Source organism: Streptomyces sp. NPDC001515 (assembly GCF_053597115.1).
Genome location: NZ_JBSFHN010000013.1, coordinates 57,672 through 173,014, shown reverse-complemented (window position 1 = coordinate 173,014; position 115,343 = coordinate 57,672). Strand labels below are relative to the sequence as shown.

Below are 115,343 nucleotides of genomic sequence, written 5' to 3'. Positions count from 1 at the left end.
TCCGCCTGGAGGAGCGGGTGAGCACCTGACCTCAGAATCGATTGATCATCATCAGCTCCGCCGGGTCGGCGCTGATCCCCCGCCGGGCTGCGACCCGGCGCCCGCCCCGGCCACGGGCCGCTGACCACGCACACCGCAAAGCGCCCGGGGACGTCCTCCCCCGAAGCAGCCTCAGTCGGCCGCTGTCTCCCTCGTGGGGACGACGGCGACCGGGGCGTTGGCGAAATGGAGTACCGAGTGGACGACGTGCCCCACGTACCGGCTGCCCTCGCTGCTGCGCCCGACCACCAGGAGCTGGGCGCCCGCGGCCAGGGAGACCAGCATCTCGGCGGCGAACCCCACCTGCGTGTGTGCGGTCACGGTGACGGAGGGATAGCGCCGGCGCCACGGCTTCAGGAGGGTGAGCAGTGCCCGGCGGTGCTCCTCCTCCAGTTCGGCGGGCCTGTGGGAGAGGCCCAGGACGCCCGACCGGTTCGTGAACATGGCGGGCAGGTCCCACGCCCGCGCCGCCCGCAGCGGAACGCCGTGCGCGTCCGCCGTCCGGAAGGCGAAGTCCAGGACCGCCTCCGCCTCCTGATCCGCCTCGGGGACGCCTGCCACGACCTCGCCCTTCCGCGCACGCCCGGCGGCCTCGCCGCCCCGGATCAGCACCACGGGGCAGGCGGCCCGGCTCATGACGCGCAGGCCGACCGACCCGAGGAGGAAGCCGGTCACCGGTCCCGGTCGGCGGGATCCGACGACGATCATCCGGGCCCCGTCGCCCCGCTCCGTCAGCAGGTCGGCGGCGGGCTGATCGACCAGCTCGGCACCGGCCTCGACGCCGTCGTAGTGCTCGCGCACCCAGGCCAGGGCGCCCGCGAGGGCCTGCTCGCCGGCCCGGCGTTCGGTCTCGGCGTCGGCGAGGAAGGACGGATCGTGTCCGTGCAGCAGCAGGAGCGGCGCGCCCAGGCGGCGGGCCTCACCGGCTGCCCAGCCGGCCGCGAGCAGGCTGTCCGGCGTGCCGTCGATTCCGGCGATGACGGGGTGATGCACGAGGTCTCCTCGCTGAGGGCGGGCGGCAACGGGTCCGTCGCGCCGGGCCGGGCGGGTTCGGACAGGGGGCACGACACCAGGCGTGTTCGCGCGGGGCGCGGCACCGTCCGCCCGCCGGACCGGTGGGCGCTCGTCGAAGCGTAGGCGGTTCGTACCCATTCACCCCTGATGACGCGTTCGGTTTCCGCCGGCGTCGGTCGAACGTGTCACGGCGTGGCCCCTCCGAGCGCGCGGCGGTGCTCCCGGACCGCGATCCGGGCCAGCTTGGTCAGCATCATGCCGTTGCGGATCCCGACGAGGTAGTCCACGGGCAGGCCGTGCATCCGGACGCCCGGCCCCCGCAGCGCGTGCCAGTCGAGGATGAAGAGCGTGGCATCGCCCCAGGGCACCAGCTTCATCGCGATGCGGGCCGCGCCGAAGGGTTCGGCTCTCGCCTCCAGTTCCAGGCGCCGCTCCGGCTCGCAGATCCGGACGACGCAGGTGTCGTCGACGACCAGCCGACCCGCACCGACACGGACGCGCAGCCGGGCACCCACCTGGGGCCAGTGCGGATCCGCGGCGAGGACCTGTTGAGTGCCGGTCACCCATTCGCCGTAGCGGTGCCCGTCGGACAGCAGGCTCCAGACCTCGGGGGGCTGCTCAGAATCAGACGACGGTTCCGGGCCAAGCTGCACACGCTCCCTGGGGACGGCGGCGAGACGGTCGGGAGGGGTCGGGACGAGACGCGTCGGGACGGCACGGGGCACAGGACCGTGCGTCGTCTCCTGCGCGCCCTCGACACTAGACCCGGTCCTTCGGCCGCCTTCGGGAACGCGCCGGACATGAGACCGTCCGGGCGAGGCGCGGTACACCGTGGACCAGCGGTCGGATCGTCGGCCGGCCCTTCCCGGGCGGCGACGCGCGTCCCGGGCGGCGACGCGCGTACCGGGCCGGTCCGAGCCGTGGGCCGGGAATCGGGGCCGCACGCGCGTCCCGGACCGTGGGGCGGGGCGGGGGCCAGGGCTGCGGTCCCTGGCCCCCGCCCCTGGGCCGCTGCGGCCGGCCGGGGCAGGTGCCGGCGGCAGCGGGTCTGTGGGGTGCCGGGTGCGGAGGCGCCGGGGTCGAGGAGTCCGGCGGCGCCCGGTTCGAGGACCGGGTGGTTACTGCGGTGCGCAGGGGTCGCAGCACACGGGGGCGGGCTCGACGCAGATCGTGACGGTGTCGGTGTCGTCGGCGGTGTCGAGCGGCGTCTCGTCGGCGGTCACGGCGGCCGTGTTGACGATCTGGCCGGCCCGGGTCGCCTTGGCGCGCAGGGTGAGGGTGGCGGTGGCGCCGTCGTCCAGCTCTCCGGCCGACCACACGCCGGCGGCGGGGTCGTAGGAGCCCGAGGTGGTGTCGGCGGACAGGAAGGTGAGCCCTTCGGGGAGTTCGTCGGTGACGGTGACGCCGGTGGCCGTGTTGGGGCCGGCGTTCCCGATGGTGATGCGGTACGTCACGGTCTGCCCGACGCTCACCGTCGTGGCGTCGGCGGCCTTGGTGACGTTCAGGTCGGCGGCCGGTTCGACGTCGGTGATCTGCGGCTCGCTGGTGGCGGTCAGGGGCTCGGGGGTCTCCCCGAGCCGGTTCTCGTAGGTGGCGGTGGCGGTGTTGGTGATCCGCGTGCCGCCCGCCGACCGGTCGACGGTGACCCGGTACTCCACCGTGCTGCCCTCGGGCAGGATCTCGGTGTTGGCCAGGCTGCCGCCCCGGTCGGCCGTGGCGCCGTCGCCGAGGCGGAAGACGACCTGGCCGGTGTCCGGGTCGTAGTGGGCCTGGTCGTCGCCGGTCTCGTCGCTCTTGGGCCCGGCGTTCGGTCCGGAGACGATGTACAGCGAGCCGGGGACGTAGCTGGTGCCCTCGGGGATCACGTCGGTGACGGTGAGGTTCTCGGCCCCGCCACCGCCCTGGTTCCGGGCGGTGATCCTGTACGTGAGGGTGTCGCCGACCTCGGCCCGTCCGGCGGGGGCGGCCGTCTTGGACAGTTCGACGTGGGGAGCGGTCCCGAAGAACACCCCGTCCAGGAAGTTGCCGACCGTGGGGTCTCCCCCGGATGCCGACACCGACCGGAACGCGAAGCGGGTCAGCGTCTGGCCGGCGGGGACGGTGTACGTACCCGTGTAGTGGCCCCAGGCCGTGTTCCCGTCGGTGATGGTCCGCTGCTCGGTCTGGGAGCCCGGCGCGCCGATGTCCAGCGCCATGGTGTCCTCGCCGCCGCGCCCGCGGTGGTACAGGCGCCAGTACAGCTTCGTCCCCGGCGTCGTGGGCAGGTCCTGGTAGAGGGTGGATTCGTCGTTCGCGTTCAGTTCGGCGAACTGCGACCCTTCCGCGGACGGGACGCCCAGGTAGCCGTCACGCCAGACTTCGATCTTGTGGTCGGGCGCCGTGGTGAGCCAGCCGGGCACCCGCCCGGGGTCCTGCGTCTGCGAGGCGTCGTTCAGGAACTCCATCGACCCGACACCGGGCTCCTCGAATCCGCCGTTGACCAGGGCCACCCGGCGTGGAACGGAAGGGGGCGTACTCATACGTGTTCTCCTTCGGTGAAGCAGTGGTTCGTCCGGTCGCCACACCGCGTGCCGGTTTCGGCCGTCGGCACGGGCGGATGACGGTGCGCCACGGCACGCCGGGGCCCGAACCCGGGTACGCTCGTGCGCCGTGGCCCGGGGCGGGTCGTCGACCGGCCTTGGGTGAAGCGAGGTGCTGCCGGAGCCAGTTGCGTTGGTTCCGGCAGCCCTTCACCGGGGACGGCAGCCCGTCACCGAGGACGGACAAGCGGTCCGAGACGGGCGGGGCGCAGCGAGGTCTGCGTGCGAGGCCGGCGGATCGCGCGCCGGCCCGGCACAGTCGTCAGTGGCATGGTTGGGTACGGTCGCGAAAGGTTGTCCCTCCACGGTCCTGCGTCGCATTCCGTCGGTGTTCCGCGATCCCCCCGCACCGAATGTCACTGACAGTATTCCCGTGAACACGCCGCGTGAACACTGATGTGGAGTGCGCACCCGGCCCCCTGTCCCCGGCGCACAACCGCGACGGCCCGGCGTCCCCCGTACGACCCCGCCTCCTTCCATCGACGGGTTTCGGCACGCCCGAGACCGGCAAGCGGCCCCGGGGCCTCTGGTACTGATGAGGCAATGGGGCAACACCTCACCCGCCGGTGGGAGTTGCCCCCGCCCCGAGGGACCGGTACGGGGCGGAACGGGAGGCACGTGATGAGCGGTTCGGCCGGTTCGGCCCACGGCAGCCGCCGGAGCGGTCCGGCCGCGTCCGGGCAGCGGTGGTGCGCTCCCCGGACGCGGTCGGATCACTCCGCGCTCGCGTCCACCGCCCGCTGCACGAGCGTGGCGATACGCGCTTCGACCTCGGGCGTCACATCGGTGAGCGCGAAGCCGGTGGCCCACATCGCGCCCTCGTCCAGCACGGCCTGGTCGCTGAAGCCGAGCGTCGCGTAACGCGCCTTGAACTTCTCGGCACTCTGGAAAAAGCAGACGACCTTGCCGTCCCGTGCGTAGGCGGGCATCCCGTACCAGAGCTTGGGCGCGAGGACGGGGGCGTTGGCGGTGATGACGGCGTGGACGCGCTCCGCCATGATCCGGTCCGATTCCCGCATATCGGCGATCTTGGCGAGCGCCCTGTCGAGCCCGCCGATCGGCCCCGTCTACCGCGCGCTCATCGCCGAGGCACAGTCCGATCCCGCCCTGCGGGCGACCCTCCACGAACGCTTCCTGACCACCGTCGAGCAGAGCACCCTCGACCGGATCGTCCGCGCCCAGCACACCGGCGAACTGGTCGCGGGCGTACGCCTGGAGCATGCCGCCGAGGTGCTGTGCGGCACGCTCTACTACCGCAGCCTCCTGTCGTCCCGCCCCGTCGACGAGAGCGCGGTCGACGGACTCCTCGACATGTTCATGGCCGCGTACGCGACCACCGGCCGGACGGACTCCGCCGGACCGTCCCGCTGACCGGCCGGCCGGGCCCCGTCTCCGGGTCACAGGTCGTGTGCGCGCAGGCCATGCCTTCGTAAAGCCGCGCCGCACCGCCCTCGGACCGGCTCACGATCACGAAGCCGGAAATCGAATGTCCGATCGTGCGGAGGGCGTCATGAGTCGTAGATGGGTGAAGATCCTGGGGATCTCCCTGGCCGTACTCGCGGTCCTCTTCACTCTTGCCGACAGGCTGGCGGTCCACTTCGCGAACAAGGAGATCAGCCGGCTCGCGAAGGGGAACTACGGCTACGGGAACGCGGCCCACGGCTATGTGGACCTGTCGATCAAGGGATTTCCCTTCCTCACCCAGGCGGCCGGCGGCTCGTTCGATCACGTGACGCTGGACGCCGGAAGCTTCTTCGTCAGCGACACGAGCAACGCGTCGGGCGGCTACCTCGACATCAAGCGTCTCCATCTCGACTTCCACGACGTCCACGTGGCCTCGCTGACGGGCCGCAGCGCCCAGGCGAATCTCGTCACGGGCACGCTGACGCTCTCCTACGAGGACCTGTCCGAGGCGCTGTCTCGGCTGGTGGGAGGCGGTGCCCCGGGAGGTACCCGGCTGACGGTCTCACCGGCGCCCGGGTCGAACGGCCAGGAGGCCCACGTGAAGGTGTCGGGAACGGTCGCGGGAAAGCCCGTGGACAGCGTGGGCACGATTCTGGCCCAGGCCGACGACGTGAGTTTCCGCGTGCCCGGACTGGAGAAGAGCGAGGGCTCCTGGTCGGTCTCCCTGCCGATCAACACCGGGTTCACCGAGGCCCGTGCGACCGAGGACGGGCTGGAGGCCGACGTCGTCGGGCACCAGGTCCGTCTCGGATCGACGTATCGGTGAGGGCCGGGCGGCCCGGGCCGGTCGGGGGTGATCTTCGCTCGCCGCGGGGTCAGGAACTCGCGGACCCCTTCACGGTTGTCCACGCCTTCGACGGTACGTCCCCGACAGGGCCGTAGAGGTGTACTGGCGGTACACCCTTCGGTGGTGCCTCGCTCCGGGCGCCGGGAGCGGGTTTCCTGGATGACGTGGTGCTTTCCGCCCGCCGTCGCGGCGGCGCGCACCCGCCCCCGCACCGGGCGGCGGCCCCGGACCTCCGGCGGCCGGCCGCCACAGCACGCAAAGGAACCCCTCTCATGCGCGGAGCAGTGATCCACGCCCCCGGCGACGTCCGTTTCGAGACCCTGGACGACCCGAAGATCCTCACGCCCACCGACGCGGTCATCCGCACGGCCGTCACCTGCGTCTGCGGATCCGATCTGTGGCCCTACCGGGGCGCGGAGCCGGTCGGCGACCCGCATCCGATGGGGCACGAGTACGTCGGATTCGTGGAGGAGGTCGGGTCCGAGGTCACCGATCTGCGGCCCGGCCAGTTCGTCGTCGGCTCGTTCGCCACCTCGGACAACACCTGCGCGAACTGCCGGAACGGCTTCCCGTCGCACTGTCTGAACCGCGCGTTCATGTCCACCTGCCAGGCCGAGTACGTCCGCATCCCGAACGCCCAGGGCACCCTGGTCGCCACCGAGGAGGTGCCGGACGCCGCGTACTGGCCCGGTCTGCTGGCCGTTTCCGACGTGATGGGCACCGGCTGGTGGGCCGCGGACGCCGCCGAGGTGAGGCCCGGTTCCACCGCCGTGGTCGTCGGGGACGGCGCGGTCGGGCTGTGCGGTGTGATCGCCGCGAAGGAGCTGGGGGCGGAACGGATCATCGCCATGAGCCGGCACGCCTCCCGCCAGCGGCTCGCGCGGGAGTTCGGCGCCACCGACATCGTCACCGAGCGCGGCGAGGAGGGCGTCGAGCGGATCAAGGAGATGACCGGCGGGATCGGCGCCGACAGCGTGCTGGAGTGCGTCGGCACCGAGCAGGCCATGAGCCAGGCGCTGCGCTCGGCCCGCCCCGGCGGCAACGTCGGCTTCGTCGGCGTCCCCCACGAGGTCGCGATCGACGGCCAGGAGCTGTTCCACTCCCACGTCGGCCTGCGCGGCGGCCCCGCCCCCGTACGCCGCTACCTCCCCGACCTCGTCGACCGCGTCCTCACCCGCCGCATCGACCCGGGCCGGGTCTTCGACCTCACCCTCCCCCTCGCCGAGGTGGCCGAGGGCTACCGGGCCATGGACGAGCGCCGCGCCATCAAGACCCTCCTCACCCCCTGACCCGTCCCCCGGCCTCCGTTCTGCGCCCTCCGCCCTCCCTTGCCCGAAGGAACGATCATGCAGATCACCGACAGCTCGTCAGCACCTTCAAGGGCCCGCCGGACTGGTTCACCGGCGATGTCTCCGTCGACGCCGTCGCCGCCGGGCCGGCCGTCTGATGGGGCGTCAGGGAGCGACCACCGTCGCCGTGTGCCCCCACATGCGGCTCCGGCATACGCGCCCCTGCGGCGTCCGTGATCCCTCGCTGGACGAGCCACACCTGCGTCGCCGAGCCGCAACGGCGGTGGAACACCGGTCCGCACACGGCTTGGAGACGGACAGTTTCCGTCCTTCAGACCGGAAGGCGCATGGATCCCGGGCCGGCCGGTGGTCCCTGTTCCGGAGTGCGCCCACCGCCGGCCAGGACGAGGCCCGTCTCGTAGGCGAGGATGACCAGTTGGGCGCGGTCGCGGACGCCGAGTTTGGCGATGGCGCGGGTGACGTGGGTCTTGGCGGTGAGGGGGCTGATGAAGAGGCGCGAGGCGATCTGGTCGTTGGAGAGGCCGGTGGCGATCAGGCGGGTGACCTCGCGTTCCCGGGCGGTGAGGACGGCGAGGTGATCCGCGGTGTCGGCGGGGGACGCCGGGAGGTGTGCGAACCGTTCGATCACGCGGCGGGTCGCCCCGGGTGAGAGGAGGGCGTCGCCCGCAGCCACCGCCCGGACGGCCTGGCGCAGGTCGTCCGGCTCCGTCTCCTTGGTGAGGAAGCCGCTCGCACCCGCGCGCAGGGCCGCGAAGACGTACTCGTCGGTCTCGAAGGTGGTGAGGACGATGACGCGGCAGTCCGTCAGTTCGGGGTCCTGGACGATCGTCCGGGTGGCGGTGAGGCCGTCCGTGCCGGGCATGCGGATGTCCATGAGGACGATGTCGGGGCGGAGGGACCGGGCCGCGCGGACCGCCTCGTCGCCGGTACCCGCCTCGCCGACGACCCGGATGTCCTCTGCGCGGGCGAGGAGGCTGCCGAATCCCGCGCGTACCAGGACCTGGTCGTCGGCCAGAAGCACCTTGATCGTCATGGGCGGAAGCCTGGCACAGGGAGGGCGGCTCGCACGAGCCATCCGCCCTTCGGATGCGGTCCGGCGGAGAGGTCTCCGCCGAGCGCGCGGACCCGTTCGTCCATTCCTCGTATCCCGTGACCGGCCGGGGCGGTTGGCCGGGCCGATGGCCGGCCGTCGTCGGTGACGTGTATCTCCACCCGTCCGTCGCCGCATCGGATGCCGACCTCGGCCCGTGTGGCCTCCGCGTGGCGGACCGTATTGGTGAGGGCTTCCTGGACGATCCGGTGGACGGCGAGGGAGACCGGTGCGGGGACGGTGGCGAGGTCGCCGACGGTCTCCAGCCGGATGTCCAGGTCCGTCGAGCGCATGCGGTCGACGAGCCCGGCGATCTCGTGGACCCCGGCCGCGGGGTCCACGGGGCGGCCCTCCCCCGGCGCGCGCAGTACATGGACGAGTGCGCGGAGGTCGCGCAGGGCCTCGGTGCGGACCTGCTGCGCAGTGGCGAGGGCGTGGCGCGCCTCGTCCGGGGAGTCGTCCAGGGCCTCGGCCGCGACCCTGAGCTGGACACCGACGACGGTCAGGGTGTGCCCGACGACGTCGTGGAGTTCTCGGGCGATGTCCAGCCGGGCCTCCGCGATCCGCCGGCCGGCCTCCAGGTCCCGTTCGCGCGCGGCCCGCAGAAGGCGTTCGTCGAGCTCGGCGCGCCATCGCAGGCGGTTGCGGTGGGCGGTGGCGGCGGCCAGGAGCACCGCGAGCCAGAGGGCCTCGGGGCCGAGGAAGCCTAGGGCCTCGCGCGCGGTGGCGCCGCAGGCGCTCGTCTCCCAGGCCGCGGCGAAGGCCAGTTCGGCCAGGCCCGCGCCGGCCGCCCACGACAGGCCGGGCCGGCCGGGCCGGTCGTCGGCGGCCAGGGTGGCGTACGCGGCCGAGGCCGGCCACACCCAGCCGGCGTCGGTGAGTCCGGCGGTACGGAAGACGACGACGGCCTGCACACTGAGCAGGAGGACGACGAACGGCCGGTGACGGCGTATCAGGAGCAGCGCGCCCAGCCAGAGGGCGAGCGGCAGGGTTCCCGCGGCGTCCAGCCGGCCGCCGAGCCGGACGGTGACGGCCAGGACGGCGATCACGGTCCCGGCGGCGAGGAGCCCGTCGACGAACCGGGCTGTGCGGAGGGCGGCGGGAACGCGGCCGGCGGGTCGGTCCATGGGCCGATCATGCATGACGGTCCCGACCCCGCTCGGGGCGGGCACCCGCCACGGCCAGCGCGAGCGCCACCCATCCGAAGTCCGCGACGATGACGAGGCGTTCGGCGAGACCGACGAGCGTGGGGGCGCCGCCCAGCCCGAGCGACGGGCCGCCGCGCATCACGTCGACGAGGAAGACCGCCAGCGCCGCCGTGGCGGCGGCCGAGATCACGGTGAGGGTGTTCAGGGCCGTTCGCACGCCGGGCCGGCGGGCCACGAGCGCCCGGCGGAGCAGCACGGCGGCGGTCGGCAGGGCCGCGAAGGCGAGGAAGGCGGCGTTGCCGTGGACGAGTTCGGACACCGAGGGGCGGCTCCATCTGCCGGGCGGGTCCGCCGGGAAGACGGCCGCGACCAGGATGCCCGCCGTCCACATCGCGAGCGCGACCCGGCCCGCACGCCGGGTCCCGACTCCCAGCCGTGCCACGAGGACGGCGGAGGCGGCACCGACGGCGAGTAGTGCCACCGGGACGAGCCAGCCGGCCGTGCCGTGCACGTACCGGCTGAGCGTCTCGCTCACCAGGTCGTACTCCGGGTTGAGCGCCTCCGCCGCGGCCATCGCCAGGGCCCCGATGCCGATCAGGCCGAGCGGGGCCCGTACCCCCGCGTTCCATGCCGTGTCCGTCGCCGTCATGCCGTCCTCCTCGGTGTCGTTCCGGTGATCCAGAACCTACGGAGGAGGCGGGGAAGGCCGCGTCGTCCCGATGCCGACACCGTGCCGTACACCGGCCGGTGTCGTCGTGCGGGCCGGCTGCAGCGTTCGGTGTACGTACCGGGGCGGCCGGGCCGCGGGCGATGTGCCGCGCCGCGTGTCCACGAACCCGGAGGGCTGCCCGCGCTCACGCACGAGCTGTCGCACCGCACCGGCCGGCCGGTGCGGGGGCGGGGTGTGGACGTGGTGGTACAGCAGGGCCGCTTCGGCTCCGGCGTCGAAGGGGCTCCGTCCGCTGAGGAGTTCGAAGAGGAGGACGCCGGTCGCGTAGAGGTCGCTGCGGTGGTCGAGTGCTCTTCCCTGGGCCTGCTCGGGCGACATGTAGGCGGCGGTGCCGACGACGGTTCCGGCGCGGGTGACCGGGGCGGTGTCCGCGGCCGGGCCGCGGGCGATGCCGAAGTCCAGGACCTTCACCGTGCCGTCCCGGGCCACCATGACGTTGGCCGGTTTGATGTCCCGGTGGACGAGTCCGGCCTCGTGGCCGGCGGCCAGGCCGTCCAGGATGTCCGCGGTGATCCGTAACGCCTCGTGCACGGCCGTCGGACCGGTGGACACGACGTCGCTCAGCGGGCGGCCGTGGACGAACTCCATGACCAGGTACGGGGTGGGGTCGCCGCCACCCACCGGTTCCTCACCGATGTCGTGGATCGCGATCACGTTGCGGTGGTTGAGCGCTGCCACGGCGCGTGCCTCGCGGCGGAACCTCCTGCGGAAGTCCTCGCCCGTGGCCGTGCGGTCCATGAGCTTCACCGCGACCTCGCGTCCCAGGGCGGTGTCCGTGGCCTGGTAGACCGCGGCCATCCCGCCCCGGCCGACGGACCGGACCAGGCGGTAGCGGCCCCGGCCGACCGACTCCACTGTCTCGTCCACGCGTCCTCCGCTCGGCTGCCGTGCCCGGCCATGACGATGGCAGGACACGGCCGACGCGAACAAGGTGTCGCCGTCGGCGGTAGGCAGGATGGGGACATGCCGCATACCCCCATGAACCGCCGCATGTTCACCACGCTGATGGCGGGATGCGCCGTGGGGGGCGGGGGCGGCGGGTGCGCGGCGGACGACGGGGACTCCGGGTCCGGTGCCGCGGCCGAGCGGGCGTACGTGTTCCTGGACCGCCGCGTCGACGAGGCGGCGGGCGCGTATCCCGGGCTGCCGCGCAGCTACACCGGCGGGGCCATGGCGCTGCACCATTCCAGGGTCGCGTTCACCTATGACGCCGCCGTCATGATCATCGCGTACTGCAAGCGGGGGCGGGAGGCCGATCTGACGCGGGCCGGAGCGCTGGGCCGGACGCTGCTGGAGCTCCAGGACGGCGAGGCGGACGGGCGGCTGCGCCAGGCCTACACGTCCGGGAAACTGCCTCCGGGGCAGCGGGTGCCGGAGGTGGACTCCGCCGGCACCTTCACGGGCACCTCGGCCTGGGCCGGACTCGCGCTGCTGCATCTCCACCACGCGACCGGGGCGTCCGCCTACCGTGCGGGGGCGCTGCGGCTGGGGCGGTGGATCCAGGAGCGCACCTACCGCGCCGAGGGCGTCGACGGGTACACGGGCGGTTTCGACTCCGGCGGTACGGAGCTGCGGTGGAAGTCCACCGAGCACCACGTCGATGTGACCGGGTTCTTCCGGGGGCTGGCCGGCGTCTCGGGGGACGCGGTGTGGGACCGGCGGGCGGATACGGCCGCCGCGTTCCTGGATGCCGTGTGGGACGGCGAGCGGGGCGCCTTCTGGACCGGTACGGGGACGGACGGGGTGACGGTGAACCGGTCGCCGGTGCCCGAGGACCCGCAGACCTGGTCGTATCTCGCGACCCGCGACGTCCGGCACGCGCGCTCCGTGGACTGGGCGCTGACGGGTCTGGCGGCCTCGGACGGCGGGTTCTCCGGGGTGTCCGTCAGTGACGCCGACCGGTCGAAGGTCTGGTTCGAGGGCACCGCGCATCTGGTGTGCGCGCTGCGTGCGCGGAGGGCGGCCGGGGACGACGAGCGGGCCGGGCGGCTGCTGGAGTCGCTGCGTTCCGCCCAGACCGACGCGCCCCACGCGGACGGGTACGGTCTGGTCGCCGCGTCCTCGGACGGTCTGGAGACGGGTGACGGCGACACGTTGTACGCCAGCCTGCACACCGGCACGACGGCCTGGTTCGCGCTGGCGGCCCGGGGCGCGAATCCGTTCGCCCTGGGCGGGGAGGGGAGCGTCGCGGCGACGCGGTGAGGGCGGACAGGCCCGCGCGGCGGCCCGGTGGGGGCTGCGGGTGAGGGCGGTTCGTCACAGGAGCCAGTGCCAGCGGGCCACGAGGAGGCCCGCGATGATCAGGAGGACCAGGAGCTCCCACCACAGGAGCCGCCGGTCGGCGCGCCGGTCCTCGCGGGTGAGGTCACGGGCGCGGCGTGCCAGGGCCTCCGGGGTCCGGTCGCCGGGTGCCGGGCGGGCCGGTCCCGGCGGGCGGGGCGCGCCGCCGGTGTCGTCGTTCGTCACTGTCCGGCCGCCACCTTTCCGGTCTTCTCGGTCTTGTCCCAGGTGAGTTCGGCGTTCCGCTTCTCCTCGACGTACGCGGCGACGAGGCACGCGGCCAGCAGGGAGCCGTATCCGGCGAGGTGCAGAAGGGGCGGCGCGAGGCGGCGCAGCCGGGTGCCCGCGAGCAGCTTCGCGATCCAGGCGAGGGGCATGGACAGGGTGAGCCAGGCGTAGACGGCCAGCATGACGGGGTGCACGGATCCGTCCGACGGCAGCAGTCCGGCCCGGTCGAGCAGGGGGGTGAAGACGCCGGGCAGGGCGGTGACGACGAGGATGACGGTGGCGACCAGCCCCGGGTAGATCAGCGCCTCGAACCAGCTGCGGCGGAAGGTCCGTGGGTCGATCACGGCGGCCATCAGCGTGATCAGCAGATAGCAGACGAGGTTCGTCACCCAGAGGTAGTGGAAGAGGGCCCAGGCCCGGTCGTGGTCGGTGAAGTAGAGGAGGACGAGGGAGGCCGAGCACGCGATGAGCAGCACGGGGGTGGCCAGGAGCGAGAACCAGATCAGGCCGAAGAGGAACGAGCCGAGCCGGTGTCCTTCGCCCCGGGCGGTGCGCCCCCGGAACCACACGCCCTTGTACCGCCGGGTGACCTGGAGGTTCCCGCGCGCCCAGCGCAGCCGCTGCTTCCACAGGCCGGTCAGCTCCCCGGGTTCCTCGGCGAGCACGGTGGCGTAGCCGTCGAAGACGACGCGGCGGCCGGCGAGCTGGGTCTCGAAGGTGGTGACGGTGTCCTCGGCGAGGGTGGTCGTGTCGAAGCGGCCGCCGAGCGCCTCCAGGTTGGCGCGGGTGTGGAGTTGGGCGCCGCCGGCCAGGCAGGCGACGACGCCGAGGACGTTCTGGGCGCGGCGGGCTGCGGCCTGGGCGGTGATGTATTCGTAGGCGATGTAGCGGGTGAGGGAGTTGCCCTGCCGGCCGCTGCCCTCCTTGATGTACGCGGTCACGGCGCCCACACCGGGGTCGGCGAGGTGCCGCGTCATGCGCCACAGGGCGTCGTGGTCGAAGACGACGTCGGCGTCCATGACGAGGACGGCTTCGGCCCAGTCGTCGCGCAGCACGTGCTCCAGGCCGTGGTTGAGGGTGTGGGCCTTGCCCTGGCCGCCGTGCTCGCGGCGCAGATGGACGACCCGGCCGGGGTGGCGGCGGGCCAGTTCGCGCATGACCTCGGGGGTGGGGTCGGTGCTGGCGTCGTCGACGACCACGACCCGGAGCCGGTCGGGCGGGTAGCGCAGGGCGAGCAGTCCCTCGACGGAGGCGGTGAGGACGGGGGCCTCGTTCCAGGCGGGGATGAGGACGGCGGTGCGGGGCAGATGCGCCCCGTCCCGGTCCTCGTACAGATGGCGGAAGCGCTGGAGGCCGATGAGGAGGAACTGGAGCACGGCGGTGACCAGGGGCACGGCGCCGAGGAAGACGATCACCTCGGCGACGGTGTGCAGGATCTCCTTCAGTGTGTGCACCGTTCCTCCGTCTCGGCGAGCGCCGCGGCGACCCAGTCGAACGCGCCGACGGCGTCCGCGCGGTGCGCGTCGCTGCCCGCGCCGAGGGTGACGCCGGCGCGGGCGAGCAGGGCGGCGGTGCGCGGGGCGGGGCAGCGCCATTTCTCGTTGAGTTCGACCGTGACGCCGTGGGTGCGGCAGGCGTGGGCCAGGGGGGCGAGGAGGGCCGCGTCGACGGCGCTCTCGTCGAGTCCCGTCTTGGGCAGCACGCTGAAGAGGTGGGCGAGGTGGGCGGAGCGGCCTGCGGGGATCCTGCCGACGGCGCGCGTGGTGGCGCGGACCAGGTGTTCGAGTGCGTCGCGGGGGGTCAGGGTGCCGGCGTCGAGCAGGTCGCGCACGGCCCGGGGGTGGGCCGGTCCGTCCGGGAGCGGGAAGCGGTGGTCGGCGACGGCGATGTGCTCGATTCCGCTGAGGTCGTCCGGCAGGTCGATGCGCCCCGACGTGTCCATGATCTTCGCCTCGACGCCGCAGACGAGACGGACGGGGGTGGTGGTGCGGGCGGCGCGCACCGCTGCCACGTAGCGGGGCAGGTAGGCGGTGTCGGCGCGGACGTGGTCGGTGAGGACGAGGGTGTCCAGTCCGGCCGACTCCGCCGCGGCGACGACGCGGTCGAGCGGGTCGCGGCCGTCGGAGAAGTCGGTGTGGGTGTGCAGGTCGGTGCGCAGGGCCGGGTGGGCGGGCGGTTCGCTCACGCGCGTCCTCCCGGCCGGTCCTCCCGCGCGCCGGCCTCCCGTGCGTCGCCCATGTCGCCGAGTTCCGCCGGGTGCAGGAGGACGTCCTGCCAGTGGCGTACGACGGCGGCCTCGCGGTGCTCGATCCGGTCGGGCAGGGCGGCGCCGAGAAGTCCGGCGACCGCCCAGCCGGGCATGTCGACCCCGGCGGCGACGGTGAGCGAGAGGCCGCCGGGCGGGCGGGGGTTGACTTCCAGGAGGGCGGGTTCGCCGTTGCGGTCCTCGCGGACCTGGACGTTGAGGATGCCGTGCAGGCCCAGGGCGCGGACGGTGTCGGCGGCGAGCGCGGACAGCGCGGGGGCGTGGAGGATACGGCCGGCGACGACGATCCCGGAGTCGGTCTTGTCGCGGGCGCGCGGCACCGCGGCGACGACCCGTCCGGCGCCGTCCGTGAGCACGTCGACGGAGTACTCGGTGCCCGGCAGCATCTCCTGGACGAGGTAGGAGCCGTCCTGGGGGAGCCGGGCGAGACCGGCCTCGTCGCGGACGACGGTGATGCCGCGGGAGCCCGAGCCGGTGCGGGGCTTCCCGATGGCGGGGAAGCCGCCCGTGTAGCCGCCGCCGGTGTCCGCGTCGTCCTGTCCCGGGCCGACGGGCCGGGTGACCGGTACGCGGACCACTCCCCGGCATGCCCGCGCCAGGCGCCATTTGTCCAGGCAGGTCTCCAGGGCGGGCGTGGGCGGCACCAGGACGCGTACGCCCGCGTCCGCGAACGCGTCGGTGGCGCGGGACAGGGCGACGAGTTCCGCGTCCACGGTCGGCACGACGACGTCGACGGCGTAGCGGCGGCACAGGGTCAGCACGGCCTGCGCGAAGCGCGGGGCGTCGCCGGGCGGCAGGAGCAGGCGGTAGGCGCGCGGGACCAGGTAGAGGCCCGCTCCGTTGGGGTCGATGTCCGCGGCATACCGTTCGGCCCTGCCGTCGAGGGCGCGCAGCATGCAGACGCCGGAGGGGCCGCCGGCTCCGGTGACCAGGACCCTGGGGGGCCGGCCCAGCGGGGCGGCGAGGTCGGGGGCGGCCGGGCGGGTCTCAGGCACGGTCCGCGGGGGAGTATCCGAGGGGGGCTGCGTCACGGATGACCTCCAGGGGTTCTGCGTAGCGGGTCTGGGTGAAGCGCCCCCAGTAGCGGGCGGTGGAGCGCAGCAGGTCCTCGTCCAGGTACCAGCGACTGGCGGCCTGCGAGTGGTGGGCGCCGATGGCCGCGAGCTTGGCCTTGACGTCGGTCTCGCGCAGGTCGATGAAGCGGTTCGGGTGGTAGCCGACGGTGGCCGAGGGCGACTGGTAGCAGGCCAGGCGCTGCACCTGGCGGCAGGCGACGAGCGTGGCCCGGTGCACGGCGCGGTGGTCCTGATGGGTGTCGTTCGCGGAGTGCACGAGCACGACGTCGGGGCGGACGTCGGCCACGACCTCCTCGATGATGCGGACGGTGCCGCTGTCGTCGGTCATGTGGCCGTCGGGGAGGTCCTTCATGACCAGGCGGGCGCCCATGGCCTCGGCGGCGCGGTGGGCCTCGGCGCCCCGCCGTTCGGGGTCACCGCCGGCCGCGCCCTGCGAGAGCGTGAGGACGGTGACGTCCCAGCCCTCGTCCACCCGCCGGTGGATGGTGCCTCCGGCGCCGATCTCGACGTCGTCGGGGTGGGCGCCGACGACGAGCATGGACACGGTGGTCTGCGGTGGTGCGGTGGACCTGCTCTGCAGGGCCCTCACCAGGGCCGCGACCAGGCCGTCCGTGTCGCCGCGCTCGACCATGTCGGCCGCGTGGCCGCGCAGGGCGGCGAGGGCGCGGGCGGTGCTCGGCTCGCTCTCCATGACGACGACCGGGACGCCCGGGTGCGCGGTGTGCCAGCTCTCCAGGAAGGCGGTCAGGCGGTCGTCGGTGCCGCTCAGCGCGGTGTCCCAGACGGCCGTGTCCCAGCGCTGGGTACCGGCGGGGGGCATGTGCCCGGCCCGGAGGAACTCCTCGGCCGACTCGGCGGTGATCACCGGTCCGGCGCCGTGCGCGCGCAGGAGGTCGGCGGCGGCCGTGGCCGCCTGCCGGTCGTGGTCGGCCAGCAGGATGCGGGCTCCGGTGAGCAGGGGCGGGGCATCGTGGGCGGAAGAGGTCCAGTCGCCCCTTCGCTCGCCACTCTTATGGGGCAATTCGGACATAAGGGCCATCGTACAGTGACCCGTGTCACCACTGGCCCAGGCCCGGCCCGCCCCGGATACCGGGCCCGACCCGCCCGTGGCGCGCGGGTCACCGGGCGTCGGTCAGGGGGTGGCCAGGGTCCAGGCGGCGAAGGCCTCCACGCCGTCGACGACGGCTTCGCAGCGCGGCGAGCGGAAGATGTCGAAGTTGTGCTGGGCGCCGGGGAGTTCGGCGTAGACGACCGGGTTGCGGGAAGCAGCGCGCAACTGGGCGGCGAAGTGCCGGGCGCCTTCCACCGTGCCCAGGGCGTCGTTGGTGCCGTGGGCGATGAAGAAGGGGGGCGCGTCGGGGTGGATGTAGCCCTGGGGCTGCATGGGAGGGGCGGGCTCGTCGGGCGGGGTGCCGAAGTAGTGGCCGTAGAAGCCGTAGAAGCAGATGGCCCCGGTGACGGTGGTGTCGGACGATTCGAAGCCGGGCTGGAACCTCGGGTCGTTCGGGGTGAGGGCGCACAGGCCCGCCATGTTGGCGCCCGCGGAGCTGCCCGCGACGAAGATCCGGGCGGGGTCGGCGCCGTACCGCGATCCGTGCTCGCGCATCCAGGCGATGACCTTCTTCGCGTCGATCTGGTGGCCGGGGAACGTCGTCTCCGGGCGCAGGCGGTAGTTGGCGCTGACGCAGACCCAGCCCTGGGAGGCGAGGCGCTGGAGCAGGGGGCGCGCCTCGCGGCTCTTGGCTCCCCGGGAGTACTGCCCGCCGTGGAAGTAGACCAGGACCGGGGCATCCCGCGGGGTGTCCCGGCGGTGGTAGACGTCCAGGAGGTTGCGCCGGCCGGCGTCGCCGTAGCTCAGGTTGCGGACGACGCGTACGTCGCGCTGCTTCATGTACGCCGGCAGCAGCAGGATGCGGGCCCAGGGGCGGTGGCGGCGCAGCGGGGTGCGGACGCGCTCGCGCCAGCCCGTGCCCAGGCCTTCGTCGAGGGCGTCGCCGACGGAGCGGTCCGAGCGGATCCCCAGCCAGAGGGAGTACGCGAGGGCGAGAGCGGTCAGGGCGGCGACGGCGGCGGTCACCCGGGCGCCGGTGGACCCCAGGTCCCCCTGGCCGGCCGCCAGCGCCGTGGACGCCGCCAGGAAGTAGATGCCGAAGTGGGGCACCTCGTTGATGATCATGCCGAACCAGAAGCTCATGCCCGCGAGTCGGCGGGGCCGGCGCGGTGCGACGACGGCGAAGAACGCGCACCAGGCGATGAGCACAGTCGTCGCTAAGTAACCCATAGGCATGGTGATCACCGTACCCGCGTCAACTCTGGGAAACTCCCTGGCCCTTCCTCCCCTAGCCTGGCCCGCGTCATGGAGGTGACACACATGGCTCTGGCGTCCATCTTTGGTACGAATCTGTTCCGGTACGAGCCGGGCGGGGTGATTGATTTCTACGACCAGTACGCCGCGGTGCGCGAATCGTTCGCGCGGGCCTCGGCGTGGACCGGGCTCGACGTCGAGGCCCTGGTGCGGCAGAACGGGGACTACGACGACGAGGTCCGGCGGCGGGCGGTGTCGATCGGGCTGGCCGCCGCGCAACTGGGCATCCAGGACGTGCTCGCCGAGAAGGGGCTGCGCCCGCACATGGCCGGCGGGATGAGCCTGGGCGGCATGGTGAGTTCGTGCGTGGCGGGGGCGTGCGAGCGGGAGCAGCTCATGGGGCTGCTGATCCGCGGCGAGCTGCGGCCGCCGCAGGAGCCCGCGGCCGGGGAGGCGGTGCGGGCGGAAGGCATCGCCTCGGCGTACCTCGGCGCGGACGACGATCCGGAGGAGCTGTGCGCGAAGCACGAAGGCGTCTTCGTGGCCTGCGACTTCGGGTGGGACGCGGACCGCAGGCTGCGGATCGTGATGCTGAGCGGCTACCGGGACGCGCTGGAGAAGCTGAGCGCGGATTCCGGCGGGATGATCACGGTGACCGAGGGAGCCGATGTGGCGGAGCACTGCCCGTTGCGCGCGTCGGCCCAGGCGGTCACCCGGGACTACATCGCGACGATGCCGTTCACCGATCCGGTGCTGCCGCTGTGCTCGGCCCTGGAGCAGCGCACGCTGACCGGGGCCGGTGAGGTGCGGGAGATGTTCACGGACAACGTCGTCGCGCCGATCAGCGTGGTGCACCTGGTCCGGGAGATGGAGCGGCACGGTGCACGGCTCGGGCTGGTCGTGGGGCCCTCACCGATTCTGAGCGCCCTGCACTACCCGTTCCCGGTGGTCTTCGTGGACCGGCCGGAAGCGGTGCCGAAGGCGGTCGCGGCGGTGTTCGAGCACGGGGTCCCGCTGCGGCGCTAGTGCCGCGGCTGTCAAGGGTTGCCCGGAAGGCGCGGCGTCAGGTGCGTGCTCTCGGCGTGCCGGCCGGAAGTCCTCGTACTGGGTGTACGTGGGCTTTCGGCCGGTGCGGCGAGAGTGCGTGCATGGCGTCGCGACGGGGCGAGCCTTGGCTGCTGGGGCCGGGGGCGGGGCGCAGGGGCGCGGTGGCGGTCAGTCGGCCACCGCGCCCAGCCATTCCCGCACCGCGCGGGCGGTGGTCCCGGCGTGCGTCTCCATCAGGGTGAAGTGGTTGCCGGGGACGTCGAGGGTGGTGTGCGCGGTCTTCCACTCGGTGCGCCAGTCGCCGTCGGCGAGTGCGGGCGAGAGGGGTTCCGTGGCCCGTACGAGCAGGACGGGGGTCTCCAGGGGTTCGGGGTCCCCCTCGGCGAAGAGGTCGCCGTACCAGCTCATGGCGGTGAGCCGGGTGAAGTCGAGCCGGGCGAAGGGGCTCTGACGGGCGTGGAGCCCTTCGACGAGCGCGTCGCGGAACGCGGACGCGGTGGGCGCGGACTCCAGGGCCGCCGGGGGGTAGGTGTCGAGCAGGACGACGGCGGCCGGGGGTGTGCCGGCGGCTTCGAGGAGTCCGGCGGCGGTGTGGGCGATGACGCCGCCGGAGGAGGAGCCGACGAGGACGAACGGGGCTCCGCCGGCGACGCGCAGGGCCTGCGCGGCCTGGGCTTCGGCGAGTTCCCTCCGGGTGGGCGGCAGCGGGGCGTCCGGCTCGAATCCGGGGTTGGGCAGCGCCCATACGGGGTGCCGGCCGCGCAGGGGCGCGGCGAAGCGGGTGTATTCGTGGGGGCCGCCGAGGGCCACGTGGGAGCTGACGCAGATCAGGGCGGGCCCGGTGCCGCTGGTGGCGAGCGGAACGGGTTCGGCGGGGGCGGTGCCGCGTGGGCGCAGGCGCGCCGCGCTGCGCAGCAGGGCGAAGCCCTCCTCGGTGCGGCCGTCCGCGCAGGCCCGGCGGAAGAGGTCGGCGACGGGGTCGGGGCGGGCGTCCGGGTCGTCGGGGACGGCCCCGTCCGGGACGGCCGTGTCGCCGGCCGTGTCGGTGGCGGTGGCGGTGGCGTCGAGGCGTTCGGCGAGGTGGCCGGCGAGCGCGACGGCGGTGGGGTGCTCGAAGACCAGGGCGGTGGGCAGGCGCAGGGCGGTGGCCCCGGCCAGCCGGTTGCGCAGTTCCACGGCGGTCAGGGAGTCGAATCCGGCCTCGGTCAGCGTCTGGGTGGGGGTGACGGATTCGGGTCCGGGGAAGCCGAGGACGGCGGCGACCTCCCGGCGGACCAGGTCCACGAGGGCGTGGTGGCGTTCGTCCGGGGTGCGGCCGGCCAGGCGGCTGCGCAGGGTCGCCCCGTCGGTGGGGGAGGCGGAGGCGCGGCGGGCCGGGCCGCGTACCAGTCCGCGCAGCAGGGCCGTACGGGTGGAGCGCAGCCGGGTGGTGTCGAAGCGGGCGGCGACGAGCAGGCCGTCGTCGTGGGTGGCGGCCAGGGCCAGCGCGGCGTCGAACAGGGCCGCCCCCTGCTCGGGGGTGAGCGGGCGTCCGGCGCCGGAGGCGAGCCGGGCGCGGTCGGCGGCGGCCAGGTCGGCGGCGAGTCCCGGTCCGTCGTCGGGCTGTTCCCACAGGCCCCAGGCGATCGAGAGACCGGGCAGTCCCCGGGCGCGGCGCTGCCCCATCGTGGCGTCGAGGAAGGCGTTGGCGGCGGCGTAGTTGGCCTGGCCGGCGCCGCCGAGGACGCCCGCGAGGGAGGAGAAGGCGATGACGGGGGCCGCCTCGTCGCCCCGGGCGCGGACGAGTTCGGTGAGGTGGACCAGGGCGTCGGCCTTGGGGCGCAGGACCGTGGTCAGCTGCTCGGGGGTGAGCGAGGTGAGCACGCCGTCGTCCAGGACGCCGGCGGCGTGGATCACGGCGGCGAGGGGCCGGTCGATCCGGTCCAGGAGCGCGGCCAGCGAGGCGCGGTCGGACACGTCGCAGGCGACGGCCGTCACCCGCGCGCCGTGGGCGGCGAGTTCGTCCGGAAGGTCTCCCGCGTCCCCGCCCCGGGTGGCCAGGACGATGTGCCGGACGCCGTGCCCGTGGACCAGATGACGGGTGATGACCCGGCCGATCATGCCGGTGCCGCCGGTGATCAGGACGGTGCCCTCGGGGTCGAGAACGGGCGGCGGCGAGGTGGGGGAACCTGCCGCCGCCCGGGTCAGGAGGGGCGTGAGGACGGTGCCGGCGCGCAGGGCGAACTGCTCCTCGGCGGGCCCGGCGGCGGTCATGGCGGCGGCCAGGAGCCGCAGTTCGCCCTCCACGTCGCCGGCCGGGTCGGTGTCGAGGTCGGCCAGGACGATACGGCCCGGGTGCTCCGACTGGGCGGAGCGGACGAGGCCCCGGACGGCGGCGTGCACCGGATCGGTGACCTCGCCCGCGCCGGTTCCGACGGCCGCGCCCCGGGTGGCGATCACCAGGCGTGCGGGGGCGAGCGCGTCCTCGGCCAGCCACTCCCGCACGAGCCGCAGTGCCCGTGCGGTGGCGTGGTGCACCGCGTCGGCCCCGGGGGTGGGCGGGGCGGGCGGGAACGGCAGGAGTACGGAGTCGGGGACGGCGGCGCCCTCGGCCACGGCGGCGGCGAGGGCGGCCGGGTCGGCGTAGGTGCGCGCGTACGCGACGGCCGCCGCGCCCGGATCGGTGGGGGCGCCCTCGGACGTCGCGGGGTCCAGCACCGCCCAGTGGTGTCCGGCGGCCTCGGCGGTGGCGGGGGCCGGGAGGGGCAGGGGGTTCCAGGTGAGGCGCAGGAGGGCGTCGCGGACGAGGGCGGTGTGCGCGGTGTGCGGTGCGGCCGGGCGGGTTTCGAGGGCGCCGACCGTCACCACGGGGTGGCCGGACGGGTCGGTCGCGCGGAGGGTGACCTCTCCGCCGGGGCCGTGCCGCAGGGTGGCGCGGACGGTGGTGGCGCCGTTGCCGTGCAGGTGTACCCCGCTCCAGGCGAAGGGCAGGCGCAGCGGTCCGTCGGCCGCGTCCACGACGTCGGGGTGGAGGCAGGCGTCGAGCAGGGCGGGGTGGATGCCGAAGTCCCGGTCGGCGCCCGCCTCCTCGGGCAGGGTGATCTCCGCGAAGGTCTCGGTCCCCCGCCGCCAGGCGGCGCGCAGCCCCTGGAAGGCGGGTCCGTAGCCGAGGCCGCCGTCCGCGAGGCGGTCGTACACCCCGTCCAGGTCGAGGGGTTCGGCGCCCGCCGGCGGCCAGGGTTCCGGGGTGGTGGCGGGGGCGGGGGCCGGGGCGGTGGTGAGGTGGCCGGCGGCGTGCCGGGTCCAGACGGGGTCCTCGTCGGGGGCGCCGGGGGCGGTCTCGCAGGCGTGGACGGTGACGGGGCGGCGGCCGGTGGCGTCGGCCTCGGCGACCCGGACCTGGACGAGAACCTCGGCGGTGCCGGACTCGGGCAGCACGAGCGGGGTCTCGATGACGAGGTCGTCGAGGACGTCGGTGCCGGTCTCCGCGCCCGCGCGCAGGGCGAGTTCGACGAATCCGGTGCCGGGGAAGAGGACGGAGCCGCCCACCACATGGTCGGCCAGCCAGGGCTGGGTGCGGGGCGAGAGGACTCCGGTGAGCACGGTGGCGTCGCCGTCCGCGAGGCGGAGGACGGCGCCGAGCAGCGGGTGGCCGGCCGGCCGCTGGCCCCAGGCGGCGGGGTCGGCGGCGAGCGGTCCGGCGTCCAGCCAGTAGCGCCGGCGCTGGAAGGGGTAGGTGGGCAGGTCGACGGGGCGGGGGCGGTGGCCCCGGAACGCGGCGGTCCAGTCGGCGTCCACGCCCCGGACCCAGGCTTCGGCGAGGCTGGTCAGGAAGCGGTCGGGGCCGCCGTCCCGGCGGCGCAGCGAGCCGGTCACCATGGCCGTTTCGGGGGCGAGGTCGGTGACGGCGGCGGTGAGGACCGGGTGCGAGGAGACCTCGACGAACGCGGTGTGTCCCTCGTCGGCGAGGCGCTGGACGGCGTCGGCGAAGCGTACGGGGCTGCGCAGGTTGCGCAGCCAGTAGGAGCCGTCCATGGCCGGTGGGTCGGCGGGTTCGCCGGTGACCGTGGACATCATGGGGACGGTGCCCGGGCGGGGGGTGAGGCCGGCGAGGTCGGTGGTGAGGCGGTCGGCCAAGGCGTCCATGGCCGGGGAGTGGGAGGCGTAGTCGACGGCGATGCGCCGTGCGCGTACGCCCCGTTCCCCGCACCGGGCCAGGAGGGCGTCGACGCCGTCCGGGGTGCCGGAGACGACGACCTGGGCGGGGCCGTTGACGGCGGCGACGGACACGCCGTCGGTGAGGAGTTCCCCGACGCGGGCGGCGGGCAGGGTGACGGAGGCCATGGCCCCGGGTCCGGCGAGTTCCGCGATGGCGCGGCTGCGCAGGCAGACGATGCGGGCGGCGTCGCGCAGCGACAGGATTCCGGCGACGCAGGCGGCGGCGATCTCGCCCTGGGAGTGGCCGACGACGGCGGCCGGCTCCACGCCGAAGGTGCTCCAGAGCCGGGCGAGCGCGACCATGACGGCGAAGGACGCGGGCTGGACGACGTCGACGCGGTCGAGCGGCGGCGCGCCGGGCGCTTCGCGCAGGACGTCGGTGAGCGACCAGTCGACGAACTCCGCGAGCGCGCTCTCGCACTCGGCGAGGCGTGCGGCGAACTCCGGTGAGGCGTCGGCCAGTTCCGTGCCCATGCCGGCCCATTGCGCACCCTGGCCGGGGAAGACGAAGACGGGCCGGGTGCTTCCGGCCGGGTCCGCGACGCCTTCCACGAGCTGGTCGGCGCGCTCGCCGCCGGCCAGTCGGCGCAGGGCGGCGGGGTGGTCGCCGAGGACGACGGCGCGGTGGTCGAAGCGGGCCCGGCCGGCCGCCAGGGCCCAGCCCACCTCGGCCGGTGCGGCGCCGCCGGGGGCGGGCGCGGTGGCGAGGGCGGCGGCCTGGGCGCGCAGGGCGGGGCCGGTGCGCGCCGACAGCGTCCAGGGGGCGGGTCCGTGGGCGGCGAGCGGTTCTCCCGGGGGGTCCTGGGGTGCCTGTTCCAGGATCAGGTGGGCGTTGGTGCCGCTGGCGCCGAACCCCGAGATCCCGGCACGGCGCGGGCGGTCGCCGGGGACGGTCCAGGGCCGGGCGGCGGTGAGCAGGGCGACCGTGCCGGCGGACCAGTCCACGAGGGGGGACGGCTCGTCGATGTGGAGGGTCCGGGGAAGCGTCCCGTGGTGCATGGCCATCACCATCTTGATGACGCCGGCGACTCCGGCGGCGGCCTGGGCGTGCCCGATGGTGGATTTGAGGGTGCCCAGCCACAGCGGGCGGCCGTCGGGGCGGTCCTCGCCGTACGTGGCGAGGAGGGCCTGGGCCTCGATGGGGTCGCCGAGCCTGGTGCCGGTGCCGTGGGCCTCGACGGCGTCGATGTCCCGGGGGGTGAGGGCGGCGTCGGCCAGGGCCTGGCGGATGACGCGCTGCTGGGCGGGGCCGGAGGGCGCGGTCAGTCCGTTGGAGGCGCCGTCCTGGTTGACGGCGGAGCCCTTGATGACGGCCCGGACGCGGTGGCCGTGGCGGCGGGCGTCCGAGAGCCGTTCCAGCAGGAGCAGTCCGACGCCTTCGCCGAAGGTCGTGCCGTCGGCGGCGGCCGAGAAGGGGCTGCACCGGCCGCTGACGGACAGGGCCTGCTGGCGGCCGAACTCGATGAACGGCGAGGGCGTGGACATCACGGTCACCCCGCCGGCCAGCGCCATGGTGCACTCGCCGTCCCGCAGCGACCGGGCGGCCAGGTGCAGGGCCACGAGCGAGGAGGAGCACGCGGTGTCCACGGTCATCGCGGGGCCTTCGAGCCCGAGGGTGTACGCGATGCGGCCGGCGGCGACGCTGCCCGCGCTGCCGTTGCCGAGGTAGCCCTCAAGGCCCTCGGGGGCCGGGCGGCCGAGCAGCCGTGCGCCGTACTCCCCCGCCATGGCGCCGGCGAAGACGCCGGTGCGGGTGCCCTTGAGGGAGGTCGGGGCGATCCCCGCGCGTTCGCACGCCTCCCAGGCGCATTCCAGCAGCAGCCGCTGCTGGGGGTCCATGGCCAGGGCCTCGCGGGGGCTGATGCCGAAGAAGGCGGGGTCGAAGAGGTCGGCCCCGTCGAGGAATCCCCCGGTGCGGGCGTAGCCGGCGTCCGGTTGCCCGCCGGTGCCGGCCGGGTCCCAGCCCCGGTCCTCGGGGTAGGGGCCGACCGCGTCCGTCTCCTCGGCCACGAGCCGCCACAGTTCCTCGGGGGAGGTGACGCCGCCGGGGAAGCGGCAGGCCATGCCGACGATCGCGATGTCGTCCGCGGAGGGGTCGCCGTCCGGTTCCGTGCCGTCGGGCACCGCCGGTACGGGGGCCGTTCCGGCCAGCTCCGCGCCGAGGTGGGCGGCGACGGCGGCCGGGGTCGGGCAGTCGTAGACGAGGGTCGCGGGGAGCCGCAGTCCGGTGGCGGCGGCGAACCGGTCGCGCATGCGCACGGCCATCACCGAGTCGAAGCCCAGCTCCCGGAACGCGGCGTCGGGCAGGACGGCGGCGGGCTGTCCGAGCAGGGCCCCGACCTCGCGCCTGACCAGGTCCAGGAGCAGGTCCTCGCGGATCCCGGCCGGTGCCTCCGCCAGCCGCCTCGCCCAGGCCCCTGCCTCGTCCCCGGTCTCCTCCGGGGCGGGGTCGTCGTCCGGGCGGGAGAGCACCAGCCGTCCCGGGACGCCCGCCAGGGCCGGCCGCATGACCTTGCCCAGGGCGGTGCGCGGGAGCCGGTCCACCTCCCACACCTCGTGGGGGACCTTGTAGTACGACAGCCGGGCGCGGCAGGCGTCGATGAGGCGGGCGGGGTCGAAGCCCCCGGGGCCGGGCACGACGTAGGCGGCGGGGATCTCCCCGAGCAGCGGGTGCGGCCGTCCGGCGACGGCGACCTCCGCGATGCCGGGCAGCGGGGCGATGGCCGCCTCGACCTCTCCGGGGTGGATGTTCTCGCCGCCCCGGATGATGAGTTCCTTGACCCGGCCGGTGATGGTGACGAAACCGGCGTCGTCGACGCGGGCCAGGTCGCCGGTGCGGTAGCGGCCGTCGCGGAGGACGGCGGCGGTGGCCTCGGGGTGGTTGTGGTAGCCGAGCATGACGGCGGGGCTCTCGACCCAGACCTCGCCCTCGGCGCCGGGGGGCACGGGCCGGCCGGTGGTGGTGTCGAGGAGGTGGAGGGTGAGCCCGGGGACGGCCGGTCCGCAGGAGCCCGGGACGCGGGTTCCGGTGGGGGCGTTGGAGGCGATGGGGCCGCCGGTCTCGGTGGAGCCGTAGCTGTCCAGCAGCCGGATGCCGAAGGCGTCCACGAAGTCCTGGTGGAGCCCGGCGGGGCAGGCGGCGCCGGCGACCATGGCGACCCTGGGGCCGGGGGTGCCGAGCCCGCCGTCCGCCGCCGCCCGCAGGAGCTGCTGGTAGACGGTGGGGACGGCGCAGAAGAACGTGGTGCGGTCCTCGCGCAGGGCGGCGGCGATGTCGTCGGCGGAGAGTCCGTCGACGATGTGGGCGGTGGCGCCGACGGCGACGACGCCGAGCACGCACAGGTTGTGCGCCACGGTGTGCGACAGCGGCAGCGGCCACAGGACGCGGTCGCTCTCCTCCAGGCCGAGTACGGGGGCGTAGCAGGCGGCCACGCCCCACAGGGACATCCGGTGGGTGGAGAGCACGCCCTTGGGTCTGCCGGTGGTGCCGGAGGTGTAGAGCATCCAGGCGGTGTCGTCGAGCGCGGCGTCGTCCCGGGCGGGTTCGGGGGGTTCGCTGCCGGCGAGGGCGTCGAACGCCACGGTGCCGGGGGGCGCCGGCCCGTCCCCGGTGACGATCACGCGCAGCCCCGGGTGTCCGGCGGCGAGGCGCTGGACCTGGTCCAGGTGGGTGGGGTCGGTGATCAGGACCACGGCGCCGCTGTCGGTGAGCAGGTGTTCCAGCTCGTCGTCGGTGGCGTGCGGGTTGAGGGGGGCGCCGACGCCGGCGGCGCGGGCGATCGCGAGGTAGCTCTCCACGGCCTCGACGCGGTTGCCGAGCAGCAGCGCGGCGGTCTCGCCCCGGCCCAGGCCCAGATGGGCGAGGTGGCCGGCGAGGCGGCGGGTGCGCAGGTCGAGTTCGTCGTAGCCGACGGACCGCCACGCGTCGCGGAACGCGGTCTTCTTGCCGAGGCGTTCGGCGTGGGCCGGCAGCAGTTCGTGAAGGGGCCTGATGAGCTCGGTGCGCAGCATCCCGCCGCCCCCGCCTTTCTTTCACTGTTCCATGGGTGGGGCGGGCTCAGTAGAGGCCCTCGGGCATCTCCGAACTGACGCGGAGCGGCTGGACGTTGGCGACGCCGTCGCACGGCCACGCCTCGGGGGTCCGGTAGCGGACCGCCTGGTCGCGTTCGAGGATGTTCGGCAGGAACAGGTCCTCGTGGAGGACGGTGAGCCGTACGCGTCCCACCTCGTCGTAGTCGACGATGCGGCCGGGGTCGGTCCGGTCGACGACGGTCATGGTGATGTGGGGGTAGTTGGGCACGTAGGGCAGGGTGTCGCCGCCGTCGGGCGAGGGCAGTCCGTTGGCGCAGCCGAGGGTGTTGCCGTACGTGGTGGCGATGATGCCGCCGGGCATGGCCTCGGCGAAGCGGCGGTAGGCGTCGGAGGTGAGCTGGGTGCCGCCCAGGTAGACGCCGGAGAGCCGGGACATCAGCTCGGGGCGGCGGTTGATCAGGGCGTGCACGGTGGCGGGGGTGGAGCGCAGGTAGTCGACGGGCACCGTTTCGAGGATGTCGGTGATCTGCTCGATGACGTGGTCGACGTACTCCTCCATCTCCAGCAGCCGGCCGGAGCGGATGAGGGTCTTGATCCAGCGGGTGTCGAGGTCGACGGAGTAGACGGCGGCCCCGCACATGTCGGCGAGGTAGTCCGCCTCCTCGCCCACGATGTGGGGTCCGGAGGGGCAGGCGTCGATCCAGGTGGCGCCGGGGCGGAAGCCCGCCGTGCGGGAGCCGTGGAGGCGCCAGGCGGCCCAGTGGGTCTCCATGGCGTCGGTGTAGAGGATGCGCGAGGGGCGGCCGGTGGTGCCGCCGGACTCCCAGACGCGGCCGGCGAGCGGGCGGGCGACGGCGCCGGGGACGAGGTCGACCGGGTCGATGTCCCGCAGGACGGCGAGGTCGAAGTGGCCGAAGGCGGCCAGGTCGTCGTATCCGGCGAGACCGAGGGGGTCGAAGTCCAGCTCCGTACGGCGCTTGAGCCAGTAGGGGGAGCCGAGTTCGGGGTCGAAGTGGCGGCGCAGCACGCGCCGCGTCCACTCGTCCAGGTCCTGTGCCAGCCAGCCATCGGTCAGCGACCGCGACTCCTGCGTACTCATCGTCACCGACATGACGGCAGTATCGGCGGGGACCTGATAGGGGATCCCCTAGTGCGGCGGCCGCGGGTGACCTGGGCTTCGGGCGGCGTGCCTACTGTGCTTGTGTGCGTGCCCCGTGGAGCGCCCTTCGAGGAGATGAGTGATGGCCGTCGAGACTGAGACCGCCGATGTCGTCATCGTCGGCGGCGGCCCCGTGGGGCTGCTGCTCGCGTGCGAGCTGGGGATGGCGGGGGTGCGTCCGGTCGTCCTGGAGCGACTGCCCGAGCCCAGTACGGAGATCAAGGCCAACGGTCTGATCGGCCAGGTGGTCCGGTTCCTCGACCACCGCGGGCTGTCCGAGCGGTTCGAGGGGGTGTCCGGGGCGCCCGGGGCGGTGCCGGGGTATCTCTTCGGCGCGCTGCCGCTGGACCTGTCGGTGCTGGAGAGCAATCCGCTCACCGTCCTTCCGGCCACGCAGCAGCGCATCGAGCAGGTGCTGCGCGGCCGGGCCGAGGAGCTGGGCGTGGAGATACGCCGGGGCCACGAGCTGACCGGTCTGCGCCAGGACGCGGAGCGGGTGACCGCCGAGGTGCGGGGCGCGGAGGGCGCGTACGAGCTGCGGGCCCGGTATCTGGTGGGCTGTGACGGCGGGAAGAGCACCGTCCGCAAGCGGGCGGGGATCGTCTTCGCCGGGGAGCCGGGCCACGATCTGGTCTCGCGGGCGGCGTACGCCACCGTGCCCGTCTCGGCGCTGGTGCCGGGGACCGGTGAGCTGGAGGTGCCCGGAGTCGGCCGGATCAGCCCGGTGTTCACGTTCACCCGCACCCGGAACGGCATCTTCGCCTTCGCCGCGCTGCCGGACGGCAACCACCGTCTGCTGACGCTGGAGTGGGGGGCGCCGCCGGAGGGCGACGACGCCCCGATGACGCTCGGTGACATGCGGGACAGCGTGGCCCGGGTGCTGGGGACGGAGGTCCCGCTGGCCGAGCCGACCGGGCCGGGGCCGCACATGCTGCGGCGGCTCGTGGGCCGCAACACGCGGCTGGCGGAGCACTACCGCAGCGGCCGGGTGTTCGTCGCCGGGGACGCCGCGCACGTCCACTCCGCGGTGGGCGGGCCGGGGCTCAACCTCGGTCTCCAGGACGCCGCGAACCTGGGCTGGAAGCTGGCGGCCGAGGTCCGGGGGTGGGCGCCCGAAGGGCTGCTGGACAGCTACCACACCGAGCGGCACGCGGCCGGGCAGCGGGTCTTCATGCACACCCAGGCGCAGACGGCGCTGATGACGCCGGGGCCCGAAGTGACCGCGCTGCGCGAGCTGTTCGGCGAGCTGCTGCACTCCCCCGACAACATCCGTCACCTCGCCTCGCTGCTCGCCGGCGACGACGTGCGCTACCCCGCGACCGGGGACCACCCGCTGGCCGGACGGTTCGCGCCGGACCTGGCGCTGGGGACGGGGGCCGGTCCCGCGCGGCTCGCCGGTCTGATGCGGTCGGGGCGGCCGGTCCTGCTGGACCTGGGCGCGGAGCCCCGGCTGACGGAGGCGGCGGCGGACTGGAAGGACCGGGTCGACGTGGTCGCCGCCCGGTGCACGCGACCACCGTCGCGGGCGCTGCTGGTGCGGCCCGACGGGTACGTCGCGTGGGCGGCCCCGGACGACGAGCCGTGCGAGGAGGCCCGTGCGGGGCTGCGGCGCGCCCTGGAGGCGTCGTTCGGCCGCCCCGGTGACGACGGCGCGGCGGGATAGCCACCGGCGGTGCTCCGCCGTGGGACGTCGGGCCCGAGGGTGACGGCGGTTCCCGGTCCGGCCTGATCCGAACGAAAGGCCCGGGGGGCATCGACGTGCGCGCACGCGGCATCAATTACGACACCGGGTTCCTGCCCGGGAGCCAGTTCACCCGTACGTCCTTCCGTCCGGACGTGGTCCGGCGCGAGATGGGGGTGATCGCGGACGAACTCCACTGCGACGTGGTGCGGGTGTCGGGGCGGGACGCGGAGCGGCTGGAGCTGGCGGCCCGGTGCGCGGCGGACGCGGGTCTGGAGGTCTGGTTCGCGCCGTTCCCCGTGGACCTGCCGGCCGAGGCCCTGCTGCCGTTCTTCGCGGACTGCGCGCGGCGGGCCGAGGGGGTGCGGAGCGCGGGCGCCGAGGTGGTGTTCGTGACGGGCTGCGAGATCAGTGTGTTCTGCGGCGGGTTCTTCCCCGGGGACACCTTCGGCCACCGCATCCACACGATGGCGTCGGATCCGCAGTGGTGGTCGTCGCTGGACCGGGTGTCCGAGCGGGTGAACGTCCTGCTGGCGGAGGCGGCGGCGACCGTACGGTCCCGTTTCGGCGGGCGGCTCACGTACGCCTCGGGCCCGTGGGAGGCGGTGGACTGGGCGCCGTTCGATCTCGTGGGCACGGACGCCTACCGCGCGGCGCACAACGCCGGTACGTTCCGTACGCACCTGCGGGAGTTCTTCCGCCACGGCAAGCCCGTCGCCGTCACCGAGTTCGGCACGTGCGCCTACCGGGGCGCGGGGGATCGCGGGGGGATGGCGTGGAGCCTGCCGCCGGGGCCGGTGGTGCCGGACGAGGACGAACAGGTCCGCTATCTCGACGAGCTGCTGACGGTCTTCGAGGAGGAGGGCGTGGACACCGCGCTCTGGTTCTCCTTCGCCGGCTACGACCGGCCCGGCGAGGCCGATCCGACGTCGTACGGTGTGGTCCGGATGCTCGACGCGGTCCGCTGGGAGCCGAAGAAGGTCTTCCACGCGATGGCGGAGCGGTACGGGCGCGGCTGACGGCCCGGTGAACGGCACGGTCCGGGGGTCGGCACGGCCCGGTGACCGGCGTGGTCCGGGGTGCGTGGCGGTCCGGTGACCGGAACGGGCCGGGAGGGCGCGGGCCGGGTGCGTCAAGCGGGCGCCGGGCATATCTGGTTCTTGTCCCGGTCCCCCGCTCCGCGCGGCCCACCGCGTGCCGCGCTGACATACCGTCGGGCGCGTGACTGATGACGCGGCGGACACGGATGTCCTGGTAGTCGGGTACGGCCCTGTGGGGCAGGTTCTGTCGATCCTGCTCGCCCAGCGCGGCTGGCGGGTGACCGTGGTGGAGAAGTATCTGGAGCCCTACAACCTGCCCCGTGCGGTCTCCTTCGACCGCCACGTCGGCCGGATCCTCGGCACGATCGGGGTGGCCGACGCGCTCTTCCCGGTCAGCGAGCCGACCAAGGACTACGTCGTCGTCAACGGCGACGGCCAGACGCTGATGCACTTCGAGCTGAACCAGGACGACCGCTACCGCTGGCCGGAGGCGACCTCGTTCTACCAGCCGGGCCTGGAGGCCGCCCTCGTCGGGCGCGGCGACGAACTGCCGTCGCTCACGGTGCTGCGCGGCTACGAGGCCGTCGGGCTGACGGAGAAGGACGACTCGGTCCATCTGACGGTGCGGTCGGCGGACGGCGAGCGGACGCTGACGGCGCGGTGGCTGGTGGGCTGCGACGGCGCGAACAGCTTCGTGCGCACCCACGCGGGCTTCCCCGTCTCGGCGTCCGACTACGCGGCCGACTGGATGGCCTGCGACGTCATGCCGCACGACCCCGGGCAGTTCCCCTCGCAGAACGTGCAGGTCGCCGATCCGGCGCAGCCCCGGGTCGATCTGTCGGCCGGCCCCTCCCACAGCCGCTGGGAGTTCATCCGGATGCCCGGTCAGTCCTTCGAGGACTTCGACACGGTGGAGAACGCCTGGCGGCTGCTGACGCACTTCGGCATCGACCGGAGCAACGCGACGCTCCAGCGGTACGTCGCGTACACCTGTCTGGCCCGCAACACCGACCAGTGGCGCTCCGAGGGCCCCGGCCGGGTGTTCATCGCCGGGGACGCCGCGCATGTGATGCCGCCGCACGCGGGTCAGGGCATGTGCACGGGCATCCGGGACGTGGCGAACCTGGCGTGGAAGCTGGACCTGGTGCTGTCGGGGGCGGCCGGTGAGGACCTGCTGGACTCGTACGAGGCCGAACGGCGGCCGGACGCCCAGCGGACCATCGACATGTCGGTGAACCTCGCGCAGCTGATCGGCATCGTCGATCCGGCGGTGGCGGGATACCGGGACAGCGCCCTGCTGGCGGTGCGCGGGTCGGACGAGGCGCCGTCGCGCGATCCGGAGGCGTTCGCGCGCCCCGGCGAGGAGGCGCTGCGCGAGGGGCTGTTCCGGGACGGCGCGGAGGCCGGGCTGTTCGCGGGGGCGGACAGCCGGATCGTCCCGCAGGCCCGGACCGCCGGGGGCGGCGGGGAGCTGTGCGGGGGCGCGTTCGTGCTGCTGTGCGCGCAGGATCCGGCGGCGCTGGTGGATCCGGTGCTGGCGGACCGGCTGCGGGCGCTGGGCGGTGCGGTCGTCCACGTGACGCCCGAGGTCGACATCGACGGCACGTACGCCGACTGGCTGCGCGACGAGGTGGGGGCGCCGGTGGCGCTGGTCCGCCCGGACTTCCACGTATACGGGGCGGCCCGGACCCGGGCCGGGACGGACGCACTGCTGAACGGGCTGCTGGCGGAGCTGCCGGCCCGGATCTGACGGCACGTCACCCGCCCCGGCGTCCTCGTCCCGCACGTCCGCCACGCTGATCACCGAGCGCCGCACGAGTCCCGCACTACCGGCACTGCATCAGTATCCAGCCAACGGCTCCTAGGCTGCTGAGCGCTCACCGATTCACACACATCGGGGAAGGTGTGGCGGACATGTTCCAAGCGGAGACAAGCACCAGGAGCGATTTCCCCCAGACGGCCGGGGACGTGTCCGTCGCTGCGCGAAGACCCCTCCACGCCGTGGCCGACGTGCGCGAATCCACGCCGTCCCTGTTCACGTCGGAGATCCGGAGCGACGAGTACAGCGATGTGGTGCTGTCGCTCTACGAGCGGTCGGGGGTGGGGCTCGCGATACTCGACCCGACGCTGCGGGTGCGCTCCGTCAACAGCGCGTTCAGCACCCAGTGCGGCAGGTATCCGGACGACATCCGCGAGCGGAGTTTCGCCGAGTTCCTGCATCCCAGCGTGCGCCAGCACGTGCTGCGCCAGTTCGGCCGGCTCGTCCAGGAGCACCACGCCCCGGTGATCAGCCGGTCCATCGCGATGTGGTTCCACGACACCGCGGTCTCCGGCAAGCTCGCCGCGTTCCCGGTGCGGGACGAGAGCGGCCGGGTCAAGATGATCATGGCGCAGTTCACCCCGGAGGAACCGGCCGACGACCGGCAGGAGCTGGTCGGCTCCCAGCGCAAGCTGACGGCGCTCACCGCGAAGGTCCTGGAGGGCGTCGCGGCCGGGGACCCGACCGTGCGGCTGGCGGCGAAGCTCTTCCTCAGCCGCCAGGGCGTCGAGTACCACGTGAGCATCCTGCTGCGGCAGTTCAAGGTTCCCAACCGCACCGCGCTGGCGGCGAAGGCCTACTCGATGGGCATGTTCAGCATCGGCTGCTGGCCGCCGAAGATCCTTCCCGAGTACATCCGCCCCGACCGCCAGGGCGCCGAACGCACCCGGGGCGCCCGCCAGGACGGCGCCTGACCCCCGGGGCCCTCCCGCCCCCGCGCGGCGCCCCGGGGGCGGCGGCCCGCGCACCGGCTCAGCGGCGCGCGGCCACCGTCTCCACGTAGTCCGCCGCGAGCACCGGTCCGTCCACGGCGCGCATGGCCCGGCTCAGCGAGCCGACCCGTTCGCGGACGCCGGCGTCGGCCGCGATCCGGTCCACCTCGGCGCGGATCCGCTCCCCGCTCGCCTCGGCCCGCGGCACGTGCACGCCGAGCCCCAGCTCCCGGAGCCGGTCCGCGACGAGCCGCTGCTCGGGCATGTGGGGCACGGCGACGACGGGCGTCCCGAAGTACATCGACTCCATGACGCTGTTCATCCCGGCGTGCGACACGAACACGTCGGCGTGCTCCAGGACGGCCAGTTGCGGCACCCAGCGGTGCAGCCGGACGTTGTCCGGGACCGGCGGCAGATCGTCGCGGTCGGCCAGGTCGCCCGCCGAGACGATGACGTTCCAGTCGCTGTCCGCGAAGGCGTCCGCCCAGGTGCGCAGCGTGTCCTGCTGGTGGTCGAAGCTGAAGCTGCCGAGCGAGACCAGGAGCAGCGGGCGGCCGTCGCCGGGCGGCTGCCAGGCGGGGTCCTCGCCCCGGTCGCCGAGGCAGGCCCCGACGAAGGCGAAGCTGTCGTCGAAGGTCTCCTCGGCGGGCTGGAAGCGCCGGGGCAGGAAGACCAGGTTGGCGTCGTCGGCCGCCGCGTTGAACTCCTCCAGGGTGACGTCGCCGAGGCCGTGGTCGCCGAGCAGTTTGCCCTGTTTGACGAAGAAGTCGACGAGCGCGGGGTGTTCCCGGTCGATCTCGTCCGCGTAGAGCGCGCCGATCCGCTGGGTCAGCGAATAGTGCTCGTTGGAGGCGAAGGTCGCGAAGAGTTCGATGGCGGGGCGCCCCCACTTGCGGGCCAGGACCCGGCCGGCGGCGAAGGTGCTGACGTCGTAGAGCAGCACGTCCGGGATGTCGTCGCCGAAACCGGCCTCGTAGAGCGGGACGGTGGCGATGGCCTCGTCGATCGAGCGGACCGGTTCGCGCACCATGTAGTCGGCGTCCACCCGGTCGGGCAGTTTGCGGGAGGCCAGCCACGACTCGTACTCCAGAACGGTCGCCCCGGCGGCGGCGGCCAGCGGCGCGAAGCGCGCGTTGGTCGCGAAGGTGACGCGGTGGCCGCGGCGCACCAGCTCCGAGACGACGGGGAGCGTCGTGTTGATGTGTCCGAACGCGGGGAACGGCAGAAACGCCACATGGTACGAGGACATGCCCAGCAGCTTGCCAGCGGAGGCGGTCCCGGCTGCCCCGTGCCCGGTCAACACTGGGCCTTTCACCAGTCCGTTGCTGCTGTTCGCCGTGGAGTTCGGGAGAACACCTGGTGTCCTGGCGACGGTGTGGTTCCGTGCGCGCGCGCCGTGCTCCCGTGGGTCCGACGACCCGTTCGCGAGGAGAGAGCGAGATGCCGTGATCCACCCTGCAGATTACGCCGGCACACGGGAATACCACCGGCACGAGCCCAGCCCCGGACTGGAGGTCTTCTCACGCGGATGGCCCGACCAGGCCCCCGACACGGTCTGCGGCTGGGGCTCCAGCGAGCCGCACACCCAGCTGGTCCGCAAGGGACTGCGCACCATCATCGACACGTACGGCGTGCGGACGCTCAACGACGCCGGCTGCGGCGATCTGGCGTGGATGAGCACGATGGACCTCGACGGCGTCGACTACATCGGCTACGACGTCCACGAGCGGGCCACCTGGCCCGAGCTGCGGTCCCGCGGCTACCGGCTGGAGGTCGTCGACATCACGTCGACGGTGCTGCGCCGGGCCGATCTGCTGATCTGCCGCGATGTGTTCATCCATCTGCCCAACGACATGATCCTGCCGGCGCTGGAGCGGTTCCGCGGCTCCTGCCGGTATCTGCTCACCACGAGCTACGCCAGCGAGCCCGTCCCCGACCAGGGCGGGTTCTCCAACGCGGCGCGGATGGCGGAGCCGAGCCTGCGGCACGCCAAGCTCGATCTGACGCTGCCTCCGTTCGGTCTGGGGCAGCCGCTGGACCTCATCCCGGAGAACTCCCCCAACAAGTACCTGGGCCTCTGGGACCTGACCCGCTAGTCCGCCGAAGGAACAGGAATCATGGCAAGCCCTCTGGAACTCGCCCATTCGCCGTGCCCCAACGACACGTTCGCCTTCCACGCGTGGACGGCCGGACTGCTCCCCGGGGCGCCCCCCGTCGACCTCACCGTCGCCGACATCGACGTCACCAACGGGATGGCGGCGCGGGGCGAGCTGGACGTACTGAAGATCTCCTACGCGGCGCTGCCGTACGTCCTGGACCGGTACGCGCTGCTGCCGTGCGGCGGCGCGCTCGGCCACGGCTGCGGACCGCTGCTGCTGACCCGTACGGCCTGCGCGCCCGGTGATCTCGCCGGGCGCGTCGTCGCGATCCCGACCGAGCGCTCCACCGCCTTCCTGCTCTTCCGGCTCTGGGCCGAACAGGCCCTGCCGGGGCGGGAGATACGCACGGTGGTGATGCCGTTCGACCGGATCATGCCGGCGGTCCGGGACGGCGAGGTGGACGCGGGCCTCGTCATCCACGAGGCCCGTTTCACGTTCCCCACGTACGGGCTGCACCGGCTCGTCGACCTCGGGGAGGCGTGGGAGGAGCGGACCGGGCTGCCCATCCCGCTCGGCGCGATCGTGGCCCGGCGGACCCTGGGGCCCGCCCGGCTCACGGAACTGGCCCGGACCGTCCGCGCCTCCGTCCGGCACGCCTGGGCGGATCCCGAGGCGTCCCGGGAGCATGTGCGCTCCCATGCGCAGGAGCTGGCGCCCGAGGTGCAGAAGCAGCACATCGAGCTGTACGTCAACGAGTACACCGAGGAACTCGGCTCGGGCGGGCTGGCCGCGGTCCGCGCCCTTCTGGAGCGGGCGGCGCAGGCGGGTGCCGTTCCGGCGCTCCCGCCCGGCGCGCTGGAGCCGGTGCCCTTCGCGCGGTGAGGCGGGGGCGGCCCCGGGCGTGTGCCCAGGACCGCTCCCGTCAGCGTGCCGCTCCCGTCAGCGTGCCGCGTGGCCCGGGGCCGTCGCGGGGGTGCGGGCGGCCATGACGGCCTCCAGTCGGTCGGCGACGGCTTCGGCCCCGGGGGCCGCACGCACGTGCCGGCTGAGCGCCGCGACCCGGCGGCGTATCGCGGGGTCGCCGGCGATGGCGTCGACGGCGGCGCGCAGGGTCTCCCCGTCGAGGTCGGCGGGGTCCAGGGAGCGGCCCAGGCCGAGGTCGACGACCTGCCGCGCGGTGGCGTTCTGGTCCTGCTGCTGCGGCACGACGACGACGGGGACGCCCTGGTGGAATGCCTCCATCAGGCTTCCGGTGCCGCCCTGGCAGACGAACGCGGTGGCGTGCCCGAGGACCGTGAGGTGCGGGATCCAGGAGCGGGCCTCGACGTTGGGCGGCAGCGGGCCGAGATCGGCCGGGTCGGTGCCCCGGCCTAGGGTCATCACGACGTGCCAGGGGGTGCCGGCGAAGGCCCCGGCGCAGCGCCGGAAGAAGTCGGGGCGGCGGTTGGCGGAGGTGCCGAGGGAGACGAGCAGCACGGGCGGGCCGCCGGCCGGCGGCTCCCAGGCCCCCTCGAAGTCCACCGCGCGCAGACAGGGCCCGGCGAACAGGTAGTCGTCGCCGAAGGTGTCGCCCTTCGTCTGGAACTCCCGCACGACGAACGAGAGGTTCAGCACGGCGTCGTCGCCGTCGGCCGGGCGGTCGGCGAACAGCGGGGCGACGCCCGCCGCCTCGACGCGGGCGGTGAGTTCGGCGGCCAGCTCGCGCAGCCGGGGGTCGTCGGGGTCGACGGGGGCGCGCGAGGGGTCGGCCTCGGTGCCGTTCTGCGGCACGTGCGCGTTGGCGCCGAATCCGGCGTAGGTCCGGACGAGGGGGACCCCGTGGCGCCGGCTGACGGCGGCGGCCGTGTCGGAGGCGAGGGCGTCGTGCACGACCAGGTCGGGCGGGTCGGCGGCCGCCGCGTCCAGGGCGGCCTCCAGCGGGGCGAAGCTCTCCCGGAGGAAGGCCAGGAGCATCGTCGTCGTGCTCTCCTCGGCGACGATGGACTGCGGGAACACCGAGGGGTACGTCACGACGCGGGCCCCGGTGTCCGCCACGGTGGCGGCGTAGCGCTCGGAGACCACGTACGTGACGCGGTGGCCCCGGCGCACCAGTTCCTCGGTCATGCCGAGGGTGGCCTTGAGGTGCCCGTAGGCGGGGAATCCCAGCCAGAGCACATGGCGTCCGGTGCGTCCGGGAGGGGCGGGGTCAGCCGGGGACATGGCTCCTCCTGGTCCCGGCCGGTACGGGCCGGCCGAGGGCGGGTGCGCCGGCCCGGTCCAGGACCGTGGCGAGCACGGTGGCCTGGCGGACGGCGTCGGCGGCGTGCGGGGCGCGGGCGCCGGGGTCGGCGCAGGCCGCGGCGAAGGCGGTGACCGCGCGCAGGAACTGGTCGGCGGCGGGCACGGTGATCTCCTCGGTGTGCTCGCCGCGCCGCAGGCGCAGCAGGGTGGGCCGGCCGGGGGGCGGGGTGAACGCCCAGTCGACCTCGACGCGTCCTTCGCTGCCCCAGAGCGCGTAGGTGTTGCGGTAGGCGTGGTCCAGGCCGAAGTCGCACTGGGCGGTGAGGCCGGTGGCGTCGGCGAGGAGGACGGAGCCGGACATGTCGCAGCCGCCGTCCTCGTCGTATCCGAGGCGGGCGCCGAGGACGTCGAGGCCGTCGCCGAGGAACAGCTGGGCGGCGCGCAGCGGGTAGCAGCCGGTCTCCCGGAGCGCGCCGCCGGCCAGCGGGACGCTGTAGCGGATGAGCGCGGGATCGGCCCTGGGGATACCGAAGGAGGCGGTCAGGACCCTGGGGGTGCCGATGGCGCCTTCGGCGACCAGCTCGCGCACGCGATGGTGCTGGGGGTGGTGGAGGAAGGCGAAGTTCTCCATGAAGGCGAGGCCGCGTTCCCGGGCGAGCCGGGTCAGGTGTGCGGCGGCGGCGGTGCTCACGGTGAGGGACTTCTCCACGAGGACGTGCTTGCCGGCCCGCAGGGCCGCCTCCGCCCAGGCTTCGTGCAGGGCGTTGGGCAGCGGGATGTAGACGGCGGCGATGTCGTCGCGGGCCAGGAGCCGTTCGTATCCGGTGACGGCCTCGCAGCCGAAGCGGTCGGCGAAGGCGCGGGCCTTGTCGGGCGTGCGGCTGGCGACCGCCGTGAGCCGCAGCCCGGGGCAGCCGAGCAGGGCCGGGATCGTGCGGCGCCAGGCGATGTCGGCGGCGCCGAGGACGGCGATGCCGGTCGGTTCGGCGTCAGACACGGCGCCTCCCGCGGGTGGTGCCCGGGGCGCGGGCGGTCGCGGAGGCGGGTGGCAGTGGCTGCATGGGGTCCCTCTTCTCCCTGGCTGCGGTGCGTGGGCGCGGCCGGCCCGGGGCGGACCCGGGCCGCGCGCGCTCAGTGGTGCTTGCCGACGAACTCGCGGATGGAGGCGACCATGTAGTCCGTCATCTCGGCGGTGATCCCCGGGTACACGCCGATCCAGAAGGTCCGTTCCATGATGATGTCGCTGTTCTCCAGGCCGCCGCTGACCCGGTGCTCGACGTCGAGGTACGCGGGGTGGCGGACCAGGTTCCCGGCGAAGAGCAGCCGGGTGCCGATGCGGCGGGCGTTGAGGAACTCGACGAGCTCGGCGCGGCGGAACGGGGCGTCCTCGGTGAGGGTGAGGACGAACGCAAACCAGCTGGGGTCGCTGCCGGGGGTGGCCTCGGGCAGCAGCAGGCCGGGCACCCCTTCGAGTCCGTCGCGCAGCCGCTGCCAGTTGCGCTTGCGGGCGGCGGTGAAGTCGTCGATCCTGCTGAGCTGGCTGAGGCCGAGCGCGGCCTGGAGGTCGGTCGACTTCAGGTTGTAGCCGATGTGGGAGAAAATGTACTTGTGGTCGTAGCCGTGCGGCAGTTCGCCCATCTGGTACGTGAAGCGCTTGAGGCACTTGTTGTCCTCGCCCGGCTCGCACCAGCAGTCGCGCCCCCAGTCGCGCATCGACTCGGTGATCCGGGCCAGCTCCACGCTGTTGGAGAGGACGCAGCCGCCCTCACCCATGGCGAGGTGGTGAGCCGGGTAGAAGCTCACGGTGGCGTAGTCGCCGAAGGTGCCGGTGGTGCGGCCCTGGTACGTCGACATGAGGGCGTCGCAGTTGTCCTCGACCAGGAACAGGCCCCGGTCCTCGGCGAGCTGGGCGATCTCGGTGGCCTGGAAGGGGTTGCCGAGGGTGTGCGCCATCATGATCGCCTTGGTGCGCGGGCCGATGGCGGCCTCGACCCGCTCCAGGGTCGTGTTGTACGTGCCGAGGTCGACGTCCACGAAGACGGGGACCAGTCCGCACTGGATGATCGGGTTGACGGTGGTGGGCCAGCCGGCCGCGACGGTGATGACCTCGTCGCCGGGGCGCAGCCTGCGGTCCTCCAGCTCGGGCACGGTGAGCGAGGCGAGGGCCAGCAGGTTGGCGGAGGAGCCGGAGTTGGTCAGATGGGCCTTGCGGACGCCGACCGCCTTGGCGAACTTCCGCTCGAAGCGCAGGGCGGTGGCGCCCGAGGCGATGCGCAGGTTCAGCGCGTGCTCCACGAGCGCGGCGCGGTCGTCCTCGTCGAGGACCGCGCCGGCCGGGAGGATGGGGGTGACGCCCGGGACGAACTCCTGCCCGGAGGCGTCGTGGTCCCGGTGGTATTTGCGGGTCAGCTCGATGATGGACCGCGCGTCGGCGTCCGTCATGGATGCCCTCCTCGTCCGCTGTGGTGATCGTGTGGTGGTCGGTCGGTGTGGCGTGGTACGGGGACGCTGGTGCTGTCCCACAGGGCGTGCAGGGCGTCCGTGACGGTGCGGGCCGGGGCCCAGCCGAGCGCGCGGCGGGCCAGGGCGATGTCCAGGGGCCGTTCGCCGGCGCCGGTGTCGCGGCGGTCGGAGGACGGGGGGACGCGCAGGACCGCCGGGGCGGGCACGTCGGCCGCGGCGATCCGGATCAGCGCCTCGACCGCGTCGCTCATCGCGACGAGCGCGCCCGAGCCGATGTTGACGACGGGGGGCGGGGCGTCGGCGCGCGCCGCGCACAGCACGGCGTCGGCGACGTCGCGGATGTCGACGATCTCGCGGCGTACGCCCTCCAGGGGCGGCAGGCGCACCTCGTCGGGGCGGGCGGCGAGCTGCCGGGCGAGTCCGCCGAGCAGCCCGGCGGCGGGGGCGTGCGGGCCGATCGCGATCGGGATCCGGAACACGGTGGCGCTGATCCGCCCCTGCGCGACGGCGCGGACGACGGCCTCGGTGCCGGCGAGCTTGGTCTGCGCGTACCGGCCGGTGGGGCGGGCCGGAAGGGTCTCGGCCAGGGTCGCGCCGGGGTGCGCGCCGTACTCGTAGGCCGTGCCGATGTGGACGAGCCGGACGGCTCCGGGCAGAGCGGCCACGGCGTCGACGAGGCGTTCGACGAGGGTGGTGTTGCCGGCGGTGAGCTGGTCCTCGGTGACGTTCCACGCGGCGCCCGCCGCGTTGACGACGAGGGCGGGGCGCAGGGCGGCGAGGGCGGCGGTGAGGGCGGCGGGGCCGCCGCGGTCGAGGTCCAGGGCCACCGGGCGGCAGCCTTCGGGCAGGCCGCGGCCGGTGCGGGCGACGGCGGCCACGGGCCGTCCGGCGTCGCGCAGCGCCGCGCACACATTGCGGCCGACGAAGCCGCCGGCGCCGAGCACCACGGCGGCCGGCCGGCTCGCGGAACCCACTGGGTCCATCGTCGAATCCCCGGAATCCTCTGGTCCGTCGGAGCGACGGCCCGGCCGGGCGGTCGCCTGTGCCGCCACTATCCACGCGCCGCCGGGATGCACACACCCGTGGCGGTGCCATGCACCCAAACTCTGGGTGTTTCCCCCGATCACCGGTCGGGGTCCGCCGCGCGCGGGGCCCGCGGACGACTCTGGGGAGGGCCCTGATCCTCGCCGCTCCCAGGAGTCCGCCGTGCGCGTGCTGTTCGTGACGATTCCCGAGAAGTCCCATCTCTTCTGCATGACGCCGATCGCGTGGGCGATGCGGGCCGCCGGTCACGAGGTACGGGTGGCCAGTTGCGAGGAGCTGGTGGACGTGATCGCCCGGACCGGCATGACGGCCGTGGCGGCGGGCCGCAACGAGGGGATCAGCGCGGCGATGACCTCGAACCGCCAGTCCCAGGAGGAGTGGGAGGCGGCCAGCTGGAACGAGCTCGATCCGGCGAAGCTGAGCTACGAGGACGAGCTGGAACGGGCCCAGATGGCCACGTACGGCAGCGCCATGTACAACGAGCCGATGATCGACGAGCTGGTGGATTTCGCCCGCTCGTGGCGGCCTGACCTGGTGGTCTGGGACCCGCTCACCTACGCCGGTCCGCTGGTGGCGGGTGTGGTGGGGGCCGCGCACGTGCGGTCGCTGTGCTTCGCCGACGTGTGGGTGATGAAGCGCCGGCTGTTCCGGGATCTGGCGGCGGGGGTGCCCGAGGAGAAGCGCCGGGACCCGCTCGCCGAGTGGCTGGGCGGCCGGGCCGAGGAGTTCGGAGGCGCGTTCTCCGAGGAGTTCACGACCGGGCAGCTCACCCTGGACCCGCTGCCGGAGAGCCTGGCCCTGGACACCGGGGCCCCGCGGACACCGGTGCGGTTCGTGCCGTACAACGGCCCCGCGGTCGTCCCCGACTGGCTGCGCACCCCGCCGGAGCGGCCCCGGGTCTGCATGAGCCTGGGCGCCTCCAACACCGAGCGCTACGGCGGCGACTACGTGCCCAAGGGGCGGATCCTGGAGGCCCTGGCCGAACTGGACGCCGAGGTGGTCGCCGCGCTGCTGCCCGCGCAGATCGAGGAGCTGGGCCCGGTGCCCGGCAATGTGCGCGTGGTGGAGTCGGTGCCGTTGCACGCCCTGCTGCCGAGCTGTTCGCTGCTGATCCACCACGGCGGTTTCGGCAGTTACGCGAACGCCCTGGTGTACGGCGTGCCCCAGCTCACCGTGACCACGCCGGTGGCCGACCAGCTGTACCGGGGCGCCGGTCTGGAGGAGCAGGGCGCCGGTCTGCTGCTGCCGCACGACCGGGCGGTGCCGGAGGCGGTCGTGGAGAAGGTGTCCCGGATCCTGTCCGACGCGTCGTTCACCAACCACGCCGCCCGGCTCCGCGACGAGGCGCTGGCGCACCCGTCACCGTCCGAGGTGGTCCCGGCCCTGGAACGGCTGACGGAGGAACGCCGCGCGGCCCCGTGGCGGGCGTGAGGGCCGTGGCGGTCCTGCTTCCGCACTGATTGCCGGGGCCTCCGGCCCCCTCCGGCCGGGTCTCCGGCCGGAGGGGGCCGTCGGTCATTCCGGGCTCGTTCCGGGCTCGTCGCGGCCCGGCTCGCGGTCGCGGATCCAGCGGTCCACGGCGTCCGCCGTGGTGTGGGCCAGGTCCTCCATCATCGTGAAGTGGTTGCCGGTCACGTTCACGATGTCGTCGGCGCGGTCCCAGCCGGTCTGCCACTTCTCGGGGTCCAGTCCCTCGCCGCCGGGCATGGGCTCGCCGGCCCGGACGAGGAGCACGGGCGAGGCGATGGGGCCGGGTCGCCAGCCGCCGAGGAGGTTGAAGTACCAGCTCATCGCGGAGAGCCGGGCGGCGTCCATGCGCGCGAAGCCGGCCTCGCGTTCGAACATGCCGCCGAGGAGCTGGTCCTCGAACTGGCCGAGGGAGTCGTCCCCGGGGACGTAGGTGTCGATGAGGGCGACTCCGGCGGGGGCGCGGCCCTCCTGTTCGAGGCGGGCGGCCGTGGCGTAGGCGAGGACGCCGCCGGAGGACGAGCCGAGGAGGACGCAGGGGGCGTCCCCGACCTGTTCGCGCACCATGCGGGCGAGCAGTCCGATGAGGGCGTCCTCGGTGGCGGGCAGCGCCTCGCCGGGGGCGAATCCGGGGACGGCGAGCGCGGTGACGTCCCGGACGTCGCGGAACGCCGAGGCGAAGCGGGCGTACTGGTGGACTCCGGCGAGCGCGACCTGGGAGGCGAAGCAGACCAGCCGGACCGGTTCGTCGCCCTTGGCGAGGCGGACGGAGGTGGGCGAGGCGTCCACCTCCTCGGGGTCGGTGAAGGTGGGCCGGAGGCGGGCGACGCTCTGGAGCAGGTCGAAGCCCTCGCGCAGCCGGCGTTCCTCGCAGGCGCGGCGGAACAGCCGGCCGATGGTCTCGTCGGTGTCGGGGCCGGTGGGTGCCGGGTCCGCGCCGTCGTCCGCCGGGTCCGGCCCGGTGCCGAGCAGGGTGTCGAGGTGGGCGGCCAGGTCGACGGGCGAGGCGTGGTCGAAGGCGACGGTGGCGGGGAGCCGCAGTCCGGTCGCGGCGGCCACCGCGTTGCGCAGTTCGACGGAGGTGAGGGAGTCCAGGCCGAGTTCGAGGAAGGGCTGGTCCGGTTCGACGGCCTCGGCGGAGGCGTGGCCGAGGACGGTGGCGGTGGCCCCGCGCACCAGGTCGAGGACGGCGTCGCGGCGGGCGGCCCCGGTCAGGGCGCGCAGCCCGGCCGCGGTGGTGCGGGCCGGTCCGGCGGCGGCGGTGCGCCGGGCGGCGGGGCGGGCGAGGGCGCGCAGCAGCGGGGCGGGGTCGGGGCCGAGGGCCGCCGTGTCGAGCCGCAGCGGCACGTACTGCGCGCGGTCCGCGCGGAGCGCGGCATCCAGCAGGGCGAGTCCGTCGCGGTCGCCGAGCGCGAGGACGCCTCCCCGGGCCATGCGGCCCCGGTCGACCCCGTCGAGCTTCCGGGCCATGCCGTGCTCCCAGGCGCCCCAGGCCAGCGAGATCGCGGGCAGTCCGTCGGCGCGCCGCTGTTCGGCGAGGGCGTCGAGGAAGGCGTTGGCGGCGGCGTAGTTGGCCTGGCCGGGGGTGCCGAAGGTGGCGGCCGACGAGGAGAACAGCACGAAGGCGTCGAGTGCGGTGTCCCGGGTCAGGGTGTGCAGATGCAGGGCGGCGTCGGCCTTGGCCCGCAGCACCGCGTCGAACCGATCGGGGGTGAGCGAGGTGAGGACGCCGTCGTCGAGGACTCCGGCGAGGTGGACGACGGCCGTCAGCGGGTGTGCCGGGTCGACGGCGGCCAGGGCGCGGGCGAGCGCGTCCCGGTCGGCGGCGTCGCAGGCGGCCACGGTGACCTCGGCGCCGAGTTCGGTGAGTGCGTCGCGCAGGGGGGCGGCGCCGGGGGCGTCGGGTCCCCGGCGGCTGAGCAGCAGCAGATGCCGTACGCCGTGCTCGGCGACGAGGTGGCGGGCGACCAGTCCGCCGAGGGCGCCGGTGGCACCGGTGAGGAGCACGGTGCCCCCGGGGTTCCACGCGGGGGTGTCCGCCTCCTCGGGCGCGGTGGCCCTGATCAGCCGGGCCGCCCTCAACCCGCCTTCACGAATGACGAGTTGGGGCTCTCCGGTGGCGAAGGCGGCGGGCAGGGCGAGGACGGAGGCCGCGTCCGTGTCGAGGTCGACGAGGTGGAAGCGGCCGGGGTTCTCGGACTGAGCGGTGCGGACCAGGCCCCAGAGCGCGGCGGCGGGCAGGTCGTCGGGGCGTGCGGTGCCGTCGCCGAGCGCGTCGCGGGTGACGAAGACCAGGCGTGCTCCGGCGAACCGCTCGTCGGCGGTCCACTGCTGGACGGTGCGCAGCGCCTCGCCGGTGAGGTCGCGCAGGGCGCGGGCGGGATCGGCCCCGGGGGCGGAGGCGACGGTGACCAGGACGGTGTCGGGGAGCGTCATGCCCGCCGACGCGGCGGCCGACAGGGCCTCCAGATCGGCGAACGACTCGGTCCACACGCCCGCTTCGGTCAGCGGGTCCATGATGCCGAGCGCGTCGGCGCCGACGAGGGCGCAGCGGTCGTATCCGGTCTCCGTCTCCCGGTGCGGTACGGGCACCGGCTGCCAGTCGACGCGGAACAATCCGTCGGCGGCGGGCGTCTCGCGGGGGCGGGGGGCGGCGGCGTGGGGGCGCAGGGTGAGCGAGGCGATCGAGGCGACCGGCCGGCCCTCGGGGTCGGCGGCGCTGAGCGCCACCTGGTCGGGGCCGGTCGCGGTGAGCCGTACGCGCAGCGCGGTGGCGCCCTGGGCGTGGAGGGCGGCGCCCGCGAAGGAGAACGGGACGAGCCGTCCGGCGGCGCCGGGCAGCAGATGGGCGAGTCCGTGCAGGGCCGCGTCCAGGAGGGCGGGGTGCAGCCCGTAGCGTCCGGTGTCGTCCGGGACCGGTTCGGGCAGGGCCACGTCGGCGTAGAGCTCGCCGTCCCGGCGCCAGGCGGCGACGAGTCCCTGGAAGGCCGGTCCGTAGGCGGTGCCGGTCCCGTCCGGGTCCTGGTCGTCGTAGAGCCCGTCGAGCGGCACGTCGGCGGCGCCGGGCGGCGGCCAGGCGGCGGTGTCGAAGGGGTCCGCCTCGGGGGCGGCGGGGGCGAGGGTGCCGGTGGCGTGGAGGGTCCAGGGGGTGTCCGCGGGGGCGTCGGCGGGCCGTGAGGAGATCCGTACGGTGTGGTGGCCGTCGGTGCCCTCGGGCGCGGTCAGGACCTGGAGCTGCCGGCCGTCGGCGTCCAGGGGCAGGGGCGCGGACAGCACCAGTTCGTCGACGCCTCCGCAGCCGGCGTGGTCGGCGGCGTGCACGGCCAGGTCGACGAGTGCGGTGCCGGGCAGCAGCGGGGTCCCGGCGACGAGGTGGTCGGCGAGCCACGGGTGGGCGGCGGTGGAGAGCCGCCCGGTGCAGACGGTCCCGCCGCCGGAGAGCGGGACGCACGCGCCGAGCAGGGGATGCTCGGCGCCGCTGAGTCCGGCGCCGGCCAGATCGGCGGGGACGGCGGCGTTCTCGGCCCAGTACCGCTGGTGGTGGAAGGCGTACGTCGGCAGGTCGACGCGGCGCGCCCCCGTGCCCTCGTAGAACTCCGGGCGCCGTACGGCGTTTTTGTGGACGAGCAGCGGGGCGAGGGCGGCGGCGAGCGTCCCGGTCTCGGAGCGGCCCCGGCGCAGGGCGGCGACGCGCACGACGGGGGCGGCTCCGGCGGCCTCGGTGGTGTCGTCGGGGGCGAGGCATTCGCCGACGGCGGCGGTGAGGACGGGGTCGGGGCCGAGTTCGACGAAGGTGCCGGTGCCCTCGGCGCGCAGCCGGGTGACGGCGTCGTGGAAGCGCACGGTCTCGCGGACCTGCCGCACCCAGTACTCGGGGGTCGCGAAGGCGTCCGGCGCGTCGGCGAGGGTGCCTCCGGTCGCCACGACGGGGATCGTCGCCGGGTGGTAGGTCACGGACGCGGCGACCCGGCGGAACTCCTCCAGCATGGGGTCCATCCGGGCCGAGTGGAAGGCGTGGCTGACCCGCAGCGGTCTGGCGCGGCGGTCCGGGAACCGCGCGGCGAGGGCGAGGACGGCGTCCTCCTCGCCGGAGAGGACCACGGACCGGGGCCCGTTGACGGCGGCGAGGTCCACACCGGGGCCGAGCAGGGGCGCGACCTCCTCCTCGGTGGCGCGCAGGGCGAGCATCGTGCCGCCCGGGGGGAGCGCCTCCATGAGCCGGGCGCGGGCCGCGACGAGCCGGCAGGCGTCCTCCAGGGTGAGGACGCCCGCCACATGGGCGGCGGCCAGTTCGCCGACCGAGTGCCCGGCGACCCGGTCGGGCACGAAGCCGTAGGACTCCAGCAGCCGGTGGAGCGCCACTTCCAGGGCGAACAGCGCGGGCTGCGCGTATCCCGTACGGGCGAGGGCCTCCTCGTCGCCGTTCATCACCTCGCGCAGGGAGGTGCCGAGTTCGGTGTCGAGGTGGGCGCAGACCGCGTCCAGGGCTTCGGCGAAGACGGGCGCCGCCGCGTACAGCTCGCTGCCCATGCCGGTGCGCTGGCTGCCCTGTCCGGTGAAGAGCACGGCGGTGCGGGGCCCGGCGGCGCGGCCGTGCGCGGTGCCGGGGGTGGGGGTTCCGGTGGCGAGGGCGTCGAGCGCGGCGAGCAGTCCTTCGCGGTCGGCGGCGACGGCGATCGCGCGGTGGCCGAAGAGGGGGCGGGTGGTGGCGAGGGAGTACGCGGCGTCGAGCGGGCCGATCGCGGGGTCGCGGGCCAGATGGTCGCGGAGGGCGGCGGCCTGGCCGGGGACGGCGGCCTCGGTGCGGGCCGACACCAGGAGCGGCACGACGGGCGGGGCGGGCCGGGTGGCGGGGGCCGGGGCGGTGGTGCGCGGTGCGGGCGGGGCCTCCAGGATGACGTGCGCGTTGGTGCCGCTGATGCCGAAGGAGGAGACCCCGGCGCGGCGGGGGCGGTCGGACTCGGGCCAGGGCACGGCCTCGGTGAGCAGTTCGACCTGTCCGCCGGTCCAGTCGACCTCGTCGCTGGGCCGGTCGACGTGCAGGGTCGGCGGGAGGACGCCGTGCCGCATGGCCTGCACCATCTTGATGATGCCGCCGACGCCGGCCGCGGCCTGGGCGTGCCCGATGTTGGACTTGAGGGAGCCGAGCCACAGCGGCCGGTCCTCGGGCCGGTCCTGGCCGTAGGTGGCCAGGAGGGCCTGGGCCTCTATGGGGTCGCCGAGGACGGTTCCGGTGCCGTGGCCCTCGACGGCGTCGACGTCGGCGGGGCGCAGTCCGGCACGGTCGAGCGCCTGGCGGATGACGCGTTGCTGGGCGGGGCCGTTGGGGGCGGTGAGCCCGTTGGAGGCGCCGTCCTGGTTGACGGCGGAGCCCCGGACGACGGCGAGGACGGCGTGGCCGTGGCGGCGGGCGTCGGAGAGCCGTTCGAGGAGGACCATGCCGACGCCTTCGGCCCAGCCGGTGCCGTCGGCGGTGGAGGAGAAGGACTTGCAGCGGCCGTCGGGGGCGAGGCCGCGCTGCCGGCTGAAGTCGATGAACGTTCCGGGGGTGGCCATGACGGTGACGCCGCCGGCCAGCGCGGTGTCGCACTCGCCGTCGCGCAGGGCCTGCGCCGCGAGGTGCAGGGAGACCAGGGAGGAGGAGCAGGCGGTGTCGACGGTGACGGCGGGGCCTTCGAGGCCCATCAGGTAGGCGACGCGGCCGGTGACGACGCTGCCGGCCGATCCGGTGCCGAGAAAGCCCTCGGCGCCCTGGGGGACGGTGTGCAGCCGGGCCAGGTAGTCGTGGTACATGACGCCCGCGAAGACTCCGGTGCGCCGGCCGCGCAGGGTGGCCGGGTCGATGCCGGCCGATTCGACGGCCTCCCAGGAGGTTTCCAGCAGGAGGCGCTGCTGCGGGTCCATGACGAGGGCTTCGCGCGGCGAGATCCCGAAGAACGCGGCGTCGAACTCGGCGGCCTCGTGCAGGAATCCGCCTTCGCGTACGTAGCTGGCGCCTCCGGTGTCGGGGTCGGCGTCGTAGAGCCGGTCGAGGTCCCAGCCCCGGTCCTCGGGGAAGGGGGTGACGCCGTCGGCGCCGGAGCGGACGAGGTCCCACAGCCCTTCGGGGTCGCGGACGCCGCCGGGGTAGCGGCAGGCCATGCCGACGATGACGACGGGGTCGTCGGCGTCGGCGCGGCGGGGGCGGCGCACGGGGGCGGCGGATCCGCCCGGTTCCTCGCCGAAGAGCCGGTCCCGGACGTGGCGGGCGACGGCCTCGGCGGTGGGGTGGTCGAAGACGAGGGTGGCGGAGAGCCGGAGGCCGGTGGCGGCGTTGAGGTGGTTGCGCAGTTCGACGGCGGTCAGCGAGTCGAAGCCGAGGTCGCGGAAGGGCACGTCGGGGGCGACGTCGTCGGCGGAGCCGTGGCCGAGGACGGTGGCGGCCCGTTCCCGGACGAGATCGCTCAGCGCGGTGAGCCGTTCGTCGTCGGGGAGCGCGGTGAGCCGGTCGGCGAGCGAGTGGGCGGCGGCGGTTCCGGCGGTGGCCGCGCGGCGTTTCGGGGCGCGGACGAGGCCCCGGAAGACGGGCGGCAGATGGTCGGCGGAGGCGCGCAGCACGGCGAGGTCGAGGCGGACGGGCAGCACGACGGCGTGCCCGGCGGCCGGCGCGAGGTCGAACAGCGTGGTGCCGTCGGCGGCGCTCAGCGGCACCATGCCGCCCCGGGCCATGCGCCGCCGGTCGGCCGCGCCGAGGTCCCCGGTCATCTCGCCGGAGCCGTCCCACAGGCCCCAGCCCAGGGAGAGCGCGGGGAGTCCTTCGGCGCGGCGGCGCTGGGCGAGCGCGTCGAGGAAGGCGTTGGCGGCGGCGTAGTTGCCCTGCCCGGGCGCGCCGAGGGCTGCGGAGACGGAGGAGTAGAGGACGAACGCCGACAGGTCGGCGTCGCGCGTCAGCGCGTGCAGGTGGAGGGCGGCGTCCACCTTGGGGCGCAGGACGTGCGCGACCTGCTCGGGCGTCATGGACGTGACGGTCGCGTCGGCGAGGACCCCGGCGGTGTGCACGACGCCGGTCAGCGGGTGGTCGGCGGGGATCGTGGCGAGGGCGGCGGCTAGGGCATCCCGGTCGGCGGTGTCGCAGGCGAGGAGGCTGACGTCGGCGCCCAGTTCGGTGAGGGCATCGGTGAGCGCGGCGGCGCCGGGCGCGTCCGGTCCGCGCCGGCTGAGGAGCAGCAGCCGGCGGACGCCGTGGGCGGTGACCAGGTGGCGGGAGATCACTCCGCCGAGCTCACCGGTGGCGCCGGTGACCAGGACGGTGCCGTCCGGGTCGTACGCGGGGGCCTGACCGGCCGGTGGCGCGGCGGCCAGCCGGCAGCCGAGGAGTACGCCGTCCCGGACGGCGAGCTGCGGTTCCTCCGAGCCGGCGGCCAGGGCGGCGACCTCGGCCAACCCGCCCGGCGCGTCGATGAGTTGGATGCGGTCGGGGTGTTCGGATTGGGCGGACCGTACGAGGCCCCAGACGGCGGCCCCGGCCAGGTCGCGTACGTTCTCCCCGTTCCGGGCGGCCACGGCCCCGTCGCAGACGAGGAGCAGCCGGGCGTCGGCGAAGCGGTCGTCGGCGAGCCAGTCCTGGAGGAGGGCGAGGGTGCGCCGGACGGCCAGGTGGACGTGGTCGGCGGACTCCTCGGCGTGCTCGGCGGCGGGTGCCGGCCGCGGGGCCCTGGTGACGACCAGGCCGGGCAGCGGCTGGCCGGCGTCGACGGCCGTGCGCAGCGCCGCCAGATCGGGGTAGATGTCCGGGCCGCCGTCCGCGTCGAGCAGGGCCCGGACGGGCGCGTCCGGCCCGGAGGGGGGCTCGGTGGCCGGTATGCGCGTCCAGTCCAGGCGGAAGAGGGCGTCCACCGGACCGGCGGATCCGGTGTCCCGGGTGTCCCCCGGGCCGCCCGTGTCCTGGGCCATCGGCCGGAGGGTCAGCGCCTCGATTCCGGCGACGGGCCGGCCGGTGACGTCGGCGACCTGGACGGAGACGCTGTCGGGCCCGAGGTGCGTCAGCCGGGCCCGCAGGGCGCCGGCGCCGACGGCGTGCAGGGCCACCCCGTTCCAGGAGAACGGCAGATGTCCGCTCGCCTCCCCGTTCCCGTCCCCGCCTTCGCCGCCGGGCGCGCCGAGCGCCATGGCGTGCAGGACGGAGTCCAGGACGGCCGGGTGGAGCGGGTGGGCGTCGGCGCCGGAGAGCGGGGCGGGGTCGTCGAGCAGGGCCTCGACGAAGATCTCGCCGTCCCGCCACCAGGCCCGGCGCAGCCCCCGGAAAACGGGTCCGTACTGGAGCCCGAGCCCGGCAAGCGCCGGGTAGAGCCCGTCCGTGTCCAGTGCGGTGGCCCCGTCCGGGGGCCACTGGCCGAGGTCGTACACCGGTTCCTCGTCCCGGGCCGGGGAGAGGAGGCCGGTGGCGTGGCGGGTCCACCGGTCGGCGGGCTCGCCGTCCTGCCGGGTGGAGATCTGGACGGAGCGGCAGCCGGTGGGGTCCGGGGCGCCGACCAGGAGTTGGAGGTGGACGACGCCGGTCTCCGGGACGACCAGGGGAGCCGTCAGGGTGAGTTCCTCGACCCGTTCGCAGCCGGTGTGCTCCCCCGCGCACAGGGCGAGGTCGAGCAGTCCGGTGCCGGGGAAGAGGATCCGCCCGGCCACCCGGTGGTCCGCGATCCAGGGCTGCGCCTGGGCCGAGAGCCCGCCGAGGAACAGCACGTCCCCGGAGTCCGCCAGGCTGATGACCGCCTGGAGCAGCGGGTGCCCGGCCCCGACGGACCCGAGCGGCACGGAGCCCGCGGTGAGCCGGGCGGTCGGCCAGTAGCGCTGGTGCTGGAAGGCGTACGTGGGCAGGTCGATGACCCGGGCGCCGGTCGGGGCGTAGAACGCCGCCCAGTCGACGTCCGCCCCGGCCGCCCAGAGCCGGGCCAGGGACGTCACGGCGGTGGTGGGCTCGGGCTGCTTGCGGCTGAGAGCCGCGACGGCGAAGGCGTCCTCGTCGGTCTCCCCGACGGCGCCCACGAGGCTCGCGTCCGGGCCGAGTTCGAGGAAGCGGGTGACGCCGAGGCCCTTGAGCCGGGTGATGGCGTCCGCGAAGCGGACGGTGCCGCGCACCTGGTCGGCCCAGTAGGCGGCGGTGAACTCGGTGACGGGTTCGGCGGTGAGCGTGGAGACGATCGGGGTGCGGGGCGTCTCGTACGTCAGCCCGCTCGCGGCTGCCGTGAACTCGGCCAGCATCGGGTCCATCAGCGGGGAGTGGAAGGCGTGGCTGACCTCCAGCCACCGGCCCTGGCGGTCGGTGAGCCGCGCGGCGACCGCTTCGACGGCCTCGCGCGTCCCGGAGACGACGACCTGGCCCGGTGCGTTCACGGCCGCGAGCGAGACGCCCTCGGTGAGCAGCGGCGTCACCTCGTCCGCCGTGGCCCGTACGGCCCACATCGCACCGCCGGACGGCAGGGCCCGCATGAGCGTGGCGCGGGCGGAGACCAGCCGGGCGGCGTCGGCGAGGGACAGCGCCCCGGCGACGTGCGCGGCGGCCAGTTCGCCCACCGAGTGACCGACGAGATAGTCCGGGCGGACGCCCCAGGACTCGACCAGCCGGTACAGCGCGACTTCGACGGCGAAGAGCGCGGGCTGCGCCCAGCCGGTGTTCTTCAGCGCCTCCGCGTCACCATGCATTACCTCGCGCAGTCCGTCGAAGTGCGCGCACGTCTCGTCCAGGGCCTGCGCGAACACCGGGAAGGCAGCGGCCAGTTCGCGGCCCATGCCGACGCGCTGGCTGCCCTGGCCGGAGAACACGAAGGCGGTGAGACCACCCCGGGCGGTGACCGGGGCCAGTTCCTCTCCGAGGCGGGTGCGCAGGGTGTCGGTGTCCGTGCCGAGCACGACGGCCCGGTGTTCCAGGCCGGCCCGGGTGGTGGCCAGGGAGAGGCCGACATCGGCCGCGTCCGCGCCGACGGTCCCGGCGGCCAGGCGGCGGGCCTGGTCCGCGAGCCCGGCCGCCGTCTTCGCGGAGACGAGCCACGGGACCAGGGGCAGGGTGACGCCCGCGGCGGGGTCCGGGTCGGCTGCCGGTTCCGGGGCCTCCTCGGCGGCCGGGGCCTCCTCGATGATCACGTGGGCGTTCGTCCCGCTGATACCGAAGGACGACACGCCCGCGCGGCGGGTCCGTTCGGACAGGGGCCAGGCGCGGGGTTCGGACAGCAGCTCGACCGCGCCCGCTGTCCAGTCGACGTGCGTGGACGGGGTGCCGACGTGGAGCGACCGCGGCAGCGTCTCGTTCCGCAGCGCCAGGATCATCTTCATGACCCCGGCGACCCCGGCCGCCGCCTGCGTGTGCCCGATGTTCGACTTGACCGAGCCCAGCCACAACGGCCGGTCGGATGGGCGGTCCTGACCGTACGTGGCAAGGAGCGCCTGCGCCTCGATCGGGTCACCCAGCTTCGTCCCCGTGCCGTGCGCCTCCACCGCGTCCACCTCGGCGGCCGTCAGTCCGGAGTTGGCGAGGGCCTGGCGGATGACGCGCTGCTGCGACGGGCCGTTCGGGGCGGTCAGGCCGTTGGAGGCGCCGTCCTGGTTGACCGCACTGCCGCGCAGGACCGCCAGGATCTGGTGGCCCTTGCGGCGGGCGTCGGAGAGGCGTTCCAGGACGAGGACGCCGACGCCCTCACCCCACCCCGTACCGTCCGCGTCGTCCGAGAACGCCTTGCACCGGCCGTCCCCGGCCAGACCGCCCTGCCGCTCGAACTCCACGAACGCACCCGGCGTCGACATGATCGTCACACCACCGGCCAACGCGAGATCGCACTCCCCCGACCGCAACGCCTGCGCCGCCAGATGCATCGCCACCAACGACGACGAACACGCCGTATCGATCGTGACCGCCGGGCCCTCCAGACCGAGCGCGTACGCGACCCGGCCGGACAGCACGCTGCCCGAGCTGCCCGTGCCGCCATAGCCCTCGGCGGACTCCCCCGCCATGGCCAGGGCCGCCGGATAGTCTTGACCGTTCGTCCCGGCGAAGACGCCGACCGGGAGACCGCGCAGGGCGTACGGGGCGATGCCCGCGCGTTCCAGGGACTCCCAGACGACTTCGAGGAGCAACCGCTGCTGCGGGTCCATGGCCAGCGCCTCGCGCGGCGAGATGCCGAACAGCCCGGCGTCGAAGTCCGCCGCGCCCTCGACGAAGCCGCCGGTGCCCCGGTGGCCGTCCCAGCCCCGGTCCGGGGGGAAGGGGCCGAGGGCGTCGACGCCGTCCGCGACCAGGCGCCAGAGTTCTTCCGGGGAGTTCACCCCGCCCGGGAAACGGCAGCCCATGCCGACGACGACCACGGGTTCGGTACCGGCGGTCTCCACGCTGTGCAGGCGCTGCTTGGTCTCGTGAAGCTCAAGCGTGACCTTCTTCAAGTACCCGAGAAGCTTGTCCTCGTTACTCATCAAGCTCACCGCTTCCCGATCTCATGGTCGATAAGAGCAAAGATGTCGTCGGACGTAGCGGCTTCGATCTTTGCCGAGAGGTCCCCGGTGTCCGGGGCGGACGGCGCACCATCCAGGCGTTTCATCAGTTGTTGCAGGCGCGGGGCGACGCGCAGCCGTGCGCACTCGGCGGCGGGCAGGGCCAGCAGGGCCGTTTCGATCCGGTCCAGTTCGGCGGCCAGGTCCCGGACCTGTCCGGCCGTGTCTCCGGCGAGTTCACCGAGCAGGAAGTCGGTGAGGGCCAAGGTGGTCGGGTGGTCGAAGGCGAGCGTCGAGGGGAGCTTGAGTCCGGTCTCGGCGGTGAGGGCGTTGCGGAGTTCGACGGCGGTGAGGGAGTCGAAGCCCAGGTCCTTGAAGGCCCGCGACACCTCCACGGCGGCCGGGTCCGCGAACCCGAGGACGGCGGCCACCCGGCCGCGCACCACATCCGTCACCAGCGCCCGCCGGGCCACGTCCGACAGTCCGGCCAGCCGCTCACCCAGTCCCCCGGCCCCGGCGGGCGCGGACTCCGGCCGGTGCGGGGCGACCTCGTCCCAGAACCGGTTGGCCCGGAGCGCCGTCACGGACGGGACGAACCGTTCCCAGTCCATATCGGCCACGGCGAAGCAGCCGTACGCGGAGCCCAGGACGTCGAGCGCGGTGGCGGGGTCGAGCGGCCGTACGCCGCCCCGGTCCATCCGGGCGAGGACGGTGGCGTCGTCCGCCATACCGCCCTCCGCCCAGGGCCCCCAGCCGATCGAGGACGCGACCAGCCCTTGCGAACGGCGGTACTCCGCCAGCCCGTCCAGCGCCGCGTTCGCCGCCGCGTACGCACCCTGCCCCGCACCGCCCCACACACCGGCAGCCGACGAGAACAACACGAACGCGTCCAACTCCCTTGCCAAGGAAGCATGATGGAGGTTCCAGGCGCCCTGCGCCTTCGCCCCCCACACCCCGGCCACACGCTCGGGCGTCAGACCGTCCACCACCCCGTCGTCCAGGACACCGGCCGTGTGCACAACCGCCGAGACGTCGAACCGGGAGAAGAGCGCCTCCACGTCCTCCCGTACGGCCACATCACAGGCCACGACGTCGACCTCCGCGCCCAGCCCCGACAGTTCCTCGCGCAGCTCCGGGGCGCCGTCCGCGTCCAAGCCGCGCCGACTGATGAGGACCATGTGCTCCGCGCCCCGCTCGACGGCCCACCGCGCCACGCGGGCACCCAGCGCCCCCGTACCACCGGAGACCAGCACGGTCCCCGACGGCGACCAGGACTCCTCCCCCGACCGGGCGACCGCCGGCGCCAGCCGGCGGCCCAGGACCGCGCCACCGCGTACGGCGACCTCGTCCTCGTCCCCATACCCACCCGACAGCACCTCGGCCAGACGGCCGACGGAATCCCGCGACACCGACTCCGGAACGTCCACCAGACCGCCCCAACGCCCCGGTTCTTCCAGGGCCACAACCCGGCCAAGACCCCACACACCAGCACGCACCGGATGTGCCACCGCGTCCCCCGGACCCGCCGCGACGGCACCCGAGGTCACCCACCACACCGGGCGGTCGACTCCCGCGTCGCCCAGCGCCTGCGTCAGAAGGGCCGAGGCCGCGACACCGGCCGAACCTGCCTCGTCCTGGCCCAGGAACGACACCACCCGCTCCTGACCGGCGAACTCACCGAGCCGGGCCGCCAGCGCCGCCCGCTCCAGATCGTCGGAGCCGAGCCGCAGCCGCGCCACCTGCGCGCCGCCCGCCGTCAGCTCCTCCGCGAGCGCGTCCGCCCACACGTCCTCGGCGTCCGCTCGTTCGACGAGCAGCCAGCCGCGCGGCCGGTCGGCTCCGGACGGCTGGAGCGGTGTCCAGGACACCTCATAGCGCAGCCTGTCCGCCGCCTCGCGCTCCCGACGCCTCCGCTGCCAGGCCGCGAACGCGGGAAGCGTGTCCCGCAGCGGTGCTCCCGCGTCGACACCGAACTCGGCGGCGAACAGCTCGTCGTCCCCGCGCTCCACCGCGTCCCAGAACGCGGTATCGGCCGCCGGGGCCGCCGCCGATGCCCCTCGCCGCACATCCGGCCAGTAGCGCTGGTGCTGGAAGGCGTACGTGGGGAGATCGACCACCCGGGCGCCGGTCGGGGCATAGAACGCCGCCCAGTCGACCTCGGCCCCGTCGGCCCAGAGCCGGGCGAGGGTCGTGACGGCGGTGGTGGGCTCGGGCTGCTTGCGGCTGAGGGCCGCCACGACGAAGGCATCCTCGTCGGTCTCCCCGATCGCGCCCACGAGGCTCGCGTCCGGGCCCAGTTCGAGGAAGCGGGTGACGCCGAGGTCCTTGGCACAGGTGATCGCGTCCGCGAAGCGGACCGTGCCGCGCACTTGGTCCGCCCAGTAGGCGGCGGTGAACTCGGTGACGGGTTCGCCGGTCAGCGTGGACACGATCGGGATGCGGGGCGTCTCGTACGTCAGCTCGTTGGCCGCCGCCTTGAACTCGGCCAGCATCGGGTCCATCAGCGCCGAGTGGAACGCGTGGCTGACCTCCAGCCAGTGGCCCTGGCGGTTGGTGAGCCGCGCGGCGACCGCTTCGACGGCCTCGCGCGTGCCCGAGACGACGACCTGCCCCGGCGCGTTGACCGCCGCCAGGGACGCGCCCTCCACCAGCAGCGGCGTGATCTCGTCCGCCGTGGCGCGTACGGCCCACATCGCACCGCCCGATGGCAGCGCCCGCATCAGGCCGGCGCGGGCGGAGACCAGCAGGGCCGCGTCCGCCAGGGACAGCACCCCGGCCACATGCGCGGCGGCCAGCTCACCCACCGAGTGACCGACCAGATAGTCCGGACGCACACCCCACGACTCGACCAACCGGTACAACGCGACCTCGACCGCGAACAGCGCGGGCTGCGCCCAGCCGGTGTTCTTCAGGGCCTCCGCGTCACCGAACATCACCTCGCGCAGCCCGTCGAAGTAATCGCACACCTCGTCCAGGGCCTGCGCGAACACCGGGAAGGCAGCGGCCAGTTCACGGCCCATACCGACCCGCTGCCCGCCCTGGCCGGAGAAGACGAAGCCGGTCAGGCCGTCGCGGGCGACGACCGGGGCCAGGGGTTCTCCTAGGCGGGCGCGCAGTTCGTCGGCGTCCGTTCCGAGGACGACGGCCCGGTGCTCCAGGGCCGCCCGGGTCGTGGCCAGGGACAGGGCCACATCGGCCGCGTTCAGGCCCTCCGTACCGGACGCGAGCCGCCGGGTCTGGCCGGTGAGGCCGGACGCCGACTTCGAGGACACCAGCCAGGGCACGAGGGGAAGGGTGAGATCCGCGACGGGGTCCGGGGCGCCTGCCGGTTCCGGAGCCTCCTCGATGATGACGTGGGCGTTCGTCCCGCTGACCCCGAAGGAGGAGATCCCGACGCGGCGGGTCCGTTCGGACCGGGGCCAGGCGCGGGGTTCGGACAGCAGCTCGACCGCGCCCGCTGTCCAGTCGACGTGCGTGGACGGGGTGCCGACGTGCAGCGACCGCGGCAGCGTCTCGTTCCGCAGCGCCAGGATCATCTTCATGACCCCGGCGACCCCGGCCGCCGCCTGCGTGTGCCCGATGTTCGACTTGATGGAGCCGAGCCACAACGGCTGTCCCTCGGGCCGGTCCTGGCCGTACGTGGCCAGCAGGGCCTGCGCCTCGATGGGGTCCCCGAGCTTCGTCCCCGTGCCGTGCGCCTCGACGGCGTCCACGTCCGCCGGGGACAGCCGGGCGTGGGCCAGGGCCTGGCGGATGACGCGCTGCTGGGACGGGCCGTTGGGGGCGGTGAGACCGTTGCTCGCGCCGTCCTGGTTGACCGCCGAGCCACGCAAGACGGCCAGGATCTGGTGTCCCTTGCGCTGGGCGTCGGAGAGGCGTTCCAGGACGAGGACGCCGACGCCCTCACCCCACCCCGTACCGTCCGCGTCGTCCGAGAACGCCTTGCACCGGCCGTCCCCGGCCAGACCACCCTGCCGCTCGAACTCCACGAACGCACCCGGCGTCGACATGATCGTCACACCACCGGCCAACGCGAGATCGCACTCCCCCGACCGCAACGCCTGCGCCGCCAGATGCATCGCCACCAACGACGACGAACACGCCGTATCGATCGTGACCGCCGGGCCCTCCAGACCGAGCGCGTACGCGACCCGGCCGGACAGCACGCTGCCAGAGTTGCCTGTGCCGCCGTAGCCGTCGCCCGATTCGCCGGCGACGGCGAGCAGGGCCGCGTAGTCCTGACCGTTGGTTCCGGCGAAGACGCCGACCGGGAGGCCGCGCAGGGCGTACGGGGCGATGCCCGCGCGTTCCAGGGACTCCCAGGCGACTTCGAGGAGCAGCCGCTGCTGGGGGTCCATGGCCAGGGCCTCGCGGGGCGAGATGCCGAACAGGTCGGCGTCGAAGTCGGTCGCGCCGGAGACGAAGCCGCCGACGGGTGCGAAGCCGTGGGCGCCGCCGCTGAGGTCCCAGCCCCGGTCCGCGGGGAAGCCGCCGAGGGCGTCGGTGCCCTCCGTGAGCAGCCGCCACAGGGCCTCCGGCGAGTCGGCCCCGCCCGGGAAGCGGCAGCCCATGCCCACCACGACCACCGGATCGTCCGCCACGGCCTGGAGCGTGGGCCTGACGTCCTGGCCGGTGCCGGGCTCGGCGTCCGCCGCGTCCGCGCCGAACATCTCAGTGACGACGTAGGTGGTCAGCGCTTCGACGGAGGGGTAGTCGAAAACCACCGTCGAGGCGAGAGTGAGGCCGGTCTCGGCGGTGAGGGCGTTGCGGAGTTCGACGGCGGTGAGGGAGTCGAAGCCCAGGTCCCGGAAGGCCTTCGTGACCTCCACGGCCGCCGGGCTCGCGAAGCCGAGCACGGCCGCGACCTGGCCGCGCACCACATCCCGCACCAGCGAGCGCCGTGCGGCGCCCGCCGTTCCGGCCAGCCGCTCCCGCAGCCCTCCGGCGGTGGCGGCCGGGCGCTCCGGGGCGCGCGGGGCCAGCTCGTCCCAGAGCCGGTTGGCGCGCAGTGCGGTCATCCCAGGGACGAACCGCTCCCAGTCCACGTCCGCGACCGTCACACAGCCGGAGGCCGAGGCGAGGACACCGAGGGCGGCCTCGGGGGCCAGCGGGGTCAGCCCGCCCCGCGCGGCGCGGGCGAGGACGGTGGCGTCGTCCGCCATACCGCCCTCCGCCCAGGGCCCCCAGCCGATCGAGGACGCGACCAGCCCTTGCGAACGGCGGTACTCCGCCAGCCCGTCCAGCGCCGCGTTCGCCGCCGCGTACGCACCCTGCCCCGCACCGCCCCACACACCGGCAGCCGACGAGAACAACACGAACGCGTCCAACTCCCTTTTCAGGGAAGCATGGTGGAGGTTCCAGGCGCCCTGCGCCTTCGCCCCCCACACCCCGGCCACACGCTCGGGCGTCAGACCGTCCACCACCCCGTCGTCCAGAACACCGGCCGTGTGCACGACCGCCGAAACGTCGAACCGGGAGAAGAGCGTCTCCACGTCCTCCCGTACGGCCACATCACAGGCCACGACGTCGACCTCCGCGCCCAGCCCCGTCAGTTCCTCCCGCAGTTCCGGGGCGCCGTCCGCGTCCAAGCCGCGCCGGCTGAGGAGAACGACGCGCTCCGCGCCCCGCTCCACCACCCAACGCGCCACGCGGGCGCCGAGCGCGCCTGTACCACCGGAGACCAGCACGGTCCCCGACGGCGACCAGGACTCCTCCCCCGGCCGGGCGACCGCCGGCACGAGACGGCGGCCGAGGACCGCGCCACCGCGTACGGCGACCTCGTCCTCGTCCCCGTACCCACCCGACAGCACCTCGGCCAGCCGGTCGACGGAATCCCGCGACACCGACTCCGGAACGTCCACCAGACCGCCCCAGCGGCCCGGCTCCTCCAGCGCCACGACCCGGCCGAGACCCCACACACCAGCACGCACCGGATGTGCCACCACGTCCCCCGGACCCGCCGCGACGGCACCCGAGGTCACCCACCACACCGGGCCCGCGATGCCCGCGTCGCCCAGGGACTGCACGAGCACGGCCGAGGCGGCCACGCCGGCCGGCCCGGACTCGTCCTGGCCGAGGAACGACACCACACGCGCGTGACCGGCGAACTCACCGAGCCGGGCGGCCAGCGCCGGCCGCTCCAGCTCGTCGGAGCCGAGCCGCAGGCGCGCCACCTCCGCGCCCCGGGCGGTCAGTTCCTCCGCGAGCGCGTCCGCCCACACGTCCTGGGTGTCCGCCCGTTCGACGAGCAGCCAGTCACCGTCCGGCGCGTCGGGGCCGGGCGCCGGGAGCGGGGTCCAGGAGACCTCGTACCGGAGGCGGTCCGTGGCGTCGCGCGCCGGGCGGGGCCGGGCGCCCTCGGGGTTCTGCATCCAGTAGCGGTCCCGGGCGAACGGATACGTCGGGAGGTCGGTGAACTCCGCGTCCGTGGCGTCGTAGAAGGGGCGCCAGTCGACGGGGTGGCCGTCGGCCCAGAGCTGGGCCAGGGCGCGGACCGGGGTGGACGGTTCGGGCAGGTTGCGGCGCAGCGCGGCCAGGGTGAGGACGCCGCCGTCGCAGGTCTCGTCGATGGCGCCGGTCAGGGTGGCGTCGGGGCCCAGCTCCAGGAACCGGATGATGCCGAGGTCCTTGGCGTGGGTGATGGCGTCGGCGAAGCGGACGGTGCCGCGGACCTGGTCGGCCCAGTAGGCGGCGGTGAACTCGGTGACGGTTTTGCCGGTGAGTGTCGAGACGATCGGGATGCTCGGGGCCGTGTAGGTCAGCCGGCCCGCCGCCGCCCGGAACTCGGCCAGCATCGGGTCCATGAGGGGTGAGTGGAAGGCGTGGCTGACGTCCAGCCAGCGGCCCTGGCGGTCGGTGAGCTGTTCGGCCACCGCCTCGACGGCCTCGCGCGTTCCGGAGACGACGACCTGGCCGGGCGCGTTCACCGCCGCGAGCGAGACGCCCTCGGTGAGCAGCGGAACGACTTCGTCCGCCGTCGCCCGTACGGCCCACATCGCCCCGCCGGACGGCAGCGCCCGCATGAGCGTCGCACGGGCGGAGACCAGGCGGCACGCGTCCGCCAGGGGCAGCACCCCGGCGACGTGCGCGGCGGCCAGCTCGCCCACCGAGTGGCCGACGAGACAGTCCGGGCGGACGCCCCACGACTCGACCAGGCGGTACAACGCGACCTCGACCGCGAAGAGGGCGGGCTGCGCCCAGCCGGTGTTCTTCAGGGCCTCCGCGTCCCCGTTCATCACCTCGCGCAGCCCGTCGAAGTGACCGCACACCTCGTCCAACGCGTTCGCGAACACCGGGAAGGCGTCGGCCAGTTCGCGGCCCATGCCGGCCCGCTGGCCGCCCTGGCCGGAGAAGACGAAGGCGAGGCGGCGCCGGGACCGGCCGCCTCCTCGGGCGGTGGGGGTGCCCGTGACGAGGTGGGCGGCCGTGGTGGGGGCGCCGGTGGAAAGGGCGGTCAGGGCGTCCCGGGCGGATGCGGCGTCGGCGGCCAGGACCACGGCCCGGTGCTCGAACGCGGCGCGGCCCGTGGCCAGGGTGCGGCCGACGTCCTGGGGGCGGGTGCGCGGGTGGGCGGTCAGGGAGGTGTGGAGGCGGGCCGCGAGTACGGGAAGGGCCTCCGGCTGCCGGGTGGAGAGCGGCCAGGGCAGCACGGGCGGGTTCACGGCCCCGGCGGGGCGCTCCTCCGGGGCGGGTTCCGGTGCGTCCGGGGCGGGTTCGGGCGCCTGGGGGGCGGGGGCCTCTTCCACGATGACGTGGGCGTTCGTCCCGCTGATGCCGAAGGACGAGATGCCCGCGCGACGGGGGCGCTCGCCCCGGGGCCAGTCGCGGGCCTCGGTGAGCAGTTCGACGCCGCCCGCCGCCCAGTCGACGTGGGTCGACGGCTTCTCCGCGTACAGGGTCTTCGGCAGGGACTCGTTCCGCAGGGCCAGGACGATCTTCATGACGCCGGCGACCCCGGCGGCGGCCTGGGTGTGCCCGATGTTCGACTTGACCGAGCCGAGCCAGAGCGGCCGGCCCGCCGGGCGGTCCTTGCCGTACGTGGCGAGGAGGGCCTGCGCCTCGATCGGGTCGCCCAGCTTCGTCCCCGTGCCGTGCGCCTCGACGGCGTCCACGTCCGCCGGGGTCAGGCGGGCGTTCTCCAGGGCCTGGCGGATGACCTGCTGCTGCGAGGGGCCGTTGGGCACGGTGAGGCCGTTGGAGGCGCCGTCCTGGTTGACGGCCGTGCCGCGCACCACGGCGAGGACGCGGTGACCGTCGCGGAGGGCGTCGGAGAGCCGGGTGAGGACGATGAGGCCCGCGCCCTCGGACCAGCCGGTGCCGTCGGCGTCGTCGGAGAAGGCCTTGCAGCGGCCGTCGGCGGACAGGCCCTGCTGGCGGCTGAATTCGAGGAACATGCCGGGGGTCGACATGACGGTGACGCCGCCGACGAGCGCCCGGGAGCACTCGCCGGAGCGCAGCGACTGGACGGCCATGTGGAGGGCGACCAGGGAGGAGGAGCAGGCCGTGTCGACGGTGACGGCCGGGCCCTTGAGGCCCAGGGTGTACGCGATGCGGCCGGAGGCGACGGCCATGGAGTTGCCGGTGAGGAGGTAGCCCTCGACGCCCTGCGGAAGCTCGGTGAGGTGGGAGCCGTAGCCGGTGGAGGCGGCGCCGACGAAGACGCCGGTGTCGGTGTTCTTCAGGGTGGTGGGGTCGATGCCCGCGTGCTCGAACGCCTCCCAGGACGCCTGGAGCAGCATGCGCTGCTGCGGGTCCATGGCGAGGGCTTCGCGGGGGCTGAGGCCGAAGAAGGCGGGGTCGAACTCGGTGGCGTCGTAGGTGAATCCGCCTTCGCGGGCGTGGCTGGTGCCGGGCAGGGTCGAGTCGGGGCCGAAGAGCCGGTCCAGGTCCCAGTCGCGGTCGACCGGGAACGTGGACATGCCGTCGCCGGCCCGGTCCAGGAGCTGCCACAGGTCCTGGGGGGAGCGGACGCCGCCGGGGAGCCGGCAGCCCATGCCGACGATGGCGATGGGTTCGGTGCCGGCGGCCTCGATCTCCCGCAGTCTGCGGTGGGCCTGGCGGAGGTCGCCGGTGACCTTCTTGAGGTAGCCGAGCAGTTTCTGCTGCTCGTCGTCGGCGTTGACCACGCGGTTCTCACTCAAGACGTCCCACCAAATTCGCCGTCGATCATTCGGAAGAGTTCGTCGGCCGTCGCGGACGCGAGTGCGTCGGCCTCGTCGTCGGCGGGCGGTCCGCTCTCCGCGCCCGTCGTCGTTGGGGCCCCGGCCCCGTCGCCCCACCGTTCCGCGAGGGCGCGCAGCCGCCGGCGCACGGTGGCGTCGTCGGAGCCGGCGAGCCGGTCCAGGGCCTGTTCCAGTCGTTCGATCTCGTCCAGGGCCGCGGATCCGGCCGTGGAGGCGTCCGCGACGGTGCCCGGTGCGGTGGCCGGGTCGGGTGCGGTGTCGGGGACGAGTTCGGCCAGCAGGTACGCGACGAGCGAGGCCGGCGTCGGGTAGTCGAAGACCAGCGTCGCGGGCAGCCGGGTGCCGGTGAGGGCGCCCATCCGGTTGCGCAGCTCGATGGCCGTGAGGGAGTCGAAGCCGAGGAACGCCTCGTCCGGGTCGATGTCCTCGGCCGAGCCGTGGCCGAGGACGGCGGCGGCCTGTCCGCAGACCAGGTCGAGGAGGTGGTCGGTCCGGTCGGCGGCGGGCAGGGCGCGCAGCCGGCCGGCGAGCGCGTCGGCCGGTTCGGGGGCGGACGCGGTGGCGGCCTGGGCGCGCCGGGGCGCGGCGCTGCCCGCGAGGTGGCGGAGCATCGGGGGCACGGGCCCCGCGGTGAACGCCTGCGGTGAGGTGTCCAGGCGCATCGGGAGCAGGGCGGCTTCGTCGGTGGTCAGGGCGAAGTCGAGCAGGGCGAGCCCGGCCGGGGCGTCCAGGGGCTGGAGTCCGGCCTTCGCCATGCGGGCGATGTCGTTGTCGGTGAGGTGCCCGGTCATGCCCCGGTCCGCGATCCACGGGCCCCAGGCCAGGGCGACGGCGGGGGCGCCCCGGTGGCGGGCCCAGCGGGCGAACTCGTCCAGGAAGGCGTTGGCCGCCGCGTAGTTGGCCTGGCCGGCGCCGCCCAGGGTGCCGGCGGCTCCGGAGAAGAGGACGAGGGCGGCGAGGTCGCTGTCCTTGGTCAGTTCGTAGAGGTTGAGGGCGGCGTCGGCCTTGGGCCGCAGGGTGGTGTCGAGGCGGTCGGGGGTGAGGAAGGGGATGACCCCGTCGTCGACGACTCCGGCGACGTGGACGACCGCGGTGAGCGGGTGTTCCGTGTCGATGCCGGCGAGGGTGCGGGCGAGTGCGTCGCGGTCGGCGGCGTCGCACGCCTCGATGCGGACCCGGGCGCCGAGCTTCTCCAGTTCGGCGGCGAGACCGGCCGCGCCCTCGGCCCGGGGTCCGCTGCGGCTGGTGAGCAGCAGGTTGCGGACGCCGTGGTGTTCCACGAGGTGGCGGGCGACGTAGTGGCCGAGGCCACCGGTGCCGCCGGTGACGAGGACGGTGCCGTCCGGGTCGGGGCGGCCGGGCAGGGTGAGGACGACCTTGCCGATGTGCCGGGCCTGGCTGACGTGCCGGTACGCCTCGGGTGCGCGGCGCACGTCCCAGGTGGCCAGGGGCAGCGGGTGCAGGGCGCCCGCCGCGACGAGGCGCAGGATCTCGGTGAGCATCTCGCCGATGCGCGCGGGCCCGGCCTCGATGAGGTCGAACGCGGCGTAGCTGACGCCCGGGTGGGCCTCGGTGATGCTCTCCGGGGTGCGGACGTCGGTCTTGCCCATTTCGAGGAACCGTCCGCCGCCGCCGAGGAGCCGCAGGGAGGCGTCCACGTATTCACGGGCCAGGGAGTTCAGGACGACGTCGATGCCGCCGGTGCCCGCGGTCGTACGGAAGTGCTCCTCGAAGGCGAGATCACGGGAGGAGGCGAGGTGGGCGTCGTCGATGCCGAGGGAGCGCAGGGTGTCGTGCTTGGCGGGGCCCGCCGTGCCGTACACCTCGGCACCGAGGTGCCGGGCGAGCTGGGCGGCGGCCATGCCGACGCCGCCGGCCGCGGCGTGGACGAGGACGGACTCGCCGGGCTTGAGGCCCGCGAGGTCGACCAGGGCGTAGTAGGCGGTCAGGAAGACCACGGGGACGGACGCGGCCTGTTCGAAGGTCCAGTCCTCGGGCATCGGGGCGATCATGCGGTGGTCGGCGACGGAGACCGGCCCGAATGCCTTGCCGAACATGCCGAGGACGCGGTCGCCGGGGGCGAACCCGGTGACGTCCGGGCCGACTTCGGTGATGACGCCGGCCCCTTCGACGCCCATGGGTCCGGGCTCTCCGGGATACATGTCGAGGGCGTTGAGCACGTCCCGGAAGTTGAGTCCGGCGGCTTTCACGGCCACCCGGACCTCGTCGGGTCCGAGGGGTTCCAGGAGTTCGGGGTCGGCGGCGAGGGTGAGGTTGGCGAGGCTGCCTCGCGCGGTGCTGTCGAGGCGCCATGCCTCGGCGCCCGCCGGAGGCAGCAGGCTGTCGTCCGGGGCGGGGCGGACGAGCCGGGCGGCCCGGACCGTACCGTCGCGGAAGGCGACCTGCGCCTCGTCGGAGGCGAGGAGGGCGGCGAAGAGCCCGGCCGCGGTGCCGTCGGTCAGGGTGTCCGGGCCGAGGTCGGCGAGGACGAACCGGCCGGGCTCCTCCGACTGGGCGGAGCGGACCAGGCCCCAGACGGCGGCGGCGGCCGGATCGCCGGGTCCGTCCGCGTCACCGGCGTCGACGGCACCGCTGGTGACGAGGACGAGCCGGGCGGAGGCGTAGCGGCTGTCGGAGAGCCAGCGCTGGAGGAGGTCCAGGACGCGGGCGGTCAGGGCGCGGACGTCGGCGGCCATGGTGGTGGCGTCGGCCGCGCCGGAGGGGCCGGTGCCCGCGCAGGGGACGAACACCACGTCGGGGACGGGCCCGTCGGCGCCGAGCGCGTCGAGTCCGGGCACGAGCCGGGCCTCCAGCGCGTCCGCGAGCCCCAGCGGGTCGGGGCCGGTGTCCGTGTCGCCGAGCACCGCCCAGGCCCGGCCGGTGACCGGGGCGGCGTCCGGCAGGGAGACCGGGAGCCAGTCGAGCCGGAAGACGTCCTTGGGGCGGGCGGCCTCGGCCGGGGAGCTGTGGAGCTGCGCGGCCGACACCTGGCGCATGGCCAGGGACTCCACCCGGGCGACCGGCTGTCCGGTGCCGTCCGCGAGGTCCAGGGCCAGGGCGTCGGGCCCGGCCTTGGAGAGGCGTACGCGCAGGCTCGACGCCCCGTAGGCGTACAGCGAGACGCCCGACCAGGAGAAGGGCAGTCTGCTCGTGCCGGTGCCGTCCAGGGCGAGGAAGGTCAGCGCCTGGAGGGCCGCGTCGAGCAGCGGCGGGTGCAGTCCGTAGGCGGCGGCTTCGGTGGCGTGGGGTTCGTCGAGCACCACGTCGGCGTAGACCTCGTCGCCGGTGGTCCAGGCGCGGCGCAGTCCCTGGAAGGAGGGGCCGTAGGCGAATCCGCCCTGCCGGTACATCGCGTAGAACTCGGAGACGTCGACGGGCTCGGCGCCGGGCGGCGGCCAGGCGGTCAGGTCGTGCGACGGCTCGGGCCGGCCCTCGCCGAGGAGCCCGGTGGCGTGCAGGGTCCACGGGGTGCCGGCGGGGGCGTCGTCGCGGCGGGCGTGCAGCGTCAGCGGGCGCAGCCCTGTCGCGTCGGGGGCGCCGACCCGGAGCTGGAGTTGCACGGTGCCGTCGGGGGGCAGGACCAGCGGGGCGGCCAGGGTCAGTTCCTCGACGCGGTCGCAGCCGGCCTCGTCGCCCGCGCGCATCGCCAGCTCCAGGAAGCCGGTGCCCGGGAACAGGATCGTGCCCATCACCTCGTGGTCGGCCAGCCACGGCAGGTCCCGGACGCCGATGCGTGCGGTGAACAGCCGCCCGTCGTCCCCGGCCAGCGGTACGGCGGCGCCGAGCAGCGGGTGCCCGGCGTCGGAGAGCCCGGCGGCGGTCACGTCGCCGTGGCGCCGCGCCGGGGCCTGCGGCCAGTAGCTCTGGTGCTGGAAGGCGTAGGTGGGCAGATCGGTGGTGCGGGCGCCGGTCGGGGCGTAGAACGCCGCCCAGTCGACCTCGGTGCCGTGCGCCCAGAGGTGCGCGAGCGCGGTGACGGCGGTGGCGGGCTCTGGCTGCTTGCGGTTCAGGGCCGCCACGGCGAGGACATCGCCGTCGTACGTCTCCTCGATGGCCCCGGTGAGGGTGGCGTCCGGGCCCAGCTCCAGGAACCGGGTGACCCCGAGGTCCTTGAGCCGGGTCACGGCGTCCGCGAAGCGGACCGTGCCACGGACCTGGTCGGTCCAGTACGCGGCGCTGAACTCCGTGACCGGTTCCCCGGTCAGCGTGGACACGATCGGGATACGAGGCGTCTCGTACGCCAACTCGGCGGCAACGGCCGTGAAGGCGTCCAGCATCGGGTCCATCAGCGAGGAGTGGAAGGCGTGACTGACCTCCAGCCACCGCGACTGACGCCCCGACAGCCGCGCGGCCACCGCTTCGACGGCCTCACGGGTACCCGAAAGCACCACCTGCCCCGGCGCGTTGACCGCGGCGACCGAAACGCCCTCCACCAGCAGCGGAGCGACCTCGTCCAGCCTCGCCCGCACCGCCCACATCGCACCACCGGACGGCAGCGCCTGCATCAGACCCGCACGCGCCGCCACCAGCCGGGCGGCGTCCGCCAGGGACAGCACCCCGGCAACATGCGCGGCGGCCAGCTCACCCACCGAGTGACCGGCCAGGTAGTCCGGACGCACTCCCCACGACTCCACGAGCCGGTAGAGCGCGACTTCGACGGCGAAGAGCGCGGGCTGCGCCCAGCCGGTGTTCTTCAGGGCCTCCGCGTCCTCGAACACGACATCGCGCAGGGGCCGGTCCAGCAGCGCGTCGAAGTGCGCGCACACCTCGTCCAGGGCCTCCGCGAACACCGGGAAGGAGTCGGCCAGTTCACGGCCCATGCCGACCCGCTGACCGCCCTGGCCGGAGAAGACGAACGCGGCGGAGCCGGCGCGGGCACGGGCGGTGAGGGTGCGGGGGGTGGGTTGGCCGGCGGACAGGGCCGACAGCTCTGCCCGCAGGTCGTCGGTGCCGGTGCCGAGGACGACGGCGCGGTGGTCCAGGGCGGCGCGGGTCGTCGCCAGGGAGAGGCCGACGTCCACGGCGCTGCGGCCGTCCGTCCCGGACTCCAGCCGCCCGGCCTGGGCGGCGAGGGCGGCGGGCGTCTTCGCGGAGACCGGCCAGGGCACCACCGGCAGGGTGACGTCCACGGACGGTTCCGGTGCCGGGGCGGCGGCGGGCGCCTCCTCGATGATGACGTGCGCGTTCGTCCCGCTGATACCGAAGGACGAGACGCCCGCGCGCCTCGGCCGCTCGCCGCGCGGCCAGGGACGGGCCTCGGTGAGCAGTTCCACCGCTCCGGCCGTCCAGTCGATGTGGGTCGACGGCTCGCCGACGTGCAGCGTGCCGGGCAGGACCTCGTGGTGCATGGCCTGCACCATCTTGATCAGTCCGGCCACCCCGGCGGCGGCCTGGGTGTGCCCGATGTTCGACTTGATCGAGCCGAGCCGCAACGGCTGCCCCTCGGGCCGGTCCTGCCCGTACGTGGCGAGCAGGGCCTGGGCCTCGATGGGGTCACCGAGCGTCGTGCCCGTGCCGTGCGCCTCCACCGCGTCCACCTCGGCGGGCGACAGCCCGGCCGTGGCCAGCGCCTGGCGGATGACGCGCTGCTGCGACGGACCGTTCGGGGCGGTCAGGCCGTTGCTCGCGCCGTCCTGGTTGGTGGCGCTGCCGGTGACGAGGGCGAGCACCTGGTGACCGTTGCGGCGGGCGTCCGAGAGACGTTCCAGGACGAGGACGCCGACGCCCTCGCCCCAGCCCGTACCGTCCGCGTCGTCCGAGAACGCCTTGCACCGGCCGTCGACGGCGAGACCGTGCTGCCGGCTGAAGCTGACGAACGGGGTGGGCGTGGAGATGAGCGTGACACCGCCCGCGAGGGCGAGGTCGCACTCGTCGCCGCGCAGCGCCTGCGCGGCCAGGTGCAGGGCGACGAGCGAGGACGAGCAGGCCGTGTCGACGGTGACCGCAGGGCCTTCGAGGCCGAGGGTGTAGGCGACGCGGCCGGACAGGACGCTGGAGGCGTTGCCGGTCATGAAGTAGCCGTCCGCGCCCTGCGGGGAGGCGATGAGCAGTCCGCCGTAGTCGGAGCCGTTGCTGCCGGCGAACATGCCGGTCCGGCTTCCGGCCAGGGACAGCGGGTCTATGCCCGCCCGTTCGGTGGCCTCCCACGCGGTCTCCAGGAGCAGCCGCTGCTGCGGGTCCATGGACAGCGCCTCGCGCGGGTTGATGCCGAAGAGGGTGGCGTCGAACTCGCTGATGCCGTGGACGAATCCGCCGTGCCGGGTGTACGTCGTCCCGGCCTTGTCGGGGTCGGGGTCGTAGACCCCGTCGATGTCCCAGCCCCGGTCGTCCGGGAAGTCGGTGATGGCGTCGACCCCCTCGGAGACCAGCCGCCACAGCTCTTCCGGCGAGGAGACGCCGCCGGGGAGGCGGCAGCTCATGCCGACGATGGCGATCGGGTCGTCGCCCCGGCCCGGGGTGCCGGTGGGGCCGGCCGGGAGCGCGGCGGCGGGGGCCGGGTCGGTGAGGCCGACGAGTTCCTCGCGCAGCAGCCGGGTGAGCGCGGTCGGGGTCGGGTGGTCGAAGATCAGCGTGGCGGGCAGCCGCAGCCCGGTCGCGGATCCCAGCCGGTTGCGCAGTTCGATCGCGGTGAGCGAGTCGAAGCCGATGTCGGAGAAGACGCGCGCCGGGTCCACGTCGGTGGGGGCGGCGAAGCCGAGGACGGCGGCGACGTGGCCGCGTACGAGGTCGAGCAGTTCGCGTTCGCGCTCGGCCTCGGGGAGTCCGGCGAGCCGGGCGGCCAGGGAGTCCGGGCTGCCGGTGGCGGTGCCGGTGCTCGCGGCCTCCAGGGCCGTACGGGCCTCCGGGATGCCGTCGAGGAGGGTGGAGCGGCGGCTCGCGGTGAGCGCGGGCGCGTAGACGGCCCAGTCGATGGCGGCGACGGTGAGGGTGGCCTCGTCCTCCCCGACCGCCTGCCGCAGGACGGCGACGGCTGATTCGGGGGCCAGGGCGTGGACCCCGCCCTTGCGCTGGCGGGCCTCGACGGCCGCGCTGTCGGCCATGCCCGCGTCGGACCAGGGGCCCCACGCGATCGAGGTGGCGGCGAGTCCGTCGGCCCTGCGGCGCTCGGCCAGGGCGTCCAGGACCGCGTTGGCGGCGGCGTAGTTCGCCTGGCCGGGCCCGCCCCAGATGCCGGCGGTGGAGGCGAACAGGACGAACGCGTCGAGCCGGATGCCCAGGTCCCGGACCGTCTCGTCCAGGAGCAGCGCGGCGTGGGCCTTGGGTGCCATGACCTGGGCGATGCGCTCGGGGACGAGCGCGTCGAGGATGCCGTCCGCGAGCACACCGGCCGCGTGGACGACCGCTGTCAGCGGGGCCGCCGTGTCGTCGGCGAGGCCGCCGACGAGGGCGGTGACCTGGGCACGGTCGGCCATGTCGCAGGCCGCGAGGGTGACCCGGGCGCCGAGTCCCTCCAGCTCCCGGGCGAGTTCCGGTGCGCCGGGGGCGTCGGCGCCCCGGCGGCTGGTGAGCACCAGGTGCGCGGCGCCGTTCCCGGCCGCCCAGCGGGCCATCCTCGCGCCGAGGGCGCCGGTGCCGCCGGTGACGAAGACCGTGCCCGAGGGCGTCCAGGCCGTGTCCGTGGCGGCCGGGCGCGGGGCGCGGACGAGCCGCCGGGCGAAGAGGCCCGAGGCGCGCAGGGCGATCTGGTCCTCGTCGCCCGCGGCGAGGGCGTTCACCAGGCGTCGTGCGGACCGCGCGTCGGCGGTCTCGGGGACGTCGGCCAGCCCGCCCCAGCGGTCCGGGTGCTCCAGCGCGGCCACGCGCCCGAGCCCCCACACCGCCGCCTGGGCGGGCCGGGTGACCGCGTCCCAGCGGGCGGCCGCGACCGCTCCGGAGGTCAGTGCCCAGAGCGGGGCGGCGATGCCCGCGTCCCCGAGCGCCTGCGTCAGCGCGGCGGTGAGCGCCAGTCCCCTCGGCAGCCCGGTCAGGCCGTCGACGGCCCGCTCGTCCCAGGCCAGCAGGGAGACCACTCCGGCGTACGCGTCGCGGTCCGTGGACCCGGTGTCCTCGGCGCCTTCGGCGGTCCCGGAGAGGGCGTGGAGCCGTGCGGTGAGGGACGCGCGGTCCTGAGCGGTGTCGTCGGCCCGCAGGACGCGTACGGTCGCGCCCCGGCCGGTCAGTTCCCCGGCGAGGGCGTCCGCCCAGGCATCGGTGGCGGAGGGGGCGTCCGTACCGTCGTCCCCGGTGTCGGGGGTGACGAGCAGCCAGGTTCCGGTGAGCGGTGTTCCGTCGGCCGGGGAGAGCGGGGTCCAGCCGACCCGGTAGCGCCAGGAGTCGGTGGTGTCCTGCTCGCGCTGCTTGCGCCGCCAGTCCGCGAGCGCGGGCAGCAGCGGATCGATGACCGACGCGTCCGCGTCGAGCGTCCCGGCCAGCGCCTGCGCGTCGGCCCGCTCCACCGCCGCCCAGAACTCCCGGTCCGCCGCCGTACCGCCGTCCGCCGCGGCCACGGGCGCGGTGTCGAACTCCGGCCAGTACGGGCGGCGCTGGAAGGCGTACGTGGGAAGGTCCACGCGGGCGGGGCGGCGGGCGGGGAACGCCGCCGACCAGTCGACCTCCACGCCGTGCACCCAGAGCGCGGCGACCCCCGCGAGGAAGCGGTCGAGCCCGCCGTCGTCGCGGCGCAGCGACCCCGTCACCACGGCCTCGTCGGCGATCTCTTCAATCGCTGCGGAGAGCACGGGGTGGGAGGAGACCTCGACGAAGACCCCGTAGCCCTCCCCAGCCAGTTTCTCGATGGCCTGGGCGAAACGGACCTGGGAGCGGAGGTTGGTGACCCAGTAGTCGGTGGTCATGTCGGAGCCGTCGGTGAACTCACCCGTCACGGTCGACAGAAGCGGAATCGTCCCCGCACGCGGGCTGATCCCGGCCAGACTGGCCGTCAGCTCGTCGTGGAGCACGTCCATGGCGGGCGAGTGGGAGGCGTAGTCGACCGCGATACGGCGCGCCCGCAGCCCCAGCTCCACACACCGGGCCACGGCCTCTTCCACGGCCTTGATCTCACCGGAGATGACCACCTGCGAGGGCCCGTTGACGGCGGCAACGGACACGCGGCCGTCCCACTCCGTCAGGATCTTTTCGACCCGGTCCACCCCGGCACCGACCGACGCCATCGTCCCGTTCCCACTGGCCAGACCCGCAATCGCCCGGCTCCGCACGCACACCACACGCAGCGCGTCCTCAAGCGACAACGCCCCCGCCACATACGCGGCGGCGATCTCCCCCTGCGAATGCCCGACGACAGCCGCCGGCTTCACGCCGTACGACCGCCAGACGGCCGCGAGTCCCACCATGACCACGAAGGAGGCGGGCTGGACGACATCGACCCGGTCCGGAGAAGGTGCGCTCTCCACCCCGGACAGGACATCGGTCACCGACCAGTCCACGAGTTCGCCCATCGCGGCCTCGCACTCGGCCACGGCCTGCGCGAACACCGCCGATTCATCGAGCAGTCGGGCGCCCATGGCGGCCCACTGCGCCCCCTGGCCGGGGAAGACGAAGACCGAGCGGCCCACCGGGCCGGACACCCCGGAGACCACTCCGGCGGCGGGGTCGTCCGCCGCCAGGGCGCCGAGGCCGGTGGCGTAGGACGGTCCGAGGACCACGGCGCGGTGTTCGAACCGGGCGCGGGTGGTCGCCAGGGACCAGCCCACCGCCACCGGGTCGGCACCGGTCAGGGCCTCCAGCGCGGCGGCCTGGCCCCGCAGGCCCTCGGCGCTCCGGCCGGACAGGATCCACGGCACGGCCGACAGCGGCTCGGCGGAAAGGGGTTCGTCGGAGGCCGGTTCGGCGGAGGCGGGTGCGGGGGTCTCCGGCGCGGGCGCCTCCTCCAGGATCACGTGGGCGTTGGTGCCGCTCATCCCGAAGGCCGACACGCCCGCGCGCCTGGGCTGCTCGCCGCGCGGCCAGTCGCGGGCCTCGGCCAGCAGCTCCACCGCGCCCTCGGTCCAGTCCACGCGCGAGGACGGGGTGCCGAGGTGCAGGGACTTCGGCATCAGGCCGTGGCGCATCGACTGCACCATCTTGATGACGCCCGCCACACCGGCCGCCGCCTGGGAGTGGCCGATGTTCGACTTGATCGAGCCCAGCCAGAGCGGGTTGTCGTCGGTGCGTTCCTGGCCGTAGGTCGCCAGCACGGCCTGGGCCTCGATCGGGTCACCGAGCGAGGTGCCGGTGCCGTGGGCCTCGACGACGTCGATGTCCGCGCCGGTCAGGCCGGAGTTGGCCAGGGCCTGGCGGATGACGCGCTGCTGGGAGGGGCCGTTCGGGGCGGTCAGGCCGTTGGACGCGCCGTCCTGGTTGACCGCCGTACCGCGCACCACCGCAAGCACCTGGTGGCCGTTGCGGCGGGCGTCCGACAGGCGCTCCAGGAGGAGCATGCCGACGCCCTCGCCCCAGCTCGCTCCGTCCGCGTCGTCCGAGAACGGCTTGGAGCGGCCGTTCTCCGCGAGGGCGCGCTGACGGCTGAACTCGATCAGCGAGATGGGGGTGGACATGACGGTCACCCCGCCGGCGAGCGCCATCGTGCAGTCGCCCTCCCGCAGGGCCTGGCAGGCCGAGTGCAGCGCGACCAGGGAGGAGGAGCAGGCCGTGTCGATGGTGACGGCCGGGCCTTCGAGGCCGAAGGAGTACGAGACGCGGCCGGAGAGCACGCTGGGCGAGTTGCCGGTGCCGAGGAAGCCCTCGGAGCTCTCCTTCGCCGCGGCGAGCAGGCCGCCGTAGTCCTGGTAGGTGACGCCGGCGAAGACGCCGGTGCTGCTGCCGCGCAGGGTGTGGACGTCGAAGCCGGCGTGTTCCATGGCCTCCCAGGACGTCTCCAGGAGCAGCCGCTGCTGGGGGTCCATGGAGACGGCCTCGCGGGGGCTGATGCCGAAGAAGCCCGCGTCGAACCGGCTCGCGTCGTGCAGGAACCCGCCTTCGTGGACGTAGCAGGTGCCCGGGTTGTCCGGGTCCGGGTCGTACAGGGCCTCCAGGTCCCAGCCTCGGTCGGTCGGGAAGCCGGAGATCGCGTCGGTGCCCTCGGAGACGAGCCGCCACAAGTCCTGGGCGGTCTGGATGCCGCCGGGGTAGCGGCAGCTCATGCCGATGATGGCGATGGGGTCGTCCTGGTCGGCGGCCGTGCGGGTGCGCGGGGCCGGGGCGGTGCCGGGCTCGGGTCCGCCGAGGAGGGCGTCGCGGATGTGGTCGACCAGCGCGCGGGGGGTCGGGTAGTCGAAGACGAGCGTGGCGGGCAGCCGCAGGCCGGTCTCCTCCATGAGCGCGTCGCGGAGGTGGACGGCGGTGAGGGAGGTGAAGCCCAGCTCGCGGAAGGGCAGTTCCGCGTTCATCGCCTGGGTGGGCGGCTGTTCGAGGACGATCGAGGCGCGGCGGCGCACGATCTCCAGCAGCGCGTCGCGCTGCTCGCTCCCGGGCAGGGCGGCGAGGCGGTCGCGGAGCGCCCGGGCGCCGCCGGAGACGGCGGCGGCGGCCTTGCGGCGTCCGGCACGGCGGGGTGCCGGGGGCTCGGGTGCCGTGGCCGGGGCCTGGTCCGGGGCGGAGAACGGGGTTCCGTCGTAGGGGCGCAGGGTCAGGGCGTCCGCCGTCAGCACGGGCTCGCCCGAGGTGTCGGCGACGGTGACGGTGTACGCGCCGTCCACCGGGCCCGGGGTGAGGGCGACGCGCAGCAGGGACGCGCCGCTCGCGTGGAGGGTGACGCCGCTCCACACGAACGGGAGGCGTGCGGCTTGGGCCGCGGTCTCGTCGTACGAGAGTGCCTGGAGGGCGGCGTCGAGGACGGCGGGGTGGAGGCCGAACCGGTCGGCCTCGGCGCGGAAGGCGTCGTCGAGGGCGACCTCGGCGAACAGGTCGCCGTTCCGCCGCCAGACGGCGCCGAGGCTCTGGTAGACCGCGCCGTAGCCGAAGCCGTTCTCGGCGCGGGCCGGGTAGTGGCCGTCGATGGAGACGGGGGTGGCCCCGGCGGGCGGCCAGGCGGTGAGCCCGGGGTGCACGGGTCCGGGGACGGTGCCGAGGACGCCACTGGCGTGCCGGGTCCACGGCTGTGCGCCGCTGCGGGAGCTGATGCGGAAGGCGCGGTGGCCGGTCGCGTCCGGGGGCTCGACCATGACCTGCACCTGTACGGCCTGCTGTTCGGGCAGGACGAGCGGGGCTTCCAGGATCAGTTCCTCGATGCGGTCGCAGGCCAGATGGTCTCCGGCGGCGACGGCCAGTTCCACGTATCCGGTGCCGGGGAACACGGATTCGCCCGCGACCCGGTGTTCGGCGATCCAGGGGTGGGTGCGGTCGGATATCCGGCCGGTGAAGACGTGTCCGCCGCCGTCGGAGAGTTCCACGGCCGCGCTCAGCAGCGGGTGTTTGAGCGGTTCGGCGCCCAGGGTGCCGGCGTCGGAGATGCCGGCCCCGCCCTCCAGCCAGTAGCGCTGGTGCTGGAAGGCGTACGTGGGCAGCGCGACCGTGCGGGCCCCGGTCGGCGCGTAGAACGCATCCCAGTCGACCTCGGCCCCGTGCGCCCAGAGGTGCGCGAGCGCGGTGACGGCGGTGGTGGGCTCGGGCTGCTTGCGGTTCAGGGCGGCGACGGCGAACGCCTCGTCGTCGGTCTCCCCGATCGCTCCGACCAGGCTTGCGTCGGGGCCGAGTTCGAGGAAGCGGATGGCTCCGAGGTCCTTGGCCCGGGTGATCGCGTCGGCGAAGCGGACGGTGCCGCGCACCTGGTCCGCCCAGTAGGCGGCGGTGAACTCGGTGACGGGTTCGCCGGTCAGCGTGGAGACGATCGGGACGCGGGGCGTCTCGTACGTCAGCTCGCCCGCCGCCGCCCGGAACTCGGCCAGCATCGGGTCCATCAGGGCCGAGTGGAACGCGTGACTGACCTCCAGCCAGTGGCCCTGGCGGTCGGTGAGCCGGTCCGCTACCGCTTCGACGGCCTCACGGGTGCCGGAGACGACGACCTGGCCGGGCGCGTTGACCGCCGCCAGGGACGCGCCGTCGACCAGCAGCGGGGCGACCTCGTCGGCGGTGGCGCGTACGGCCCACATCGCACCGCCGGACGGCAACGCCTGCATGAGCGTCGCACGGGCGGAGACCAACCGGGCCGCGTCCGCCAGGGACAGCACCCCGGCCACATGCGCGGCGGCCAGCTCACCCACCGAGTGACCGATCAGCTGGTCCGGACGCACACCCCACGACTCGACCAGGCGATACAACGCGACTTCCACCGCGAACAGCGCGGGCTGCGCCCAGCCGGTGTTCTTCAGCGCCTCCGCGTCACCGAACATCACCTCGCGCAGCCCGTCGAAGTGCGCACACACCTCGTCTAGGGCTGTCGCGAACACCGGGAAGGCGTACGCCAGTTCGCGGCCCATGCCGACCCGCTGCCCGCCCTGGCCGGAGAACACGAACGCGGTCAGGCCCTCGCGGGAGAGGCCGGTGACCCGGCCCGGGGTCGGTTCGCCGGAGGCCAGGGCCTCCAGGCGGGTGCGGAGTTCGGTGGTGTCGGTGCCGAGGACGACCGCCCGGTGTTCGAGGAAGGACCGGGTGGTGACGAGGGACCGGCCGACGTCGGCCGCGTCCAGGTCCGCCACCGCGTCCGCCAGGCGCCCGGCCTGGGCGGCGAGGCCCTCGGCGGAGCGGGCCGACACGGCCCACGGGAGGACGGGCGGCGCGACCGGGTCCGTGACCGTCACGGCCTGCGGTTCCGGGGCGGGGGCCTCTTCGACGATGACGTGGGCGTTGGTGCCGCTGACGCCGAAGGCCGAGACGCCGGCGCGGCGCGGGCGCTCGCCGCGCGGCCACGGCCGGGCCTCCGCGAGCAGTTCGACCGCCCCGGCCGTCCAGTCCACGTGCGTGGACGGGGTGGCGGCGTGGAGCGTGCGGGGCAGTTCGGCGTGGTGGAGCGCGAGGACCATCTTCATGATGCCCGCGACCCCGGCCGCCGCCTGGGTGTGCCCGATGTTCGACTTGACCGAGCCCAGCCACAGCGGCTGTCCCTCGGGCCGGTCCTGCCCGTACGTGGCCAGCAGGGCCTGCGCCTCGATCGGGTCCCCGAGCTTCGTCCCCGTGCCGTGCGCCTCCACCGCGTCCACCTCCGCGCCGGTCAGGCCGGAGTTGGCCAGGGCCTGGCGGATGACGCGCTGCTGGGAGGGGCCGTTGGGGGCGGTCAGGCCGTTGGACGCGCCGTCCTGGTTGACCGCCGTACCGCGCACCACCGCCAGCACCTGGTGGCCGTTGCGGCGCGCGTCCGACAGCCGCTCCACCAGGAGCAGGCCGACGCCCTCGCTCCAGCCGGTGCCGTCGGCGTCGTCGGAGAATGCCTTGCAGCGGCCGTCGGTGGCGAGTCCGCCCTGGTGGGCGAAGTCGATGAAGGCGTCCGGGCCCGCGATGACCGTGGCACCGCCCGCGAGGGCGAGGGAGCATTCGCCCGAGCGCAGCGCCTGCACCGCGAGGTGCAGGGCGACGAGCGAGGAGGAGCAGGCCGTGTCGACGGTGACCGCCGGGCCTTCGAGGCCGAGGGCGTACGAGATGCGGCCGGACAGGACGCTGCCGGAGTTGCCGGTGATGAGGTGGCCGCCGACGCCGTCGGGCACGTCGCTGACCTGGCTGAGGTAGCCGGAGCTGCCCGCGCCGACGAAGACGCCGACCGTGTCGCCCTTGAGGGAGAGCGGGGCGATGCCCGCGCGCTCCAGGGACTCCCAGGCGACTTCGAGGAGGAGGCGCTGCTGCGGGTCCATGGCCAGGGCCTCGCGGGGCGAGATCCCGAAGAACGCGGCGTCGAAGTCGGCGGCGCCGGGCAGGAAGCCGCCCTCGCGGGTGAAGGCGGAGCCGGCCGCGTCGAGCGCTTCGAGGTCCCAGCCCCGGTCCGTGGGGAACGGGGTGATGGCGTCGGCCGCTCCGGAGACCAGCCGCCACAGGCTCTCCGGGTCGGTGGCGCCGCCGGGGAAGCGGCAGCCCATCGACACGATCGCGACGGGTTCGTCCAGGGCGGCGCGGGCGGCCTCGGCCTGTTCGGGGCGGTGCTCGGTGCCGAGCAGCCGGTCGACGAGGTGGTCGGTGAGGACGGCCGAGGTCGGGTGGTCGAAGACCAGGGTGGCCGGGAGCGGGAGGCCGGTCGCGACGCGGAGCCGGTCGCGGAACTCGATGGCGGTCAGCGAGTCGAAGCCGAGGTCGCGGAAGGCGTGCTCGGGGTCGATGGCCGTGCCGTTCGCGTGCCCGAGGACGGCGGCGGCCTCGCCGCGCACGAGGGCGAGGAGGTGACGGCGGCGGTCGCGGGCGTCGAGGCCGCGCAGCTGTTCGCGCAGCAGGGCGGAGGTCTCGTCGCCGTCACCGGCGGAGCCGGGAGTACGGTCCCGGCCGTCGTCGTGGCCGGAGGCGCGGGCCGGGTCGAAGGCGGCGAACAGGGCGCTGGGCCGGCGCAGGGTGAAGGTCGGCAGGAAGCGGTCCCAGTCGACGTCCACGACGGTCACGGCGGGTTCGCCCGCGTCCAGTGCGGACTCCAGCGCGGCCATCGCGTCGTCGGGCGGCAGGGCGGTCAGTCCGCGCCTGCGCAGATCGTCCTGGGCGCCCTCGGCGTCGGCCATGCCTCCGCCGTCCCAGGGACCCCAGGCGAGGGAGGTGGCGGCCCTGCCCCGGGCGCGCCGCTGTTCCGCGAGGGCGTCGAGGCGGGCGTTGGCGGCGGCGTAGCCGCTCTGGCCGCCGCTGCCCCAGGTGGCGGCGATGGAGGAGTAGAGCACGAACGCGTCGAGGTCGCGGTCACCGAGCAGGGCGTCCAGATGTGCGGCCCCGGCGGCCTTGGCGCCGAGCATCGCGGCGAGCGAGTCGGCGTCGGTGTCACCGAAGGCGACGCCCTCGGTGAGGCCGGCCGTGTGGAAGACGGAGCCGACCGCCGGTCCGGCCGCCTCGATCCGGTCGAGGGCGGCGGCGAGGGACGTACGGTCCGCGAGGTCGCAGGCGGCGAAGGTGACGGCCGCGCCGTGTGCTTCCAGCTCCGCGCGCAGGGCGGCGGCGCCGGGCGCGTCCTCGCCCCGGCGGCTGACGAGCGCGAGGTGCCGGGCTCCCCGGTCCACGGCCCAGCGGGCCACCCGGGCACCGAGCGCCCCGGTGCCGCCGGTGACGAGGACGGTGCCCGTGGGCGTCCAGCCCGTGCCCGCGTCGCCGAGGGGCCGCGCGGAGGCCGGGGGCGCGGCGACGAGCCGGCGGGCGAGGACGGCCCCGCCGCGTACGGCGAGCTGGTCCTCGCCCGGGGCGCCGCCGGCCAGGACGTCGGTGAGCCGGGCGGCGGCGGAGCCTGCCGGCCCTTCGGGCACGTCGACGAGACCGGCCCAGCGCTCGGGCTCCTCCAGGGCGGCGACCCGGCCCAGGCCCCAGACGGCGGCCCGTGCGGGGTGCGTGAGCGCGTCGCCGGCGCCCGCGGACACCGCGCCCGAGGTCACGGACCACACCGCGGCGTCCGCCTCGTTGTCGGCCAGGGCCTGCACGAGGGTGGTGGTGGCCGTGAGGCCGTGGGTGAGACCGGGGCGGCCGGGGTGCTCCCGTTCGTCCTGGCCGAGGAACGACACCACGTGCGTGCGGCCGGTGGAGTCGGTGAGTTCGGTGAGGCGGGCGGCCAGGGCGGCCCGCTCCAGGGTGCCGGGGTCCAGCCGCAGCCGGGTGACCCGGGCGCCGCGCGCCGCGAGTTCACCGGCGACGGCGTCCGCCCACGGCTCCCGCGTCCCGGCGGTGTCCGGTTCCACGACCAGCCACGTTCCGGAGACCGCCGGTCCGGTGACCGTTCCGGTGGGTGCCCAGTCGACGCGGTGGACGAGCCGGTCCACGTGGGCGCTCGCGTCACGGCGCCGCTGCCAGGCGTGCAGGGCCTCCAGGACGCTGTCCGGTCCGGCGTCGGGGGCGAGGCCGAGCGACCGGGTGAAGGCCGCCGGGTCGCCGCCCTCGACGATCTCCCAGAACGCCGCGTCGGCCGCCGGGGCGCCCGCCACCGCGTCCCGCCGTGCCTCCGGCCAGTAGCGCCGCCGCTGGAAGGCGTACGTGGGCAGGTCGATGACCCGGGCGCCGGTCGGGGCGTAGAACGCCGCCCAGTCGACGTCCGCCCCGGCCGCCCAGAGCCGGGCCAGGGACGTCACGGCGGTGGTGGGCTCGGGCTGCTTGCGGCTGAGAGCCGCCACAACGAAGGCATCCTCGTCGGTCTCCCCGATGGCGCCCACGAGGCTCGCGTCCGGGCCGAGTTCGAGGAAGCGGGTGACGCCGAGGCCCTTGGCACGGGTGATCGCGTCCGCGAAGCGGACCGTGCCACGCACCTGGTCCGCCCAGTAGGCAGCGGTGAACTCGGTGACGGGTTCGCCGGTCAGCGTGGAGACGATCGGGATGCGCGGCGTGGCGTACGTGAGCGCGCCCGCCGCCGTCGCGAAGTCGCCGAGCATCGGGTCCATCAGCGGGGAGTGGAAGGCGTGGCTGACGGGCAGCCAGCGGCCCTCACGGCCGATGAGCCGCGTGGCGACGGCTTCGACGGCCTCGCGGGTGCCGGAGACGACGACCTGGCCGGGCGCGTTGACCGCGGCGACGGACGCGCCGTCGACCAGCAGCGGGGCGACCTCCTCGCGGGTGGCCCGTACGGCCCACATCACACCGCCCGGCGGCAGCTCCGCCATCAGCGTCGCGCGGGCGGAGACCAGCCGGCAGGCGTCGGCCAGGGACAGCGAACCGGCCACGTGCGCGGCGGCCAGTTCGCCCACCGAGTGACCGACGAGGAAGTCGGGGCGCAGGCCCCAGGACTCGACCAGCCGGTAGAGGGCGACTTCGACGGCGAAGAGCGCGGGCTGCGCCCAGCCGGTGTTCTTCAGGGCCTCCGCGTCACCGTCCATCACGTCACGCAGTCCGTCGAAATGCGCGCACGCCTCGTCCAGGGCTGTCGCGAACACCGGGAAGGCAGTGGCCAGTTCGCGGCCCATGCCGACGCGCTGGCTGCCCTGGCCGGAGAAGACGAAGCCGGTCAGGCCGTCGCGGGCGACGACCGGGGCCAGCGGTTCTCCGAGCCGGGCGCGCAGGGTGTCGGTGTCCGTGCCGAGGACGACGGCCCGGTGCTCCAGGGCCGCCCGGGTCGTCGCGAGGGAGAGACCGACGTCGGCCGCGTCCACGTCCTCGGTCGCCGTGGCCAGCCGCCGGGCCTGGTCCGTGAGTCCGGCCGCCGTCTTCGCGGAGACCGGCCAGGGCACCAGGGGCAGGGCGAGGTCCGGAGCGGGGGCGGAATCCCGGGCGGCCTCCGGGGCCGCCTCGGCGGCGGGGGGCTCCTCGATGATCACGTGGGCGTTGGTGCCGCTCACCCCGAACGCGGACACACCGGCCCGCCTCGGCCGCTCACCGGGGGCCCAGGCGCGCGCCCGGTCCAGCAGTGCGACCGCGCCCTCCGTCCAGTCGACGTGGGTGGAGGGGGTGCCGACATGCAGGGTGCTGGGGAGCGTCGCGTGACGCATCGCCAGGATCATCTTCATGACGCCCGCGACCCCGGCGGCGGCCTGGGTGTGCCCGATGTTCGACTTGATCGAGCCGAGCCACAGCGGCTGCCCCTCGGGACGGTCCTGCCCGTACGTGGCGAGCAGGGCCTGCGCCTCGATGGGGTCACCGAGCGTCGTGCCCGTGCCGTGCGCCTCCACCGCGTCCACCTCGGCGGGCGACAGCCCGGCCGTGGCCAGCGCCTGGCGGATGACGCGCTGCTGCGACGGACCGTTCGGGGCGGTGAGCCCGTTGGAGGCCCCGTCCTGGTTGACGGCCGAACCCCGGACGACGGCCAGGATCTGGTGGCCCTTACGGCGGGCGTCGGAGAGGCGTTCCAGGACGAGGACGCCGACGCCCTCACCCCACCCCGTACCGTCCGCGTCGTCCGAGAACGCCTTGCACCGGCCGTCCCCGGCAAGGCCGCCCTGCCGCTCGAACTCGATGAACGCGCCGGGCGTGGACATGATCGTCACACCGCCGGCCAGGGCGAGGTCGCACTCCCCCGCGCGCAGTGCCTGCGCGGCCAGGTGGAGGGCGACGAGGGAGGAGGAGCAGGCGGTGTCGATGGTGACGGCCGGGCCTTCGAGGCCGAGGGCGTACGAGACGCGGCCGGACAGGACGCTGCCGGAGCTGCCGGTGCCGCCGTAGCCGTCGCCCGACTCCCCGGTCAGGCCGAGCAGCGCCGGGTAGTCCTGGCCGTTCGTGCCGGCGAAGACGCCGACCGGCAGGCCGCGCAGGGAGGACGGGGCGACGCCCGACTGTTCCAGGGACTCCCAGACGACCTCCAGGAGGAGCCGCTGCTGCGGGTCCATGGACAGCGCCTCGCGCGGGGAGATCCCGAACAGCCCGGCGTCGAAGTCCGCGACGCCGTCGACGAAGCCGCCGACCGGGGTGTAGCCGCCGCCGGTCAGGCCGATCTGCTCCCAGCCCCGGTCGGCGGGGAAGCCGCCCAGGGCGTCGGTGCCCTCGGCGAGCAGCCGCCACAGGGCCTCCGGCGAGTCGGCGCCGCCCGGGAAGCGGCAGCCCATGCCGACCACGACCACCGGATCGTCGCCCACGGCCCGGGGCACGGGCAGCACGCCCGGGGCCGCCGCCTCGTCCTCCGTACCGAAGAGCCGCGACAGCAGCTCGTCGGTCAGCGCCTCCACGGACGGGAAGTCGAAGACCACCGTGGAGGGCAGTTTCAGGCCCGAGGCCGTGGTGAGGGCGTTGCGGAGTTCCACCGCCATCAGCGAGTCGAGCCCGAGGTCGCGGAAGGCCGCGGAGACCCCGACGGCCGTCGGGTCCTCGAAGCCGAGCACCGTGGCGGCCAGTCCGCGTACGGTCTCCATGAGGCCCGTCCGGCGGGCGGCGGGGGCCAGCCCGGCGAAGCGCTCCTTCAGCGCGCCGGTGGCCGTGCGCGGTGCGTTCGTGGTGAGGGCGCGCGGGGCGACCTCGTCCCAGAGCCGGTTGGCGCGCAGCGCGGTCATCCCGGGGACGAACCGCTCCCAGTCCACGTCCGCGACCGTCACGCAGCCGGAGGCCGAGCCGAGGGCGTTGAGCGCGGTGGCGGGGTCGAGCGGCCGTACGCCGCCCCGGTCCATCCGGGCGAGGACGGTGGCTTCGTCGGCCATTCCGCCCTCCGCCCAGGGGCCCCAGCCGATCGAGGAACCGGTCAGGCCCTGCGAACGGCGGTACTCGACCAGCCCGTCCAGCGCGGCGTTCGCCGCCGCGTACGCGCCCTGCCCCGCACCGCCCCACACACCGGCAGCCGACGAGAACAACACGAACGCGTCCAACTCCCTTGCCAAGGAAGCATGGTGGAGGTTCCAGGCGCCCTGCGTCTTCGCCCCCCACACCCCGGCCACACGCTCGGGCGTCAGACCGTCCACGACGCCGTCGTCCAGGACGGCGGCGGTGTGCACGACCGCAGAGATGTCGAAGCGCGCGAAGAGCGCGTCCACGTCCTCCCGTACGGCGACATCGCAGGCCACGATGTCGACCTCGGCGCCCAGTGCTGCCAGTTCCTCCCGCAGTTCCGGGGCGCCGTCCGCGTCCAAGCCGCGCCGGCTGATGAGGACGACGTGTTCCGCGCCCCGCTCCACCACCCAACGCGCCACGCGGGCGCCGAGCGCTCCCGTACCACCGGAGACCAGCACGGTCCCCGACGGCGACCAGGACTCCTCCCCCGGCCGGGCGACCGCCGGCACGAGACGGCGGCCGAGGACCGCGCCACCGCGTACGGCGACCTCGTCCTCGTCCCCGTACCCACCCGACAGCACCTCGGCCAGACGGCCGACGGAATCCCGCGACACCGACTCCGGAACGTCCACCAGACCGCCCCAGCGGCCCGGCTCCTCCAGCGCCACGACCCGGCCGAGACCCCACACCCCGGCCCGCACCGGATGCGTGACCGCATCCCCCGGACCGGCGGAAACCGCCCCCGTGGTCACCGACCACACCGGGCAGACGACGCCCGCGTCCCCGAGCGCCTGGACCAGGGCGGCCGAGGCGGCCACGCCGTCCGGCCCGGACTCGTCCTGGCCGAGGAACGACACCACACGCGCGTGACTCGCGAACTCACCGAGCCGGGCGGCGAGTGCGGGCCGCTCCAGATCGTCGGGGCCGAGCCGCAGGCGGGTGACGTGGCCGCCGCGCTCGGCCAGTTCCCCGGCGAGCGCGTCCGCCCAGGCGTCCTCGGTGTGCGAGGGCTCGACGATCAGCCAGCCGCCGCCCGAGACATCGACGGCGGAAGCCTGGAGGGGTGTCCAGGACACCTCATAGCGCAGCTGGTCGACGGCTTCGCGCTCCCGGCGCCTGCGCTGCCAGGCGGACAGCGCGGGCAGCGTCTCGCGCAGCGACGCTCCGGCGTCGACGCCGAACTCGGCCGCGAACAGCTCGTCGTCCCCACGCTCCACCGCGTCCCAGAACACGGCGTCGGCCGCCGAGGCCGTCGCGGGCCGCTCCTGCCGCACATCCGGCCAGTAGCGCTGGTGCTGGAAGGCGTACGTCGGCAGCTCGACGACCTCGGCCACGGTGGGGGCGAAGAACGCCGTCCAGTCGACGGTCCCGCCCTCCGCCCAGAACCGGGCCAGCGCGGTCACGGCCGCGGGGCCCTCGGGCCGGTCGCGGCGGAGCAGCGGGACGGCGGAGACCGTGTCGTCGCTCGCCTCGCCCACGGCCCCGACGAGGGAGGCGTCCGGGCCCAGCTCCAGCAGACGGGTCACGCCCAGGTTCTTCAGCCGGGCCACGGCATCCGCGAAACGGACCGTGCCGCGCACCTGGTCCACCCAGTAGGCCGCCGAGAACTCCTCGTTCAGCTCGCCCGTCAGGGTCGAGACGATCGGGATGCGAGGCGTCTCGTACGTCAGCTCGCCCGCCGCCGCCCCGAAGTCGGCCAGCATCGGGTCCATCAGCGCCGAGTGGAACGCGTGACTGACCTCCAGCCAGCGCGACTGACGGTCGGTGAACCGCGCGGCGACCGCTTCGACGGCCTCGCGGGTGCCGGAAACCACGACCTGGCCCGGTGCGTTCACCGCAGCGAGCGAGACGCCGTCGGTGAGCAGCGGCGTGATCTCGTCCGCCGTGGCGCGTACGGCCCACATCGCACCGCCGGACGGCAGCGCCCGCATCAGGCCGGCGCGGGCGGAGACCAGCAGGGCCGCGTCCGCCAGGGACAGCACCCCGGCCACATGCGCGGCGGCCAGCTCACCCACCGAATGGCCGACCAGATAGTCCGGGCGGACGCCCCAGGACTCGACCAGCCGGTACAGCGCGACTTCCACCGCGAACAGCGCGGGCTGCGCCCAGCCGGTGTTCTTCAGGGCCTCCGCGTCACCGAACATCACCTCGCGCAGCCCGTCGAAGTGACCGCACACCTCATCCAGGGCCTGCGCGAACACCGGGAAGGCGTCGGCCAGTTCACGGCCCATACCGACCCGCTGCCCGCCCTGGCCGGAGAACACGAACCCGGTCCGGCCGCCTCGGGCCGCGACGGGGACGAGCGTGTCGGTGAGCTGGGCGCGCAGGGTGTCGGGGTCCGTGCCGAGGACGACGGCGCGGTGTTCCAGGGCGGCCCGGGTGGTGGCCAGGGAGAGGCCGACATCGGCCGCGTCCGCGTCGGCGGTCCCGGCGGCCAGGCGCCGGGCCTGGTCCGCGAGCCCGGCCGCCGTCTTCGCGGAGACGAGCCAGGGCACCAGGGGCAGGGTGAGGCCCGGGGCTTTCTCCGGCTCCTGGGAGGACTCCGGGGTCTCCTCGGCGGCCGGGGCCTCCTCGATGATCACGTGGGCGTTCGTCCCGCTGACCCCGAAGGCCGAGACACCGGCCCTCCTCGGGTGGTCGCCGGGGGCCCAGGGGCGTGCCCGGTCGAGGAGTTCGACTGCGCCCTCCGACCAGTCCACGTGCGACGACGGGGTCCCGGCGTGGAGGGTCCTCGGGAGCAGGCCGTTGCGCAGGGCCAGGACCATCTTCATGACCCCGGCGACCCCGGCGGCGGCCTGCGTGTGCCCGATGTTCGACTTGATGGAGCCGAGCCACAACGGCTGTCCCTCGGGCCGGTCCTGGCCGTACGTGGCCAGCAGGGCCTGCGCCTCGATGGGGTCCCCGAGCTTCGTCCCCGTGCCGTGCGCCTCGACGGCGTCCACGTCCGCCGGGGACAGCCGGGCGTTGGCGAGGGCCTGGCGGATGACACGCTGCTGGGAGGGGCCGTTGGGGGCGGTCAGGCCGTTGCTCGCGCCGTCCTGGTTGACGGCGCTGCCCCGGACGACGGCGAGCACCTGGTGACCGTTGCGGCGGGCGTCGGAGAGGCGTTCCAGGACGAGGACGCCGACGCCCTCGCCCCAGCCCGTACCGTCCGCGTCGTCCGAGAACGCCTTGCAGCGGCCGTCGCCGGACATGCCGCCCTGCCGTTCGAACTCCACGAAGGCGCCGGGCGTCGACATGATGGTGGTGCCGCCGGTCAGGGCGAGTTCGCACTCCCCGGCCCGCAGGGACTGCGCCGCGAGGTGGAGGGCGACCAGGGAGGACGAGCAGGCGGTGTCGACGGTGACGGCGGGGCCTTCGAGCCCGAGCGCGTACGAGATGCGGCCGGACAGGACGCTGCCCGCGCTGCCGGTCATGATGTAGCCGCCGAGTTCGTCGTCGGCGTCGAGGAGGACGTCGTATCGGGACGGCGAGCCGCCCATGAAGACGCCGACCTTCCCGCCCTTCGCGGACATCGGCGCGATGCCGGCGCGTTCCAGGGACTCCCAGGCGACTTCGAGGAGCAGCCGCTGCTGGGGGTCCATGGCCAGCGCCTCGCGCGGCGAGATGCCGAACAGGGCGGCGTCGAAGTCCCCGGCACCGTCGAGGAATCCCCCGTGGGTGCCGGGGCCGACGCCGGGCAGGGTCAGGTCCCAGCCGCGGTCGCGCGGGAGGGGGGACATGGCGTCCACCCCGTCCACGACGAGCTGCCACAGGTCCTCGGACGAGCGGACGCCGCCGGGGAACCGGCAGTTCATCGCGATGATCGCGATGGGTTCCCGGGCCGCGTCCTCCACTTCACGGAGACGCTTGCGGGTCTCGTGAAGGTCGGCCGTCGTCCACTTGAGATAGTCGCGAAGCTTGTCCTCGTTCACCGTACGGACCGTCTCCTGTTGGCGTCGCCACGGGAGACGGTAGCTTCGGCTTTCGCTCAGGAAGACTTACCGAACTCCCTGTGGATGAATTCGAACAGCTCGTCGTCTGTCGCTGTCTCCAACTTGCGGGTTACGGGCACCTCGTCATCCACGGTCTGCCTGTCCCCCAGCGCCGACAGTAGGCCGCGCAGCCGGGCTTGGACGGCGTCGAGGTCGTGGTCTGGGGAAAGAGCTGAAATTCCGGCCTCAATCTTGTCCAGCTCCTGAAGAACTGCCTGGTCCGGAGCGAGCGGTGCGGACTGCTCGCCGAGGAGTCCGGTGCGCAGCCTTCCGACGAGGTCCAGGGCCGTGGGGTGGTCGAAGACGAGGGTGGCGGGCAGTTTGACGCCCGTCGCCTTCGTCAGCCGGTTGCGGAGCTCCACGGAGGTCAGGGAGTCGAATCCGAGGCTCTTGAAGGGCCGGTCGACCTCGATGGCGTCGGGTTCGTCGTGGCCCAGGACGGCGGCGACGGCGGTCCGGACGAGGTCGAGGAGGGCGGCGTCGCGTTCGGCGGCCACCATGGCGCGCAGCCGGCCGGCGACGTCGTCGTCCGGCTGCCCGGCGGGTGTGCCGGGGCCGGGGCCGTCCGCCGCCGGGCCCCCGGTGGGGAGTTCGGCGAGCAGCGGCCGGGGCCGGGCCGCCGTGAAGCCGGTCGCGAAGCGCGGCCAGTCGACGGCGGCGACGGTGAGCAGCGTCTCGTCGTGCTCCAGGGCCTGGCGCAGGGCGGCGAGGGCCCGGTCGGGGGCCATGGCGTCGACGCCCCGGCGGCGCAGTTGTTCCTCGGCGGCCGGGTCGGCGGCCATGCCGCTGCCGGACCAGGCGCCCCAGGCGACGGAGGTGGCGGTGCGGCCACGGGCCCGACGGGACTGGGCGAGGGCGTCGAGCGCGGCGTTCGCGGCGGCGTAGGCGGCCTGGCCGCCGCTGCCCCAGACCCCGGCGTTGGACGAGAACAGCACGAAGGCGTCGAGTGCGTCCTCGTCGAAGTACTCGCCGATCAGTGCGTCGAGATGGGTGGCGCCCAAGGTCTTGGCGGCGAGCACGTCCGCGCATTCGGCGGGGCTCATCTCGGTGAGCGGGGTGGCCTGGACGAGTCCGGCGGCGTGGACGACGGTGCGCAGTCGGTGTCCTTCGTCGCGCAGCCCGGCCAGCAGGGCGGCGACCGCGTCCCGGTCCGCGACGTCGCAGGCGGTGATGGTCACGTCGGCGCCGAGCGCGGTCAGTTCCTTGTGCAGGGCGTCGGCGCCGGGGGCGTCGGGGCCCCGGCGGCCGGCGAGGACGAGGTGTCGGGTGCCGGCGGCGGCGAGCCAGCGGGCGATGTGGGCGCCGAGGCCGCCGGTTCCGCCGGTGACGAGGGCGGTGTCCCGGGGCTGCCAGGAGCGGGCGGGCGGGGTGTCGCCGAGCGGTGCGGGCACCAGGCGGCGGACGAGGGCGCCCTGGCGGCGCAGGGCGATCTGGTCCTCGTCGCCGCTCCCGGCCAGGAGGTGGCGGAGCCGTTCGGCGTCGGGGGCTTCGAGGGCGGCGGGCAGGTCGATGAGGCCGCCCCAGCGGTCGGCCTGTTCCAGGCCGATGACCCGGCCCAGGCCCCATATCTGGCGTTGGACGGGGTCGGTGAGCCGGTCGCCGGGGGCGGCCAGTTCGGCGGCGCGGGTCAGCAGCCACAGGGGCGCGTCGTCGTCCGTGTCGGCCAGGGCCTGGGCGAGTTGCAGGGTCGCGGAGACTCCGGCGGGCGTGGCGGGGTGCTCGGGGTGCGGGCGGGTGTCGGTGCCGAGCAGGGAGACGATGCCGTGCGGCGGGCCGGCGTCGGCGCGGTGCCCGCGGAGCAGGTCGGTGAGGGAGGCGCGGGTCGCGGTGGCCGTGTCGACGGTCGCGGTCCGCAGGGTGGCTCCGGGGGTGCCCGCCAGGGCCCGGCCGACCGCCTCGCACCACTCCCGGGTGCCGTCGTCGGCGGTGCCGGTGAGGTCGGGGGTGAGCAGGAGCCAGGTGCCGGTCGGGCGGGCGGGCCGCTGTTCGGGGAGCGGGCGCCACACGGCGCGGTAGCGCCAGGCGTCCAGGGCGGCGGCGTCGCGGCGGGTGCGCCGCCAGGCGGACAGCCGGGGCAGCACCTCGCCGAGGGCGGCGGCGCCGACGCCGAGGGTGTCCGCGAGGGCGTTGGTGTCCTGCTGTTCGACGGCCGTCCAGAAGCCGGCGTCGGCGGGGTCGGTGGTGGCCGGGGCGGGTGCGGCGGGGCGCGGCCAGTAGCGGCGGTGCTGGAAGGCGTACGTGGGCAGGTCGGCGCGGACGGTGCCGGTGTCGGGGCCGGCGGTGACCGCGTGCAGGTCGATGTCCACGCCGGAGCAGTGGGCCTCGGCGAGCGAGGCGGCGAAGCGGCGCGGGCCGCCGTCGTCGCGGCGCAGCGAGCCGCCGACGAAGACCTGTCCGGTGGCCGGGGCTGCGTCGGCGAGGTCGTCCACGGTCTCGCGCACGGGGACGGTGAGGACCGGGTGCGGGCTCATCTCCAGGAAGGCGCGGTGGCCCTGGCCGGCGAGGGTGCGGACGACGGGGTCGAGCATCACGGGCCGGCGCAGGTTGTGGAACCAGTACGCGGCGTCCGTCTCCTCGCCGTCGATCCAGGTGCCCGTGACCGAGGACAGCATCGGGACGGTGGGGCGCTGCGGCCGGATGGGCCGCAGCGCGGCCAGGACCTCGGCCTCGATGCGGTCGACATGGGCGCTGTGCGAGGCGTAGTCGACGGGGATGCGCCTGGCCCGGACGCCGGTGGACTCGCAGTGGGAGAGGAGTTCGTCGAGGGCGTCCACGTCGCCGGAGATCACCACGGAGGCGGGTCCGTTGACGGCGGCGACCGAGCAGCGGCCCTCGTAGCGGGCGACGAGGTCGGCGGCCGGTTCGGGGGCGAGCATCACGGAGACCATGCCGCCGCTTCCGGCGAGCGCGGTCAGGGCGCGGCTGCGCAGGGCGACGACGCGGGCCGCGTCGGGCAGGGAGAGGGCGCCGGCCACGCAGGCGGCGGCGATCTCGCCCTGGGAGTGGCCGATCACGGCGTGCGGGCGGACGCCGCAGGACTGCCAGAGCGCGGCGAGGGAGACCATCACCGCGAACAGCACGGGCTGGACGACGTCCACGCGGTCGTAGCCGGGGGCGCCGGGCGCACCGTGCAGGACGTCGGTGAGCCGCCAGTCGACGTGGGCGGCGAGCGCGTCCTCGCACTCGGCGAGCTTCGCGGCGAACACCGGGGAGGACGCGGCCAGTTCGGTGGCCATGCCGGCCCATTGGGCGCCCTGGCCGGGGAAGACGAACACGGTCCTGCCGGGTGAGCCGGCCGTGGCGGTGACGACGTGGGCGGACTCGCGGCCCTCGGCGAGCGCGGTCAGCCCGGCGAGCAGGTCGTCGGGGCCGGTGCCGATGACGGCGGCGCGCCGGTCGAGCGCGGCACGGGTGGTGGCCAGGGCGCGGGCGACGGCGGCGGGGGCCGGTGCGCCGGGGCCGGTGACGTGGGTCAGCAGCCGGGCGGCCTGGTCGGTGAGGGCCTGCGGGGTCTTGCCGGACAGGGTCCACAGCACCGCGTCGGAGAACGGGGCGGGGGCCTCGGGTGCCGCGCCGGGTGCGGGTTCCGGCTGCTCGGGGGCCTGTTCCAGGATGACGTGGGCGTTGGTGCCGCTGACACCGAAGGCGGAGACCCCGGCGCGGCGCGGCCGGTCGAGCGCGGGCCAGGCCCGCTGCTCGGTGAGCAGCCGTACGCCGCCGCCCGCGACACCCTCCCAGTCGACGTGCGGGGTGGGCGCGGAGACGTGGAGGGTCTTGGGCAGGGTGGCGTGGCCCAGGGCGAGGACGGTCTTGATGACTCCGGCGACTCCGGCCGCCGCCTGGGTGTGCCCGATGTTGGACTTGAGCGAGCCGAGCCAGAGCGGCCGGTCCTCGGGCCGGTCCTGCCCGTACGTGGCGAGGAGGGCCTGCGCCTCGATGGGGTCGCCGAGCGTGGTGCCGGTGCCGTGGGCCTCGACCGCGTCGACGTCCTGCGGGGTGAGGCCGGACGCGGCGAGGGCTTGGCGGACGACGCGCTGCTGGGCGGGGCCGCTGGGGGCGCTGAGCCCGTTGGAGGCGCCGTCCTGGTTGACGGCGGTGCCCCGGATGACGGCGAGGACGGGGTGGCCGTTGCGCCGGGCGTCGGAGAGGCGTTCCACCATGACGACGCCCGCGCCCTCGCCCCAGCCGGTGCCGTCGGCGTCCTCGGAGAACGCCTTGCACCGCCCGTCGGGCGACAGGGCGCGCTGCCGGCTGAACTCCACGAACGCGCCGGGGGTGCTCATCACGGACGCCCCGGCCACCAGCGCGGCGCTGCACTCATCGGCCCGCAGCGCCTGGCACGCCAGATGCAGGGCGACGAGCGACGCCGAGCAGGCGGTGTCCACGGTCATGGCGGGCCCTTCGAGCCCGAAGGTGTACGAGATGCGGCCGGAGAACACGCTGGCGGAGCTGCCCGTGGCGAGGTAGCCGGCCACGTTCTCGTCGGAGTTGTGCAGGGCGGCGGGGTAGTCCTGGCCGTTGGTCCCGGCGAAGACGCCGATGCGGCTGCCGCGGACGGAACGCGGGTCGATCCCGGCCCGTTCGAAGGCCTCCCAGGAGCATTCGAGGAGGAGCCGCTGCTGCGGGTCCATGGCCAGGGCCTCGCGCGGGTTGATGCCGAACAGGTCGGCGTCGAAGTCCGCCACGCCGTGGAGGAAGCCTCCCTCCCGGGCGTACGAGGTGCCTTCGTGGGCCGGGTCCGGGTGGTAGAGGCCGGCGGTGTCCCAGCCCCGGTCCTCGGGGAAGGGGCCGATGCCGTCCGCGCCGTCGGTGAGCAGCCGCCACAGTTCCTCGGGGGTGCGGATGCCGCCGGAGAAGCGGCAGCTCATGCCGACGACGGCGATGGGTTCGTCGGCGGCGCCGGTCCGGTGGGCCGGGAGGGGGGTGTCGGCCGTGGTGTCGTCGGTGCCGGTCAGCTCGTGCAGGAGGTGCCGGGCGAGGGCGTCGGCGTTGGAGTGGTCGTAGACGAGGGTGGCGGGCAGGACGAGACCGGTGAGCGCGGCGAGCCGGCCGCGCAGGTCCAGGGCGAGCAGCGAGTCGAAGCCGAGCGCGGAGAACGCGGCCTCCGGTTCGACGTCCGCGCCGGAGGGGTGTCCGAGGACCTGGGCGGCCTGGGCGCGGACCGCGTCGAGCAGGGCGGCGTGCCGGGCCTGTTCGGGCAGGGCCAGCACCTCGCGCCGCAGCGTCGGTGCGTCGCCGCCCGGCTGGTCGGCGGTGTCCTCGGGCGCGGCGAGCGCGGCGAGCAGTCCGCCGGTCCGTCCGGCGGACATCCGTGCCCAGTCGGCGTCCGCGATCACCGCGCCGGACGCGTCGCCGGTCAGGGCGTGGGCGAGCGCGGCGAGCGCGGCCGGGGCGGCCATGGGGGTGAGCCCGGTGTGCCGCATCCGTGCGGCGAGGTCGCCGTCGGCGGCCATGCCGTCACCGGCCCAGGGGCCCCAGGCGACGGACAGCCCGCGGTGCCCGGCCCGGCGGCGGGTCTCGGCGAGGGCGTCGAGGTAGGCGTTGGCCGCCGCGTAGCCGGCCTGGCCGACGGAGCCGAGGGTCCCGGCGAGGGAGGAGAAGTACAGGGTGTACGCGTCCGGCGCGCGGTCGGCGAGCAGCGCGTCCAGGTGCGCGGCGGCCGTGGCCTTCGCCGCCCAGATGGCGTCCAGTTGGGCGCGGGTCATGGTGTGCAGCAGCCCGTCGTCGACGATCCCGGCCGCGTGCACGACGCCGTCGACGCGGACGCCGTCGGCGTCGAGTCCGTCGAGCAGCGCGGCGAGCGCGTCCCGGTCGGAGACGTCGCAGGCGGCGAGGGTGACGCGGACGCCCGCCTCGGTCAGTTCTTCGCGCAGCGCGGTCGCGCCGGGCGCGTCGGGGCCCCGGCGGCCGACGAGGACGAGGTGCCGGGCGCCGTGGCCGGTCAGCCACCGGGCGACGTGGCCGCCGAGCGCCCCGGTGCCGCCGGTGACCAGGACGGTCGCGCCCAGGGGCGGTTCGCCCCCGGTGCGGGCCGGGCCGGGCACGCGTTCCAGCCGTCGTACGGACAGCCCGGTCGCGCGGACGGCGACCTCGTGCTCGCCGGTCGTCCCGGCCAGCACACCGGCGAGCCGTTCGAGGTCCGGTGCGGCCGGACGGGCCGGCAGGTCGGCCAGTCCGCCCCAGCGGTCGGGGTGTTCGAGCGCGGCGACCCGGCCCAGCCCCCACACGGCGGCCTGCTCGGGGTCCGGTGCCGTGTCGTCGTCCCCGGTGGCGACGGCGCCGCTGGTCACGCACCACAGGGGCGCCGTGACGGATGCCTCGCCGAGCCCGCGCACCACGTCCGCGAGCCAGCCGGTCCGGGCCGCTCCCGTCCCGGCGGCCCCGGTCGGCAGGCAGACGACCCCGGCCGCCCCGGTGTGCGGGGCGAGGAGCGGCGCGATGTCCGTGTCCGGGGCGAGCGCGACCGCTTCGGGCTCGGCGCCCGCGGCGCGGAGTGCGTCGGTGAGCCCGGTGACCAGGGGGTCGTCACCGGTCCCGGGGGCCAGCACCAGCCAGCGCCCGGCGAGCGGACCGGGCCGTTCGGTGACGGGGCGCCAGACGACGCGGTGGTTCCACCCGTCCCGGGTATCCGCGCCCGCGCCGAGCCAGTAGCGCCGGCGCCGGAAGGCGTACGTGGGCAGTTCGGTGACCCGTGCCCCGGCCGGGGCGAAGAACGCGCCCCAGTCGGCCTCGGCCCCGGCCGCCCACAGCTGGGCGAGCGCGGTGACGGACGTGACGGGCTCCGGCTTGTCCCGCCGCAGCAGCGCCCCCACGGACGCGGCGTCCGCGTACGTCTCGTCGATGGCTCCGGTGAGGGTGGCGTCCGGGCCCAGCTCCAGGAACCGGGTGACCCCGAGGTCCTTGAGCCGGGTCACGGCGTCCGCGAAGCGGACCGTGCCACGGACCTGGTCGGTCCAGTACGCGGCGCTGAACTCGGTGACCGGTTCCCCGGTCAGCGTGGACACGATCGGGATACGAGGCGTCTCGTACGCCAACTCGGCGGCGACAGCCGTGAAGGCGTCGAGCATCGGGTCCATCAGGGGGGAGTGGAAGGCGTGACTGACCTCCAGCCACCGCGACTGACGCCCCGACAACCGCGCGGCCACCGCTTCGACGGCTTCACGGGTACCCGAAAGCACCACCTGCCCCGGCGCGTTGACCGCGGCGACCGAAACGCCCTCCACCAGCAGCGGAGCGACCTCGTCCAGCCTCGCCCGCACCGCCCACATCGCACCACCGGACGGCAGCGCCTGCATCAGACCCGCACGCGCCGCCACCAGCCGGGCAGCGTCCGCCAGGGACAGCACCCCGGCAACATGCGCGGCGGCCAGCTCACCCACCGAGTGACCGGCCAGGTAGTCCGGACGCACTCCCCACGACTCCACGAGCCGGTAGAGGGCGACTTCGACGGCGAAGAGGGCGGGCTGCGCCCAGCCGGTGTTCTTCAGGGCCTCCGCGTCCTCGAACACGACATCGCGCAGGGGCCGGTCCAGCAGCGCGTCGAAGTGCGCGCACACCTCGTCCAGGGCCTCCGCAAACACCGGGAAGGAGTCGGTCAGTTCACGTCCCATGCCGACCCGCTGACCGCCCTGGCCGGAGAACACGAAGCCGGTGAGGCCGTCGCCGGCCGTCGCGGTCACCGTGCCGGGGGCGGGGACGCCGTCGGCCAGGGAGCCCAGCCCGTCGAGCAGGTCGTCGGTGCCGGTGCCGAGGACGACGGCGCGGTGGTCCAGGGCGGCCCGGGTCGTCGCCAGGGACACGCCCACATCGGCCGGGCCCGCCTCCGCCGCGCGGTCGCGCAGCCGGGCGGCCTGGGCGGCGACGGCGTCGCGCGACCGGGCGGAGAGGAGCCACGGGACGACGGGCAGCGGGGCCGTGGTCCGGGCGGGTTCCGGCGCGGCGGGCGCCTCTTCGAGGATGACGTGCGCGTTCGTCCCGCTGATGCCGAAGGCGGAGATCCCGGCCCGGCGCGGCCGGTCGCCGGCGGGCCAGGGCCGTGCGTCGGAGAGCAGTTCCACGGCGCCCGCCGACCAGTCGACGTGCGTGGACGGCGTCCGGGCGTACAGGGTCCGGGGCAGTTCGCCGTGCCGCATCGCCAGGACCATCTTGATGACGCCGGCCACCCCGGCGGCGGCCTGGGTGTGGCCGAGGTTCGACTTCACGGAACCGAGCCACAGCGGGCGGTCCTCGGGCCGGTCCTGGCCGTACGTGGCGAGGAGTGCGTGGGCCTCGATCGGGTCCCCCAGGCGGGTGCCCGTCCCGTGCGCCTCGACCGCGTCCACCTCGGCGGCCGAGATCCCGGCGGTGGCCAGCGCCTGGCGGATGACGCGCTGCTGGGCGGGGCCGCTGGGGGCGCTGAGCCCGTTGGAGGCGCCGTCCTGGTTGGTGGCGGTGCCGCGCACCACGGCCAGGACGCGGTGGCCGTTGCGGCGGGCGTCGGACAGCCGCTCCAGGACGAGGACGCCCGCGCCCTCGCCCCAGCCGGTGCCGTCCGCGTCGTCGGAGAACGCCTTGCACCGGCCGTCCCCGGCGAGACCGCCCTGCCGGCTGAACTCGGTGAAGCTGTCCGGTGTCACCAGCACGGCCACACCGCCGGCCAGGGCCATCGTGGACTCGCCGGAGCGCAGGGACTGGGCGGCCCAGTGCAGCGCGACCAGCGAGGAGGAGCAGGCCGTGTCGAGCGTGACCGCCGGACCCTCCAGACCGAGGGTGTACGCGACGCGGCCCGAGACGACGCTCGTGGCGTTGCCGACGAGCAGATGCCCCTTGACCTCCTCGGGAACGGACGGCAGTCCGCTGCCGTACCCCATGCTGTTGCAGCCGATGAAGACGCCCGTACGGCTGCCGCGTACCGAGGTCGGGTCGATCCCGGCGTGCTCGAACGCCTCCCAGGCGGTTTCGAGCAGGAGTCGCTGCTGCGGGTCGGTGGCCAGGGCCTCGCGCGGGCTCATGCCGAAGAACCCGGCGTCGAAGTCGATCGCGTCGTACACGAATCCGCCCTCGCGGACCCCGGCGACATCGGTGGGCCAGCCCCGGTCGGTGGGCAGCGCGGAGAGGGCGTCCGTCCCGGCGGCGAGCAGGTTCCAGAAGTCCTCGGGCGAGCGGATGTCTCCCGGGTAGCGGCAGCCGATGCCGACGATGGCGATGGGCTCGTCGGCCGCCCCGGAGCCGGTGCCCGGGGTGCCGGTGGTGTCCTGGGCGGCGGAGGTGCCGCCGAGGAGTTCGGTACGGAGGAAGGCGGCCAGCAGACGGGGCTGGGCGTGGTCGAAGACCAGGGTGGCGGGGAGCCGGAGTCCGGTGGCGGTGCCCAGGCGGTTGCGCAGCTCCAGGGCGGTGAGCGAGTCGAAGCCCAGCTCGCGGAAGGCGCGGCCCTGCTCGATCGCGTCGGCGTCCGCGTGGCCGAGGACGGCGGCGGCGTGGGCGCGCACCAGGTCGAGGAGTTCGCGCTGCTGCTCGGCCGGGGTCAGTGCGGCCAGACGGCGGCGCAGGGTGTCGTCGGTGGCGTCCGGCCCGGTGCCCTCCGGCTGCCCGGCCGCCAGGGCCCGTACGGCCTCGGGGAGTTCGTCGAGGAGCGGGCGGGGGCGGGCGGAGGCGAAGGCGGGCGCGAAGCGCTCCCAGTCCATGTCCGCCACGATCGCGGTGGTCTCGTCGCGCTCGACGGCGGCGCGCAGCGCGGCGAACGCGGAGGCGGGCGCCATCGCGCGGATGCCCCGGGCCCCCAGATGGCGGGCCATCGAGTCGTCGGCGGCCATGCCCGCGCCGCCCCAGGCGCCCCAGGCGACCGAGGTGGCGGTCCGGCCCGCCGCCCGGCGGCGGTGGGCGAGGGCGTCGAGATGGGCGTTGGCCGCCGCGTAGACCGCCTGGCCGCCGCTGCCCCAGACCCCGGCACTGGACGAGAACAGCACGAACGCGTCCAGCGGCCGGTCCCCGAGCAGGTCGTCCAGGTGGGTGGCGCCGAGCGTCTTCGCGGCCAGCACGTCCGCGAGGCCGTCGGCGCGGTGCTCGGCCAGGGGCGCGAACTCCCCGACGCCCGCCGCGTGCACGACCGCCGTCAGCGGGTGCGCCTCGGGCACCAGACCGAGCACATCGGCCAGGGCCGCGCGGTCCGCGACATCGCAGGCCGCGAGTGTGACGCCGACGCCCTGTGCGGTCAGTTCGTCGCGCAGTTCCGCCGCCCCGGGCGCCTCGGCGCCGCGCCGGCTGGTCAGGATCAGATGGTCGATACCCTCGGCGGCCAGCCACCGGGCCAGTTCGGCGCCGATGCCGCCCGTGGCTCCGGTGACCAGCGCGGTGCCGTGCGGCCGCCAGCGGCGGACCCGGGCGTCCTCGGGCCGGGCGTGGACGAGACGGCGTACGTAGGAGCCCGAGGCGCGCAGCGCGATCTGGTCCTCGCCGCCGTCGGCCAGCACGGCGGCGAGCCGCGCCGCGCCGCGTGCGTCGAGGAGTGCGGGCAGGTCGATGAGCCCGCCCCAGCGGTCGGGGTGTTCGAGGCCGACGACCCGGCCGAGCCCCCAGATGCCCGCCTGCGCCGCGCTGGGCTCCGGGTCGGAGGAGCCGATGCCCACCGCGCCCCGGGTGGCGATCCAGAGCGGGGCGGTGATCTCGGCGTCCCCCAGTGCCTGGACCAGCGCGACCGTGGCCGCCAGCCCGGACGGCACGGCCGGCTGCCCGGCGTACGGGCGCTCGTCCAGCGCCCCGAGCGAGAGCACCCCGGCCGGCTGCGGCACCAGGGCGCGCAGCCGCTCGGCGAGGGCCGCCCGTTCGCCGTCGCCGTCCGCCGTCACCAGGGTCCGCACCTCGACGCCGTGCGCGCGCAGGGCGTCGAGCACACCTGCGGTGTACTCGGTCCCGGCCTCGCTCTCCGGCAGCACCACCAGCCAGTCCCCGGCCGGCTCCGGCCGCCCGTCACCGGTACGCCACGGGCGCCACTTCACCTCGTAGCGCCAGGAGTCGGTGGTGTCCTGCTCGCGCTGCTTGCGCCGCCAGTCCGCGAGCGCGGGTAGCAGCGGATCGATGACCGCCGCCTCCGCGTCGAGCGTCCCGGCCAGCGCCTGCGCGTCGGCCCGCTCCACCGCCGCCCAGAACTCCCGGTCGGCGGCGGTCCCCTCACCGGAGACGGTCGCCTCATCGGCACGGACCTCGGGCCAGTAGGAGCTGCGCTGGAAGGCGTACGTCGGCAGATCCACGAGCGCCGGACGGGTCTCGGGGAACGCGGCCGTCCAGTCGACGTCCACGCCGTGCACCCACAGCTCGGCCACTCCGGCCAGGAACCGGTCGAGCCCGCCGTCGTCGCGGCGCAGGGAGCCGGTGACCACGGCATCGTCGGCTATCTCTTCGATCGCCGCGGAGAGCACGGGGTGGGAGGAGACCTCGACAAAGACCCCGTAGCCGTCGTTCGCCAGCTCCTCGATGGCCTCGGCAAAACGGACCCGGGAACGGAGATTCGTCACCCAGTAGTCGGTGGTCATGTCGGAGCCGTCGGTGAACTCACCCGTCACCGTCGACAGAAGCGGAATCGTCCCCGCACGCGGGCTGATCCCGGCCAGACTGGCCGTCAGCTCGTCATGCAGCACATCCATGGCGGGCGAGTGGGAGGCGTAGTCGACCGCGATACGGCGCGCCCGCAACCCCAGCTCCACACACCGGGCCACGGCCTCTTCCACAGCCTCGATCTCACCCGAAATGACCACCTGGGACGGCCCGTTGACGGCAGCGACCGACACCCGGCCGTCCCAGGCGGACAAGATCTCCTCGACCCGGTCCACCCCGGCACCGACCGACGCCATCGTCCCGTTACCACTGGCCAGACCCGCAATCGCCCGGCTCCGCACGCACACCACACGCAGCGCGTCCTCAAGCGACAACGCACCCGCCACATACGCGGCAGCGATCTCCCCCTGCGAATGACCGACAACAGCCGAAGGCGTCACCCCGTACGACCGCCAGACCTCCGCGAGCGCGACCATCACCACGAACGACGCAGGCTGAACCACATCCACCCGCTCCAGCGACGGCGCGTCCGGACCGCCCCGCAGCACATCGGTGACGGACCAGTCCACCAGCCCCTCCATCGCAGCCTCACACTCAGCCACGACACCGGCGAACACCGGCGAATCAGCGAGGAGTTGGGCACCCATGGCGACCCACTGCGCCCCCTGCCCCGGGAACACGAACACCGACCGCCCCACCGGGCCGGTGACGCCCGACACCACGGCCGCCGACGGCTCATCGGCGGCCAGGGCGGCGAGGCCGGAACCGTACGCACCCAGCACCACCGCACGGTGCTCGAAACGCGCCCGGGTCGTCGCCAGCGACCACCCCACCGACACCGGATCGGCGTCAGCGGCCACCGGGCCCAGCGCCTCCGCCTGCCCCCGCAACGCGGCGGCACTCCGCCCCGACAGCAACCACGGAACCACCGACGGCGACGGGGCGGTGTCCGGGGCCTCGGGGGTCTGCTCGGCGGGGGCCTCCTCCAGGATCACGTGGGCGTTGGTGCCGCTCATCCCGAACGCCGACACGCCGGCGCGCCTCGGCCGCTCGCCGCGCGGCCAGTCGCGGGCCTCGGCCAGCAGCTCCACCGCTCCGGCCGACCAGTCGACATGGGACGACGGGGTGCCCAGGTGCAGGGACTTCGGCATGAGGTCGTGGCGCATCGCCTGGACCATCTTGATGACGCCCGCGACGCCCGCCGCGCCCTGGGTGTGGCCCAGGTTGGACTTGACCGAGCCGAGCCACAGCGGCCGGCCCGCCGGGCGGTCCTGGCCGTAGGTCGCCAGGACGGCCTGGGCCTCGATGGGGTCGCCGAGCGTGGTGCCGGTGCCGTGGGCCTCGACGACGTCCACGTCGGCGGAGGTCAGGCGGGCGTTGGCGAGGGCCTGGCGGATGACGCGCTGCTGGGCGGGGCCGCTCGGGGCGGTGAGGCCGTTCGAGGCGCCGTCCTGGTTGACGGCCGTGCCGCGCACCACGGCCAGGACGCGGTGGCCGTTGCGGCGGGCGTCCGAGAGGCGTTCGACGAGGAGCAGTCCGACCCCTTCGCTCCAGGCCGTGCCGTCGGCGTCCTCCGAGAAGGGCTTGCAGCGGCCGTCGGGGGCCAGGCCCCGCTGCCGGCTGAACTCGCGGAAGGTGGACGGGCTGGTCATCAGCTGGGCGCCGCCGGCCAGGGCCAGCGAGCATTCGCCGGACCTGAGGGACTGCACGGCCAGGTGCAGGGCCACCAGGGAGGTGGAGCAGGCGGTGTCCACGGTGACCGCCGGGCCTTCGAGGCCCAGGACGTAGGCGATGCGGCCGGAGGCGACGCTCGTGGCGACGCCGGTGGCGAGGTAGCCCTCGGTGTCGATGCCCGACTCGTGGACGAAGGGTCCGTAGTCCTGGCCGGTGGCCCCGGTAAAGACGCCGGTGGCGGTACCGCGCAGCGAGGCCGGGGAGATCCGTGCGCTCTCCAGGGTCTCCCAGGCGACTTCGAGGAGCAGCCGCTGCTGGGGGTCCATGGCCAGGGCCTCGCGCGGGGAGATCCCGAAGAAGCCCGCGTCGAAGCCGTCGGCGTCGTGGAGGAAGCCGCCCTCGCTGACGTAGGTGGTGCCGCGCCGGTCGGGGTCGGGGTCGACGAGGGATTCGGTCTCCCAACCGGGCCGGTCGGGGAACGGCGAGATGGCGTCCTCCCCTCCGGCCAGCAGCTCCCACAGCCGGTCGGGGCTGTCGGCACCGCCGGGGAGCCGGCACCCCATGCCCACGATCGCGATCGGTTCGCGTGCGACCTGTTCCAGGCGCTCGTTGCGCTGCTTGAGCTGTTCGTTGCTGCGCAGCGCGGCGCGCAGTGCGTCGACGATCTTGTCCGAGGGTGCGGTCATGTCAGCTTTCCTGTGCGGTGGTGTCGGTGCCGAGCGCCAGCTCGACCAGGTCGGCCAGATTCATGTCGTCGATGCGCTCCCCGGTGTCCGGTTCCGGGGTGGCGGCGGTGGGCTGCTGGGGGGCGGCGGCCAGTTCCAGCAGGGCGTCCAGCAGGCCGGTCTCGCGGAGCCGGCTGAGCGGGATGGTGCGGAGCGTCTGCCAGGTGGCGGCTTCCTCGGGGCTCTGGGCCGCCGTTTCGGGGCCGTCTCCGAACAGGCGGCCCATCAGGTAGCGGGTGAGGTCGGGGAAGGTGGGGTGGTCGAAGACGAGCGTGGTCGGGAGCTTCAGTCCGGTGAGCGCGGAGAGCCGGTTGCGCAGGGCGACGACGGTCAGGGAGTCGAAGCCGATGTCCCGGAAGGAGCGGTCGGGGCGGAGTTCGGCGGGTGAGTCGTGGCCGAGGGCGACGGCGGCCTCGCGCTGGACCCGGTCCAGGAGGAGGTGGTGGCGTGCGGTGGTGTCCAGGGCGGAGAGTTCGCGGACGAGCGCGGTCGCGGTGTCGCCGTCGGTCTCGGGGGCCCCGGAGTCGGTGAGGGCCTGCCGTGCCTCGGGCACGCCGAGGATGAGCGGACGGGTGCGGGTGGCGGAGTAGGCGGGGGCGAAGGACGCCCAGTCGAGGTCCGCGACGACCAGGTTGTGGTCCCGGCGGCCGAGGGCGTCGGCGAGGGCGGCGACGGCGGTGTCGGGGTCCATCGGCCGGTTGCCGGCCCGGCGCAGCTGGGCGGCGGTGTCCGCGTCGACCATGCCGCCGCCGTCCCAGGCGCCCCAGGCGACGGAGAGGAAGGGCAGGCCCTTGTCGCGGCGTTCGGCGGCGAAGGCGTCGAGGTGGGCGTTGGCGGCGGCGTACGGGATGCGGCCGGAGTCGCCCCAGGTGCCGGCGCCGGAGGAGAAGAGGACGAAGGCGTCGAGGTCGAGGCCGTCGGTGAGGGCGGCGAGGTTGCGGGTGCCGGTGGTCTTGGGGCCGAGGACGGCGGACAGGTCGGCCGGGGTGACTTCGTCCGTGGTGAGCGCGCGTCCGCTGGTGCCGGCGGTGTGCAGGACCGCGCGGACCGGCGGCCCGTCGGAGCCGATCTTGGCGAACAGGTCGCCGAGCGCGGCCCGGTCGGCCAGGTCGCAGGCGGCGACGACGACGTCGGCTCCCAGGTCGACGAGTTCGTCCATGAGGTCGGGCATGCCCTCGGCGGCCTCGCCGCGCCGGCTGACCAGGACGATCCGGTCGGCTCCGGAACGGGCGGCCCAGCGGGCCAGCCGGCTGCCGAGCGCCCCGGTGCCTCCGGTGATCACGACGGTGTCCCGGGGCTGCCAGGGGGTGGCCGCGCCCTCGGCGGGTGCGCGGACCAGTCGCCGGGCCCGGATGCCGGTGGCGTCGACGGTCAGGTGCTCCTCGCCGGTGGTGCCGCCGAGCACGGCGCACAGGTGGCGGGCGCTGTCCGCGTCGAGTGCCTCCGGCAGGTCGACGAGTCCGCCCCAGCGCTGACGTGGCAGGTCGATGCCGAGGACCGCTCCGGTGCCCCAGACGGTGGCCTGGGCGGGGTTGCGGGGCGGGCGGCCGGGGCCGGTGCCGATCGCGCCCGTGGTGGCCAGCCAGAGCGGGGCGTCCAGCTCCAGGGCGCCCAGGGCGCGGACCGCGGTGAGCGCGGCGGTGAGTCCGGCGGTCACGGCGGGGTGGTCGGGGTGCGGGGTGTCGTCCAGGCCGGTGAGGCAGAGGACGCCCGCCGGGCGGCGGCCGTCGAGGGCGTCGGTGATCTGCCGGGCCAGCCGTTCGGTGTCGTTCTCGGCGGTGTCCACGGTGATGTCGGTGGGGCCGGCGCCCGCGGCGGCCAGCGCCCGTACGGCGGCATCCGCGAGGGTGTCGTGGGTGCCGGCGGGGCGCAGGACGAGCCAGTCCCCGGTGAGCGGGGCCTCCGGGGCCGTCACCGGTTCCCAGGCGGTGCGGTAGCGCCAGTGGTCGAGCGTGGTGCGCAGTCTGCGCCCGGTGTGCCAGCGCGACAGGGCGGGCAGCGCGGGGGCCAGTTCGGCGCGGTCCAGGCCGGTGTGCGCGGTGAGCGCGTCCAGGTCCTGGTGGCCGACCGCCCGCCAGAACTCGGCCTCGGCCGGGTCGGCGGCGGGGGCGGTGAGCGGGGCGAACTCGGGCCAGAAGCGGCGCTGTTGGAAGGTGTACGGGGGCAGGTCGGCGCGGCGGGCCCCGGTGCCCTCGAAGACCCGGGCCCAGTCGACGGTGACCCCGGCCGTGTGGGCCTCTCCGACGGAGCGCAGGAAGCGGGCGAGTCCGCCGTCGTTGCGGCGCAGGGTGCCGAGCGCCACCGTGTCGTCGCGGTCGGCCAGGGTCTCTTCGGCGGCGGCGGTCAGCACGGGGTGCGCGCTGACCTCGATCAGCGGGCCGAAGCCCTGGTCGGCGAGGGCGCGGACGGAGTCGGCGTAGCGGACCGGGCGGCGGAGGTTCTGGAACCAGTAGCCGGCGTCGAAGACGGGGCCGTCGGCCCAGTCGGCGGTCACGGTGGAGAAGAACGGCACCTCGGGGGCCGTGGGGGTGACCGGGGCGAGGACCTCGGCGAGGCGGTCCTCGACGGCGTCGGCGTGCGGGGAGTGCGAGGCGTAGGTGATGGGGACGGTCCGGGTGCGGATGTCGTGCCCGGTGCAGTCGGCGGCGAACTCCTTCAGGGCGTCCGCGTCGCCGGAGACGATGACCGCGCGGGGGCTGTTGACCGCGCCGATGTGCAGCCGGCCCTCGTACGGAGTCAGCAGTTCCTCGACCCGGTCGAGGGGGGCGGCCACGGAGAGGAGTCCGCCGAGTCCGGCGAGGGCGGTGACCTCGCGGCCGCGCAGGCAGACCACGCGGGCGGCGTCGCGCAGGGTGAGGGCCCCGGCGAAGCAGGCGGCGGCGATCTCGCCCTGGGAGTGGCCGACGACGGCGGCGGGTTCGACGCCGTAGGAGCGCCACAGTTCGGCGAGGGACACGGTGACGGCGAAGGTCGCGGGCTGGACCACGTCATCGGTGTCGAGGCCGGGGGCGCCGGGCACGCCGCGCAGGACGTCGGTGAGCCGCCAGTCGACGAATTCCGCGAGGGCGTCCTCGCAGCGGGCGATGGAGCGGGCGAACTCCTGGGAGGTGTCGATGAGTTCGGCGGCCATGCCGGCCCACTGGGAGCCCTGGCCGGGGAAGACGAACACGGGGCGGCTCGCGGGGCGGGCGGTGCCCTCGACGAGGTGGGCGTCGGGTTCGCCGGCGGCCAGTGCGGCCAGTCCGCCGAGGAGTTCGTCCCGGTCGGCGCCGACGACCACCGCGCGGTGCTCGAAGGGGGTGCGGACGGTGGCCAGGGTCAGTCCGGCGTCGGCGGGTGCGGTGTCCCGCAGGGCGGGGAGCAGGCTCTCCGCCTGGGCGCGCAGGGCGGTCTCGCTCGGCGCGGACAGGGTCCAGGCGACGGCGGCGGGCGGTCGGCGGTCCTCGGCGGGGGCGGTGGCGGGTGCGTCCGGTGCCTGTTCGAGGACGACATGGGCGTTGGTGCCGCTGATGCCGAAGGAGGACACGGCGGCGCGGCGCGGCCGCCCGGTGTCGGGCCACTCCTCGTTGCGGTCCAGGAGGCGTACGGCTCCGGAGTCCCAGTCGACGCGGGACGAGGGGGCGTCCAGGTGGACGATCCGGGGCAGGACGCCGTGGCGCATGGCCTGGACGGTCTTGATGATTCCGGCGACTCCGGCGGCGGCCTGGGTGTGGCCGAGGTTCGCCTTGAGGGCGCCGACGAGCAGCGGGGTGCCGTCGCCGCGTTCCTGGCCGTAGGTGGCGAGGAGGGCCTGGGCCTCGATGGGGTCGCCGAGCGGGGTGCCGGTGCCGTGGGCCTCGACGGCGTCGATGTCGGCGGCGTCGAGCCGGGCGTCGGCGAGGGCCTGGCGGATGACGCGCTGCTGGGAGGGGCCGTTGGGGGCGGTCAGGCCGTTGCTCGCGCCGTCCTGGTTGACGGCGGAGCCGCGGACCAGGCCGAGGACGGTGTGCCCGTTGCGGCGGGCGTCGGAGAGCCGTTCCAGGAGGAGCAGGCCGACGCCCTCGCCCCAGCCGGTGCCGTCGGCGCCCTCCGAGAAGGGCTTGCAGCGGCCGTCGGTGGCGAGTCCGCGCTGCCTGCTGAACTCCTGGAAGACGGTCGGCGTCGACATGACGGTGGTGCCGCCGGCCAGGGCGAGCGAGCATTCGCCGGAGCGCAGCGCGGCCACCGCCAGGTGGACGGAGACGAGCGAGGAGGAGCAGGCGGTGTCGACGGTGACGGCCTGGCCCTCCAGGCCGTAGGTGTAGGCGAGCCGGCCGGAGGCGACGCTGGCGGCGGTGCCGGTGCCGAGGTGGCCTTCGAGGTCGTGGTCGCGGCCGTGCAGCAGGCCCGGGTAGTCGGTGTACATCAGGCCGATGAACACGCCGGTGTCGGTGCCGCGCAGGGAGCGTACGGGCAGGCCGGCGCGTTCGAAGAGTTCCCAGGAGGTTTCGAGGAGCAGCCGCTGCTGGGGGTCCATGGCGAGGGCCTCGCGCGGGGAGATCCCGAACGGGGCGGGGTCGAAGCGGTCGGCCCCGGTGAGGAAGCCGCCCTCGGAGGCGTAGCTGGTGCCGGGACGGTCGGCGTCCGGGTCCAGGAGCGCGTCGAGGTCCCAGCCGCGGTCCCGGGGCATCGGTCCGACGGCGTCCTCGCCGCGCAGCACCAGGTCCCAGAGCGCTTCGGGGGTGGCGACGCCGCCGGGCAGCCGGCAGGCCATGGACACGATCGCGATCGGCTCGTCGTCCGTGGTGGCGGCGGCCGGTGCGGGAGCGGGGGTGCCGGGTGCGGTCGCCGGGCCGGCCGTCAGGGACTCCAGGTGGGCGGCGAGCGCGGCCGGGGTCGGCTGGTCGAAGATGACGGAGGCGGGCAGCCGCAGACCGGTCTGTTCGCTGAGGGTGTTGCGCAGTTCGACGGCCATCAGGGAGTCGAAGCCGAGTTCGGAGAACGATTTGTCGGGGTCGACGGCGTTCACCGAGGTGTGCCGCAGGACGGCGGCGACCCGGGCCCGGACCAGGTCGATCATCCGGACCTGGCGGGTCGTGGCCGGGCCGGTGGCGGGCTTCGCGTGGCGGACGAGCCCGCGCAGCAGGGCGTGCATGGCCTGTTTGCCGTCCTGGCCGCGCAGGACGGGGAAGTCGAAGGCGGCGGGCACCAGATTGCTCTCGGGGCGGCCGAGCGCCGTGTCGAAGAGGGCGAGTCCCTCGGCGCCGCCGAGGCTGAGGACGCCGATGCTGGCGGCGCGTTGCAGATCGACGTCGGAGAGCCCGCCGACCATGCCGTCCTGCCCCTCCCACAGGCCCCAGGCCAGGGAGAGGCCGGGGAGCCCCTGGCGCCGCCGGTGTTCGGCGAGGGCGTCGAGGTAGGCGTTGGCGGCGGAGTAGTTGCCCTGGCCGGGGCCGCCGAAGGTGCCGGCGGCCGACGCGAACAGGACGAACGCCGTGAGCGGCAGATCGCGGGTCAGTTCGTGCAGGTGGAGCGCGCCGCCGACCTTCGGGGCGAGGACGGCGTCGAGGCGCTCGGGCGTCAGGGACTGGATGATGCCGTCGTCCAGGACGCCCGCCAGGTGGATGACGCCGGTCAGCGGGTGCGCGGCGGGCACGGTGGCGAGCAGGTCGGCGAGGGCGTCCTTGTCCGTGACGTCGCAGGAGACCAGCCGGACGTCCGCGTCCAGCCCGGTCAGTTCGGCGGCGTCCGCCGAACCGGGCCCGGACCGGCTGGTCAGCAGCAGATGCCGGACCCCGTGGTGCTCGACCAGGTGCCGGCACAGGGCGCGGCCGAGGAGGCCGGTGGCGCCGGTGACCAGGACCGTGCCCTCGGGCGCGAAGGCCGGGGCGGCCTCCTCGGTGCGCGGCTCGGGGCGGGCGAGCCGGGGCGCGTACCAGCGGCCTTCGCGCCACAGCAGCGACGGTTCGTCGTACGGGAGGGCGGTTACCGGGATGTCGGCGGAGTCGGCGGAGTCGTCGATGTCGACGAGGACGAACCGGTCGGGGTTCTCCGACTGCGCGCTGCGCACCAGGGCCTGGACGGCGGCGGCGACGGGGTCGATGTCGCCGCTCTCGCCGGGCAGCCGGGCGGCGGCGCGGGTGCACAGGACGAGCGGGGTGCCGTCGGGGTTCTCCGGCCGGGACAGCTGGTCCTGGAGGAGCGCGAGGGTACGGTGCAGGGCCTCGCGCAGGGCGGGGTGCGGGTCGTCGGGGAGCGCGGGGCCGCCCGGCAGGTCCACCACCTCGGGGATGCCGGCCGGGGCGGGCCCTGCGGGGACCTCGGGCCATTCGACGCGGAACAGGGCGTCGCGGTGGCGCGGCAGGGCGCGCAGCGTGTCCCCGGGCAGGGGGCGGACGAGCAGCGATTCGACGGAGACGACGGGGGTTCCGGCGGTGTCGGTCGCGGTCAGGGTCAGGGAGCGCTGTCCGGACCGGTCGAGGGTGACGCGCAGGGCGGTGGTGCCGGGGGTGTGCAGGGCGACGCCGGTCCAGGTGAAGGGGATCGCGGCGTCGGAGGTGTCGCCGCCGAGCGCGGAGGCGTGCAGGGCGGCGTCCAGGAGCGCCGGGTGCAGACCGTAGCGTTCGGCCTCGATGTGCGCGGACTCGGGGAGTTCGACGTCGGCGTGGATCGTGTCGCCGAGCCGCCAGGCGGCGCGCAGCCCGCGCAGCAGCGGCCCGTACGCCAGTCCGGCGTCGGCCAGTGCGTCGTAGAGGCCGGTGGTGTCCAGGGGGGTCGCGCCGGCGGGCGGCCAGTCGGCGGGGTCCGGGAAGGGGGCCGGGTCCGCCGCCGGGGTGAGGCTGCCGGTGAAGTGGCGGGTCCACGGCTGGTCCGGGAGGTCCGTCTCGGGCCGGGCGTAGCCGGTGACGGTGCGCCGGCCGGCCGGGTCGGCGGCGCCGACGGCCAGTTGCACGGTGATCCGGTCGGCGGGTTCCAGCACGAGGGGTTCGGCGAGCACGAGTTCCTCGACGCGGGGGCAGCCGATGTCGGCGCCGGCGCGCAGCGCGAGTTCGAGGAAGGCGGTGCCGGGCACCAGGATGCGGTCGGCGACGCGGTGGTCGGCGAGCCAGGGGTGGGTGGCGACGGAGAGTTCGCCGGTGAAGACGTGGCCGTCGGCGTCGGCGCGTTCGGTTCCGGCCGCGAGGACGGGGTGGCCGGCCGAGGTGTCGCGCTGCGGGTAGGGGGCGTCCAGCCAGAACCGGCGGCGCTGGAAGGCGTAGGTCGGCAGGGTGGGGCGGTGGGTGCCGGTGCCGTCGTAGAAGGCGGCCCAGTCGACGGGGACGCCGCCGGCCCAGAGCCGGGCCACGGTCTCGGTCAGCGTCTCGGCCTCGGGCCGGTCCCTGCGCAGCAGCGGGCGTACGAGTGCCTGGGCGGTCCGGTCACCGGCGACGGCCGCGCACAGCGGGCCGTCGGGGCCGAGTTCGACGAACCGCCGGGTGCCGAGGGTGTGGAGGTGGTCGATGCCGTCGGCGAAGCGGACGGCGTCGCGGACGTGGCGCACCCAGTGGTCGGCGGTGAACTCCTCGACGGGTCGCCCGGTCAGGTTGGAGACGACCGGGACGGCGGGCCTGTGGTGCTCCACGGTCCGGGCCACGGCACGGAACTCCTCCAGCATGCCGTCCATGTGGGCGGAGTGGAAGGCGTGGCTGACGGTGAGGCGGCGGGTGTCGCGGCCGGTGAGTTCCCCGGCGACGCGCGCCACCTCGTCCTCGTCGCCGGAGAGGACCACGGAGTCGGCGGCGTTGATCGCGGCGATCGACACCCGGGGCCCGAGCAGCCCGCCGACCTCGGCCTCGGTGGCGCGTACGGCGAGCATGGCACCGCCGCCGGGCAGTGCCTGCATGAGCCGGGCGCGGGCGGCGACCAGCCGGCAGGCGTCGGCCAGGGACAGCGCGCCGGCGGCGTGGGCGGCGGCGAGTTCACCGATGGAGTGGCCGATGAGGTGGTCGGGCCGCACGCCCCAGGACTCCAGCAGCCGGAACAGGGCCACTTCGAGGGCGAACAGGGCGGGCTGGGTGTATTCGGTGCGGTCGAGGAGTCCGGTGTCCTCGAACATGACGGTCTTCAGCGGGGTGCCCGTCCCCGTGTCGTAGTGGGCGCAGATCTCGTCCAGCGCGCGGGCGAACACCGGGTAGGCGGCGTACAGTTCGCGGCCCATGCCCACCCGCTGGGAGCCCTGGCCGCTGAACATGAAGGCGACGGGGCCGTCGAGAGGCTGCCCGGTCAGGACTCCGGGTGCGGTGGTGTCGCCGTCGGCGAGGGCGGTGAGGGCGGCCGTCAGGTCCTGCGGGCCGGTGCCGACCACGACGGCGCGCCGCTCCAGGGCGGCGCGGGTGACGGCCAGGGCGTGGCCGACGTCCCGGGGGTGGTGGCCGGTGACGCCGGGGAGCAGGGCGCGGGCCTGGGCGGTGAGGCCCTCGGCGGTCTTCGCGGAGACCACCCAGGGGATCACGGGCAGGGTGCGCGGGGGGATGTCGGACCCGGCGGCGTCCTGCGGGGCGGGGGCGGGCTCCTCCTCCGGGGCCTGTTCGACGATCAGGTGGGCGTTGGTGCCGCTGACGCCGAACGCGGAGACGCCGGCCCGGCGGGGGCGGTCCGTCGCGGTCCAGGGCCGGGGCTCGGTGAGGAGCCGGACCCGTCCGGCGGACCAGTCGACGTGCCGGGAGGGCGCGGTCACGTGGAGGGTCCTGGGCAGGCTGCCGTGCCGGATCGCCTGGACCATCTTGATGACCCCGGCGACCCCGGCGGCGGCCTGGGCGTGCCCGATGTTGGACTTGAGCGAGCCGAGCCACAGCGGCCGGTCCTCGGGCCGGTCCTTGCCGTACGTGGCGATGAGGGCCTGGGCCTCGATCGGGTCGCCGAGCTTGGTGCCGGTGCCGTGTGCCTCGACGGCGTCGACGTCGGCGGGGGTGAGTCCGGCACTGGCCAGGGCCTGGCGGATGACGCGCTGCTGGGAGGGGCCATTGGGGGCGGTGAGGCCGCTGCTGGCACCGTCCTGGTTGATGGCGGAGCCGCGGATGACGGCGAGGACGGGGTGGCCGTTGCGCCGGGCGTCCGAGAGGCGTTCCAGGGCGAGCAGCCCGACCCCCTCGGACCAGCCCGTTCCGTCGGCGCCGTCGTCGAAGGACTTGCAGCGCCCGTCGGGGGCGAGGCCCCGGTGCCGGCTGAACTGGACGAAGGTGACCGGGGTGGACATGACGGTGACGCCGCCCGCCAGGGCCAGGTCGGCTTCGCCGGACCGCAGGGACTGGCAGGCCAGGTGCAGGGCTACCAGCGAGGAGGAGCACGCGGTGTCGAGGGTGACCGCGGGCCCTTCGAGGCCGAGGGTGTAGGCGATGCGGCCGGAGGCGATGCTCGGGGAGCTGCCGTTGCCGATGTAGCCCTCCAGGCCGCGCGGGGCCTGCCGCACCCGCCCGCCGTAGTCGTTGTACATGACGCCGACGTAGACGCCGGTACGGCTGCCGCGCAGCGAGACGGGGTTGATCCCGCCGCGTTCCAGGGCCTCCCAGGAGGCTTCGAGGAGGAGCCGCTGCTGCGGGTCGGTGGCCAGGGCCTCGCGGGGGCTCATCCCGAAGAGTTCGGCGTCGAACTCGGCGGCCTCGTGGAGGAAGCCGCCCTGGGTGGAGTAGCAGGTGCCGGGCCGGTCGGGGTCGGGGTCGTAGAGCGCGGCGAGGTCCCAGCCCCGGTCCGTGGGGAACTCGGAGACGGCGTCGGTGCCGTCGGCGACCAGCTGCCACAGCTCGTCGGGCGAGGTGACCCCGCCGGGCAGGCGGCAGCTCATGCCGACGATGGCGACGGGCTCGGTGTCCTTCGCCTCGTACTCCGCGAGCCTGCGACGGGTGCGCTGAAGGTCGGCGGTGGCCCGCTTCAGGTAGTCGCGCAGCCGTTCCTCGTTCATGGGACTGCTCATCGGTCTCCCCCTCGTCCGGACCAGCCGGCCTGATGCACGTTCTCCTCCTCCGGTCCGCCGCTCACCGGTCCAGCCCGTCGAGGAACTGGAAGATCTCGTCGTCGGACGCGGCGTCGACGTCGTCGATCACCGTGTCCGGCGCCGCGGACGCCCGCACCGGGGCGCCGGGTGCGGCCACCCGGTCCAGCAGGTCCCGCAGCCGGCTCTCGACCGCGCCGCGCAGCTCGTCGTCGGCGGCCGTGTCGGGCAGGTTGGCGCCGAGCTTCTCCAGCTCCAGCAGGAGCGGGGCCAGGACGCGCGCGCTGTCCGACGGGAAGACCTCGTCCAGGTGCGCGGCGAGCGCGGCCGGGGTCGGGTAGTCGAAGAGCAGGGTGGCGGGCAGGGTGAGGCCGGTGGCCTTGCCGAGCCGGTTGCGCAGTTCGACGGCGCTGAGCGAGTCGAAGCCCATCTCCAGGAACCCCCGGTCCATGCCGACGCGTTCACCGGCCCCGTAGGCGAGGACGACGGCCGCCTCGTCGCGGACCAGATCGGTCAGGGCGCGGGCCCGCTCGGGTCCGGTCATCCCCGCGAAGCGGTCGGCCGGGGCCTCGGGGGCGGTCTCCCGCGCGGTGGGCGCGGCGGCCGGCCGGGACGCGGCCCGGACGAGTCCGCGCAGCAGCGGCGGCACCTGCTCGGCGTCCAGCCCGTCCAGCGACAGCCGGACGGGGACGAGGACCGCCTCGTCGACCGTGCGCGAGGCGTCGAGCAGTTCCAGTCCCTCGGCCGTGGACAGCGAGACGATGCCGGCGCGGGCGAACCGCGCGTGGTCGGCGGCGTCGAGCTTGCCGGTCATCGTGCTGAGTTCGGTCCACGGCCCCCAGCACAGGGAGACCGCGGACAGCCCGAGGGCCCTGCGGTGGGAGGCGAGCGCGTCGAGGAAGGCGTTCCCCGCCGCGTACGCGCCCTGTCCCGCGCCGCCGAACGTGGAGGCGATGGAGGAGAACAGCACGAACGCGTCGAGGTCCAGGTCCGCGGTGAGGTCGTGCAGGTTCACGGCGGCGTCGGCCTTGGGCGCGAGGACCCCGTCGATCCGCTCCGGGGTGAGCGAGGTGATCACCCCGTCGTCGACGACGCCCGCGGCGTGCACGACGGCGGTCAGCGGGTGCGCGGCGGGGACGGTGTCGAGCAGCCGGCGCAGCGCGTTCCGGTCGGCGGCGTCGCAGGCCGCGACCGTCACCTCGGCGCCCAGGCCGGTGAGTTCGGCCTCCAGCTCGGCGGCCCCCGGCGCGGCCAGTCCGCTGCGGCTGATCAGCAGCAGCCGGCGTACGCCGTGCTCGGTGACGAGGTGGCGGGCGACGAGCCGGCCGAGGGTGCCGGTGGCTCCGGTGACCAGGGTGGTGCCGTCGGGGTTCCAGACCGGGGACCCGGCGGGCTCCGCGTCGTGTTCCCGGCGGACCCGGGCCAGCCGGGCCATGAGCGCGGTGCCGCCGCGCAGGACGGTCTGGGGTTCGTCGGCGGTGAGCGCGGTGGCCAGGGCGGTGGCCGCCGGTTCGCCGCCCCCGAGGTCGAGGAGGGCGAAGCGGCCGGGGTGTTCGGTGATCGCGGCCCGGACCAGTCCGTGGACGGTGGCGGCGGGCAGATCGGTCAGTTCGGCGTCCGCGCCGGCGGCGACGGCGCCCCGGGTCACGAAGACGAGCCGGGACCCGGCGAGCCGTTCCTCGCCCAGCCAGCCCTGCACCAGCTCCAGGGCCCAGTGGGCGGCGGCACGGGCCGCGGCGGCCGGTGCTCCGTCGAAGGGCGGGGCGGCGACGAGGACCCGGTCGGGGACGGCGGTGCCGGTGGCGACGGCGTCGGCCAGCTCGGACAGGGACGGGTACGGGGCGAGGACGACGGCCCGGGTGAGGGCGGCCGTGAGACCGGGCGACCGCCCGTGCCCGATGACGGCCCAGGAGCCGCCCCGCGGTTCGGCGGCCGGGAGCGGCTGCCAGGCGGTGCGCATCAGCAGATCGGTGCGCGGGCCGGCCGCCGTGCCGGTCACCGGGCGGAACGCCAGGGCGTCGGCGGACACGGCCGGGGTGCCGGACGGGTCCCAGGCGCGGACGGACACGGTGTTCTCACCGATGTCCGTGAGCGCGACCCGCAGGACCGTGGCGCCCGTGCTGTGCAGGGCGGCCCGCTGCCAGGAGAACGGGACGACGCTGCGGCCCGCGTCACCGAGCGCGCCCAGGGACACGGCTTGGAGGGCTGCGTCGAGCAGCGCCGGGTGGAGGCCGAAGCCGGTGGCGTCCGTGCCCTCGGGCAGGGAGACCTCGGCGAAGACCTCGGCGTCCCGGCGCCAAGCGGCTCGCAGTCCCTGGAACACCGGCCCGTAGTCGCTGCCGGCCTCGGCCAGCCGTCCGTAGAAGCCGTCGAGGGCGACGGGGTCGGCGCCGGCCGGGGGCCAGACCTCGGGGGCCGGTGCGGCGGCCGGGGCGCCGGGCAGCAGGGTGCCGCCCGCGTGGCGCCGCCAGGGCGCGCCGGTGTCCTCGCCGTCGGCCCGGGAGTGCACCTCGACCGTGCGGGCCCCGTCGGCGTCGGGGGCGCCGACCCGGACCTGGATCTGCACCGCCCCGGTCTCCGGGAGCACCAGCGGCTCCTGGAGCGTCAGTTCACCGATGCCGCCGAGGCCGAGGAGGTCTCCGGCGCGCACGGCGAGTTCAAGGAACGCCGTGCCGGGCAGGAGTGCCCGCCCGGCGATGACGTGGTCACCGAGCCAGGGGTGGTTCCGGCGCGAGAGCCGGGCCGTGAACAGCGCCCCGTCGTCCGCGAGCCGGACGGCGGCACCGAGCAGCGGGTGGTCCGCCGCGTCGAGCCCGGCCGCCCGCACATCGCCCGAGGGCCGGGCGTCCAGCCAGTAGCGCCGGCGCTGGAAGGGGTAGGTGGGCAGTTCGGCGGGGAGGGCGTCCGGAAGGAGAGCCGACCAGTCGCAGCCGCCGCCGTGGACGTACAGCTCGGCGAGCGCCCCGAGCGCGGAGCGGGTCTCGTCGCGGCCCCGGCGCAGCAGCGGCACGACCGTGCCGGGGGCGTCGTCGGCCCGGCAGTCCCGGGCCATCGCGGCGAGCACGGCGTCGGGTCCGACCTCCAGGAAGCGGGTGACGCCCGCCTCGGTGAGGGTCCGGACGCCGTCGGCGAACCGCACGGCGCCGCGCAGTTGGTCCACCCAGTACGCGGGCG

General features: G+C 74.9%; 38 protein-coding genes and 2 pseudogenes (2 of these 40 cut by a window edge). 13 read left to right on the top strand and 27 right to left on the bottom strand.

Translation table 11 applies throughout. The features are described from left to right. Nucleotides 1-29 carry the 3' portion of a DUF1905 domain-containing protein gene (locus ACWCXC_RS16165; RefSeq protein ID WP_450683197.1) on the top strand. The gene continues 241 nt to the left of window position 1, outside the view, so 29 of the gene's 270 nt are visible here — the last part of the coding sequence; the start codon falls outside the window, past its left edge; its stop codon occupies nucleotides 27-29. Between the two features lie 142 nt (nucleotides 30-171). Here the strand turns inward: ACWCXC_RS16165 and ACWCXC_RS16160 are convergent, their stop codons facing one another. The 4 genes and pseudogenes from ACWCXC_RS16160 to ACWCXC_RS16145 all read right to left on the bottom strand — a co-directional run bounded on the left by ACWCXC_RS16160 (nucleotide 172) and on the right by ACWCXC_RS16145 (nucleotide 4,651). Continuing rightward, on the bottom strand, nucleotides 172-1,032 hold the full coding sequence (locus tag ACWCXC_RS16160; protein ID WP_450889291.1) for a universal stress protein: 861 nt from the start codon (nucleotides 1,030-1,032) through the stop codon (nucleotides 172-174). A gap of 206 nt (nucleotides 1,033-1,238) precedes the next feature. After that, nucleotides 1,239-1,699: pseudogene (locus tag ACWCXC_RS16155) on the bottom strand (SRPBCC family protein). 472 nt (nucleotides 1,700-2,171) lie between these two features. After that, nucleotides 2,172-3,572: a DUF7507 domain-containing protein gene (locus tag ACWCXC_RS16150; RefSeq protein ID WP_450889289.1), complete on the bottom strand. Its 1,401-nt coding sequence runs from the start codon at nucleotides 3,570-3,572 to the stop codon at nucleotides 2,172-2,174. A 773-nt stretch (nucleotides 3,573-4,345) separates the two neighbouring features. After that, nucleotides 4,346-4,651, bottom strand: a complete 306-nt coding sequence (locus tag ACWCXC_RS16145; RefSeq protein ID WP_450889287.1) for an iron chaperone — start codon at nucleotides 4,649-4,651, stop codon at nucleotides 4,346-4,348. A gap of 10 nt (nucleotides 4,652-4,661) precedes the next feature. On the opposite strand from ACWCXC_RS16145, the gene ACWCXC_RS16140 reads away from it, so the two are divergent. The 3 genes from ACWCXC_RS16140 to ACWCXC_RS16130 all read left to right on the top strand — a co-directional run bounded on the left by ACWCXC_RS16140 (nucleotide 4,662) and on the right by ACWCXC_RS16130 (nucleotide 7,172). Continuing rightward, nucleotides 4,662-5,003 (top strand): TetR-like C-terminal domain-containing protein, encoded by a 342-nt coding sequence (locus tag ACWCXC_RS16140; RefSeq protein ID WP_450889285.1) that lies wholly within the window; start codon nucleotides 4,662-4,664, stop codon nucleotides 5,001-5,003. Between the two features lie 139 nt (nucleotides 5,004-5,142). After that, the gene (locus ACWCXC_RS16135; protein ID WP_450683191.1) at nucleotides 5,143-5,862 is read left to right on the top strand and encodes an LmeA family phospholipid-binding protein; all 720 of its coding nucleotides are present in this window, start codon (nucleotides 5,143-5,145) and stop codon (nucleotides 5,860-5,862) included. Between the two features lie 293 nt (nucleotides 5,863-6,155). Continuing rightward, nucleotides 6,156-7,172 carry a zinc-dependent alcohol dehydrogenase family protein gene (locus tag ACWCXC_RS16130; protein ID WP_450889283.1) on the top strand — a complete coding sequence of 339 codons (1,017 nt, stop codon included), beginning with the start codon at nucleotides 6,156-6,158 and terminating at the stop codon, nucleotides 7,170-7,172. 331 nt (nucleotides 7,173-7,503) lie between these two features. On the opposite strand, the gene ACWCXC_RS16125 is transcribed toward ACWCXC_RS16130, so the two are convergent. Genes ACWCXC_RS16125 through ACWCXC_RS16110 form a run of 4 tightly spaced genes read right to left on the bottom strand, consistent with a single transcriptional unit; the run spans nucleotide 7,504 to nucleotide 11,028 of the window. Next, nucleotides 7,504-8,226: a response regulator gene (locus ACWCXC_RS16125; RefSeq protein WP_450683189.1), complete on the bottom strand. Its 723-nt coding sequence runs from the start codon at nucleotides 8,224-8,226 to the stop codon at nucleotides 7,504-7,506. Further along, nucleotides 8,223-9,410: a sensor histidine kinase gene (locus tag ACWCXC_RS16120; protein WP_450889281.1), complete on the bottom strand. Its 1,188-nt coding sequence runs from the start codon at nucleotides 9,408-9,410 to the stop codon at nucleotides 8,223-8,225. Before ACWCXC_RS16120 ends, ACWCXC_RS16125 begins: the two co-directional genes overlap by 4 nt. 7 nt (nucleotides 9,411-9,417) lie before the next feature. After that, nucleotides 9,418-10,080 carry a DUF998 domain-containing protein gene (locus tag ACWCXC_RS16115; RefSeq protein ID WP_450889279.1) on the bottom strand — a complete coding sequence of 221 codons (663 nt, stop codon included), beginning with the start codon at nucleotides 10,078-10,080 and terminating at the stop codon, nucleotides 9,418-9,420. 36 nt (nucleotides 10,081-10,116) lie between these two features. Next, nucleotides 10,117-11,028: a serine/threonine-protein kinase gene (locus ACWCXC_RS16110; RefSeq protein WP_450889277.1), complete on the bottom strand. Its 912-nt coding sequence runs from the start codon at nucleotides 11,026-11,028 to the stop codon at nucleotides 10,117-10,119. Between the two features lie 96 nt (nucleotides 11,029-11,124). On the opposite strand from ACWCXC_RS16110, the gene ACWCXC_RS16105 reads away from it, so the two are divergent. Then, complete coding sequence (locus tag ACWCXC_RS16105; protein WP_450889275.1) at nucleotides 11,125-12,363, top strand: Tat pathway signal sequence domain protein; 1,239 nt, start codon at nucleotides 11,125-11,127, stop codon at nucleotides 12,361-12,363. Nucleotides 12,364-12,417: 54 nt separating this feature from the next. On the opposite strand, the gene ACWCXC_RS16100 is transcribed toward ACWCXC_RS16105, so the two are convergent. The 6 genes from ACWCXC_RS16100 to ACWCXC_RS16075 form a co-directional block, all read right to left on the bottom strand. Further along, nucleotides 12,418-12,627, bottom strand: a complete 210-nt coding sequence (locus tag ACWCXC_RS16100; protein ID WP_450683184.1) for a hypothetical protein — start codon at nucleotides 12,625-12,627, stop codon at nucleotides 12,418-12,420. Then, nucleotides 12,624-14,123, bottom strand: a complete 1,500-nt coding sequence (locus tag ACWCXC_RS16095; protein ID WP_450889273.1) for a glycosyltransferase — start codon at nucleotides 14,121-14,123, stop codon at nucleotides 12,624-12,626. Before ACWCXC_RS16095 ends, ACWCXC_RS16100 begins: the two co-directional genes overlap by 4 nt. Beyond that, nucleotides 14,111-14,854 carry a PHP domain-containing protein gene (locus tag ACWCXC_RS16090; RefSeq protein ID WP_450683182.1) on the bottom strand — a complete coding sequence of 248 codons (744 nt, stop codon included), beginning with the start codon at nucleotides 14,852-14,854 and terminating at the stop codon, nucleotides 14,111-14,113. Before ACWCXC_RS16090 ends, ACWCXC_RS16095 begins: the two co-directional genes overlap by 13 nt. After that, entirely contained in the window at nucleotides 14,851-15,930 is a 1,080-nt protein-coding gene (locus tag ACWCXC_RS16085; protein ID WP_450889271.1) for an ATP-grasp domain-containing protein, read from the bottom strand. The genes ACWCXC_RS16090 and ACWCXC_RS16085 overlap by 4 nt, the downstream gene beginning before the upstream one ends. Next, nucleotides 15,923-17,041: a PIG-L family deacetylase gene (locus tag ACWCXC_RS16080; RefSeq protein WP_450683180.1), complete on the bottom strand. Its 1,119-nt coding sequence runs from the start codon at nucleotides 17,039-17,041 to the stop codon at nucleotides 15,923-15,925. Before ACWCXC_RS16080 ends, ACWCXC_RS16085 begins: the two co-directional genes overlap by 8 nt. Before the next feature lie 102 nt (nucleotides 17,042-17,143). Beyond that, nucleotides 17,144-18,292 (bottom strand): alpha/beta hydrolase, encoded by a 1,149-nt coding sequence (locus ACWCXC_RS16075; protein ID WP_450683179.1) that lies wholly within the window; start codon nucleotides 18,290-18,292, stop codon nucleotides 17,144-17,146. 90 nt (nucleotides 18,293-18,382) lie between these two features. Here ACWCXC_RS16075 and ACWCXC_RS16070 point away from each other — a divergent pair, with 90 nt between their 5' ends. Continuing rightward, nucleotides 18,383-19,342 (top strand): ACP S-malonyltransferase, encoded by a 960-nt coding sequence (locus ACWCXC_RS16070; RefSeq protein ID WP_450889268.1) that lies wholly within the window; start codon nucleotides 18,383-18,385, stop codon nucleotides 19,340-19,342. Nucleotides 19,343-19,531: 189 nt separating this feature from the next. On the opposite strand, the gene ACWCXC_RS16065 is transcribed toward ACWCXC_RS16070, so the two are convergent. Further along, nucleotides 19,532-27,571, bottom strand: coding sequence for a type I polyketide synthase (locus ACWCXC_RS16065; RefSeq protein WP_450889266.1), 8,040 nt, complete (start codon nucleotides 27,569-27,571; stop codon nucleotides 19,532-19,534). A 46-nt stretch (nucleotides 27,572-27,617) separates the two neighbouring features. Then, a complete protein-coding gene (locus ACWCXC_RS16060; protein ID WP_450683176.1) occupies nucleotides 27,618-28,703 on the bottom strand; it encodes an arylcarboxylate reductase in 1,086 nt (361 codons plus the stop codon). A 130-nt stretch (nucleotides 28,704-28,833) separates the two neighbouring features. Between ACWCXC_RS16060 and ACWCXC_RS16055 the strand changes: the two genes are divergently transcribed. The 4 genes from ACWCXC_RS16055 (at nucleotide 28,834) to ACWCXC_RS16040 (ending at nucleotide 34,205) form a co-directional block, all read left to right on the top strand. Next, nucleotides 28,834-30,414: an FAD-dependent monooxygenase gene (locus ACWCXC_RS16055; protein ID WP_450683175.1), complete on the top strand. Its 1,581-nt coding sequence runs from the start codon at nucleotides 28,834-28,836 to the stop codon at nucleotides 30,412-30,414. A 95-nt stretch (nucleotides 30,415-30,509) separates the two neighbouring features. Beyond that, nucleotides 30,510-31,451, top strand: coding sequence for a hypothetical protein (locus ACWCXC_RS16050; RefSeq protein WP_450683174.1), 942 nt, complete (start codon nucleotides 30,510-30,512; stop codon nucleotides 31,449-31,451). A 202-nt stretch (nucleotides 31,452-31,653) separates the two neighbouring features. Then, the gene (gene mhpA, locus ACWCXC_RS16045) at nucleotides 31,654-33,222 is read left to right on the top strand and encodes a bifunctional 3-(3-hydroxy-phenyl)propionate/3-hydroxycinnamic acid hydroxylase MhpA (protein WP_450889263.1); all 1,569 of its coding nucleotides are present in this window, start codon (nucleotides 31,654-31,656) and stop codon (nucleotides 33,220-33,222) included. A 164-nt stretch (nucleotides 33,223-33,386) separates the two neighbouring features. Then, the gene (locus ACWCXC_RS16040; RefSeq protein ID WP_450683172.1) at nucleotides 33,387-34,205 is read left to right on the top strand and encodes a helix-turn-helix transcriptional regulator; all 819 of its coding nucleotides are present in this window, start codon (nucleotides 33,387-33,389) and stop codon (nucleotides 34,203-34,205) included. 58 nt (nucleotides 34,206-34,263) lie between these two features. On the opposite strand, the gene ACWCXC_RS16035 is transcribed toward ACWCXC_RS16040, so the two are convergent. Next, nucleotides 34,264-35,472 (bottom strand): macrolide family glycosyltransferase, encoded by a 1,209-nt coding sequence (locus ACWCXC_RS16035; protein ID WP_450683171.1) that lies wholly within the window; start codon nucleotides 35,470-35,472, stop codon nucleotides 34,264-34,266. Nucleotides 35,473-35,668: 196 nt separating this feature from the next. On the opposite strand from ACWCXC_RS16035, the gene ACWCXC_RS16030 reads away from it, so the two are divergent. Together ACWCXC_RS16030 and ACWCXC_RS16025 are read left to right on the top strand one after the other, a co-directional pair. Next, nucleotides 35,669-36,319 (top strand): class I SAM-dependent methyltransferase, encoded by a 651-nt coding sequence (locus tag ACWCXC_RS16030; protein ID WP_450683170.1) that lies wholly within the window; start codon nucleotides 35,669-35,671, stop codon nucleotides 36,317-36,319. A gap of 21 nt (nucleotides 36,320-36,340) precedes the next feature. Next, a complete protein-coding gene (locus ACWCXC_RS16025; protein WP_450683169.1) occupies nucleotides 36,341-37,204 on the top strand; it encodes a 1,4-dihydroxy-6-naphthoate synthase in 864 nt (287 codons plus the stop codon). Between the two features lie 57 nt (nucleotides 37,205-37,261). On the opposite strand, the gene ACWCXC_RS16020 is transcribed toward ACWCXC_RS16025, so the two are convergent. From ACWCXC_RS16020 to ACWCXC_RS16005, 4 genes are all read right to left on the bottom strand, one after another. Next, a complete protein-coding gene (locus ACWCXC_RS16020) occupies nucleotides 37,262-38,521 on the bottom strand; it encodes a macrolide family glycosyltransferase (protein WP_450683168.1) in 1,260 nt (419 codons plus the stop codon). Beyond that, nucleotides 38,508-39,539 carry a Gfo/Idh/MocA family protein gene (locus ACWCXC_RS16015; RefSeq protein ID WP_450683167.1) on the bottom strand — a complete coding sequence of 344 codons (1,032 nt, stop codon included), beginning with the start codon at nucleotides 39,537-39,539 and terminating at the stop codon, nucleotides 38,508-38,510. Before ACWCXC_RS16015 ends, ACWCXC_RS16020 begins: the two co-directional genes overlap by 14 nt. Before the next feature lie 134 nt (nucleotides 39,540-39,673). Then, complete coding sequence (gene rfbH / locus ACWCXC_RS16010; RefSeq protein WP_450683166.1) at nucleotides 39,674-40,984, bottom strand: lipopolysaccharide biosynthesis protein RfbH; 1,311 nt, start codon at nucleotides 40,982-40,984, stop codon at nucleotides 39,674-39,676. Further along, nucleotides 40,981-41,988, bottom strand: coding sequence for an NAD-dependent epimerase/dehydratase family protein (locus ACWCXC_RS16005; RefSeq protein ID WP_450889259.1), 1,008 nt, complete (start codon nucleotides 41,986-41,988; stop codon nucleotides 40,981-40,983). The genes rfbH and ACWCXC_RS16005 overlap by 4 nt, the downstream gene beginning before the upstream one ends. 223 nt (nucleotides 41,989-42,211) lie before the next feature. Between ACWCXC_RS16005 and ACWCXC_RS16000 the strand changes: the two genes are divergently transcribed. Beyond that, a complete protein-coding gene (locus ACWCXC_RS16000) occupies nucleotides 42,212-43,480 on the top strand; it encodes an activator-dependent family glycosyltransferase (RefSeq protein ID WP_450683164.1) in 1,269 nt (422 codons plus the stop codon). Nucleotides 43,481-43,564: 84 nt separating this feature from the next. On the opposite strand, the gene ACWCXC_RS15995 is transcribed toward ACWCXC_RS16000, so the two are convergent. From ACWCXC_RS15995 to ACWCXC_RS15970, 6 genes and pseudogenes are all read right to left on the bottom strand, one after another. Beyond that, the gene (locus ACWCXC_RS15995; RefSeq protein ID WP_450889257.1) at nucleotides 43,565-54,952 is read right to left on the bottom strand and encodes a type I polyketide synthase; all 11,388 of its coding nucleotides are present in this window, start codon (nucleotides 54,950-54,952) and stop codon (nucleotides 43,565-43,567) included. Nucleotides 54,953-55,203: 251 nt separating this feature from the next. After that, nucleotides 55,204-64,077 (bottom strand): annotated as a pseudogene (locus ACWCXC_RS15990) (type I polyketide synthase); the annotation flags it as partial. A 29-nt stretch (nucleotides 64,078-64,106) separates the two neighbouring features. Further along, nucleotides 64,107-88,256, bottom strand: a complete 24,150-nt coding sequence (locus ACWCXC_RS15985; RefSeq protein ID WP_450889255.1) for a type I polyketide synthase — start codon at nucleotides 88,254-88,256, stop codon at nucleotides 64,107-64,109. A 56-nt stretch (nucleotides 88,257-88,312) separates the two neighbouring features. Further along, the gene (locus ACWCXC_RS15980; protein WP_450889253.1) at nucleotides 88,313-102,205 is read right to left on the bottom strand and encodes a type I polyketide synthase; all 13,893 of its coding nucleotides are present in this window, start codon (nucleotides 102,203-102,205) and stop codon (nucleotides 88,313-88,315) included. 1 nt (nucleotide 102,206) lies between these two features. Then, nucleotides 102,207-112,139: a type I polyketide synthase gene (locus tag ACWCXC_RS15975; RefSeq protein WP_450889342.1), complete on the bottom strand. Its 9,933-nt coding sequence runs from the start codon at nucleotides 112,137-112,139 to the stop codon at nucleotides 102,207-102,209. A gap of 73 nt (nucleotides 112,140-112,212) precedes the next feature. Next, a protein-coding gene (locus tag ACWCXC_RS15970) for a type I polyketide synthase (RefSeq protein ID WP_450889251.1) crosses the window boundary here: on the bottom strand, nucleotides 112,213-115,343 show its 3' portion. The gene runs 16,036 nt beyond the window's last position; 3,131 of the gene's 19,167 nt are visible here — the last part of the coding sequence; the start codon falls outside the window, past its right edge; the stop codon is at nucleotides 112,213-112,215.

Excerpts from the sequence above, each read along its gene's own strand:
- ACWCXC_RS16075 (WP_450683179.1), bottom strand. The coding sequence starts at position 18,292 with ATGGGTTACTTAGCGACGACTGTGCTCATCGCCTGGTGCGCGTTCTTC.
- ACWCXC_RS15975 (WP_450889342.1), bottom strand. The coding sequence starts at position 112,139 with ATGAACGAGGAACGGCTGCGCGACTACCTGAAGCGGGCCACCGCCGAC.
- ACWCXC_RS16070 (WP_450889268.1), top strand. The coding sequence starts at position 18,383 with ATGGCTCTGGCGTCCATCTTTGGTACGAATCTGTTCCGGTACGAGCCG.
- ACWCXC_RS16115 (WP_450889279.1), bottom strand. The coding sequence starts at position 10,080 with ATGACGGCGACGGACACGGCATGGAACGCGGGGGTACGGGCCCCGCTC.
- ACWCXC_RS16005 (WP_450889259.1), bottom strand. The coding sequence starts at position 41,988 with ATGGACCCAGTGGGTTCCGCGAGCCGGCCGGCCGCCGTGGTGCTCGGC.
- ACWCXC_RS16145 (WP_450889287.1), bottom strand. The coding sequence starts at position 4,651 with ATGCGGGAATCGGACCGGATCATGGCGGAGCGCGTCCACGCCGTCATC.
- ACWCXC_RS16125 (WP_450683189.1), bottom strand. The coding sequence starts at position 8,226 with ATGACGATCAAGGTGCTTCTGGCCGACGACCAGGTCCTGGTACGCGCG.
- ACWCXC_RS16035 (WP_450683171.1), bottom strand. The coding sequence starts at position 35,472 with ATGTCCTCGTACCATGTGGCGTTTCTGCCGTTCCCCGCGTTCGGACAC.
- ACWCXC_RS16150 (WP_450889289.1), bottom strand. The coding sequence starts at position 3,572 with ATGAGTACGCCCCCTTCCGTTCCACGCCGGGTGGCCCTGGTCAACGGC.
- ACWCXC_RS16040 (WP_450683172.1), top strand. The coding sequence starts at position 33,387 with ATGTTCCAAGCGGAGACAAGCACCAGGAGCGATTTCCCCCAGACGGCC.
- ACWCXC_RS16135 (WP_450683191.1), top strand. The coding sequence starts at position 5,143 with ATGAGTCGTAGATGGGTGAAGATCCTGGGGATCTCCCTGGCCGTACTC.
- ACWCXC_RS15980 (WP_450889253.1), bottom strand. The coding sequence starts at position 102,205 with ATGACCGCACCCTCGGACAAGATCGTCGACGCACTGCGCGCCGCGCTG.
- ACWCXC_RS16060 (WP_450683176.1), bottom strand. The coding sequence starts at position 28,703 with ATGTCGGTGACGATGAGTACGCAGGAGTCGCGGTCGCTGACCGATGGC.
- ACWCXC_RS16025 (WP_450683169.1), top strand. The coding sequence starts at position 36,341 with ATGGCAAGCCCTCTGGAACTCGCCCATTCGCCGTGCCCCAACGACACG.
- ACWCXC_RS16065 (WP_450889266.1), bottom strand. The coding sequence starts at position 27,571 with ATGCTGCGCACCGAGCTCATCAGGCCCCTTCACGAACTGCTGCCGGCC.
- ACWCXC_RS16080 (WP_450683180.1), bottom strand. The coding sequence starts at position 17,041 with ATGTCCGAATTGCCCCATAAGAGTGGCGAGCGAAGGGGCGACTGGACC.
- ACWCXC_RS16130 (WP_450889283.1), top strand. The coding sequence starts at position 6,156 with ATGCGCGGAGCAGTGATCCACGCCCCCGGCGACGTCCGTTTCGAGACC.
- ACWCXC_RS16020 (WP_450683168.1), bottom strand. The coding sequence starts at position 38,521 with ATGTCCCCGGCTGACCCCGCCCCTCCCGGACGCACCGGACGCCATGTG.
- ACWCXC_RS15995 (WP_450889257.1), bottom strand. The coding sequence starts at position 54,952 with ATGAGTAACGAGGACAAGCTTCTCGGGTACTTGAAGAAGGTCACGCTT.
- ACWCXC_RS16105 (WP_450889275.1), top strand. The coding sequence starts at position 11,125 with ATGCCGCATACCCCCATGAACCGCCGCATGTTCACCACGCTGATGGCG.
- ACWCXC_RS16055 (WP_450683175.1), top strand. The coding sequence starts at position 28,834 with ATGGCCGTCGAGACTGAGACCGCCGATGTCGTCATCGTCGGCGGCGGC.
- rfbH (WP_450683166.1), bottom strand. The coding sequence starts at position 40,984 with ATGACGGACGCCGACGCGCGGTCCATCATCGAGCTGACCCGCAAATAC.
- ACWCXC_RS16120 (WP_450889281.1), bottom strand. The coding sequence starts at position 9,410 with ATGGACCGACCCGCCGGCCGCGTTCCCGCCGCCCTCCGCACAGCCCGG.